General features: G+C 42.1%; 83 protein-coding genes, 2 tRNA genes and 15 pseudogenes (2 of these 100 only partly in view). 48 read left to right on the forward strand and 52 right to left on the reverse strand.

Annotated elements, in window-relative coordinates; genetic code table 11:
* Window positions 1–584 (forward strand): annotated as a pseudogene (locus ACE3JL_RS14095) (ABC transporter permease); its annotated part reaches 361 nt to the left of the window's first position; the annotation flags it as partial.
* On the opposite strand, the pseudogene ACE3JL_RS14100 reads toward ACE3JL_RS14095, so the two are convergent.
* A pseudogene (locus tag ACE3JL_RS14100) lies at window positions 578–688 on the reverse strand (DUF4277 domain-containing protein); the annotation flags it as partial. The pseudogenes ACE3JL_RS14095 and ACE3JL_RS14100 sit on opposite strands and share 7 nt — an antisense overlap.
* A 514-nt stretch (window positions 689–1,202) precedes the next feature.
* On the opposite strand from ACE3JL_RS14100, the gene metH reads away from it, so the two are divergent.
* Window positions 1,203–4,766 carry a methionine synthase gene (gene metH / locus ACE3JL_RS14105; protein WP_375327748.1) on the forward strand — a complete coding sequence of 1,188 codons (3,564 nt, stop codon included), beginning with the start codon at window positions 1,203–1,205 and terminating at the stop codon, window positions 4,764–4,766.
* Window positions 4,767–4,819: 53 nt separating this feature from the next.
* On the opposite strand, the gene ACE3JL_RS14110 is transcribed toward metH, so the two are convergent.
* Window positions 4,820–5,506, reverse strand: coding sequence for a hypothetical protein (locus ACE3JL_RS14110; protein ID WP_271992168.1), 687 nt, complete (start codon window positions 5,504–5,506; stop codon window positions 4,820–4,822).
* Window positions 5,507–5,572: 66 nt separating this feature from the next.
* Here ACE3JL_RS14110 and hisD point away from each other — a divergent pair, with 66 nt between their 5' ends.
* Window positions 5,573–6,877 carry a histidinol dehydrogenase gene (hisD, locus tag ACE3JL_RS14115; protein ID WP_375327749.1) on the forward strand — a complete coding sequence of 435 codons (1,305 nt, stop codon included), beginning with the start codon at window positions 5,573–5,575 and terminating at the stop codon, window positions 6,875–6,877.
* Between the two features lie 356 nt (window positions 6,878–7,233).
* Entirely contained in the window at window positions 7,234–7,605 is a 372-nt protein-coding gene (locus ACE3JL_RS14120; protein ID WP_271992170.1) for an excalibur calcium-binding domain-containing protein, read from the forward strand.
* On the opposite strand, the gene ACE3JL_RS14125 is transcribed toward ACE3JL_RS14120, so the two are convergent.
* Window positions 7,602–8,675: a Gfo/Idh/MocA family protein gene (locus ACE3JL_RS14125; protein WP_002791832.1), complete on the reverse strand. Its 1,074-nt coding sequence runs from the start codon at window positions 8,673–8,675 to the stop codon at window positions 7,602–7,604. The genes ACE3JL_RS14120 and ACE3JL_RS14125 overlap by 4 nt on opposite strands.
* 216 nt (window positions 8,676–8,891) lie before the next feature.
* On the opposite strand from ACE3JL_RS14125, the gene ACE3JL_RS14130 reads away from it, so the two are divergent.
* On the forward strand, window positions 8,892–9,464 hold the full coding sequence (locus ACE3JL_RS14130; protein WP_271992172.1) for a shikimate kinase: 573 nt from the start codon (window positions 8,892–8,894) through the stop codon (window positions 9,462–9,464).
* Window positions 9,464–9,784: a cupin domain-containing protein gene (locus ACE3JL_RS14135; protein WP_002742932.1), complete on the forward strand. Its 321-nt coding sequence runs from the start codon at window positions 9,464–9,466 to the stop codon at window positions 9,782–9,784. Before ACE3JL_RS14130 ends, ACE3JL_RS14135 begins: the two co-directional genes overlap by 1 nt.
* A gap of 17 nt (window positions 9,785–9,801) precedes the next feature.
* Here the strand turns inward: ACE3JL_RS14135 and hemW are convergent, their stop codons facing one another.
* From hemW to ACE3JL_RS14155, 4 genes are all read right to left on the reverse strand, one after another.
* Window positions 9,802–10,974, reverse strand: coding sequence for a radical SAM family heme chaperone HemW (gene hemW, locus ACE3JL_RS14140; RefSeq protein WP_375327750.1), 1,173 nt, complete (start codon window positions 10,972–10,974; stop codon window positions 9,802–9,804).
* Window positions 10,975–11,151: 177 nt separating this feature from the next.
* Complete coding sequence (gene gltB, locus ACE3JL_RS14145) at window positions 11,152–15,756, reverse strand: glutamate synthase large subunit (protein WP_375327751.1); 4,605 nt, start codon at window positions 15,754–15,756, stop codon at window positions 11,152–11,154.
* A gap of 306 nt (window positions 15,757–16,062) precedes the next feature.
* On the reverse strand, window positions 16,063–16,950 hold the full coding sequence (locus ACE3JL_RS14150; RefSeq protein ID WP_375327752.1) for a CoA-binding protein: 888 nt from the start codon (window positions 16,948–16,950) through the stop codon (window positions 16,063–16,065).
* 131 nt (window positions 16,951–17,081) lie between these two features.
* Entirely contained in the window at window positions 17,082–18,266 is a 1,185-nt protein-coding gene (locus ACE3JL_RS14155) for an ATP-grasp domain-containing protein (protein ID WP_375327753.1), read from the reverse strand.
* 455 nt (window positions 18,267–18,721) lie between these two features.
* On the opposite strand from ACE3JL_RS14155, the gene ACE3JL_RS14160 reads away from it, so the two are divergent.
* Window positions 18,722–19,399 carry a hypothetical protein gene (locus tag ACE3JL_RS14160; RefSeq protein ID WP_271992182.1) on the forward strand — a complete coding sequence of 226 codons (678 nt, stop codon included), beginning with the start codon at window positions 18,722–18,724 and terminating at the stop codon, window positions 19,397–19,399.
* A gap of 53 nt (window positions 19,400–19,452) precedes the next feature.
* Here ACE3JL_RS14160 and ACE3JL_RS14165 read toward each other — a convergent pair whose 3' ends face one another.
* Window positions 19,453–20,391 carry a GDP-L-fucose synthase family protein gene (locus ACE3JL_RS14165; protein WP_375327754.1) on the reverse strand — a complete coding sequence of 313 codons (939 nt, stop codon included), beginning with the start codon at window positions 20,389–20,391 and terminating at the stop codon, window positions 19,453–19,455.
* Window positions 20,392–20,403: 12 nt separating this feature from the next.
* Window positions 20,404–21,486 (reverse strand): GDP-mannose 4,6-dehydratase, encoded by a 1,083-nt coding sequence (gmd, locus tag ACE3JL_RS14170; RefSeq protein ID WP_375327755.1) that lies wholly within the window; start codon window positions 21,484–21,486, stop codon window positions 20,404–20,406.
* Between the two features lie 313 nt (window positions 21,487–21,799).
* Between gmd and rpsT the strand changes: the two genes are divergently transcribed.
* The 4 genes from rpsT (at window position 21,800) to ACE3JL_RS14190 (ending at window position 30,786) form a co-directional block, all read left to right on the forward strand.
* Entirely contained in the window at window positions 21,800–22,093 is a 294-nt protein-coding gene (rpsT, locus tag ACE3JL_RS14175) for a 30S ribosomal protein S20 (RefSeq protein ID WP_002786973.1), read from the forward strand.
* 50 nt (window positions 22,094–22,143) lie between these two features.
* Window positions 22,144–22,923 carry a TatD family hydrolase gene (locus tag ACE3JL_RS14180; protein WP_375327756.1) on the forward strand — a complete coding sequence of 260 codons (780 nt, stop codon included), beginning with the start codon at window positions 22,144–22,146 and terminating at the stop codon, window positions 22,921–22,923.
* A 222-nt stretch (window positions 22,924–23,145) separates the two neighbouring features.
* Window positions 23,146–26,457: a DNA-directed RNA polymerase subunit beta gene (gene rpoB, locus ACE3JL_RS14185; protein ID WP_375327757.1), complete on the forward strand. Its 3,312-nt coding sequence runs from the start codon at window positions 23,146–23,148 to the stop codon at window positions 26,455–26,457.
* A 297-nt stretch (window positions 26,458–26,754) separates the two neighbouring features.
* Entirely contained in the window at window positions 26,755–30,786 is a 4,032-nt protein-coding gene (locus ACE3JL_RS14190) for a DNA-directed RNA polymerase subunit beta' (protein ID WP_271992189.1), read from the forward strand.
* Between the two features lie 190 nt (window positions 30,787–30,976).
* On the opposite strand, the gene ACE3JL_RS14195 is transcribed toward ACE3JL_RS14190, so the two are convergent.
* The 3 genes from ACE3JL_RS14195 to ACE3JL_RS14205 form a co-directional block, all read right to left on the reverse strand.
* A tRNA-Pro gene (locus tag ACE3JL_RS14195) sits at window positions 30,977–31,050 on the reverse strand.
* A 40-nt stretch (window positions 31,051–31,090) separates the two neighbouring features.
* Complete coding sequence (locus tag ACE3JL_RS14200) at window positions 31,091–31,606, reverse strand: GNAT family N-acetyltransferase (RefSeq protein WP_271992190.1); 516 nt, start codon at window positions 31,604–31,606, stop codon at window positions 31,091–31,093.
* Between the two features lie 107 nt (window positions 31,607–31,713).
* Window positions 31,714–31,798, reverse strand: a tRNA-Ser gene (locus ACE3JL_RS14205).
* A 380-nt stretch (window positions 31,799–32,178) separates the two neighbouring features.
* Here ACE3JL_RS14205 and ACE3JL_RS14210 point away from each other — a divergent pair.
* The 4 genes from ACE3JL_RS14210 to ACE3JL_RS14225 all read left to right on the forward strand — a co-directional run bounded on the left by ACE3JL_RS14210 (window position 32,179) and on the right by ACE3JL_RS14225 (window position 37,978).
* Entirely contained in the window at window positions 32,179–32,964 is a 786-nt protein-coding gene (locus ACE3JL_RS14210) for a peptidylprolyl isomerase (protein WP_271992191.1), read from the forward strand.
* A gap of 76 nt (window positions 32,965–33,040) precedes the next feature.
* Entirely contained in the window at window positions 33,041–36,034 is a 2,994-nt protein-coding gene (locus ACE3JL_RS14215; protein WP_375327758.1) for a peptidase domain-containing ABC transporter, read from the forward strand.
* Between the two features lie 40 nt (window positions 36,035–36,074).
* Window positions 36,075–36,269, forward strand: a complete 195-nt coding sequence (locus ACE3JL_RS14220; protein WP_375327759.1) for a hypothetical protein — start codon at window positions 36,075–36,077, stop codon at window positions 36,267–36,269.
* A complete protein-coding gene (locus ACE3JL_RS14225) occupies window positions 36,209–37,978 on the forward strand; it encodes an HlyD family efflux transporter periplasmic adaptor subunit (protein ID WP_271990336.1) in 1,770 nt (589 codons plus the stop codon). The genes ACE3JL_RS14220 and ACE3JL_RS14225 overlap by 61 nt, the downstream gene beginning before the upstream one ends.
* Here ACE3JL_RS14225 and hisA read toward each other — a convergent pair.
* Complete coding sequence (gene hisA / locus ACE3JL_RS14230) at window positions 37,975–38,736, reverse strand: 1-(5-phosphoribosyl)-5-[(5-phosphoribosylamino)methylideneamino]imidazole-4-carboxamide isomerase (protein ID WP_271990333.1); 762 nt, start codon at window positions 38,734–38,736, stop codon at window positions 37,975–37,977. The genes ACE3JL_RS14225 and hisA overlap by 4 nt on opposite strands.
* A 441-nt stretch (window positions 38,737–39,177) precedes the next feature.
* Here hisA and ACE3JL_RS14235 point away from each other — a divergent pair, with 441 nt between their 5' ends.
* A complete protein-coding gene (locus tag ACE3JL_RS14235) occupies window positions 39,178–39,459 on the forward strand; it encodes a helix-turn-helix transcriptional regulator (protein ID WP_271990331.1) in 282 nt (93 codons plus the stop codon).
* Window positions 39,443–40,012 carry a biopolymer transporter gene (locus ACE3JL_RS14240; protein ID WP_271990329.1) on the forward strand — a complete coding sequence of 190 codons (570 nt, stop codon included), beginning with the start codon at window positions 39,443–39,445 and terminating at the stop codon, window positions 40,010–40,012. The genes ACE3JL_RS14235 and ACE3JL_RS14240 overlap by 17 nt, the downstream gene beginning before the upstream one ends.
* A gap of 79 nt (window positions 40,013–40,091) precedes the next feature.
* On the opposite strand, the pseudogene ACE3JL_RS14245 reads toward ACE3JL_RS14240, so the two are convergent.
* The 6 genes and pseudogenes from ACE3JL_RS14245 to pdxA all read right to left on the reverse strand — a co-directional run.
* Window positions 40,092–40,244 (reverse strand): annotated as a pseudogene (locus ACE3JL_RS14245) (IS5/IS1182 family transposase); the annotation flags it as partial.
* 226 nt (window positions 40,245–40,470) lie between these two features.
* A complete protein-coding gene (locus tag ACE3JL_RS14250; protein WP_375327760.1) occupies window positions 40,471–43,887 on the reverse strand; it encodes an Eco57I restriction-modification methylase domain-containing protein in 3,417 nt (1,138 codons plus the stop codon).
* Between the two features lie 425 nt (window positions 43,888–44,312).
* On the reverse strand, window positions 44,313–47,642 hold the full coding sequence (locus ACE3JL_RS14255) for a helicase-related protein (RefSeq protein WP_375327761.1): 3,330 nt from the start codon (window positions 47,640–47,642) through the stop codon (window positions 44,313–44,315).
* Window positions 47,643–47,795: 153 nt separating this feature from the next.
* A complete protein-coding gene (locus ACE3JL_RS14260; RefSeq protein WP_375327762.1) occupies window positions 47,796–49,160 on the reverse strand; it encodes an NAD-dependent succinate-semialdehyde dehydrogenase in 1,365 nt (454 codons plus the stop codon).
* 31 nt (window positions 49,161–49,191) lie between these two features.
* A complete protein-coding gene (locus ACE3JL_RS14265) occupies window positions 49,192–49,377 on the reverse strand; it encodes a hypothetical protein (protein ID WP_375327763.1) in 186 nt (61 codons plus the stop codon).
* A gap of 235 nt (window positions 49,378–49,612) precedes the next feature.
* Window positions 49,613–50,629, reverse strand: a complete 1,017-nt coding sequence (pdxA, locus tag ACE3JL_RS14270; RefSeq protein ID WP_375327764.1) for a 4-hydroxythreonine-4-phosphate dehydrogenase PdxA — start codon at window positions 50,627–50,629, stop codon at window positions 49,613–49,615.
* 191 nt (window positions 50,630–50,820) lie between these two features.
* Here pdxA and corA point away from each other — a divergent pair, with 191 nt between their 5' ends.
* Complete coding sequence (gene corA, locus ACE3JL_RS14275; protein WP_271989424.1) at window positions 50,821–51,978, forward strand: magnesium/cobalt transporter CorA; 1,158 nt, start codon at window positions 50,821–50,823, stop codon at window positions 51,976–51,978.
* Between the two features lie 604 nt (window positions 51,979–52,582).
* Here the strand turns inward: corA and ACE3JL_RS14280 are convergent.
* Both ACE3JL_RS14280 and holA read right to left on the reverse strand, forming a co-directional pair.
* Entirely contained in the window at window positions 52,583–54,232 is a 1,650-nt protein-coding gene (locus ACE3JL_RS14280; RefSeq protein WP_271988528.1) for a CHAT domain-containing protein, read from the reverse strand.
* A gap of 72 nt (window positions 54,233–54,304) precedes the next feature.
* The gene (gene holA / locus ACE3JL_RS14285) at window positions 54,305–55,288 is read right to left on the reverse strand and encodes a DNA polymerase III subunit delta (protein WP_271988529.1); all 984 of its coding nucleotides are present in this window, start codon (window positions 55,286–55,288) and stop codon (window positions 54,305–54,307) included.
* A 752-nt stretch (window positions 55,289–56,040) separates the two neighbouring features.
* Here holA and glpX point away from each other — a divergent pair.
* The 5 genes from glpX to ACE3JL_RS14310 all read left to right on the forward strand — a co-directional run bounded on the left by glpX (window position 56,041) and on the right by ACE3JL_RS14310 (window position 61,880).
* Complete coding sequence (gene glpX, locus ACE3JL_RS14290) at window positions 56,041–57,078, forward strand: class II fructose-bisphosphatase (RefSeq protein WP_002748655.1); 1,038 nt, start codon at window positions 56,041–56,043, stop codon at window positions 57,076–57,078.
* Between the two features lie 184 nt (window positions 57,079–57,262).
* Complete coding sequence (locus ACE3JL_RS14295; protein WP_375327765.1) at window positions 57,263–58,549, forward strand: glutamyl-tRNA reductase; 1,287 nt, start codon at window positions 57,263–57,265, stop codon at window positions 58,547–58,549.
* 330 nt (window positions 58,550–58,879) lie between these two features.
* Window positions 58,880–60,058: a DUF262 domain-containing protein gene (locus ACE3JL_RS14300; protein ID WP_375327766.1), complete on the forward strand. Its 1,179-nt coding sequence runs from the start codon at window positions 58,880–58,882 to the stop codon at window positions 60,056–60,058.
* An 18-nt stretch (window positions 60,059–60,076) separates the two neighbouring features.
* On the forward strand, window positions 60,077–60,754 hold the full coding sequence (locus ACE3JL_RS14305) for an MAE_28990/MAE_18760 family HEPN-like nuclease (RefSeq protein WP_045360306.1): 678 nt from the start codon (window positions 60,077–60,079) through the stop codon (window positions 60,752–60,754).
* A 355-nt stretch (window positions 60,755–61,109) separates the two neighbouring features.
* Window positions 61,110–61,880 carry a class I SAM-dependent methyltransferase gene (locus ACE3JL_RS14310; protein WP_375327767.1) on the forward strand — a complete coding sequence of 257 codons (771 nt, stop codon included), beginning with the start codon at window positions 61,110–61,112 and terminating at the stop codon, window positions 61,878–61,880.
* Between the two features lie 425 nt (window positions 61,881–62,305).
* Here ACE3JL_RS14310 and ACE3JL_RS14315 read toward each other — a convergent pair whose 3' ends face one another.
* The 3 genes from ACE3JL_RS14315 to ACE3JL_RS14325 all read right to left on the reverse strand — a co-directional run bounded on the left by ACE3JL_RS14315 (window position 62,306) and on the right by ACE3JL_RS14325 (window position 65,595).
* Window positions 62,306–63,067 carry a sulfite exporter TauE/SafE family protein gene (locus ACE3JL_RS14315; protein WP_375327768.1) on the reverse strand — a complete coding sequence of 254 codons (762 nt, stop codon included), beginning with the start codon at window positions 63,065–63,067 and terminating at the stop codon, window positions 62,306–62,308.
* Window positions 63,068–63,619 (reverse strand): DUF2854 domain-containing protein, encoded by a 552-nt coding sequence (locus ACE3JL_RS14320; RefSeq protein WP_271988536.1) that lies wholly within the window; start codon window positions 63,617–63,619, stop codon window positions 63,068–63,070. It abuts the gene before it with no gap.
* Between the two features lie 293 nt (window positions 63,620–63,912).
* Window positions 63,913–65,595, reverse strand: a complete 1,683-nt coding sequence (locus tag ACE3JL_RS14325; protein WP_271988537.1) for an alpha/beta hydrolase — start codon at window positions 65,593–65,595, stop codon at window positions 63,913–63,915.
* A gap of 350 nt (window positions 65,596–65,945) precedes the next feature.
* Between ACE3JL_RS14325 and ACE3JL_RS14330 the strand changes: the two genes are divergently transcribed.
* Window positions 65,946–66,895 (forward strand): IS630-like element ISMae26 family transposase gene (locus ACE3JL_RS14330; protein WP_375327693.1). Its coding sequence is split into 2 segments (ribosomal slippage): window positions 65,946–66,288 and window positions 66,288–66,895, totalling 951 coding nucleotides; the frame shifts between segments, so codons are not numbered across the junction.
* 140 nt (window positions 66,896–67,035) lie between these two features.
* On the opposite strand, the gene ACE3JL_RS14335 is transcribed toward ACE3JL_RS14330, so the two are convergent.
* Window positions 67,036–68,346 carry a mechanosensitive ion channel family protein gene (locus ACE3JL_RS14335; protein WP_271988538.1) on the reverse strand — a complete coding sequence of 437 codons (1,311 nt, stop codon included), beginning with the start codon at window positions 68,344–68,346 and terminating at the stop codon, window positions 67,036–67,038.
* A gap of 1 nt (window position 68,347) precedes the next feature.
* Window positions 68,348–69,640: an extracellular solute-binding protein gene (locus ACE3JL_RS14340; protein WP_271988539.1), complete on the reverse strand. Its 1,293-nt coding sequence runs from the start codon at window positions 69,638–69,640 to the stop codon at window positions 68,348–68,350.
* A 798-nt stretch (window positions 69,641–70,438) separates the two neighbouring features.
* Here ACE3JL_RS14340 and ACE3JL_RS14345 point away from each other — a divergent pair.
* On the forward strand, window positions 70,439–70,615 hold the full coding sequence (locus ACE3JL_RS14345; protein WP_334311239.1) for a hypothetical protein: 177 nt from the start codon (window positions 70,439–70,441) through the stop codon (window positions 70,613–70,615).
* 119 nt (window positions 70,616–70,734) lie between these two features.
* Here the strand turns inward: ACE3JL_RS14345 and ACE3JL_RS14350 are convergent, their stop codons facing one another.
* Window positions 70,735–71,505, reverse strand: a complete 771-nt coding sequence (locus ACE3JL_RS14350) for a segregation/condensation protein A (protein WP_271988540.1) — start codon at window positions 71,503–71,505, stop codon at window positions 70,735–70,737.
* Window positions 71,506–71,556: 51 nt separating this feature from the next.
* Here ACE3JL_RS14350 and pdxH point away from each other — a divergent pair, with 51 nt between their 5' ends.
* Window positions 71,557–72,201, forward strand: coding sequence for a pyridoxamine 5'-phosphate oxidase (gene pdxH, locus ACE3JL_RS14355; RefSeq protein WP_271988541.1), 645 nt, complete (start codon window positions 71,557–71,559; stop codon window positions 72,199–72,201).
* A gap of 264 nt (window positions 72,202–72,465) precedes the next feature.
* Here pdxH and ACE3JL_RS14360 read toward each other — a convergent pair whose 3' ends face one another.
* The 11 genes and pseudogenes from ACE3JL_RS14360 to ACE3JL_RS14410 all read right to left on the reverse strand — a co-directional run bounded on the left by ACE3JL_RS14360 (window position 72,466) and on the right by ACE3JL_RS14410 (window position 83,441).
* The gene (locus ACE3JL_RS14360; protein ID WP_271988542.1) at window positions 72,466–73,485 is read right to left on the reverse strand and encodes a methyltransferase; all 1,020 of its coding nucleotides are present in this window, start codon (window positions 73,483–73,485) and stop codon (window positions 72,466–72,468) included.
* A 389-nt stretch (window positions 73,486–73,874) separates the two neighbouring features.
* Window positions 73,875–75,155, reverse strand: a complete 1,281-nt coding sequence (locus ACE3JL_RS14365) for a DNA cytosine methyltransferase (RefSeq protein WP_375327769.1) — start codon at window positions 75,153–75,155, stop codon at window positions 73,875–73,877.
* Between the two features lie 85 nt (window positions 75,156–75,240).
* Window positions 75,241–75,878: pseudogene (locus ACE3JL_RS14370) on the reverse strand (HEPN domain-containing protein).
* Between the two features lie 14 nt (window positions 75,879–75,892).
* Window positions 75,893–77,134 carry a DUF262 domain-containing protein gene (locus ACE3JL_RS14375; protein ID WP_375327770.1) on the reverse strand — a complete coding sequence of 414 codons (1,242 nt, stop codon included), beginning with the start codon at window positions 77,132–77,134 and terminating at the stop codon, window positions 75,893–75,895.
* Between the two features lie 88 nt (window positions 77,135–77,222).
* Window positions 77,223–78,848: a glutamine-hydrolyzing GMP synthase gene (gene guaA, locus ACE3JL_RS14380; RefSeq protein WP_375327771.1), complete on the reverse strand. Its 1,626-nt coding sequence runs from the start codon at window positions 78,846–78,848 to the stop codon at window positions 77,223–77,225.
* A 358-nt stretch (window positions 78,849–79,206) separates the two neighbouring features.
* Window positions 79,207–80,334, reverse strand: coding sequence for a cobalt-precorrin-5B (C(1))-methyltransferase CbiD (cbiD, locus tag ACE3JL_RS14385; RefSeq protein ID WP_375327772.1), 1,128 nt, complete (start codon window positions 80,332–80,334; stop codon window positions 79,207–79,209).
* Window positions 80,335–80,398: 64 nt separating this feature from the next.
* The gene (locus tag ACE3JL_RS14390) at window positions 80,399–80,626 is read right to left on the reverse strand and encodes a DUF86 domain-containing protein (RefSeq protein WP_002765111.1); all 228 of its coding nucleotides are present in this window, start codon (window positions 80,624–80,626) and stop codon (window positions 80,399–80,401) included.
* Window positions 80,623–80,913, reverse strand: coding sequence for a nucleotidyltransferase family protein (locus ACE3JL_RS14395; protein WP_375327773.1), 291 nt, complete (start codon window positions 80,911–80,913; stop codon window positions 80,623–80,625). The genes ACE3JL_RS14390 and ACE3JL_RS14395 overlap by 4 nt, the downstream gene beginning before the upstream one ends.
* A 65-nt stretch (window positions 80,914–80,978) precedes the next feature.
* Window positions 80,979–81,791, reverse strand: a complete 813-nt coding sequence (locus tag ACE3JL_RS14400) for a hypothetical protein (RefSeq protein WP_375327774.1) — start codon at window positions 81,789–81,791, stop codon at window positions 80,979–80,981.
* 518 nt (window positions 81,792–82,309) lie between these two features.
* Entirely contained in the window at window positions 82,310–82,651 is a 342-nt protein-coding gene (locus ACE3JL_RS14405) for a thioredoxin family protein (protein ID WP_375329615.1), read from the reverse strand.
* An 88-nt stretch (window positions 82,652–82,739) separates the two neighbouring features.
* Window positions 82,740–83,441: an NnrU family protein gene (locus tag ACE3JL_RS14410; RefSeq protein WP_271992660.1), complete on the reverse strand. Its 702-nt coding sequence runs from the start codon at window positions 83,439–83,441 to the stop codon at window positions 82,740–82,742.
* 187 nt (window positions 83,442–83,628) lie between these two features.
* Here ACE3JL_RS14410 and ACE3JL_RS14415 point away from each other — a divergent pair, with 187 nt between their 5' ends.
* The gene (locus tag ACE3JL_RS14415; RefSeq protein ID WP_375327775.1) at window positions 83,629–83,928 is read left to right on the forward strand and encodes a ferredoxin; all 300 of its coding nucleotides are present in this window, start codon (window positions 83,629–83,631) and stop codon (window positions 83,926–83,928) included.
* 175 nt (window positions 83,929–84,103) lie between these two features.
* On the opposite strand, the gene ACE3JL_RS14420 is transcribed toward ACE3JL_RS14415, so the two are convergent.
* The gene (locus ACE3JL_RS14420) at window positions 84,104–84,379 is read right to left on the reverse strand and encodes a MoaD/ThiS family protein (protein WP_150977338.1); all 276 of its coding nucleotides are present in this window, start codon (window positions 84,377–84,379) and stop codon (window positions 84,104–84,106) included.
* Window positions 84,380–84,485: 106 nt separating this feature from the next.
* On the reverse strand, window positions 84,486–85,790 hold the full coding sequence (gene thrC / locus ACE3JL_RS14425) for a threonine synthase (RefSeq protein ID WP_375327776.1): 1,305 nt from the start codon (window positions 85,788–85,790) through the stop codon (window positions 84,486–84,488).
* An 885-nt stretch (window positions 85,791–86,675) separates the two neighbouring features.
* On the opposite strand from thrC, the pseudogene ACE3JL_RS14430 reads away from it, so the two are divergent.
* A pseudogene (locus ACE3JL_RS14430) lies at window positions 86,676–87,890 on the forward strand (ISL3 family transposase).
* Between the two features lie 296 nt (window positions 87,891–88,186).
* Here ACE3JL_RS14430 and ACE3JL_RS14435 read toward each other — a convergent pair.
* Window positions 88,187–89,435 (reverse strand): annotated as a pseudogene (locus ACE3JL_RS14435) (ISNCY family transposase).
* 654 nt (window positions 89,436–90,089) lie between these two features.
* Window positions 90,090–90,238, reverse strand: a pseudogene (locus tag ACE3JL_RS14440) (transposase DNA-binding-containing protein); the annotation flags it as partial.
* Between the two features lie 365 nt (window positions 90,239–90,603).
* Between ACE3JL_RS14440 and ACE3JL_RS14445 the strand changes: the two are divergent.
* The 12 genes and pseudogenes from ACE3JL_RS14445 to ACE3JL_RS14500 all read left to right on the forward strand — a co-directional run bounded on the left by ACE3JL_RS14445 (window position 90,604) and on the right by ACE3JL_RS14500 (window position 99,352).
* Entirely contained in the window at window positions 90,604–91,599 is a 996-nt protein-coding gene (locus ACE3JL_RS14445) for an L-lactate dehydrogenase (RefSeq protein WP_271992666.1), read from the forward strand.
* A gap of 621 nt (window positions 91,600–92,220) precedes the next feature.
* Window positions 92,221–93,069: an IS630 family transposase gene (locus ACE3JL_RS14450; RefSeq protein WP_375327644.1), complete on the forward strand. Its 849-nt coding sequence runs from the start codon at window positions 92,221–92,223 to the stop codon at window positions 93,067–93,069.
* A 24-nt stretch (window positions 93,070–93,093) separates the two neighbouring features.
* Window positions 93,094–93,639, forward strand: a pseudogene (locus ACE3JL_RS14455) (IS630-like element ISMae23 family transposase); the annotation flags it as partial.
* Between the two features lie 4 nt (window positions 93,640–93,643).
* Window positions 93,644–93,748 (forward strand): annotated as a pseudogene (locus ACE3JL_RS14460) (IS5/IS1182 family transposase); the annotation flags it as partial.
* A 46-nt stretch (window positions 93,749–93,794) separates the two neighbouring features.
* A protein-coding gene (locus ACE3JL_RS14465) for an IS630-like element ISMae26 family transposase (RefSeq protein ID WP_375327777.1) occupies window positions 93,795–94,744 on the forward strand; the annotation gives its coding sequence in 2 pieces (ribosomal slippage) (window positions 93,795–94,137 and window positions 94,137–94,744; 951 coding nt in all).
* 4 nt (window positions 94,745–94,748) lie between these two features.
* Window positions 94,749–94,934 (forward strand): annotated as a pseudogene (locus ACE3JL_RS14470) (transposase family protein); the annotation flags it as partial.
* A 270-nt stretch (window positions 94,935–95,204) separates the two neighbouring features.
* Window positions 95,205–95,967, forward strand: a pseudogene (locus ACE3JL_RS14475) (IS1 family transposase).
* Window positions 95,968–96,447: 480 nt separating this feature from the next.
* On the forward strand, window positions 96,448–96,840 hold the full coding sequence (locus tag ACE3JL_RS14480) for a transposase (protein ID WP_375327778.1): 393 nt from the start codon (window positions 96,448–96,450) through the stop codon (window positions 96,838–96,840).
* Window positions 96,841–96,909: 69 nt separating this feature from the next.
* Window positions 96,910–97,469: pseudogene (locus ACE3JL_RS14485) on the forward strand (ISKra4 family transposase); the annotation flags it as partial.
* Window positions 97,470–97,907: 438 nt separating this feature from the next.
* Complete coding sequence (locus tag ACE3JL_RS14490; protein ID WP_375327779.1) at window positions 97,908–98,507, forward strand: tetratricopeptide repeat protein; 600 nt, start codon at window positions 97,908–97,910, stop codon at window positions 98,505–98,507.
* A gap of 298 nt (window positions 98,508–98,805) precedes the next feature.
* Window positions 98,806–99,099: a hypothetical protein gene (locus ACE3JL_RS14495; RefSeq protein WP_375327780.1), complete on the forward strand. Its 294-nt coding sequence runs from the start codon at window positions 98,806–98,808 to the stop codon at window positions 99,097–99,099.
* The gene (locus ACE3JL_RS14500; protein WP_002733470.1) at window positions 99,089–99,352 is read left to right on the forward strand and encodes a type II toxin-antitoxin system RelE/ParE family toxin; all 264 of its coding nucleotides are present in this window, start codon (window positions 99,089–99,091) and stop codon (window positions 99,350–99,352) included. The genes ACE3JL_RS14495 and ACE3JL_RS14500 overlap by 11 nt, the downstream gene beginning before the upstream one ends.
* A gap of 243 nt (window positions 99,353–99,595) precedes the next feature.
* Here the strand turns inward: ACE3JL_RS14500 and ACE3JL_RS14505 are convergent.
* Window positions 99,596–100,659, reverse strand: a protein-coding gene (locus ACE3JL_RS14505) for an ISKra4 family transposase (protein ID WP_375327681.1) whose coding sequence is annotated in 2 segments (ribosomal slippage) — window positions 99,596–100,503 and window positions 100,503–100,659 — 1,065 coding nt in all. Because the reading frame shifts where the segments join, the coding sequence is not laid out codon by codon here.
* Window positions 100,660–100,835: 176 nt separating this feature from the next.
* Between ACE3JL_RS14505 and ACE3JL_RS14510 the strand changes: the two genes are divergently transcribed.
* Window positions 100,836–101,840 carry an ISL3 family transposase gene (locus ACE3JL_RS14510; RefSeq protein WP_375327781.1) on the forward strand — a complete coding sequence of 335 codons (1,005 nt, stop codon included), beginning with the start codon at window positions 100,836–100,838 and terminating at the stop codon, window positions 101,838–101,840.
* 103 nt (window positions 101,841–101,943) lie between these two features.
* Window positions 101,944–102,233 (forward strand): annotated as a pseudogene (locus ACE3JL_RS14515) (transposase); the annotation flags it as partial.
* 597 nt (window positions 102,234–102,830) lie between these two features.
* Here the strand turns inward: ACE3JL_RS14515 and ACE3JL_RS14520 are convergent.
* Window positions 102,831–102,992 (reverse strand): hypothetical protein, encoded by a 162-nt coding sequence (locus ACE3JL_RS14520; protein WP_375327782.1) that lies wholly within the window; start codon window positions 102,990–102,992, stop codon window positions 102,831–102,833.
* Between the two features lie 226 nt (window positions 102,993–103,218).
* Window positions 103,219–104,433, reverse strand: a pseudogene (locus ACE3JL_RS14525) (ISL3 family transposase).
* A gap of 310 nt (window positions 104,434–104,743) precedes the next feature.
* Between ACE3JL_RS14525 and ACE3JL_RS14530 the strand changes: the two are divergent.
* Window positions 104,744–105,285 (forward strand): annotated as a pseudogene (locus tag ACE3JL_RS14530) (ISAs1 family transposase); the annotation flags it as partial.
* 11 nt (window positions 105,286–105,296) lie between these two features.
* Here ACE3JL_RS14530 and ACE3JL_RS14535 read toward each other — a convergent pair.
* The gene (locus tag ACE3JL_RS14535) at window positions 105,297–106,079 is read right to left on the reverse strand and encodes a class I SAM-dependent methyltransferase (protein ID WP_271990376.1); all 783 of its coding nucleotides are present in this window, start codon (window positions 106,077–106,079) and stop codon (window positions 105,297–105,299) included.
* A 273-nt stretch (window positions 106,080–106,352) separates the two neighbouring features.
* Window positions 106,353–106,481: a hypothetical protein gene (locus ACE3JL_RS14540; protein ID WP_272076764.1), complete on the reverse strand. Its 129-nt coding sequence runs from the start codon at window positions 106,479–106,481 to the stop codon at window positions 106,353–106,355.
* On the opposite strand from ACE3JL_RS14540, the gene ACE3JL_RS14545 reads away from it, so the two are divergent.
* The gene (locus ACE3JL_RS14545; protein ID WP_375327783.1) at window positions 106,480–106,665 is read left to right on the forward strand and encodes a hypothetical protein; all 186 of its coding nucleotides are present in this window, start codon (window positions 106,480–106,482) and stop codon (window positions 106,663–106,665) included. The two genes, ACE3JL_RS14540 and ACE3JL_RS14545, sit on opposite strands and share 2 nt — an antisense overlap.
* A 173-nt stretch (window positions 106,666–106,838) precedes the next feature.
* Here the strand turns inward: ACE3JL_RS14545 and ACE3JL_RS14550 are convergent, their stop codons facing one another.
* Both ACE3JL_RS14550 and ACE3JL_RS14555 read right to left on the reverse strand, forming a co-directional pair.
* Entirely contained in the window at window positions 106,839–107,255 is a 417-nt protein-coding gene (locus ACE3JL_RS14550) for a putative toxin-antitoxin system toxin component, PIN family (protein WP_271990380.1), read from the reverse strand.
* On the reverse strand, window positions 107,242–107,490 hold the full coding sequence (locus ACE3JL_RS14555; RefSeq protein WP_375327784.1) for a hypothetical protein: 249 nt from the start codon (window positions 107,488–107,490) through the stop codon (window positions 107,242–107,244). Before ACE3JL_RS14555 ends, ACE3JL_RS14550 begins: the two co-directional genes overlap by 14 nt.
* A 328-nt stretch (window positions 107,491–107,818) precedes the next feature.
* On the opposite strand from ACE3JL_RS14555, the gene ACE3JL_RS14560 reads away from it, so the two are divergent.
* The 4 genes from ACE3JL_RS14560 (at window position 107,819) to ACE3JL_RS14575 (ending at window position 108,978) form a co-directional block, all read left to right on the forward strand.
* Window positions 107,819–108,016, forward strand: a complete 198-nt coding sequence (locus ACE3JL_RS14560; protein ID WP_002788008.1) for a type II toxin-antitoxin system HicB family antitoxin — start codon at window positions 107,819–107,821, stop codon at window positions 108,014–108,016.
* Between the two features lie 5 nt (window positions 108,017–108,021).
* Window positions 108,022–108,360 carry a DUF6972 family protein gene (locus ACE3JL_RS14565; RefSeq protein ID WP_002762993.1) on the forward strand — a complete coding sequence of 113 codons (339 nt, stop codon included), beginning with the start codon at window positions 108,022–108,024 and terminating at the stop codon, window positions 108,358–108,360.
* A complete protein-coding gene (locus ACE3JL_RS14570) occupies window positions 108,308–108,577 on the forward strand; it encodes a hypothetical protein (RefSeq protein ID WP_002736772.1) in 270 nt (89 codons plus the stop codon). The genes ACE3JL_RS14565 and ACE3JL_RS14570 overlap by 53 nt, the downstream gene beginning before the upstream one ends.
* Before the next feature lie 164 nt (window positions 108,578–108,741).
* On the forward strand, window positions 108,742–108,978 hold the full coding sequence (locus ACE3JL_RS14575; RefSeq protein ID WP_002762994.1) for a type II toxin-antitoxin system Phd/YefM family antitoxin: 237 nt from the start codon (window positions 108,742–108,744) through the stop codon (window positions 108,976–108,978).
* A 691-nt stretch (window positions 108,979–109,669) separates the two neighbouring features.
* Here the strand turns inward: ACE3JL_RS14575 and ACE3JL_RS14580 are convergent.
* The 3 genes from ACE3JL_RS14580 to ACE3JL_RS14590 all read right to left on the reverse strand — a co-directional run.
* Window positions 109,670–111,979, reverse strand: a complete 2,310-nt coding sequence (locus ACE3JL_RS14580; protein WP_375327785.1) for a GUN4 domain-containing protein — start codon at window positions 111,977–111,979, stop codon at window positions 109,670–109,672.
* 72 nt (window positions 111,980–112,051) lie between these two features.
* On the reverse strand, window positions 112,052–112,690 hold the full coding sequence (locus ACE3JL_RS14585) for a hypothetical protein (protein WP_375327786.1): 639 nt from the start codon (window positions 112,688–112,690) through the stop codon (window positions 112,052–112,054).
* A 458-nt stretch (window positions 112,691–113,148) separates the two neighbouring features.
* Window positions 113,149–115,343 carry the 3' portion of a DUF3488 and DUF4129 domain-containing transglutaminase family protein gene (locus ACE3JL_RS14590; protein ID WP_375327787.1) on the reverse strand. 118 nt of this gene lie beyond the right edge of the window, so only the last 2,195 of its 2,313 coding nucleotides appear in the window; its start codon lies beyond the right edge, outside the window — the gene reads right to left on this strand; it ends in the stop codon at window positions 113,149–113,151.

Raw genomic sequence — 115,343 nt, forward strand, 5'->3', positions numbered from 1 at the left:
TTGGATTGGGTATTATCACTGCTTCCCGTCCGAATACTCTCTTGGATGTGGGGGGGCGTTTATTTGGTTTGATAACTTATTCTTTGCCGATTTTTTGGGTGGGAATGCTCTTACAGCTGATTTTTGCGGTGCAGTTGCGCTGGTTTCCTTTGGGGACTCGTTTTCCTTTGAGTGAGACTCCACCGCAGGCAATTACGGGTTTATACACCTTTGATAGTCTGATGACTCTACAACTGGATAAGTTGCCTACGGCTTTTTATTATTTAGCTTTACCTAGTTTTACTCTCGGTGTTCTTTTGAGTGGTATTTTTGAACGGATGGTGCGAGTTAATCTGAAACACACTTTGCAAGCGGACTATGTTGATGCGGCCAAAGCTAGAGGAATACCAGAAAAAACGATTATGATTGCCCATGCGCTTAAAAATGCTCTGATTCCCTTAATTACTCTCTTCGGTTTGACTTTTGCTGCTCTTTTGGCCGGTGCCGTCTTGACGGAGGTTACTTTTTCTTGGCCTGGTTTGGGCAATCAGTTATATCGCGCCATTTCTCTGCGGGATTACCCAACAGTCCAGGGATTAATGGAGACTTGTTCGTTGATAATTTCAACGATCCCTATTTCATCAATAATTCTAGCTACTAATCCCAGATGGTCTAGATTGTTAACCTGAATTTCTGTTGATTGATTCATGGTTGAACAGACCACTCACCTAAGTTTTCTGACAATTGCTATTTTTTCATAATTAGGGGTCTCATACTAAATCCGTTGAGTACAGGCTAGTTATGAGGAGAGGCACTCATGCAAGAGGCAAAAGGCAAAGGGGAATAAATAATCAGTCTAAATCCGTTGAGTACAGGCTAGTTATGAGGAGAGGCAAAAGGCAAAGGGGAATAAATAATCAGTTTTTAATAACCAGATTTAGTATCAAGACCCCCCTAGCTGGTGCAGAGAAAACCCTGACCAACTAAGTCTTTTTACTCAAGTCTTTAGAGGGGGACGGCCAATGGGACAGTTGAGGATGCGGAATGTGGGTTGTTAAGACTTTATGGGAGCGCCGGAGTTCGGGAGAGTTCCCAGATTCTGTCTTATGTACAAGTTGTTGCCTCTTGTCTTCAGAAGCTGACCGATGAAATGCGGACGATAGCAGATTTTTAGTAACCGTATTACAATAAACTTTCAAAATGCTATGGCAGTAAATCTCTCTATGAATAGCCCCTTTCTTGACTACCTCAACGGTCCCAAGCATCCCGTCCTCGTCTTTGATGGAGCGATGGGAACTTCCCTGCAAAGCCAAAATCTGACGGCCGAGGACTTTGGTGGGGCAGAATACGAAGGTTGTAACGAGTATCTTGTCCATACTAAACCTAGCGCCGTAGCGAAAGTCCACGAAGCCTTTTTAGCAGTGGGTGCGGATGTGATTGAAACCGATACCTTCGGGGGAACCTCGATAGTTTTAGCCGAGTACGATTTAGCCGATCAAGCCTATTATCTCAACAAAAGCGCCGCCGAACTGGCCAAAGCTTGCGCTAATAAATACTCTACCCCCGAAAAACCCCGTTTTGTGGCGGGTTCCATGGGGCCAGGAACAAAACTGCCCACTTTGGGTCATATTGACTTTGATACGCTCAAAAATGCCTATGCGGAACAGGTAGAGGGTTTGTATGATGGCGGGGCAGATTTATTATTAGTAGAAACCTGTCAGGATGTCCTGCAAATTAAAGCGGCTTTAAATGCTATTGAGGAAGTATTTCAGAAAAAAGGTCAACGATTGCCCCTAATGGTTTCGGTGACGATGGAAACCATGGGAACGATGTTAGTAGGAACAGAAATTAACGCCGTTGTTTCTATTTTACAACCCTATAAAATTGATATTTTGGGACTTAACTGCGCCACTGGTCCCGATTTAATGAAACCCCATATTAAATATCTCTCGGAAAATTCCCCTTTTATTGTTTCTTGTATTCCTAATGCTGGTTTACCGGAAAATGTCGGCGGTCAAGCCCATTATCGCCTCACTCCCGTAGAATTAAAAATGGCTTTAATGCACTTTATCGAAGATTTGGGAGTACAAATTATCGGCGGTTGTTGTGGTACTCGTCCCGACCATATCCAAGCTTTAGCGGAACTAAGTCAGGGTTTAACTCCGAAATCTCGTCATTATCATTATGAACCCTCTGCCGCTTCTATTTACAGTACCCAACCCTATATTCAAGATAATTCTTTTCTAATTGTCGGGGAAAAATTAAACGCCAGTGGTTCTAAAAAATGTCGGGAACTGCTCAATGCTGAAGACTGGGATAGTTTAGTATCGATGGCGAAAGCGCAGGTAAAAGAAGGAGCGCATATTCTCGATGTCAACGTCGATTATGTAGGCCGGGATGGGGTGCGCGATATGCACCAATTAGCCTCTCGTTTAGTTAATAATGTCACCCTACCTTTAATGTTAGATTCCACCGAATGGGAAAAAATGGAAGCGGGGTTAAAAGTAGCGGGGGGTAAATGTATCCTCAACTCTACTAACTACGAAGACGGGGAACCGCGTTTTTATCAAGTCTTGGATTTAGCGAAAAAATACGGCGCAGCGGTAGTAATTGGAACCATTGATGAAGAAGGAATGGGACGTACTGCCGAGAAAAAATTCCAGATAGCTAAACGGGCCTATTATGGGGCGATAGAATACGGAATTCCTCCCTACGAAATCTTTTTTGATCCTCTAGCTTTACCGATTTCTACTGGTATCGAAGAAGACCGAGAAAATGGCAAGGCTACTATCGAAGCAATGCGCCGAATTCGCCAAGAACTGCCCGAATGTCACATTCTTTTAGGTGTGTCTAATATATCCTTTGGGTTGAATCCGGCAGCGCGTCAGGTATTAAATTCCGTCTTCCTTCACGAAGCGATGCAGGTGGGTATGGATGGGGCAATCGTCAGCGCTAATAAGATTCTTCCTTTGGCAAAAATTGAACCAGAATATCAGCAAATTTGTCGAGATTTAATCTATGATAATCGTCGTTTTGATGGCGATATATGTGTTTATGATCCCCTAACCAAATTAACCGAATTATTTGCGGGAAAAACTACTAAAAAAGACCCCTCTAGTAATGCTAATTTACCCGTGGAGGAACGCTTAAAACAGCATATTATTGATGGGGAAAGATTGGGACTGGAAGACGCTTTAAAGCAAGCTTTACAGGACTATCCACCCCTAGATATTATTAATATTTTTCTCCTAGATGGGATGAAGGTAGTGGGTGAGTTATTTGGTTCGGGACAAATGCAGTTACCTTTTGTTCTCCAATCGGCCCAAACTATGAAAGCGGCCGTGGCCTTTTTAGAACCCTTTATGGAGAAAAAAGAGGGGGATAATAATGCCAAAGGGACTTTTATTATCGCAACAGTTAAAGGGGATGTTCACGATATTGGTAAAAACTTAGTTGATATTATCTTGACCAATAACGGCTATAGAGTGATTAATTTGGGCATTAAACAACCTGTAGAAAATATCATCGAAGCCTACAAAGAACATAAGGCCGATTGTATCGCCATGAGCGGTTTATTGGTGAAATCGACGGCTTTCATGAAGGAAAATCTAGAGGTTTTTAACGAAAAAGGAATCACCGTTCCTGTTATCCTTGGTGGGGCAGCTTTAACTCCCAAATTTGTCCATGATGACTGTCAAAAAACCTACAAGGGACAGGTTATCTATGGTAAAGATGCCTTCTCTGACCTGCATTTTATGGATAAATTAATGCCCGCTAAAGCTGGCGGTCAATGGGATGATAGTAAAGGCTTTTTAGGGAAGTTTGCCGAGACAGAAAAAACCCTGGTTGTTGCCGAAGAATTAAAGGTTAATCCCGATACTATTTTTACCGATGGCAGCGTCAACCAAGAATTAGTTATTGATACCCGTCGGTCCGAAGCGGTGGCAGTTGATATTCCCCGACCAACACCGCCCTTCTGGGGTACTAAAATATTAACAGCAGCAGAAATTCCCATCGAGGAGGTTTTCTGGTATTTAGATCTACAAGCTTTATTTGTCGGTCAATGGCAATTCCGCAAACCCAAAAGCCAATCGAAGCAAGAATACGACCAGTTTTTACAGGAAAAAGTTCATCCAATTCTAGCAGCATGGAAAGAGAAAATTGTCAAGGAAAATTTACTCAACCCTACATTAATTTATGGTTATTTTCCCTGTCAGTCGTCCAGTAATTCCCTGTTAATTTACGATCCCGAATCGATACAAGCAGGCGAAAACCCCGAAAATCTGCAACCGAGTGCCATTTTTGAGTTTCCTCGCCAGAAATCTGGTCGTCGTCTCTGTATTGCTGACTTTTTCGCCCCGCAGGAATCCGGGATTATCGACGTTTTCCCGATGCAAGCGGTGACAGTGGGGGAAATCGCCACGGAATACGCTAAATCTCTCTTTGATGCCAACGAATATACTGAATACCTCTATTATCACGGCATGGCTGTGCAAACCGCCGAAGCCATGGCTGAATGGACCCACACCCGCATCCGTCGCGAGTTAGGTTTCGCAGAGTTCGATCCCGATAATATCCGCGATATACTGCAACAGCGTTACCAGGGTTCTCGCTATAGTTTCGGCTATCCCGCTTGTCCCAATATTCAGGACCAATACAAGCAACTAGATCTGTTAGGATGCGATCGCATTGGAATGTATATGGACGAAAGCGAACAGTTGTACCCAGAACAATCCACCACCGCCATTATCACCTATCACCCCACTGCTAAATACTTTAGTACCTAATCAGTGATCAGTTATCAGTAATCAAGTGTGAGTTTTCGGTGGACAGTACATAATTAGGGCAGCCATTCCAGTAAAATCCCCAGGGAGCTATCTTTACGAGCGCGGGAATTTTGGGATTGAATATCGGCAGCTAAACGTAAATTAGAGGTAATCGCATAACCAACTGAAAGAGTAGTCAATCCCACCTCGTTATCACCACCGGGGGAGATAAAACTCTGACTAACGGTAATATCTGCCGCCCCCGTGCGAGAAAGAGCTAATTTGAGCTTTAATCCTAAGTTAAGCCCATCGGTGCTGTAATTTCCTGTTTGAATGTAACGATAGCCCACCATGGGAGCTAGATTGACATAATCACCCAAAGGGAGGAGATAGTATTGTAAATTTCCTCCTATTGCCGTCCTTTTGCCGTTAAAAGCTGTCTGATAATCGCCGCTTAGGGTTAAACTGGTTTGACCGAAAAACACATCTTCTACCCCCAAAATCACGCCACTGGAATTATCGCTAGAAGGAAACTCTGCATATCCCAAGCGGATACGAGTGCGAAAACTAGGATCGCGGCGAATATCTTCGGCGATATCGGGTATTTTTTCTAACCAACGCTCTAAAACCGGGCTTTCTTGCCGAATTTTCGGATCCAAGTCTAAATCCGTTTCTGCCCACACAGCACCACTCGCCCCCCATAATAAACCAAGAGCGATCGCATTTACAGAACAGCAAGAGAGCTTAAACATGATCTGCATTATAATCAAAAAAGATTCAGATTCCCCGCTATTCTTGAGAGGAAGGGGGCAGTAGGAGCAGCAATAGTGGTCAGAATATTAAAACTTTCGCAATTAAGTAGCGCGGAACGGGCAAAACTTCAGAAAAGAGCCGAGTTAGATATTGATAACGCCCTTAAAGTCGCTCAAACAGTGATAGAAACCATCCGCGAGCGGGGGGATGCTGGCGTTGTGGACTATGTGCGGCGTTTTGACTACGAGGGTGCGACGGTAGAAAATATCAAAGTCAGCGAGGCAGAATTTGAGCAGGCTTTTCAGTTAATTGAACCAGAAGTAAAAACCGCCATTGAACAGGCTTTCCGGAATATTCAAGAGGTACACCGTCGCCAAATGCCGGAAGAAATACAACTGGCAGAAATTGAAACTGGTGTCTTTGCTGGCGAAAAAATCTCTCCTATCCCGAATGTGGGTTTATACGTTCCCCGGGGCCGCGGCGCTTTTCCTTCAATGATGCTAATGTTAGCCATACCGGCAATGGTGGCAGGAGTGGAAAGAGTTGTCGTTTGCACTCCCCCCGATAAACAGGGCAACGTGGAACCGGTTTCTCTGGTGGCGGCGCGCATGGCGGGAGTCACAGAAATTTATAAGTTAGGGGGCGTACAAGCGATCGCAGCTTTAGCTCTGGGAACAAAAAATATCAAAAGGGTTGACAAAATTACCGGTCCGTGCAGCGTCTATGGAGCGGCGGCCAAGCGGTTACTGTTCGGCACTGTAGATGTGGGTTTACCGGCAGGTCCGAGTGAGTCAATAGTTTTGGCCGATGAGTCCACCGATGCCCGTTTAGCGGCCTTGGATTTATTAATTGAAGCGGAACATGGGGCGGATTCGGCGGCTTTATTAGTCACTCATTGTGAACAGGTTGCGATCGCTGCTAGGGAATATGCTCTGGAATACCTGCAAAAACTCCCGGATTGGCGACGGGAATTTTGCGAGGCCGGTTTAGCCGCCTATGGGGGCATAATTTTAACCGATAGTTTGCAGCAATCCCTCGATTTTGTCAATGAGTACGCCCCGGAACATCTAGAGCTTTTAGTTAGTAATCCTTTTGCCATTCTGGGCAAGATTAAAAATGCCGGAGAAATTCTCCTAGGAAATCATACTCCTTCCTCTATGGCTACCTACGCCATCGGGGTAAATGCTGTGCTGCCGACGGGAAGTTTTGCCCGTTCCTATTCGGCGGTTTCGGTTTATGATTTTCTCAAGCGCTCCACTTTGGCTTATGTCACCCCTGAAGGCTTTGAAAAGTTAAAAGAAACCACGAAAACTTTAGCCGAGTACGAGGGTTTTCCCGCCCATAAATTAGCAATTCAACAAAGGGAAACTTTACTCTAAATAGGGCTTGCTGAAAAAGTACGGGCGAAGCATTCGGGCAATAACCTATCGGTGAAACCGTAGATTTTTTATCCGAATGCTTCGCCCCTACAGGACGCGGGCCGATGAAGACGCAAGGTTTTGAAGCACGATTCTCTCAAATTTGGCTTATGTTACCTCCGAAGGCTTTGAAAAGTTAAAAGAAACCACGAAAACTTTAGCCGAGTACAAGGGTTTTCCCGCCCATAAATTGGCAATTCAACAAAGGGAAAAGTTACTCTAAATAGGGGAATCAGGAAACAGGGAATAACTCTGATTTATTATCCTGTCTCCTATCTAGTAATATGATTAAGAGCAGAGAATCAGGCAAGCATTTTATGAAAAAAGTAATTGTTATTGTAATTCTGGGTTTTCTGAGCGAACAAGTATCAATAAAATCACCAATTTCTGGCCATAAAACCATCAATAATTTAGCCGTAGCTAACAACAATAATCGTCCCACTCCCCAGAAAAAACCTAGTCCTTCTCCACAATTCCGCTGCGATGGTAGAACTCACTGTTCCCAGATGACCTTCTGTGCAGAAGCGACTTTTTTCCTGAGAAATTGCCCCAATGTCAAAATGGATGGAGACGGTGATAGAGTTCCCTGTGAAAGTCAATGGTGTGGGAAAAAATCCTCAGAAAAATGTGGGGAAAGTTCTCACTCACCCCAATTCTCTGACTTAAAGAATCGGGGTGAAAACAATTAAGAAGCAGTAATCACGGGAGAATTAAGATATTGATAATTCCAGTCCGATTGTTGCCAAACGCGACCATCAAGGGCAATTTGTTCGATTAAACTAGCTAATCGTAAAGCTTTTAAAGCTTGTTCCCCACCGACAGAAGGTTGGTCTCCACCGCGCACACAATGAACAAAATGTTCTAATTCTGCGTGTAGAGGTTCAATATTGCTAGTATAAACCTTTTCAATTAAACCATCTTGACGGTAGAGAACTTGACCGTAATCGGTGCTATAGTTAGCGGTGGTTTGCCGATGAATGAGGATTTCATTATTGAGAAAATCCGCTTCCGTGAGAGAATTTTTACAGTGGGCCGCTAAACGGCGAATCTTGCGATGAGTCACCTTACTAGCGGTTAAATTAGCCACCACTCCATTACTAAAACCAAGGGTTGCAGTGACATAATCGAGATAACCGGAATCAGTGGCAGCGCGACTACCACTAGCGGTTAATTTCACCACGGGAGCGGCGACTAATTCTAAAATTAAATCTATATCGTGGATCATTAAATCTAACACCACCGACACATCATTAGCGCGCTGGGAATAGGGACTCATGCGATGGGATTCAATCGCTAAAATCTCCTCGGTTTTCAAGACCTTCGATAACTCTTGGAAAGCGGGATTAAAACGCTCGATATGACCCACTTGCAGAATACAATCGTGATCGGCTGCTGCGTTGACTAAAGATTCCGCTTCACTAATACTAGCGGCGATCGGTTTCTCGATCAAGGTATGTACTCCCCCTTGCAGACAGTCCATCCCGACTCGATGGTGTAACCGCGTGGGGACAGCGATACAAACCGCATCTACCCTAGGTAAGAGGTCTAAATAATTTTCAAAAAAACGGACTCGGTATTTACTGGCAGTTTCCAGTCCCTTTTCGACGTTGACATCGGCCACCCCGACGAATTCCACGTCTTTTAATAAACTCAGGATGCGACTATGGTGTTGTCCCATGTTACCGACCCCGATAACCCCGACTTTAATCGGTTTGAGTTGATTTCTATTACCCGGAAAGTTTGCTGGTTGATTGGACATGAATTTTAGACTCCTGTGTTCACACTCCTCACACCACTTGATTAAATTAATCAAGCTGATTTTGTCGATGAATTACCAAGATGGTATCATGATTATCCAGATTCTGACACGATGTCGGTGTCAATGGGGGTTCTAAGAAGATTTTCTGATTTCACCTGCGGGTTTTCACTCCTAAATGCTTATCAAAAAATCATCCCTGAGTAGCGAGGACTACATATGGACAATTCAACGGATTTTAACTCCTTACGGGGATTAAGTGTTTTCTTGCTAGGAATGATGGGATCTGGCAAATCCACCCTGGGAGAGTTGCTTTCCCGACGGTTACAATATCGTTTTTTTGATACAGATATATTAATAGAAAGGGTGGCAGGAAAGAAAATTAAGGAAATTTTTGCCGACGAGGGAGAAGCGACTTTTCGGGAGTTAGAAACCCAAGTTTTGGCCGAATTATCCTCTCTGACTAAAACTGTGATTGCCACCGGGGGAGGGATGGTTTTAAAACCGATAAATTGGAGTTATCTTCGTCACGGTTTAATGATTTGGTTAGATGTTCCCCTAGAAGTTTTGGTTAAACGTTTAAAACAAGATACCTCTCGTCCCCTGCTCGAGTCCACTGATTTAGAAAGTAAACTAGAATTATTATTAGAACAAAGACGAGGACTTTATGCAGAAGCAGATCTTCGGATTGTTGTTTCTGACCTAGATACACCTGCTGATATCGTTGAGAAAATTTTAACAGCAATACCGACGGTGATTAAAGATTTTCATCCAGAAAGAGAAAATAACTGATGATAGCAGCTTCAATTTTTGATTTACCCGAACTAATTCCCGACCGAGAAATTCTGGAAATTTTAGCTCAAAGTCAAGCTATTCGTCTGGAAAGAATTATTTCCACTGGTCAAACCACTCCCATCGGTCAATGGTACGATCAATCTGACTTTGAATGGGTGATTTTATTACAGGGATTCGCTGAGATTAGTTATGAGGATGGCAGCCAAGTTAATCTGCAAGCTGGGGATTATCTCCTGATTCCTCCTCACCAAAAGCATCGCGTCGAATTTACTAGCAATAATCCCCCTTGTATTTGGTTAGCTATCTATTATCGCTAGTGAAATATAGTTTCTGACTATTGCCAGCGCTCGAATAAATCGGTTAAAACGATATTAGAAAACAAAAAACCTTCGGGGTCGCTTAATCTTACCCTGCTATCACCCTCAATTATTACTAGATTGCGCTGTTTATGCGGCTCTAAGACCTCTAAAATTGCTTTTTTGATTTCCGAACCAAAATTAGTTTCAATTGCGGGTAAACTCACCCCTTCCGCTAATCTTAACCCTAGCATTAAGGTTTCGAGAAGATCATCGATAAAACTATTTTTCTCCACGTCAATCTGACAGCCTTCTTTTACCCAAGCGAAATAGTCACGACTTTTGCGCGGACGGGTAAAACGTTGTTGATGGAGATAACTAGCAGCCCCCATACCAAAACCGTAATAGGGACGATTTTCCCAGTAAACTCGATTATGTTGGCATTGATAACCCGGTTTGGCATAGTTAGAAATTTCGTAATGTTGATAACCGGCTAAAGCTAGTTTTTCACCGGCTAAAACATACATTTTCGCCGTGGTTTCATCATCGGGTAAGGGTTTTTTCCCGGGTTGATACTGTTTACCGAAAGGAGTAACCGCTTCTAAGACTAAATCGTAACAGGAAAGATGGGCCGGTTGCAGTTCGATCGCTTTTTCTAGGGAATTTTCCCAATCTGTCAGGGTTTGTTGTGGCAATCCCGAAATCAAATCCAAACTATAGTTAACTATTCCCAATCCCTGAATTAATTCCACTGCCTGATAGATATCCTTAACAGTATGCGATCGACCGGAAACCTGTAATAATGGTTCTTGAAAAGCCTGTACTCCTAAACTAACCCGATTGATTCCTGCGCTAAGATAACCCTGTAATTGTTCTAAACTAAAGGTAGCCGGATCAATCTCCATAGACATCTCTATATCGGCCGCAAAATCAAACTTTTTGGCTAAAGTATCCAGAATTGATCCTAATAATTCCACCGGTAACAGGGAAGGAGTCCCCCCCCCAAAAAAAATTGTTTCTAGGGGTTTCCCCGTCCCCCGACTAAGGCTAATTTCTTCCTGTAATATTTCCACATACTCCACCACAGGGGGAAAAGTTGCCGGATTGGTGTGATTACCGACGACAAAAATCGGGAAATCACAGTAAAAACAGCGCCGACGACAAAAGGGAATATGAATATAAACCGAGGTTACAGGGTCAAAATAGGACATTAAAGCGCGTTGAACAAGAAAAATTTAAGCAAGATTTACCGGTAAAAGTCCAAAAATAAAGAGATAAATTTCGCAATTCTCAGATGGTGGGGATGGGCAGCATGGCCATTAATCAACTCCGCAGTCAAAAAATTAATCAATGGGTGCGTTAACCAAGAGTAACGCACCCCAAGGAAATTATACCGAAGTTAAGGTTTTCTCCGCGCTAATTTGCGCTTCGGGACTATCCGCTTCCGAGGGAGGGACCACTTGCCAGAATTGACCGAGATAGCTATCCCAATTAGCTAAAATTAACTTACCTTTGGGGCTATTAGTGCGTTCTACATGGGACTCAATTAAAGATTTTAACTGTTCCGCACCGGCAGCCGTGCCAACCCGTTGAATCTTGACAATTTCGGGGTTAAGTTTCTCCGGTAGGGATGGATCAAGAATATAAGCTAATCCTCCCGTCATCCCGGCGCCGACGTTGCGACCGACGGAACCAAGCACGACAATTATCCCCCCGGTCATATATTCACAGAGGTGATCCCCGGCCCCTTCGATAACTGCTTTCGCGGTGGAATTGCGGACAGCAAAACGTTCACCAGCGCGACCGTTCGCGTATAATACCCCACCGGTGGCCCCGTAGAGACAGGTATTACCGATAATAGCGTTATCTTCAGGCTGATAATTGGCGTTTTGGGGCGGTAAGATGACAATTTCGCCACCGTAGATGCCTTTACCCACATAATCGTTAGCTTCTCCCTCTAAATGGAGATTGACACCGGGTAAATTAAATGCTCCGAAACTTTGACCGGCCGCACCCTGGAAATTGAGCTTAATTTCGCCTTCAAAGCCATCATTACCGTATTTTTGGGCAATTACCCCCGCAATTCTCGCCCCGACGGAGCGATCGGTATTGACAATCCTGTAGGTTTTGCTGACGGTTTCCTGTTGCTCGATCGCCTGTTTAATCTCGCTATCTGCTAGAATCTCGTCATCGAGAACAGCACCGTTACTATGTACTTCCTCGTGCTGTAACCAAGAGCGATCGCTGCGGCCATCGGGTAAATTCAACAAACAATCGAGATTGAGGGATTCTGTCTTAGTTAAACGAGCATCGGAGCGCACTTTTAACAGATCCGACCGGCCAATCACCTCATTTAAACTGTGATAGCCTAATTTCGCCAATAATTGCCGCGTTTCCTCAGCCACCAAAGTGAAGAAATTGACCACATGAGCGGGAATTCCGGGAAAACGAGCGCGCAGACGTTCCTGCTGGGTAGCGACTCCCACAGGACAATTATTCGTGTGACAGACGCGGGCCATGATACACCCCTCGGCAATCATGGAAATGGAACCAAAACCGAATTCCTCCGCACCCATGAGAGCAGCCATGAGGATATCCCAACCGGTTTTTAGTCCCCCATCCGCACGCAAAATCACCCGATGACGCAGTTGATTTTCCATTAACATCCGATGCACTTCCGTCACTCCCAATTCCCAGGGACTACCCGCGTGTTTAATCGAACTTAGGGGTGATGCACCTGTACCACCATCGTGGCCGGAAATCTGGATAATATCAGCGTTAGCTTTGGCAACTCCGGCCGCAATTGTGCCGATACCGATCTCAGCCACTAATTTAACGGAAACTTTGGCCCGGGGGTTAATTTGGTGTAAATCGTAGATTAATTGCGCTAAATCTTCGATCGAGTAGATATCGTGGTGAGGAGGGGGAGAAATCAAGGTAACACCCGGTTTTGATCGCCGTAACATGGCAATATAGGGACTGACTTTTTTCCCGGGTAATTGACCTCCTTCTCCCGGTTTTGCTCCTTGGGCCATTTTAATCTCTAGCTGTTTTCCACTCATTAAGTATTCGGGAGTGACTCCAAAACGTCCCGAAGCTATCTGTTTAATGGCAGAATTGGCCGTATCACCGTTTTTTAAGCCGTTTAGATGGGGCATAGTTACGGAATGTCCTTCTTCATCCACATCGCTTAAGCTGGTGTAACGGATCGGATCTTCTCCCCCTTCTCCGGAATTGGACTTACCTCCGATGCGATTCATGGCGATCGCTAGGGTTTCGTGTGCTTCCCGGCCCAAGGCACCGAGGGACATTCCCCCTGTGCAGAAGCGTTGCAGGATACTTTCGATCGATTCTACTGCTTCGATGGCAATTGAGGCTCGATCGCTGTTAAATTCTAATAAATCGCGCAATGCAGTAACGGGTCTTTGCTGCAAGATTTGGCGATAGGTTTCGTAATGGTCATATCCTTCACCTTGGGAGTGAGCTGCTACTGCTTTATGGAGTGCTTTCGCCATTTCCGGGGAATTCATGTGGTATTCTCCCCCCGGACGGTAGTTGACAAACCCGTAGTTTTCTAGTTTTTTAGCGGTAAGATTGGGGAAAGCTTTACTATGGAATGCGATCGCTTCTTGGGCCACTTCCGCAATGCTTAAACCCCCGACGCGACTGGTAGTACCGTTAAAAGCTAGTTTAACTAAATCTGCCGATAATCCGATCGCCTCGAAAATTTGCGCCCCATGGTAGGAAGATAGGAGAGAAATACCCATTTTCGAGAGGATTTTCAGTAATCCTGCTTCTACGGATTTGCGGTAATTAATTAGGGCTTTTTCGAGGCTAATAGCTTCTAATTTGCCGTTTTCCATCAATTTCTGGGTTTTTGGCTCGATCCACCACTGGGCGATCGTTTCCAACGCAAGATAGGGACAAATTGCGGAAGCACCATAACCAATTAGACAAGCGAAGTGATGGGTACTCCAACATTGGGCCGTATCGATAACAATCGAAGCTTTTAAACGCAAGTGTGAGCGAATCAAGTGATGATGAACCGCACCAACTGCCAATAAAGGGGGAATATAGCTAGTTTTTTCGTCAATAGGAGCAGTTCTGTCACTGAGAATTAAAATCTCCGCTCCCGATGCTACTTTCTTGGCGGCCTCAGCGCACAAACTAGCGATCGCATCTTCTAATCCCCCCGGTCCGGTGGTCAGATCATAAAGGGTAGAAAGTTCGGCTGTTTTGTAGCTAGAGGTTTTAACTTTGGCTAATTCCGCATTATTGAGCAGGGGAGAGTCTAATTTCAGTAAATGTGCGTCATCAACCCCCAATTTAAGGATATTACCCCGTCGTCCCAGATACATAGTCAAGGACATGACTAAACTTTCCCGTAAAGGATCGATGGGAGGGTTAGTAACTTGGGCAAAACGTTGTTTAAAGTAATCGTAGAGAAGATGGGGTTTACTGGAGAGGACTGCTAGGGGAGTGTCATCACCCATACAGAAAGTCGGTTCTTTTCCCTGTTCTGCCATGGGAACGATAATCAGATCCACATCTTCGGCAGTATAACCGAAAGCGGTTTGCAGGGGAAGGAGATGACTAGGAGCGGGAATATCTATCGCTGTTTCTTTGTCAATAAAGGTGCGTTGGGATTTCACCCATTCACCGTAGGGATTAGCTCGGGCAATTTCCTGTTTAATCAGCCAATTACGCTTAATTTCGCCTTTTTCTAGGTCAACTGCGATCATTTGACCGGGGCCAAGACGACCTTTTTCCATAATGGTGGTTTCATCGAGGGGAATAGTTCCCGCTTCCGAGGAAACGACGATATAACCGTTGTTAGTAATGCTATAACGGGCCGGTCGCAAACCGTTGCGGTCCAAACAAGCGCCGACGATTCCCCCGTCACTAAATACCAGTAAAGCTGGACCGTCCCAGGGTTCCTGTAAACCGCTATAGTATTCGTAAAAGTCGATAATTTCGGGATAATCCTGTAAATCCGGCTGATTATTGTAGGCCTCCGGCACTAGGATCATAGCCGCTTCTAGGGGACTGCGACCGGTTCTCACCAATAATTCTAGGGCGCTATCGAGGTTATAGGAGTCGCTGTTAGCGGGGTTAACAATGGGGGTCAGAGATTGTAATTCTTCGTGAGTCCAACCTTGGGTTTCTAAAGCGGGTTCCCGAGCCGACATCCAGTTAATATTGCCCAAAAGAGTGTTAATTTCGCCGTTATGACCTAATAAGCGCATCGGTTGAGCGAGGGGCCATTTCGGTTGGGTATTGGTGCTAAAACGTCGGTGATAAATAGCAAATTGACTGCTATAGGCGGTATTTTGCAGGTCTAGATAGAATTCTCGCAGGATTTCGCCCCGTACCATGCCTTTATAGACAAGGGTGCGACAGGAAAAGGAACAGAAATAGAAATCATCGGCCAGTTGCTTACCGACTTCAGAACGGGCAATATAGAGTAGGCGATCGAATTGAGAACCGGCTAAATCAGGGGAAGTAACCAGAATTTGCTCGACGTAGGGCTGATTTTCCCTTGCTTGTCTTCCGAGGACTTCGGGACGGACGGGAACAGCGCGCCAACCTAAAATCTTAATATTATATTTATTGACAATTTCCTCAATATGTGCTTTAGCCTCGGATCGTTCCAGGTTCGCTTGGGGAAGAAAGACCATACCCACCCCTAGTCGCTCAGATTCTGGCATATTTAAGCCATTTTCGGCGAACCAAGGAGCGAGGACATCTCTGGGGATAGCGGTCATCATACCGGAACCGTCACCAGAATCCTGATCGGCGCTGCAGCCTCCTCGGTGTTCCAAACAACCTAAGGCTAAAAGGGCCTGTTCAATCAGTTGATGGCTGCCAGAACCGCGCACATCGGCAATAAAACCGACTCCGCAAGCGTCCCGTTCCTCTACGAGCCATGGGGGACCCCAATAGGGATCGATTTGGTGTATATTGTCGGTTTTTAGGTTATTTTGTTGCGCCATAGAAGTTATCCTTAGGGTCGTTGTCTAGAGGGGTGAGATAGCTGGTCTGCTGAAAGGGTTAATCTAGAATAGGATTTTTTTTGATCTTGCCGTTTCGATTGTCGCTGATTTTTCCTAATTTTTGCCTGTTGCCATCTTTATCTTGGCCAGTCTGAGGAATCACAGGGGATCTACCATAATATAGTAGCTCTCAGGAATTGTCATCGAAGATCCCCTAGGCAGGATGGGGGTTAAACATCCTGTTAGGTGCTTATTTTGGCAGAATATTGTCCGATTATAAGTATTGTTGGAGCAATGGGGTCAAATTCAGGACAAGACTTTAGCTAAACAGGCGGGTAAATCGGCCAATTTTTCCACCACTGTCACCCCAGCTTCTTGAAAATGACGTAAGCTATCTTTTCTGGTATTCTTAGCGGCAACAGAGTAGGAAAGTTGGTTAGAAATAATTGTTTCTGTATCGCCGAAATTGATTTCAATCGCTGCATTTAACCCGACAAGATAGGCAATCACTGGTTTTTCAATTGCCGAGGCAATATATTTGGCTGCCTCGATTTCGGCCTTTCCTCCCACCTGACTGACGAGGAGAATTGCCTCGGTATTGTCATCTTCCTCGAAAACCTGCAACCATTGGGACAAATTGGAGCCAATAATGCCGTCAGTACCCAAATTTACCGCCATAGATTCACCATAACCGGCTGCTGTTAAAGTTTTCGCCACTTCATCCCCTATGCGATCGCCGCGGGTGATCAGACCGATTGTCCCCAATTGATAAAAACTGGGTTCACAAATACCCAACCAAAGATAATTGGGAATAATCACACCCTGGCTGCCAGGGCCGAGAATTAATGTCCCGGTGGTACTAGCTATCTTTAATAATTCCACCAGATCCAAGGGAGGAACTCCGGGGGTGACGATAATTAATTGGGGAATGGCTGCTGCGATCGCTTCTAAGGCCGCATCTAGGACTTGATTGGGGGGAACTAAAATTAAACTGGTTTGGATTTCCCCTGCTTGAGCAACGGCCTCGGCCACTAGATCAAACACTGGTATCTCTGCGATTATCTCACCACCGTGGCCACTTGCCACCCCCGCTACTAAACAGGTTCCCTGAGCTTTTAATCGTGCCGCATAATATTTGCCTAGGGGTCGATCGATCCCTTGCATAATTATCTGATCTTTATCTGTCCATTTCATATATTAAGTGTTGGGAGTTGTTTCAGTAATCAGTAAACAATAATCAGTGAACAGTAATCAGCTTCTGAAGGAGAGTCAAAGGTTTTAGATTCGTCCCTTGTGAACTGAAAACTCACATCTGATCACTGATTCTAGGCTAATTTAATGGCTGCAGTGACCACCTCTTCTAAAGACTCTAACCAATGAAAGTTAACATCAGCTAAACTCTGACTGAGATCGATCGCTTGGCTGTCAGCTAGGACGCGAAAAATTATTTGTGGTAGGGAGGGATTGAGAAAAGATCGAGGTTGCAAGGTTTGTCTTTCCTGTCGGGTGGCCCGGATCGTTCGCTCGCCGCTGCCCCGGCTAGGTGATAATGGGCTATAACTGCGGTAGTAATTGCTAATAGACTCGATCGCTTTTTGTCCAAAATCGGGATAACTGACGATATCAACGATAACTACTTTTAAATCGGGCAGTAGTTGGAATTGTTGCAGGCCGGCCTCTATTTGCTCGTTTAATTGCTCTAATTCTAGTCTTTCCTCCAGTATAAGCCAGGCTGCCAGTTTTGCCCCCTTACTGGCTAAGGCATCCCAGACAGTGGACATCAAACCCTGGCCATTGCTAATCACGGCTATTTGGCCAGTTTGATCAATTATCGACCAAGGGGATTGTAATTGGGGAGGCGTCAAGGCCAGAAGATCGAGATGTCTAGGTAAAGCGGCATCATTAACACTTATTTTGCCATCTAGGGCCATCACTTCTCCAACTTCGTTGATACCCAGGGGATTAATCTCGATAATATCGAGATCTTTGCTGACAAAGAGACTATACATTTTTTCGAGAATTTGACTGATAGACTCGATCAAAGACCCTCTTAAACCCATAGATACGGCTAATTGCCGACAGAGATAGGGGGAAAATCTCTCTTCAATGACCACTTTTTGCATGGTTGCCAGTAAACTGTCCACATCCATTCCCCCTTGACTTGCACCCAGTAAAACCGGTCTTTGCAGATGATAATCGAGTAAAATCGCTAAAAATATCTCCTGTTGCGGATTGTAGCGGGCTTCTGCTAAGATTACCTCTGGATATTCTCCAGCGATCGGTAAATGAAAAATAGCATGGGCAGCAGCGATCGCATCGATGGTATTAGCGACAAATTTCACCCCTCCTGCTTTTCCCCGTCCTCCCGCTCGTACCTGGGACTTCAGCACAATCGGATAGGGAATGTTTAATCTTTTTAGTCCCCCCGGTTCGTGGATTGGTTGGGAAGGTAAAATGGGGATGCCGACTTGAGCAAATATTTCCTTGGCCTGGTATTCGAGTAAATCCATAATTGATTAGTTGATAAAGTGGCGATTCTCTCTTTGCTCGTTTCGGTAGCTGGGGGACCATGAAGATTATTTTAGCAACAGCATCCGGTTCGCGGGTGATCAGGGAGAATATTTTTGGTTGATAGGGGTGGGGGACTGATCGTGACGGCAATCTTGATCGCAAAACTTACAGTTAATTCGATCGGGTGATTTTTTTTTGATAGGATTGAACCTATAATTCTCCCATAAATAGTTATTGTTCCCCATTAACCGTGCCAAACCAAGAACTGCGGACAAATCAAGAGTTTTGGCGTTTCAATAGACCAAATAAACTAATAACTGCCAGTTAGTCCGAAATATCGGTTATTTTTGGCTAAAATTTTCCTTATTTTCCGCATTTTCTTGCTTGGAAACAAACTTTTTTACGCTTTCGTCTCTATCTTTAATTCTCTCCCACTAGGAAACTCAAGGGTAAGATGCTATATTTTCAAAAGCAGGGTCGTCATCATCCTCTGATCCTATTCACAATGCTTTTAAGTGCTTCTTTCGTTGTGGTCTCCCTTTCCGTGACTCCTGCGATCGCACGTCAATTCGCCCCAATTAACCCGATTAAACCAATTCCTTTGGGAAATGATCGATTAATTCCTGCTGGCACAGATATCCCTGTAAGATACGACCAAGGGGAAAAAATTCTTTTAACCAAACAAGAAACTTTTTCTCTATCACTGACCGTAACCGATAATATCAAAAATTCCCAAGGACAGACAATTATTCCCGATGGTAGTCAGATTATCGGAGAAATTAAACCCGATGGTCAAGGTTCGCGTTTTTTATCCCAAAAAATCTTTTTAAAAACCCGTCAACCCCAAGAAAAATCTATTGATGCTATTTCGGCAGTTTTCACCCGTCTAGAAAGGCTAATTAAGGGAGTTAACCCCGATAAAATTATTCAGGGTGCAGTATTAGGAAAATCCGCTGCTTCTGTCCTCGCTTCCTTTACTTCTGACCAACCAGTTAGCGAGGGATTATTACGAGGAGGAGGATTAGAAGTATTAGCCGGTTGGTTGTTACGAGGAGAATCGGTGGAATTATTGTCAATTAACCCCAAGGAAGATTTAAAATTAACTCTTCGTTCTGATTTTACCGGTCAGTAACCTTAAAAAAAGCAGGTGTGTTAGCGATTAATCTAACACACCTGCTATCGAGGCTAAGCGGCGTTTTGCCGATACCATTCAATGGTTTTTCGTAAACCTTCTTTAAATTCCATTTGAGCAACAAAACCGAATTTTTTCCGAGCGCGGGTTGTATCTAAACAGCGTCGCGGTTGGCCATTCGGTTTATTTATTTCCCAAACAATTTCGCCATCAAAACCCATTAAATCACAGATTAATTCCACTAAATCTTTGATAGAAATCTCATAATTTGTACCAAGATTAACCGGGTCTGATTCATTATAGAATTGACTGGCCATGACAATGCCTTGCGCTGCATCGGTGGAGTAGAGAAACTCCCGGGTTGGACTACCATCTCCCCAGACAGGAAGTTGTTTATCCCCCCGTTGTTGTGCCTCATAAACCTTGCGAATTAAAGCAGGAATTACATGGGAACTACCCGGATCAAAATTATCCTCTGGCCCGTATAAATTCACTGGTAAAAGATAAATTCCGTTGAAACCGTACTGCAAACGATAGGACTCTAATTGTACCAATAAAGCCTTTTTAGCGATACCATATGGCGCATTGGTTTCTTCGGGATATCCTGACCATAAATCGTCTTCACGGAAAGGTACTGGAGTAAATTTTGGATAGGCACAAATTGTCCCCACACAGACAAATTTTTGCACTCCTGCTAGATAGGCAGCGTGAATTAATTGGGTTCCCATCATCAAATTATCATAGAATAATTCGGCAGGTTTTTCCCGATTGAGACCGATACCTCCCACATGGGCAGCCAAATGGATAATTAAATCTTCTTCATCGGCCAAACATTGACAGTTTTCCCAGACTCTTAAATCACAATTCTTTGATCGAGGAATGGTAATTTTTTCAGGATTTGCCCCCGATGCAATTAATTGATTAACTACCTGCCGACCTAAAAATCCTGCCCCCCCAGTGACAACGATTCTTTGTTCGCTTAAATTCAGCATATTTTCACCTCTTTAATCCACAGTTGTCATGGAACGATGGCGAAGATAAGCCAAATCTTTTAATAACTGTTCACTATCACCACCGTTATTAAGATTAATCCCCAAAGCCGCTAAATCCGCATCTACCATTAATTTTACCAGTTCCTCGAACGTCACCGAAGGCTGCCAGCCTAATTTCTCCTTGGCTTTTGTGGAATCTCCTATCAATAAATCTACTTCCGCTGGACGCAAATAACGTTGATCAAACTCCACATAATCCTGCCAATTTAAATTAACGTATTGGAAAGAAATATCGAGAAACTCCCGGATAGAATAGGTTTCATTGGTCGCCACCACATAATCATCCGGTTCTTGCTGTTGTAACATCAACCACATCGCCCGCACATAATCCTTAGCATAACCCCAATCCCGTTTAGAATCGAGATTTCCTAGATAGATTTTTTTCTGTTGTCCGGCAATAATTCGGGCCAAAGCGCGGGTAATTTTGCGCGTGACAAAAGTTTCTCCACGACGGGGGGATTCATGGTTAAATAAAATGCCGTTACAGGCAAATAGGTCGTAGGATTCTCGATAGTTGATTGTTTGCCAGTGACCGTAAACTTTCGCACAAGCGTAGGGACTGCGGGGATAAAATGGCGTGGTTTCTTTTTGGGGAACTTCCATGACTTTCCCGAACATTTCCGAGGAACCTGCTTGATAGAAACGCACTTCGATACCGGTTCTTTTTTGGTAATCCCGAATTGCTTCTAGTAATCTTAAAACTCCCATCCCCACAGCATCAACGGTGTATTCTGGGGCATCAAAACTAACCCGCACGTGGGATTGGGCGCCTAAATTATATACTTCTACCGGTTGCACTTGTTCCAGGATACGCCGCAGGGTTGTCCCGTCGGTGAGGTCGCCATAATGGAGAAATAATTTAGCATCGGGCTGGTGGGGGTCAACGTAGATATGATCAATGCGATCGGTGTTAAAAGTTGAGGTACGACGGATGATACCGTGAACCTCGTAACCCTTTTCTAATAATAATTCGCTCAGATAGGAACCATCTTGACCGGTGATGCCGGTAATCAGGGCGCGTTTAGCTTCAGTCATCAGTAATTCACCTAATCAAAAAAATAAAGACCATGAAAGCGTCTGACTGCTTATAGCACACTTGAGCCGCTCAGGACAAGTTTAGCGATTAGTTATCGGCACAGTCGCAGCAAAATCCCCTGAACCTGAATTCAGGTTTGGCAGTCCCCCTAACCTTCAATCGTTCCCCGTCTGTGGGAACCTCATCCTGAAAATATTCCTGGGGTTGCGCCAATCTTGTCCAGAAAACTCTTGCAACAAATAGCACAAATCTGTTATCATGGTTTGTCTGTGTCCCGATTAACCATACCAGTATTGAGAACAAGAAACGACTGTGGCTAATACAAAGTCTGCACTCAAACGAGTCCAAATCTCCGAAAGAAATCGTTTACGCAACAAAGCGTACAAGTCGGCCGTAAGAACCCTGATCAAAAAATGTCTTGTCGCTGTCTCGTCCTACGGAGCTAACCCCAGCCCGGAAGGGTTAGAAAGCGCCCAACAAGCTCTATCGGAAGCTTACAGTAAAATCGATAAAGCCGTCAAGCGCAACGTCTTGCACCGGAACAACGGCGCTAGAAAAAAAGCCAGTTTAGCTAAAGCTTTGCAAAAAGTTAGCCAAGCCTCCTAGGAAACAATTAAGCTGTAATCAGGACAGACGCAACAAGCGATCGGGGGTCGATGCAATTAATAGATACGCACGTTCATCTGAACTTTGACGTTTTGCAAGCCGACTTGCCCGCTATCTCCGAACGTTGGCGAAGTGTGGGAGTCGTTCATCTGGTTCACTCCTGTGTTGAACCAGAGGAATTTGCGGCGATTAAAGCCATTGCTGATCAATTTGAAGAAATTTCCTTCGCCGTCGGTTTACATCCCCTAGGTGCCCAAAAATGGCGAGATAATAGTGCCGATCAGATCGAATCCCTAGCCCGATCTGATCGGCGCGTCGTGGCGATCGGGGAAATGGGTTTAGACTTCTATAAAGCGGATAACCAGGAGCAGCAAAAACAGGTGTTTTGGTCGCAATTAGAAATCGCCCATCGTCTCGATAAACCCGTGATTATCCATTGTCGAGATGCGGCCAAGGCAATGCGGGAGGAAATCAGTGCCTTTCGGCAACAAGTGGGCAAAATTGGCGGTGTGATGCACTGCTGGACTGGCAACCCCGAAGAAACTCAATGGTTTTTAGATTTGGGTTTTTACATCAGCTTTAGCGGCATTGTCACCTTCAAAAACAGTAAAACCGTGCAAGCTTCCGCCCAAATTGTCCCCAGCGATCGCCTACTGATCGAAACCGATTGCCCCTTTCTCTCCCCCAATCCCCACCGAGGTAAACCCTGTGAACCCTCTTTCGTCCGACCTGTAGCCGAAACCGTCGCCCGTCTGCGCGGCGTTTCTCTCGAAACCCTAGCCGAACAAACCACCCACAACGCCCGCAAATTATTTCAACTCCCCAGTTAAAAAACATAGTTTATTAGCACAGAGCAGGGGACGGGGAAATGGGGAAATGGGGAAATGGGGAAATGGGGGAATGGGGGAATTCAACTAAAACCCTAAAACCCCAACACCCTAAAACCCCAACACCCTAAAACCCTAACACCCCAACACCCAACCCCTAAAAACCCCGATCTCCGAGAGCAATTCCCGACCGTCGCTATCGTGTCATCAGCCCTTGTAACCATAATGAACAATCTTACCTTTAACCTCTTACCCGACCTCATCGAAATCCAACACTCCAGTTTTCGGTGGTTTTTGGAAGAAGGACTAATCGAGGAACTGAACAGCTTTTCCCCCATCAGCGACTATACAGGTAAATTAGAACTACATTTCCTCGGCCAGGACTACAGACTCAAAGAACCGAAATACAACGTCGATGAAGCCAAACGACGTGATAGCACCTATTCTGTTCAGATGTATGTTCCCACCCGTTTAATCAACAAAGAAACGGGAGAAAATATCGAACAGGAAGTGTTTATCGGCGATTTACCCCTGATGACCGAACGGGGAACCTTTATCATTAACGGGGCCGAACGAGTCATTGTCAATCAGATCGTCCGTTCCCCCGGCGTTTACTACAAAGCCGAAATCGACAAAAATGGTCGCCGTACCTACTCCGCTTCCCTGATTCCCAACCGAGGAGCTTGGTTAAAATTTGAAACCGACAAAAACGGCTTAGTTTGGGTCAGAATCGACAAGACCCGTAAATTATCCGCACAAGTTCTCCTGAAAGCGATCGGATTGAGCGATAACGAAATCTTTGACTCCCTACGCCATCCCGAATTCTACCAAAAAACCCTCGACAAAGAAGGCAATCCCAGCGAAGAAGAGGCCCTGCTCGACCTCTACCGCAAACTACGTCCTGGGGAACCTCCCACCGTCACTGGCGGACAACAACTGCTCGAATCGCGCTTTTTTGACAATAAACGCTACGATCTCGGTCGCGTTGGTCGTTATAAACTCAACAAAAAACTACGCCTCAACGTCTCCGATAACCAGCGCGTTCTCACCACTACCGACATCTTATCGGCGATCGACTACCTAATTAACCTCGAATTCGACATCGGCAACACCGACGACATCGACCACCTCGGCAACCGTCGCGTCCGTTCCGTGGGTGAACTGCTCCAAAACCAAGTGCGAGTAGGTTTAAACCGCTTAGAAAGAATCATTCGGGAACGGATGACCGTCAGCGAATCCCAAAACCTCACCCCCGCTTCCCTAGTCAACCCGAAACCCCTAGTAGCGGCAATTAAAGAATTCTTTGGTTCCTCGCAACTCTCCCAGTTCATGGATCAAACCAACCCCCTAGCGGAATTGACCCATAAACGCCGCATTTCCGCCCTTGGACCTGGCGGTCTGACCCGGGAACGGGCCGGTTTTGCCGTGCGCGACATCCACCCCTCCCACCACGGTCGCATCTGTCCGGTGGAAACCCCAGAAGGTCCCAACGCCGGTTTAATCGGCTCCCTAGCCACCTACGCTCGCGTCAACGACTACGGTTTTATTGAAACCCCCTGTTATGCTGTGGAAAATGGCCGAGTACGCTATGATCTCCCCGTTAAATACCTCACCGCCGACGAAGAAGACGATCTCAGAGTCGCACCGGGGGACGTGGCCACCGATGAAAATGGTTATATCCTTGGCGAAACTATCCCCGTGCGCTATCGGCAGGAATTCTCCACCACCTCCCCCGAACAAGTGGACTACGTTTGTGTTTCCCCCGTCCAAATTGTCTCGGTGGCCACTTCCCTGATTCCCTTCCTTGAACACGACGACGCTAACCGCGCCCTGATGGGTTCTAATATGCAACGACAAGCGGTTCCCCTGCTGCGTCCCGAACGTCCCCTAGTTGGCACTGGATTGGAAGCACAGGCCGCTCGCGACTCTGGTATGGTCATCGTTTCCCGTACCAATGGGGTCGTTTCCTACGTCGATGCTAACCGGATTCGCATCAAAGTGGCGGATGAAGACAAAGAGATTTTTGGCAAGAGCGAGATCGAGTACGAAATTCAAAAATATCAACGCTCTAACCAAGATACCTGCCTAAATCAGCGTCCTTTAGTCTATCAAGGGGAACAAGTTGTGCCGGGGCAGATCCTCGCCGATGGTTCCGCCACCGAAGGAGGAGAAATCGCCCTCGGCCAGAATATCCTCGTCGCCTATATGCCCTGGGAAGGCTATAACTACGAAGACGCAATTTTAATCAGTGAAAGACTGGTGGCACAAGACACCTATACCAGTATCCACATTGAAAAATACGAAATCGAAGCCCGTCAAACTAAACTCGGACCAGAGGAAATCACCAGGGAAATTCCCAACGTCGGTGAAGATGCCCTGCGAAACCTCGATGAACGCGGCATTATTCGCGTCGGTGCCTGGGTAGAAGCCAGCGATATCCTCGTGGGGAAAGTCACCCCGAAAGGTGAATCGGACCAACCCCCCGAAGAAAAACTACTGCGGGCAATTTTCGGCGAAAAGGCCCGGGATGTACGGGACAACTCCCTGCGCGTCCCCAACGGCGAAAAAGGCCGGGTAGTGGATGTGCGGGTATTTACTCGCGAACAGGGGGACGAATTACCCCCCGGGGCCAATATGGTAGTACGGGTTTACGTTGCCCAAAAACGCAAAATCCAAGTGGGCGATAAAATGGCGGGTCGCCACGGCAATAAAGGGATTATTTCTCGGATTCTACCCCTAGAAGATATGCCTTACCTCCCCGATGGTCGTCCCGTCGATATCGTTCTCAATCCCTTGGGGGTTCCCAGTCGCATGAACGTCGGTCAGGTGTTTGAATGTTTACTGGGTTGGGCCGGCGAAAATCTGGGCGTGCGCTTTAAGATTACTCCCTTTGACGAAATGTACGGGGAAGAAGCCAGCCGTTTAACCGTCCACGGATTGCTAGAAAATGCCTCGAAAAAACCCAATCGCGATTGGGTGTTCAAGGAAGAACACGCCGGCAAAGTCACCGTCTATGATGGTCGCACCGGCGAACCCTTTGACCGTCCCGTTACCGTCGGTATGGCCTATATGTTAAAACTGGTTCACCTAGTTGATGATAAAATTCACGCCCGTTCTACCGGTCCCTACTCCTTGGTTACTCAGCAACCCTTGGGCGGTAAAGCTCAACAGGGAGGCCAACGCTTCGGAGAAATGGAAGTTTGGGCCCTGGAGGCCTACGGGGCGGCCTATACTTTGCAGGAATTGCTAACGGTGAAATCCGATGATATGCAAGGACGGAATGAGGCTTTAAATGCGATCGTAAAAGGCAAGCCGATTCCCCGCCCGGGTACGCCAGAATCCTTTAAGGTTTTGATGCGAGAATTGCAATCCCTCGGCCTCGATATCGCCGTTCACAAGGTGGAAAATGCCCCCGATGGTACTTCCCGCGATGTGGAGGTGGATCTGATGGTCGATGTCGGCCGTCGCGCCCCCTCTCGCCCCACCTACGAATCCTTAACCACAGAAGACCTTGAGGAAGAAGAATCGGAAGTGTAATTTCAGTTATCAGTTATCAGTTATCAGTTATCAGTGAGAAGTCAGTCCCGATGAAAAAATTTTCACCCCCACAGATGAAAGAGGTTTCCTTCCCTACACCCGTTCGGACCTCGGCGTGAGCTTTTGTCGAACGCTGAGCTCACGGCCGAAGCCCACACCCTACACCCTCTTTCAAGTTAGGTGATGAGGAATTGGAGAGCGCCGGAGCAGCGAGAATAAATAAAAGCTGACGACCGACGACCGACTCCTTACCCCACGGTTAACTTTACTTTTGTCCAACCACTTACTGGGATCGAGATGTTTTATAACCAAACTGTTGACAAAGGAAAACTGAAAAAACTGATCGCTTGGGCCTATCAAAACTACGGTTCGGCGCGCTGTTCACAAATGGCCGATGAATTGAAAAACCTCGGGTTTCGTTTCGCTACCAAAGCAGGGGTTTCCATTAGTGTGGATGATTTAACCGTACCGCCGGCTAAACGACAGATGATCGAAAGTGCCGAACAGGAAATCCGGCAAACCGAACAGCGTTATGTGCGCGGGGAAATCACCGAAGTGGAACGCTTCCAAAAAGTAATTGACACTTGGAATAGTACATCTGAATCACTTAAAGATGAAGTAATTCGCAACTTCCAAGTCACCGATCCCCTCAACTCCGTCTATATGATGGCTTTCTCCGGAGCGCGGGGTAATATGAGCCAAGTACGTCAGTTAGTGGGAATGCGGGGATTAATGGCTAATCCCCAAGGGGAAATTATTGACCTCCCGATTAAGACTAACTTCCGGGAAGGATTGACCGTTACCGAATACGTTATTTCCTCCTACGGGGCCCGCAAAGGTTTAGTTGATACAGCCCTACGGACGGCAGATTCCGGTTATCTGACCCGTCGTCTAGTGGATGTGTCCCAAGATGTCATCGTCCGCGAGGCCGATTGTGGCACCAATCGTTACATCGAATTAACCGCCATGACCGATGGCGATCGCGTGTTAATTCCCTTAAGCGATCGCCTATTAGGTCGCTCCCTGGCCGAAGATGTGGTGGTCAAGGGAGAAGTGATCGCCACCCGTAACCAGATTATCGATGACGAAACCGCCGAAAAACTGGGCAAACTGGTCGATAAAATCAAAGTCCGCAGCCCCTTAACCTGTGAAGCAGCCCGCTCGGTTTGTCAAACCTGTTACGGTTGGAGTCTGGCCCACGGTCATCCAGTGGATATGGGGGAAGCAGTGGGGATTATTGCCGCCCAATCGATCGGGGAACCGGGAACTCAGTTAACCATGCGTACCTTCCACACCGGGGGTGTATTTACTGGAGAAGTGGCCCGGCAAGTGCGGAGTCCCTTCGAGGGAAGCGTGCGTTTTCTGCCGGGGTTAAGTATCCGTAACGTGCGAACTCGCCACGGGGATGAACGGGATCAAGTGGAGGCCCCAGGAGAAATTAAATTAACACCCAAGGATAAAACTAAAGAACCCGTCACCTACTCTTTAACACCTGGATCGCTGCTATTCGTCACCGATGGGGCAACGGTAAGCGAGGAACAGTTACTAGCGGAAATAACCTCCGATAAGGTTCAAAAATCCACGGAAAAAGCCACAAAAGACGTAACCAGTGACTTAGCCGGCGAGGTGCTATTCTCCCAATTAGTCCCAGAGGAAAAAACCGATCGCCAAGGCAATACCACCCGCATCGCCCAACGGGGGGGATTACTATGGATTCTCTCCGGAGAAGTGTATAACTTGCCCCCAGGGGCCGAACCTGTGGTCAGTAACGGCGATCAAGTACAAGTGGGAGATGTTCTAGCGGAAACTAAGTTAGTATCCACTAACGGTGGTTTGGTGCGTTTAGCCCCCAATAGCCGGGAAATCGATATCGTCACCGCTTCCGTGTCTTTGGATCAGGCCGAAGTAAAAGTAGAAAGTAGTGCCGGTCGGGAACAGTTTATTATTCATACCGGAGATGGTCAAAGCTTCCTACTGAAAACCACTCCGGGGACAAAAGTACAGAATCATGCCATTGTCGCCGAGTTAATCGATGATCGCTATCAAACCCACACCGGTGGCATGATTAAATACGTCGATATCGAAGTTGCCAAAGGCAGCCGTAAACAGGGTTATGAAATCACCAAAGGCGGCATGATCCTCTGGATTCCCGAAGAAACCCACGAAGTCAATAAAGATATTTCCCTCTTACAGGTGGAAGATGGCCAGTATGTGGAAGCAGGGGAAGAAGTGGTTAAAGACATCTTCTGCAACTCTAGCGGTGTGGTGGAAGTGATCCAGAAAAATGACATCCTCCGGGAGATTATTGTCAAACCGGGGCTGTTATTTATGGATCTTGAACCAGAATCCTCCGGAATTGCCCAAGAACAGTTAATTTACCCCGGAACACAGTTGACGCCCGAAGTGACGATCGAGGAGTTGCGGCAAGCGGAATGGGTGGAAACTAACGAGGGTTTGGGATTACTGCTGCGACCAGTACAGGAGTTCGTCGTAGAAGACCAATCCACTTCTCCCACCCAAGGTTCCGCTAACCAAGAAGGAGGGCGACATATCGAACTGCGATCGGTACAGCGCATCTTCTTTAAAGACGGGGAAAGAGTTAAATCCGTCGAGGGTTGTCAACTGATCAGCACTCAATTAGTCCTAGAAATTTCTAGCGAAGAACCAGAATCGGTCTCCCATCTGACGGCCGATATCGAGTTAGAACCGATTGAGGACAGGGATTGTCAGCGTTTACAGTTAGTTATTCTCGAATCTCTGGTGCTGCGTCGGGATAGTGATAATGATCCTTTAGGGGGTAATATTCAGACTCGCGTTCTCGTCCAAGATGGCGATGAAATCCCACCGGGGGCAGTGGTGGCCCGGACTGAGATTCAGTGTAAGGAAGCTGGAGAAATTCGCGGGATTCGCAAGGGAAGCGAAGCAGTACGCCGTCTTTTAATTGTCAGTGACCGTGACGAGTTTATTCTCCCGCTCCCCTTCGACGTAGCTCAGGGCAAGGCTGTTGCTCCCACCGTCAAAGCTGGGGATCTGGTAATCGCCGAAGCTGAGATCGCTGTCGGAGTTTTAGCCCCCAATTCCGGTCAAGTACTGGCCGTTGACCAAACCACCACCGGCTATGAAATCCGTCTGCGTAAGGCTCGACCCTACCGAGTATCGGCGGGAGCGATTCTGCACATCGATGAGGGGGATTTAGTCCAACGGGGCGATAATTTGGTGTTGTTGGTGTTTGAGCGCTCGAAAACTGGGGATATCATTCAAGGTTTACCCAGAATCGAAGAACTGCTCGAAGCCCGCAAACCGAAAGAGGCTTGTGTACTAGCACGCAAACCGGGAGTTTGTCAAGTGGAGTACCAAGATTCTGAGATCGTCGATATTAAGGTGGTCGAGGATGACGGCACGATCAGTGAATATCCGCTTTTAGGCAGTCAAAACCCCCTGGTGAGCGATAACCAGCGTATCGATGTGGGTCAGGCGTTAACCGATGGTCAGGCTAATCCTCACGAGATTTTAGAGGTGTTCTTTAATTATTATGTGGATAGCTTGGGCAGTTACGAGGCAGCCCTGAAAGCCTTGGAAAAAACCCAGATGTTCCTCGTTGATCAGGTACAGTCGGTTTATCAATCCCAGGGGATCGATATTGCCGATAAACACATCGAAGTGATCGTGCGTCAGATGACTTCTAAGGTGCGGATCGATGACGGTGGCGATACCAGTATGTTACCAGGGGAATTGTTGGAATTGCGACAGGTGGAGACGGTAAATGAAGCCATGTCAATCACCGGTGGGGCGGCGGCTAAATATACGCCTGTACTACTGGGGATCACCAAAGCTTCCTTGAATACCGATAGCTTTATCAGTGCCGCCTCCTTCCAAGAAACCACCCGCGTCCTCACGGAAGCGGCGATCGAAGGCAAGTCCGACTGGTTACGCGGTCTCAAGGAAAACGTGATTATCGGTCGTCTGATTCCGGCGGGTACTGGCTTCAATGCCCACGAAAACATGGCGGGGATCAGCGATTACACCCCCCCAGAGGAGGAATATAACTACAACAACAATCGTGGTTATTACGCTCCCCCCGGCGGTATCGGTTTCCCCCCTCGTCCCGGTTTCGGCGATAGTAGTGAGGATAGCGATATGATTCTTGACGATCAGACCGCTCGCGCCTACGCTGAGGGTGATGTGGTTGATTTAGAGGATGATGAGATGGCTTTCCTCTCCTCCCGCGGCAGCAGTCGCTTTAGTCGCCAACCCATCAGCGACAGCTGGTCAGAAGCCGATGAGGAAGGGGGAGAGGAGGATTTCGAGGAGGATTACGAAGAAGAATAATCGTTTGTAGATATCTTAAAAGGAGGAGTGGCAGGAAAAACCCTTGTTATTCCCCAAAAACCTCCTCCTTCTCTCCCCCAACTCCCTAATTTTCCAGCTAATTTCCCCCGACATTTGAGATAAAAGAAGGCAGCCTTTCTTGTTGACCAGAAGGGGAACAAAGTTAGGATTTTCTGAATTTTCTCTCCAGTCGGGATGACAGGATTTGAACCTGCGGCATCCTGCTCCCAAAGCAGGCGCGCTACCAAGCTGCGCTACATCCCGGAATAGACTCCTCTTTTAGTATAGCCTAAGATTCCCATTCTTAGTCGGGATACCAAAACATCCCTTTGATACCTTCGGGATCGAGAACAAAACCGAGACGACGATAGAAATCCACCACCTGCGGATCGGCGAAAAGAGTTATATTACTGATATCCTCACCCCGCAACTTCCTAATCATAAATTTCATTAATGCTTTACCAAAGCCTTTACTTTGATAGTGAGGATGAACAACCACATCCCAGACTGTAGCATTAAAAGCGTGATCGGAAGTGGCACGAGCAAAACCCACTAAACGACGGCGATTTCCTCGCACTTCCCACATCGACACCACTAAAAAACTACATTCGATCGCTTTTTTAACTTTGCGCAAAGGACGACGAGCCCACCCCACCGAGTCACAAAGTTCTTCTAACTCATATAAATCTAGCTCTCGATCGGTACTAAAAAACACTCGCGTCTGTCCGAGATCATTCTGGGTAACCTCGACTAAGTCTCCCGAATAGTCAGGAGATAAAGTGACTTCCGAGCTATTAAACAATCTTTTCCAAAAAACCATGCCGGGGGGCTACTGCCTCAATATTGTCCTTTTAGCCTAGTATATTTTATTTTCCCCCCCTCTAAGAACAATCGGGCTACCTGAGTGCAAATTTGATTAGTTGAGTACGGAGAGGGTGGGATTTGAACCCACGAACCATTGCTGGTTACTCGATTTCAAGTCGAGCGCAATCGACCACTCTGCCACCTCTCCAAGGCAGCTAGACTCACACTATATCATTAAATCTCTTGGATCAATCAAAAAATTTTCCGCCAATGCAGGGAAAAGGTGTGCAGATTATAAGCTTAAGAGTCAAAGGTTAAAATTTATTCTTCCCCCCTTCCCGGACTTCTGCCAGAGGTCTATTCTAGTACATTAGAAGCGTGATTAGGGGTTTCTGAGCAGGATTTTAGGCGAACCTATCGGCCAGACTACTTCCCCAATTTCGGTAATTTTTGGCTTTCACGGGGGAAAACTACAATTAGAATAGGGGAGAATGCTTTAAAATAACAATTTTGACGTATAATCACCTCAATAAAATTTAGAAGCTTCTAGGGTTTATAGTTTTAAACATTGAGGAAAATGTATTTATTATGAGTTCAATTATTGAAATCGGCGACCAAAAACTTAGCGAGGCACAAATCTTGCCTATTTTGGCAAAATATGGTATGTTGCCGCAGTTGCTCCGGGAGGTAATCATCGAGCAAGCGATCGCCAATATCACCTGCAATCCAGAAGAAAGAAACGCGGCCTATTCCCGTTTCTATCAAAATAATCAAATTGCCAACGATGAGCAAATGAAATCTTGGTTGCAACAAAACGGAATGGATTCCGAGCAACTAGAATATCTAATTCTGCGGGACATTAAATTGGAAAAATTTAAACAGGAGACTTGGGATAACAAAGTAGAATCCTACTTCTTACAAGTCAAAAATCAATTGGATAAGGTGGTTTATTCCCTGATTCGGACAAAAAATATCGGCATTGCCCAGGAACTATTTTTCCGGATACAGGATCGAGAAAATAGCTTCGCTGAACTAGCTAAAAAATACTCCCAAGGAGCAGAAGCAGAAAGCGGAGGACTAATCGGACCGGTGGAACTGAGCGCCCCCCATCCCCAAATCGGGCAAATTCTCAAAGCAAGTAAACCGGGGCAACTGTGGCCACCGACGCAAGTGGGAGAATGGGTCGTGATTGTCCGGTTAGAAAAATATTTATCCTGTGAATTGGACTGTCCCACCCGTCAACGCTTACGGAATGATTTATTCCAACAATGGTTAATGACTCAAATGCAAACAGTGAAATTTATCTCCGAATCAACCCTTCGACAAAGCTCAGGGCAAGCCCCAGTCAATAGCGAGCAGGGATCGATTATATAGCATTTCCTTGCAACACTGGGTAAACCCAATCTTTGCGCCTAATTATTTGCCAACTTAGTCAATTTTCGCCTAGCTAATGAGTTATACCACTTTAGATTTTACTGTCTTTCTGGAGACTGTACAGCCCTTTGATTGCCTACCCGTCGAGGTTAGACGTTCCCTCGGTCAGAAATTACAACCCTTTCGCTATGAGATGGGCAATGCCATACTCAAGTGCGATCGCTTACCCTCTCACCTCGTCTTTCTCTACGAGGGAGAGGCCAGACTTTTGGGTTACGATGCTAGGGTAAACAATCCGTTACCGGTTACTTTGGCTAAATTGCAGCCAGGAGATTTGTTCGGGTGGATGAGTCTCCTGCGCGGTACCCCCTGTGAAACGGTGATCGCTTCTTCGGAAGTCACTATCTGTTTAACCTTAAAAGAAGAGGATTTTTGGTCTTTAATCAATAATTACCCCGAATTTAAGCAATATTTCTTTCAACAAACCTCGATCGCTGAAGTTTATGCGACCCTAGGCTCCTATCTTAATCAACAGGCCTGGGGTGGGGGAGACCTGAAAGAAATGGCACAGGCTCTTTTAAACAGAGCTTGTGTGTCCTACAACCAGATTAACGATGATTATCTCTGGTTAGTCAGCGAAAATACCGACAATTATCCTATCGGCACAGTCATTACCCAAAATAATCCGACTAACACCCGTTTATTAGGTCTTTCCTCCAATCAGTTAGATGAATTCTTCGATGTAGCTCAGGGCAAGTTCTTGACGGTTGCAACCGAAGCGGCTGCGGAAACAGAAACGGACGATATCTGGGAAACCCAAGTCATTAAGGGAAATAAACCCACCCAGGTATTAGATATCCCCCAAGGAAAAATAAGCGACATCACCAGCGATATCGACCTTGAAAAAACTCTCCAGAAAAACCGCAAGTCATATCCTTTTTTCAGGGGAAAAACGGAACTAGAGGCGGTGAGTGCCTGTTTTCAGATGCTCTGCAAATATTTTAATATCCCCTTTCGCAAGGACGTGATCCAACGCATTCTAGGGGATCAACTGCAAAGAACTGGCAGCCTTTCCCTGCCCCTGTGTGGGGCTGTGGCCGAGGTAGTGGGACTCCATAGCCAATTAGTACCCCTAAATGCTTCTTCCTTGCCCAATATCAACCCTCCTGCCCTAATTCGCTGGCAAGACAGCATCGTTATCCTCTACGAAATCAATCAACGGGAAACCACGATCGCCGTTCCCGAACGGGGGATAATTAAACGCAAAACCAGCGAATTTCTGGAATCTTGGGGGGAAAAAGGGGAAGTAATTCTGCTTAAACCCACCAAACACACCCAGCAACAGCGTTTTGGCTTATCATGGTTTTGGCCTTCTGTCAAGAAACATAAACGAGTCTTAATAGAAGTTTTTATCGCTTCTTTCTTCGTGCAGTTATTTGCCCTGGCCAATCCCTTGATGATTCAGGTGATCATCGATAAGGTAATCGTGCAGAATAGCCCAGAAACTCTGAATACCCTCGGGGTTTTCCTGTTAGTAATTGCCGTTTTTGAGGGAATTTTAACCTTTTTGAGAACATCTCTTTTTGTCGATACCACTAACCGCATCGACATGACCCTCGGTTCAGAAATTATCGATCACCTGCTGCGCCTACCCCTGAAATACTTTGAACGGCGGCCTGTGGGGGAAATTTCGACAAGAATCAATGAATTAGAGAATATTCGGCAATTTTTAACAGGCACAGCCCTAACGGTGGTATTAGATGCCATTTTCTCGGTTATCTACATCGTGGTTATGTTGATCTATAGCCCGATTCTAACCGTTTGGGCCCTAGGGGTCGTGCCGATTTTAGTTCTCTCCACAGCTATTTTCGCACCGATCGTGCGGCGACAACTGCGAGCAAAAGCAGAACGAAACGCCGAAACCCAATCCTATCTAGTGGAGGTGATGACGGGAATCCAAACAGTAAAAGCACAGAATATCGAATTGCGTTCCCGTTGGCAGTGGCAAGAACGTTATGCGCGCTATGTGGCCGAAGGTTTTCAAACGGTAATGACCTCAACTTTGGCCGGTTCCTTTAGTCACTTCTTTAACCAATTATCGGGTTTATTAGTGCTGTGGGTGGGAGCAGCCCTAGTTTTAGACGGACAACTCACCCTTGGTCAATTAATCGCCTTCCGGATTATCTCTTCCTACGTTACCTCGCCGATTCTGCGTTTGACCCAACTCTGGCAAAACTTCCAAGAAACCGGCTTATCCCTAGAAAGATTGGCCGATATCGTCGATACTCCCCAAGAAGCGGAACTCGATCGCCAAAACATCCCCATGCCCTTAATTAAAGGCACTGTCACCTACGAAAACCTGGCTTTCCGCTTCAATCCCCACGGCGCCCTGCAATTGTACAACGTCAATTTAGAATTCCCCGCCGGCACTTTTGTCGCTTTGGTGGGAGAAAGTGGCGCTGGGAAAAGTACCATCACTAAACTATTAGCTCGTCTCTACGAACCAGAATCGGGACGGATTCTCATCGATGGCTACGATATCAACAAAGTGGAACTCTATTCCCTGCGTCGTCAAATTGGCATGGTTCCCCAAGAAACTCTATTATTTGACGGTACGGTACAGGAAAATATCGCCCTGACTAACCCCGATGCGACTGTAGAGGAAATTGTCTCGGCAGCGAGAGCAGCCGCAGCCCACGAATTTATTATGACCCTGCCCAATGGCTATAATACCCGCGTCGGTGAACGGGGGGCATCCCTATCGGGGGGACAACGACAACGGGTTGCGATCGCTCGTTCCGTCCTGCAAAGACCGCAAATTCTCATTCTTGATGAGGCCACCAGCGCCCTTGACTATAACACTGAACGGCAAGTGTGTCTGAATCTCAAGGAAGCCTTCAAGGATCATACGGTCTTCTTTATCACCCATCGTTTAGCTTCGATCAAATCCGCCGATATTATTGTCATGATGGATAAAGGGACAGTAGCGGAGGAAGGCACCCACGAGGAATTAATGGCCAAAAAAGGCCTTTACTATACTCTCTATAAACAACAGGATTCGCAAATCTAGTCAGTCAGGGAACAGGTATTAGGAGATAGGGGATAGGGAAATGGGGAAATGGGTAAATGGGGAAGTTTCAACTAATACCCCAAAACCCCAACACCCTACACCCCACACCCCACACCCCACACCCTACACCCACGAAAAACTTTTTCAGCAAACCCTAAATATAGGAGAATCTTCATGGACGGTAATTCTAACAACGGCCACAACGGCAACGGCAAAGGTAAAAGCGATGAACTGACCCAAGCGGGTCAAAACGTGGCCACTACCACGAAAAATAAAAGTATTGCCCCTTCTTTACCCACTTTCAGCCCACCGGAACAATCGGTGATCCTGAAACAATCGCCCATTTGGTCGCGGACGATTATCTGGACATTAATGAGTGTCACCACTGCCGCTTTAATTTGGTCAGCGATTGCCAAAATCGAGCAGGTGGTCGGCGCTCAAGGACAACTTAAACCCCAGGGGAAAGTGCAAGAAGTACAAGCACCGGTGAATGGGGTAGTACAGGAAGTTAAAGTCAAAGACGGCGATCGAGTTAACAAAGGGGATGTACTGGTTTTAATGGATTCCAGTGCCTCGAAAGTGCAGTTAGAATCTTTGAAAAAAATTCGCACCACTGCTGAGAAGGAAAATCAATTCTATCGTCTCTTAATGGCGCAGGATCTGACACCGGCAGCAGTGGAAAGTTCGATCGCTCAATTAAAATTACCGAGTGAAATCGCCGATTTAGCCCGTAATCGTGCCGCTTTGGTGGCAGAAAATCAACTTTATCAAGCACAGGTCAATGAAGGTGCCTCTAGCTCTGCTTTACAAGGAGATGAATTAGCCCGTTTAGAGGCTGCCCGACGGGAGTCCAATTCTCGACAAGCGGCCGCTAGATTGGAAATGGAACAATTAGAAAAACAATTAGCCCAAACCAGGGTACAGTTGGCCGATGCCCGCTCGCAATTAATCAATGATCGCTTCGTCTTAGAAGAAATTAAGACTCGTAATGCCAATGCGATGAAACAGGGCCAAGAAGGCTTGGATATCGAGCGTAATATTCTTAACGATATTGAACCCTTGGGAGAAGAAGGAGCGATCGCCCGTTATCAGATTAATAAACAAAAACAATCGGTAACTGATCGCCAGAATGAATTACAGCAGCAAGAGGCTAACGGCAAAATCGATCGAGAAAAACAAGAGAAAGAAGTACAAACCGGCATCGCCGAAATTTCCCGTTTGGAACAGGAAGAAAAGCGTTATTCCCTGTTGATCTCCCAAGCGCGAGAAAGGCTGATTAACACCACAGTAATCACGGAAAAAGATGTGCGTGATAAAATGGCGGATAATCACAAACGGATCGCTGAAATCGATAGTCAGATCAGTCGCATTATCATTGATAATAACAAGCGCATTGCTGAGTTAGACAGTCAAATTAGTCAAGCACAACAGACGATTAAATATCAAAAAATTACCGCCCCGATCGATGGTGTGGTCTTTGATCTCAAGGCCCGGCCTGGGTTTGTTCCCCAACCAAGTCAAGCGGAAGCATTGTTAAAAATTGTTCCCGATGGCTGTCCCACCCAGATCAAAGATGCCGCTAAAGGTTGTTTAGTGGCAGAGGTGGACGTGACTAACCAAGACATCGGTTTTGTGCGCGTGGGACAAAAAGCCGATATTCGCATTGATTCCTTTTCCTACAGTGAATACGGCGATATTAAGGGAGAAGTAATCTCGATCGGTTCTGATGCTTTACCACCCGACGAAACTCACCGTTTTTATCGGTTCCCTGTCCGGGTAAGCTTGAATAGTCAAGAGTTAGTTTTGAAAGATAAATCCACTCTGCCGCTGCAATCGGGGATGTCCGTGAGTGTTAACATCAAAGTCAATGAAAATCGCACGGTTTTGGGACTATTTACCGATATGTTCAATAAACAGGTGGATACTCTCAAACAAGTCCGTTAGGCGAAAAAATTCGGGGGGACATCTTGCCAACGGCCTGAACCGATCGCGCTAATCGCTTCCGAGAGGTTCACTGCACCAGTATAAAGGGCGCGGCCCACGATTACCCCCGTTACTCCCAAAGGTTCCAAAGATAATAAACTCAGTAGGTCCGTCAGGGAACTAATCCCCCCGGAGGCGATTACGGGAATTTCGACAGATTCGGCTAATTCTCGCAAAGCGGCGAGATTCGGGCCAGAAAGGGTGCCATCTCGATGAATATCAGTGTAGATAATCGTGCTGGCTCCTCTTTTTGCCATATCTTGACCGAGTGCGATCGCATCTACTGTGGAAGTTTCTAACCAACCCCTGGTGGCTACTTTGCCATCGCGAGCATCAATACCGACAATTATTTGCCCTGGAAAGCTTTGACAAAGTTCGCTGACTAATTCGGGCTTTTCTACGGCGACTGTCCCTAAAATCGCCTTTTCTACCCCGATTTTTAGGAGATTATTCACCGTTTCTAGATCTCGCAGTCCACCCCCCACCTGTACGGGAATGGCAATATCATTAAGAATTGTTTCAATAGTTGACAAATTAACCGATTTACCCTCTTTAGCTCCATCCAAATCGACTAAATGCAATCTGGTTGCCCCCTGATTGACCCATTCTCGCGCCACTATTGCGGGATTATCGTTAAAAACCTGCGATTGTTGGTAATCTCCCTGATAAAGTCGCACACATTTGCCATCGAGAATATCAATAGCGGGGATAACTTCCATGTTTTTGTCAATATCTAACTAAAGAGCGTTTTTTATTATATAGTACCAGCCTTGTCAGTTATCAGTTATCAGTTATCAGTTATCAGTTTTGAGTCTGAGAGGGGAACAATTCCTCTCAACGCATTGTCCACAAAGGTTTTAAAGTGTCAGCCATTGCGGGGATCGGGGGGAAAATCCCTGGACTTTTTCCCAGAAAATTAAGTAACTGACTACCTCAAAACTGGTAAAACCCCACACCCCACACCCCACACCCTGCCACCACCGAAAAGCTTTTTGCCGCAAACCCTATGTATTAAGTGTGCATCATCAAATGGCAGTAAAAGTGCTGTCTTTTCAGTGATTACTGTTTACTGTTTACTGATCACTGATTACTGATTATCGATTCCTAGGGGAAAAAATTCTTCTAGAATGATAAGTACATATACGAGAGGAATTATACTCATGTCTGCTGCGAAGTTTCAAACAGCCGCTTCATTATCCGATCGAGAGCTAGAAATACTCGATTTAGTGTCTAATGGTTTAACTAATCAAGAAATCTCGGAAAAGCTAGAGATTAGTAAACGTACCGTTGATAATCATATTAGTAATATCTTGACAAAAACAAAAACCGATAATCGGGTGGAATTGGTGCGTTGGGCATTGCATTGGGGTAAAGTTTGTCTTGATGATATTAATTGTTGTATCCTTCCTTCCCCAGCGCTGACCGATGATCAGGTTTCCTAAACTTCTTCGACTTTTGCTTGCGGTTAATATCATCAGTCTGGGGGGATGTAGTGATGCGGGTTTTGTCACTCCTCCCCAACAGCTTTTAGGAAATACTTTAAATACCCCTTCCTCGGAAGATAATCCCCGTTTTAACTACGATGGTCGTTATCTGGTTTTTGCCTCCGATCGCAGGGGTCAACGAACGATTTATTTATTTGATCGAGTGGCTAATCGTTTAGTTCCCCTACCGGGGTTAAATCAAGCAAAAACCTATCAAGATCAACCGGATATTAGTGCCGATGGTCGTTATATTGTTTATGTGTCGGAACAGTCTGGTAAACCCGATATATATATTTATGATCGACAAACTCTGCAAGCAAAAAATCTCACCGAAAATATTTTAGGAGAAGTGCGTCGTCCGACGATTAGTGGTAACGGTCGTTTTATTGCTTTTGAAAGTAATCGTTTCGGTCAATGGAATCTGGAAATATTCGATCGAGGTGGCGAAATTTCTCCTTCTTTACCCCCGATTAATTCTTTCCCCTCCCGCGAACCGCGGTTTGGTGGGTAAAATGTATTCTAAGATACAGTCCTGCTGGCGAGCGCGTGTAAGGAACCACAGAGACACAATAGATCTCTTGCAAAAGTAATCAAGATATATCCTTTTGTCGGTAACGAAGTTCGTAATTATAGATACCAGCAATCAAATTCAATCTCAGACCAAATCGCAGACGGCGATTTTTGTATCTTGATGAAAGTATCCGAAATATTTTGAGACGACGATGAATATGTTCTATAACTATGCACCGTTGTGATATTTGAACTCTGTTGGCTTTAAAGTTTTTACTTGTTCGTAAGTCATCTTTCAATCTTAACTCTTGGACTATTTTATCCTATTTTGTATAGACTTATGCAAGACTTCTATTCATGAATCAACCCTACCCAAACCCCCAACGAGGGTTTATGGGGTTTTAGTTCAATTTCCCCACTTCCTAATTCATAATTCATAATTCATAATTCATAATTCCCTTAGAGGGTTTGGTAAGCTTTGAGGGTGGCAGTTTTGACGCTTTCGGGGACGAGGGGAAAGGTAGTTAATATATGTTGAAATTCTGTTAGGTTTAATTCATACAAGTGGGCGACTATTGCATCTAATTTCGCTCTAATTGCCATTCTTTCTCCTTCTTCTGTGACTCCATTTTTATGGGAACCTATCCCCACTTCTTTCGCTAATTGCTCAAATTCTTCTGTGGTACAAATCAATTTTGCCGCATTTTCTACTATCTCCTGAAAGTATTTATCTCCTTCTTTTAATCGGGGGATAGGGTTCTGATAAACATAAAAGAATGATAAATGAGATGTAACTTTATCTCGGATACTTCTATCAAAAACAAAACTATTAAAAATGGATAATAGATAACATTTTTCTTTTAAACTTACAGCTACTTGCTTCTCATTTTTTTCTAAACTTATTGTATTGCCACAAAATGAATTAGGAGGTAAAATTGTAGCTATCATAGTTCTAATATCCGTATTTCTAGCAACATCACGAAATCCTAAACGATAGGTTTGATAGTCCAAGATTTGACCTTTATCGACTTCACCGCGTTTTAATAAAGCTTGTCTTGCTTCTTTTTCATCTAACCAGTATTTCGGTAAAGCATACCGATGGGTGAATTGATGAATCATTTTTCCTTCGTAGAGGGGGAGTCTTCCTTCTGCGGGTTCAGTTTTAAATAAATAACTATCATTAGTCATGTGAAATTCTGATGTTAACTTGAGATTCCATGTATCAGGAAGGGTTTCTCCTAGCAGGGGAAAACGAGACATTTTTTCAGCGATATGAATATCTATATCTTGTTTAAATTCCATTACCGAGAGGGAATCGGGGGATAGTTTGCGGATTAAATCGACGCTAATTACTAAACTATCTTTATGGGGAAAACGTTGTAATTCCTCAACATCGTGACGCATAAATTCCACAGGAAAGGAAAGAGTTTGTTTATTTTTCTCAAAAGTTAAGATAGCAATCTTAAAACTTCTATGGACATTTTCAAAAATTTCTTTACGATTTTCAAAACAAAATAATCCTGTCACGTTTGTCTGAGAAAATAACATTTCCCGCAGTTGTTTGGTTCCTAAATCGGTATAAATTCCACTGGGAATAACTATTCCACATTCTCCCCGGGGATGGAGGAGATTAAAACATTGTTCAACAAAAAGCTTATAGAGATTAATATCTGTCCCTTGCTTTTTACCATTAACAATAGAGATTTGATTTTTATATTGTTCCGAGGAACGAAAATAGAGACTAACATGGGGGTATTGACTTTGATATTCTAACCATGCTTGAGCGATTTCGGGATTAGTTAATAGTTTTTTCTGTTCCTTTTCAAACGTCTTGATGTCCATTTTATTTTTAGTCACCAAGTCGCTATGCTGAGAAAAAAATTCTTTCGCTTGGGGTTTAAAGACTTCCCAGGGGGGATTGGTGATAATCACATCAAAACCACCTTTGTCTGTAATCAGTTTATCGAAGTGATAACCCCAGTGGAAGGGTTTCAGGGACTGCATATCAGAGAGAGTTAATAAACGTTTCTTTGCTTTTCCCGTTAATTGTGCGGATTCGTACTTGATTGACAACTTACCGCTAAACTCATCTAAGAGAATTTGGTTTAATTTCTGCACCGATTCGCGGTTGACATCCTCGATGTGATTGCGTAACATCTGGAGACGGTTTTCTTGGGGGGTTCCCTGCACTTCTCCCAACCGAAAAGCGTGTTCTTTGTATAATTCAATACTGCGATTTTTTTCTGCAAGAATTGCCTGATAATTTTGCGCGGTGAGGGTTTGCAGAATATTTTCCTCTCCCATGAGATTAAAACTTTTTTCGTCCACGCGAATTAAACCGATGAGGGAATTTCCCGACATGATATTAAAATCAATATTCGGTAAGGGTTCCAATTCTGTCACCGATTGTGCGGCAGCAACTAAAGCGAGAAATAAACGCAGTTTTGCGATTTCCGTCGCTTCCTCCATGATATCGACACCGTAGAGGTTATCGGAAATAATTCTTTTTTTGATGTAATATCCGAGGGAGGGATGGGATTTTCTTACCTCTGTTAACCACTGTTTTAATTTACTGTCTCCCCGTAGTTCAATTGTCCCAATCACCGCGCTATAAATTGCGATTAATGTCTTCATCGCAGCCACTAAAAAAGCACCGGAACCACAGGCAGGGTCTAAAATAGAAAGCTGGGGAAGAATATCTTCAATCAGAAGCTGACAGAGGGGAGAATCGAGATTGATTAGTAGTTCAGAAATACTGGCAAATTGTTTGCGGGGATAAAGTTGATTGCTTCTCTCGACAATCCATTTATTAATCGTCCTATCACAGAGATATTCGGTAATCTCCGGACGGGTATAGTAAGCACCGAAAGCTTTTTGGTTGATATACTTTTCAAAGATATATCCCAAAACATCCGGGTTAATTTCGTCATCGCTTCCCCCCGGAGTGTCGTCAAGGTTCCAAGAGTAACGGGAGAATAAATCGAGGATATTCTCAAATGCTTGGTCATCAATACAAATGTTTTGATAAAGATTTTCGAGGGGATGTTGGAGAAATAATCCTCCGTTAAGATATTTGACTTTTCCCACCAATGCAGTTACTGTCTCATCTCGTTGGGATTCTGGTTGAGCGAATGCTTGGAAAAAGAGGGTTTGCAGAAACTGACGATAAAATAAATTTTTCCCGCGTCGTTGACTTGCTTGTAATTGGTTTTGCAGATAGTTGAAGTCGTTATCGATAAATCCCTTGCGCTGCAGGAAATAGACGAACATTAAACGATTGAGAATAACGGAAGTGTACCATTTTCGATCGCTTTCTCGATCGATTCCTTGGATAAAGGGGAGGAACTGTAAATGCTCTCGCTGAAATTCCTGATAAAATTTCTTGGTAATCTTTTCGATATCGAAACCTTTTTGTAAGCGATGGGCCACCTCCACCACGGAGGGTTCCCCATCTTCAAAATCGGTGATATCGAGGACTAATTCCGCTAGTTTACCGAGAAATAAATCTCCCGGTTGTCCTTTTATATAAAGATGGTCACGGATATAACTTTTACTTCCCTCTCTTTTTACCCAGTACCATAAACTGCGTGTCCGTCCCCCATCGACGAAAATTAGCAGATTTTCGGCAATTCTTTCGATAACTTGCTGGTGAATTTCCCGACGAAGTTTCGCATCGGGTATATCGGTAGTTGTCACCTCTAATACTGCTACTCCGGACACTTCCGCAATTCGTTGACAGGGATATTCTTGGTTGTCAACGGTGATACTAACAGTTTTTTTTGCGCGAGGATGAGACCATCCCAATTCCTCGATAAACAGTTCCCCAAATTGGAAGTTAGATAATAAGTCACGAGTCCGGGAGAAGTTGAGGGACATATTACACCTCTTGGAAATATCAAAAATTGTTGTTAGGGTTAGGAGTCACGGAGGTCAGGAGAATTAACTACACATATCTAACTACCTTTTGCATGAGTACCTATCCTAACCAAGAAGTGAATTTGGCTGCATCTCACATTTGCAGAAACACCGACAATCAACAATTATCAGTGACTCTTAAATGATGACAAATGTATCAGCAGCTGCCTGTAAGCATCCCACCGAAAAGCTAATGCGCGGGGGGTTTGGGGGCGGCGCCACGCCCCCAACGGGGGGTTTGGGGGTAGAACCCCCCAAAGGCTTGGATTGAGTGGTAAAATCGAAAGTAATGACAAATTTTAGAAGATAGTTTCCCTTTAAAAATCCCATTACTTATAATATAGCAAAAGGTTATATCCCCCTAAATTCCCCTTGATAAGGGGGACTTAAGAAGGTTGAAATAGACCCAAGGAACAAATAATCTGAGGTTCTTGGGTGGATTCTTGTGGGTGAAGAATACAGAGATCGTTATCTTTATATAAAGATACCAGTAAGTCTGCCAATTGTCGGTTACTGATGCCGGTTCTTAAACCACGATTTAAGCGATCGAGAGCCGACTGTCTAAGGGGATAATGATACAATTGGTCGAGAGCCTTGCATAAATCCTCATGAGCAAACAGATCATCCTTACTATCTTGAGAATACCTTTTTAAGCGCTCGTAGGTCTTAAATTTTGCTCCCGTCAATCGTCCCAATTTAGATCCGGAGTTGTTTTCCTCCTCCGCAATTAATTCTGTACCTTTTTGTACTAACTGATGGTGTTGGGGATGGGGGGGAATGGCCGGGGTTTGGGGATGACAGGCAGCAGACCGTAAAATAGCTAATTGGGATTGAGTGACACTATTTCCCTGCTTATCCATCCATGCTAAAGCATCATTTCCCCCAGCAGTTTTTAGATAAACCATGACTCCCTCTGGATGGGTTGCTGTCCCACTATGGCAACGGGTAGAATAAACCACCGGCGGCAGAGTCTCTATGGTATGTTTTAAATTAGGGTCAACTTCGATCGCATTTTTCCAAATTTGATACGCTTCCGAGGTTAAATCCACTTCTTGATCCTCCTCCTCATCGATAACCTCAGATTTTTCATGATACAGATCTAATAAAGTCTGGTTATCCATCTCCTCCTCAAAAAATACCTCATCGGTCCCCACCACCTCAGCATTCTCTCGCAGTCTTTGAGATAGTCTCGTCCGCAGTTTAATAATTCTCTCCACTCCCTCCGCAGGTAAAAAGGAATAACAGAGAATCTGACTTGCTTTTTGACCGATTCTATCTACCCTTCCGGCCCGTTGAATGAGGCGAATAATTGCCCAGGGTAGGTCATAATTAACGATAATGGCACAATCCTGTAAATTTAACCCTTCACTCAAAATATCCGTCGCGACTAGGACTCGTATTTCTTCCCCCACTTGCTGAGAATTACTGCGGGGACTAAAACGATGAACCATTTCCGCAGGATTAGCAGAGTTTCCCGTCACTCCCGCAATCTTATCCACTCCCCGATTTTGCAACTGAGTGACCAAATAACTGACTGTATCGGCAAATTGGCTAAAAATTAACACCTTTTCTCTGGGATGATTCTCTTCTAACAGCTGCCATAACTTCTCTAGCTTTTCGTCGGTTTCCGGCTGCCAAGTCCCACAGGTGTGCAATAACGCTATTAAAATCAAAGCATCGGATTTTAGGTCTTTTTTCAACGCGGGTTCAAACACCTCGGGGTTAATCCACTGAAAGCGCTTGCGATAATCACCGCTATACTTTTGATACACTTGTTCGGCTCTTTTTTGATACTCTTTTTCTAACCCGGTTATCCCCCCAGTCTCCTCGGTTTCTATACTTTCATCTTCTCCCTGAGTGACTAAATCCTCATCCAGATAACGAGTGTCTAACAAAGCTGGATCCTGACTCCCGATGGGAAGGGGTAAATTATTGGCCATAGCATGAAGGAAAATATAGTTACGGAGAATATGACGGTCAAGGGATTGCAGGAAAGCATACCCTCCACTCTCCAAACGTTTAAATAAATTCGTCCGACAAAAACCCATTAATCTTTTACCCGCACGGGATAGACTTTTTAAGATGGTTTCTTCCTCTGCTGTCCCTTTGCATCCTTTAATTAGATAATTTCCCAATCCGTAACGGGGTAACTTCAATCCGTTGAGAGTTATCACCACTGCTTCCGAATATAAACGCGCATAAACCGAGTCTTGTAGGTCAAACTTGATTGTCTTTAGTTGTCGTTGGGGAAGATAAACCCTCGACCCATCAGCAAATTTTAGATACCGACGACCCTGTTCGTCTTCTGTAGCATAATTATTTTCGATAAAACCGCGAGTCCGTCTAATCATATAGAGACGCATTAAGTCTCTCCAGTCGTCGGGAGAGTCACTTTTTTCAAAGGCTGCTAGGGACCTAACCGGAGATTGGTATCTGCGATTAAATTCGATTTCTCCTCCCAGAGATTCTAGTAGTCTTTCGGGACGAATTCCGAGATTAGTATCCTCTTGAATGAATAAACGCAGTTGATTGGACAGGTCAAGATAGTTTTTATTGTAGGGAGTCGCAGTTAAGAGAATACAGCGACTTTCATTGGTGTTAATGTACTCCTGTATCACCCGATAACGTTTACCCTCCCGATTGCGTAGGTTATGACTTTCATCGATAATTACTACCCGATAGCGCCGCAGATTGGGTAACTCCTGCATAACCTGACTTAAGGGGATAATTTTCGCTCTTAATTTGTATTTATAGCTGTAATCCTCCCACATGGTTAGAAGATTTTTCGGACAAATAATTAAGATTTCTAAATCGTAGTCTTCCTGCAAAATATATGCTAGAATGGAAGCGATGCGCGTTTTTCCTAACCCCACCACGTCGCCAATTAAGACCCCACCGCGTTTTTGCACATAACGAGCGGCAATTTTAATGGCCGATTTCTGAAAATCTAGTAAGTCTTGGTCAAACTGTCGGGGAATTTTGTATTCCGCTAAACCGGCTCTCGCTTCAAAGGAAAGATGGTAAGCTATTTTTAAATAGATATGATAGGGAGGAATCAGACTTTCCCGGGCCCAACTTTGGTTAATCACCTTGACAATATCCTCGGATATATCCCAACACCAAGCATCGAACCAACGATCATTAAACCACTTTTGTAATTTGGCACAAGCATCGTGATCAAGGACATCAATATTTAATTCTCCCTGCTGTTGTAATCCCGCAAAAGTTAGATTACTACTACCCAAAAATCCCACCGTTGGATTATTGACATCCTGTCGATGAATAAGGTATAATTTAGCATGGAGATTATAGCCCAAAAATAAGCGAATTACTAGCTTTCCCGATTGAATTTGTTTGGCCAAACGTTGCAAAGCTTCCTGATCTCGATTGCTAGGATTCCCCCAAGTTAATTGCTGGCAAAAATCCTGAACAATTTGTTTTTTTAAACGAGCAAAAGTAGCCTTATCTATATTATTCGATCTGTTCAATAAAGACAGGGATTGCTGTAGTAATTCCTGGGGTGCTTTCTGCATACCAATCAGCAGACGACAACAGGACAAATCACCCCCGAGAAAGTGATCAATATAGGTATCTATGGACTGCCAACCGCGCAAATTAAAATAACCCACGCAAAAATCAGCGCGTTGGGCTGCTAATAAACTTTCGCGTAAAATTGGCAATAAATGGGACTCAATATTATCAATAATACGCGGCATATTTTTAATCCGTAGGGTGCGCTCTTCGATAGTGTAAACTAGCGATAATTATGGTGAGTAATTTTGGTTATGGTGGTGGGTTCGATCCCCCCTTAATCCCCCCTTGATAAGGGGGGGGGTTGATAGTTTTTAACACCTAACTACTTAACTGAATTACTTAATCCAAACAGTTTTAACGTTGACAAATTCGCGAATACCTTCCACACTTAATTCCCGTCCAAAACCAGAACGTTTAATCCCCCCAAAGGGTAAACGAGGATCGGATTTAACCATACCGTTAATAAACACACAACCGGCCTCAATCTCGGTAATTAAACGCTCAATTTCTGCGGGGTTATTCGTCCAGGCACTAGAACCCAAACCAAAGGGACTATCATTAGCTAAAGCGATCGCTTCCTCGATATTTTTGACTCGAAATAGTAAAGCCACTGGTCCAAAAAATTCCTCTTTTTCCCCCGGAGAACCAGCAGGAATATCGGTTAAAATCGTCGGTAGATAGAAGTTACCTTTTCCCTCTAAACGTTGACCCCCCACAAGGACTTTACCACCCATAGCGACGGTTTTTTCCACTTGGGCGGCAATTTCCGAGACGATCGATACCGTGGCCAAGGGACCAATATCAACAGTTTCATCAAGGGGATCACCAACTTTTAAAGCTTGAAATTTAGCCACTAATAACTGTTCAAATTGATCGGCGACAGTTTCCATAACAATAAACCGTTTAGCAGCGATACAAGTCTGACCATTATTTAACAATCTTGCCGTCACTGCCGTAGCCGCTGCCGCCTCGATATCGGCACTATCTAAAACGATAAAAGGATCACTACCTCCCAACTCCAAAACCACCTTTTTGATCTGTTTTCCAGCGGCAGCTGCTAAACTAATCCCCGCCGGTTCACTACCGGTTAAAGTGGCGGCTTTTACCCGTTCATCGTTAATTAAATCACTAACGCGATCGGCCCCGATCAAAAGAGTTTGAAAAGCGCCTTTAGGAAAACCAGCTTCTAATAAAATTCTTTCCACCGCTAAAGCTGATTGGGGGACGTTAGAAGCGTGTTTGAGTAGGCCGACATTTCCCGCCATTAAAGCGGGAGCAGCAAAGCGAAATACTTGCCATAAAGGGAAATTCCAGGGCATAACCGCTAAAATCACCCCTAACGGTTGATAACGGACAAAACTGCGACTAGCATCGGTGGCAATCAGCACATCTTCCAGATAACTGGCGGCATTATCAGCATAAAAACGACAAACCAAGGCACATTTGAGGACTTCTGCGATCGCTGATTTGATTGGTTTCCCCATTTCTAAAGTCATGGTTTTAGCCAATGCTACTTGATCCCGTTCCAAAATATCCGCCGCTTGCCGTAACCACTGTCCCCGTTCACTGATGGCGGTGCGGCGATACTGCTGAAAAGTTGTCTCAGCTAGGGCCAATTTCGCCGCCAATTCCTCCGAGGTTAGAGGGGTAAAAGTCTTGAGAATTTCTCCCGTGGCAGGGTTAACTGAAGCGATACCCATATCCAATTGTCTCCTATCGAGGGCTATATCTCTAGTTTAGTTCTCCGGTTGTCCCGCTGCTCACACCAATTTGGCAATCGGGATTAGGAGTCAGGAGATAGGTGATAGGGTGATAGGGTTTTGGGGTGATAGGGTTTTGGGGTGATAGGGTGATGAGACAGCTTCCCCACTTCCCACTTCCCACTTCCCACTTCCCACTTCCCACTTCATAATTCATAATTCATAATTCATAATTCATATATAGCGGTTCTCGCATCTGTGCGGCACAATTAAACCTTTGCTTATTAAGCTGTTCAGGATCGGGAATGTACCTCTTGTGAATCAGAAACGCTATAGTCATTTCAGATAAGTCTGATACAGTCTAGACCGACAAAATCCTTATGAACTCTGGGATTGATATTCTCAATCTTAATTGAAATGACTATAATTCTCATCTCCCTAACCCCCAACAGCTAAAACCGATCTATACGGCGCTGCTGACACAATTCGATCGCTAATTGGATCGCCGCTTGCATACTCTGGGCCCTAGCGATGCCAAGACCGGCGATATCAAATGCCGTCCCGTGGTCTGGAGAGGTGCGAACAAAAGGTAAACCGATGGTAGTATTAACAGCACAGTCAAAAGCCATTAATTTGACGGGAATTAGACCCTGATCGTGGTATAATGCCAGATATGCGTCGGCGGTTTGCCCTGCACCGCTAAACCAAGCGCGTCCCGGTTCCACCCAAAGCGTATCGGGGGGGACAAGGCCGATTAATTGGGTTTGCGGGTATTGCTGACCCATTGACTCTAGCCAAGGCTGTAACCAGTCCTTTTCTTCCCTTCCCAGTTTTCCCGCTTCGCCACTGTGGGGATTAAGGCCGGATATGGCGATTTTGGGGCGATCGATGCCGAAATCTAGCTTTAAAGACTCGATTAATAGGTCTAGTTTTCGGGTCATCAGATCGGGGTTAAGAGCATCAGGAACTTCTCGCAGGGGGATGTGGGTAGTGGCGAGGAGAGTGCGTAAGTTATAGCCACTGTGAGGGGATTTAGCGACGAATAGCATCCCATAACGGTTAATTCCCGCCATGGTAGCTAAAACCTCCGTTTGACCGGGGAAATCATAACCGGCCAACTGCCAACAGGATTTAGCAATTGGACCGGTGACAATACCATCAAATTCGCCCTTGAGGGTGCGTTTTATGGCTTCTTGCAGGTAAAGAAAGCTAATTTCACCACTGTGGGCATCCCCACGCCCGCAAACGATTTTTTCTTGATTGTAGGGCAAATCGATCAGAGAAAAGCGATCGAGAAGATGGGGATCGTGATAGGCTTTTTCGAGAAGCGTTCTTGTCCCGATTAGAGTAATCTGACAAATAGACGAGATTGGGGAATCGGCGATCGCTTTTAACACCACTTCAGGGCCGATTCCGGCGGGATCACCGACGGGGATAACTAGACGGGGAATAAAAGAGGCGGATTCCATAAATTTTGGCCGTCAATATTGCTAATTCTCCCGATTAATCTCATCGTTGATAATTATCAGGAGGGAATCAATCAGTAAACAATTTTCAGTTTACTGTAATCCCATGGCGATAGATAGTAACTTTAGGCAAATTAAATTTTTTAACTTTTCTGTTTTCTTATTGCCCAAATTAGCCAGATTGTTGTAAGCTTATGACCCAACTACAACCCGATATATTCGTTAACAACCGTCCTGATACCGATGGAGACGAGGAAGAAGACTACTTCGATTATTTTTATGATGAACCGGGTAGTGAACCGGGGACATTAATTATCGAACCAGATGCCAAACCCTCGCGGATTATTTTAATCGACTACGATGAAGATAACGCCATTCGCAAGGTGGATATTACCCCCAATGCTTGCGCCCCCTATATTGGCACAAATACCGTGTCTTGGATGGATATTCAAGGGTTAGGGAGTGAGACGGTTTTAAAACAAGTAGGGGAAATTTTTAATCTGCATCCTTTATTATTAGAAGATGTGGTTAATGTGCCGCAGCGTCCCAAGTTAGAAGATTATAACAATCAATTGTTAGTGATTTCTCAGATGGTGCGACTGAAAGAAGATGAAAGCGGTTTTGATACAGAACAGGTGAGTTTTGTCTTAGGAAAACGCTATCTTTTAAGTTTTCAAGAGGAGGAATTACAGGACTGTTTTGAGATAGTTAGAGATCGAATTCGCACTTCCCAGGGACGAGTACGGAAATCGGGAGCGGATTATTTAACCTATTTATTATTAGATACGATTATCGATGGTTATTTTCCCGTGGTAGAACACTACGAAGATCGGATTGAGGCTTTGGAAGATATGATCATTAGTGATCCCGATCGAGATACAATGCAGGAAATCTATGATGTCCGTCGGGAATTATTAGCACTGCGGCGCTTAATTTGGCCGATGCGAAATGTTCTACATTTACTGATGCGTGACCATCATGGTATAGTCAGTGATGAGGTACAAATTTATTTTCGGGATTCCTACGATCACGTCATTCAAATTCTGGAAATTATCGAAGCTTATCGAGAATTAGCGGCGAGTTTGATGGATGTTTATATGTCCACTATGGGCAATAAATTAAACGAAATTATGAAGTTTTTAACCGTAATTTCGACGATTTTTATTCCCTTAACTTTTATCGTTGGTGTCTATGGCATGAACTTCGAGAATATGCCAGAATTAAAAGGAGAATGGAGTTATTTCCTTGTCTGGTTAGTCATGTTAGCCGTAGCGGGGGGCTTGATTTTTTACTTCTGGCGCAAAGGTTGGTTTAAACCAATTTATTCCCTGAAAGAGGAAGCAAAAACTTAGTTAACGAAGGCGGTCGACAGGAGACAGGTTTTGGGGTTTTAGGGTTTTAGTTCAATTTCCCCACTTCCCCACCTCCCCATTTCATAATTCATAATTCATAATTCCCACTCCCCCATCTCCCCATTTCTCCAATTCATAATTCATAATTCATAATTCCCACTCCCCCATCTCCCTATCACCCCAATTCATAATTCATAATTCATAATTCCCACTCCCCCACCTCCCCAATTCATAATTCATAATTCATAATTCCCACTCCCCCATCTCCCCAATTCATAATGGGAGCATCTCACTTACGCGATGAGTAATTATACTTAGCCTAAAAGCCACTCTTAATCGTGTCTTGGAACGAAATAGAGGCTTTTAAAGACCGCGTACATGGAGAATTAAAACAAGAATTACCCTCGAAAAGCCTATTTTTCTACTAAGTATTTATGCTTATTGCAAAGGTGAGATGCTCCCATTCATAATTCATAATTCATAATTCTCACTCCCCCACCTCCCCAATTCATAATTCATAATTCATAATTCATAATTCCCACTCCCCCATCTCCCCATCTCCCCACACCCCACCCCGACGACAAACTTTTTCGACAAACCCTAATTATTCCACCACAAATTCGAGGATTTGTCCTTGGTGACTGCCGAAGCGAATCTGTAAACCGGACTCTAGGGGAACTTCTTGGTTATGAACCTGTTTCCAGTGGCCATCTTGATAGATAAAAGTACCAAAACGGGAGAAATCTTCGAGAAAGTATTGATAGTCTGGATAATCGGCATTTTTACGGCAAATTATCCGACAATGGTTTTTACTAACCCATTTTTCAGCAATCTGTAGATCATTTTCCATGTCCCGTCCTATATTCATGGCACCACCACGGATTGACCATTTTCTTTCGGGACGATCAAGATAGTATAAGAAAGCGGCGGGCATGATTCCGGAGATGCTGGGCATAACCGTCGGTAATTGAGTCTCATCAAAGGTTTGCAGCAATTGTCCGTCGAATTCTGGGTGCATATAGAGGATCGGCAAAGTCCAAGCGGGTTGATTGTACTTGTAGAGGGTTAATAATTGCTGCCTAGCGATACGAACGGCCTCATCGATAGGGACTCCTGGACTGGGAAACAACTTGGACATCTGCGCTTCTTTGTCTTTGAATCCGAAGAGGGTGCGGGTAAAAACTTCTATAAAACTCAAGGCCTCTCGATCAGCGATCGCATCTCGCATGGCCAAAACTGCGGGAACGCCATGGTGAATCAAGACTTCCGCTAGACTACTGCGGGGGATCATCCCCTGACCGGATTTAGCGGGATAAGCCCCCCAACAGGCATTAAAAACCGTTAAAATAACCTGATTTCTCACCAAAACTTGGGCTAACTCCGTCCCGTTTAGCTGTTCCCCTGGCCGCAGAAATAGGGAACCGCCATTGGGGGCAGCGATTCCGTGGCCGGCGTAGAAAAAAGCTTGATATTTGCCCTTATCCAAGGCCTTAGTCAGTTCTTCGGCTCCTGGTCGAATTAGGGTATCGACTTTGACTTTCACTCCCCAATTCTGGAGGGAACCACTGGGGGAGATGGCCCGGATAATATTGGCGGCCTCGGATTCCAGTGTCTGGTCAGGGTTAGTTTCTCCACCCGTATTAATGGCGGTGAGGTTGAGGGAACTAGCGGCGGGTTTAATCTGTTTTTCGCCAATAACTAAGAGAATATTGAGACTATTACTTGGTTTTATCGGTTGCAGTGGCTCCACATCGCTGGTGGTGCGGCTAAAGAGTATATTCGGATGCAGAGATATGGCCTGTTTACCGGATTGCTGCATAATTTCCCAGGGCAGCAGAATTAGATAGGGATTGCGACATTCCAAGCGAATTCGCAGGGGCTGATTTTTGCCAAGGGCGATTCCCTGACTTTGGGCGAAACTTTGACCAATTGATGCTTGAAATAACCATTGCCAGAGACTAATACCTAGTTTCTGCATCAATTGACCGCCATAACTGTCGCCTTCTCCCGCAAGAGTCAGTTGAGGTCGAGAATTTGCTTCTAATTGCTCTAACATGGGCAAGGTCGGCATTTTTTGCAGACAGAATATTTCCTGCCATGCCATCCATTCCGTGGCGAGACTCTCGGTCCATTCACAGTCATGATGCACATACCCCCCCGGTAGGGGTGCTTTCGTCACCCAACGGGCGAAATTATTACTCGTGGCTAAACTAGCGATGACTAAATTTAGACTAGGGATGGCATCATCGGTCATTTTGTGGTTATTGAGAAGTTTGAAGTCTATAGAATCTTATTCTAGAGGATTTCTGAAAGACAAGAAAGAGTCTTAAGTCACCAATAAACAACAAAGTTCGATAATTTTGGTTTGCAAAGTTGCCAAAGGTTCTGCACCCCGCTTGAGACGGTATTCTAATTCGAGAAGTATGGGCAAGGTGGCCAGAAGTTGCTTAGAAGAAAAAGATTGTATCTCTTTGCGAATGAAATACAGTCGCTTGGGATTGGCAATTTCGGCGGCGGCGGCGATATTTTTGTCGTCTTTTTCTCCTTCTTCAATTTTTAATTTCACTATTGCCCAAGTGCGAAATTGACCCACTAGGGTGGCGGTGATACCCAAGGGGTTCTCGTTACGATTTAATAATTCATTAACTAATTCGAGGGCTTTGCCTGTCTCCCGTTTTAAAATAGCACTGGCTAACTGTAGGCTGCTTTGATTGCTGGCGTTGACTAGGCTTAAAATGTCCTTTTTGTCAATAGTTACTGCCGAATTATTTTTAAATAAACGCAGTTTTTCTAACTCCATCCACAGTAAGCGGCTGTTATTTCCCACCGCTTCTGCTAAGAGTTCGATCGCATCGGGAGTTAATTTTACTCCCACTTCTTTGGCAATTTCCCTAACTCTTTGGGCAATTTCCTCGACTTTCCAAGGCGGAATTAGTTCAAATTCTCTAACCTCTGCCTGATTTTGGATAAACTTGCTCGATTTTAAGCGGGAGTCGGGTTTTTTGGCACTGGTTAATAACAGATAGGAATTTTCGGGTAAATTGGGCAAAGTGCGCTGTAATTCCTTGAAAATATCCTCGGAACATTGTTGACAAATAACCGTATCGGCTAACCAAACTAAACGATTTCCCAGTCCGAAAACTGGAGTCATTGCTTGATTGAGTCCCTCGATAATTGCCTCATTGCGATCGCCATTAATTTTGTCATAATTAAACTGTATCCAATGGGGATCGAGAAGTTTTGCCTGTAGATTTTTCACCGCTTGGTTAATAGCAAATTCATCTTCTCCCCAATAAAATATTGTCGGCATAATTTTCTACTGATCAGCTAAGACGCATTTTAACCGCCTATCCTTGGGGTGAACTGAATCTTCCTCGATCTCTTTACTGTTGCCTGTTGCCGAACGGCTGCAGTCTCACGGCCAAAGCATTTTGCCCCATCTCAACCAGCAATTTCGCTCTCCCAAGTTTGGTGGGTAAAATGTATTCTAAGATACAGTCTTGCGGGCGAGGGAGTAGAAGGAACCACAGAGACACAGAAGACACAAAGATTGATCGCCACTATATAAGTTAAACTTATCACACAAAGTCGAGAAGAGCCGCAATTTAGATGCGCAGGCAGCTTATCAACGGCTTTTCTTTGTCACAGAATTGACATCTGGCTGTTATATTCCTGACAAATGAGAGTTATATGCTCAAGTTAATCCAGCAAAGGAATAAATCATTTCCCCTAACCCAGCTTTCCTCAAGCTTCCCACACAGGGTCTAGGGGAACTTTATTTTTCTAAGCCAAGACGTATTTAAATAGCTGATTCTTAGATAAGCACTGACAACAGGGGTAAGAAGCTCCCTTCATGCGATCGCCAGCAAAAATAAGTGATTAAAGTCTCCATAACCGAGATGGATGTGATAGTGTTGGCAAAAACTCCCTCGCTATACCAGTCCCCCGCAGATGATCTACATAAAAACTTAAGAATGATCCCCGTCTGGTGATAGACTTTTGACTGTTAAGGAAAAAAACTCACTAGATAAATCATAGATCAGCTGTAGGGAGGATCATCGAGTGGAAAGTACGCTAGGGTTAGAAATTATCGAAGTGGTCGAACAGGCTGCCATTGCCTCCTCGAAGTGGATGGGTAAAGGTGAAAAAAATATCGCCGATCACGTCGCTGTGGAAGCGATGCGCGAACGGATGAATAAAATCCATATGCGCGGTCGCATCGTTATTGGAGAAGGGGAAAGAGACGAAGCTCCCATGCTCTATATTGGCGAAGAAGTGGGTATCTGTACCCAAGTTGATGCCAAACAATATTGTAATCCCGATGAATTAGTCGAAATCGATATCGCCGTCGATCCCTGCGAAGGCACTAACTTGGTTGCCTACGGTCAAAATGGTTCTATGGCCGTGTTAGCGATCTCCGAAAAAGGTGGATTATTCGCCGCTCCTGACTTTTATATGAAAAAATTAGCCGCTCCCCCAGCAGCTAAAGGTCATGTGGATATTAATAAATCGGCGACGGAAAACCTGAAAGTTCTTTCCGATTGTCTCAATCGTTCCATCGAAGAACTGGTGGTAGTAGTTATGGATCGTCCCCGTCACAAGGAATTAATCCAAGAAATCCGCAACGCTGGGGCCAGAGTTCGTCTGATCAGCGATGGTGACGTATCGGCCGCTATTTCCTGCGCTTTTTCGGGAACTAATATTCATGCTCTCATGGGTATCGGTGCCGCTCCGGAAGGGGTAATCTCAGCGGCGGCTATGCGTTGTCTGGGGGGTCACTTCCAGGGACAATTAATCTATGATCCCGAAGTGGTCAAAACCGGTTTAATCGGTGAAAGTCGCGAGGGTAATATTGCTCGTCTGCAAGAAATGGGGATCACCAATCCTGATCGTGTTTACGGTTGCGAAGAATTAGCCAGTGGTGAAACCGTCCTCTTTGCCGCCTGTGGGATCACCCCCGGCACCCTGATGGAAGGGGTACGCTTCTTCCACGGTGGCGCTCGTACCCAAAGCTTGGTTATCTCCACCCAATCGAAAACCGCTCGCTTTGTCGATACCGTTCACCTGTTCGACCAACCCAAATACATTCAACTGAGATAATTCTCTGACGCGGTGGGGTGAGCATGGCTCACCTCGCCCCCATTGGTAAAAATATATAAAGTTTTTTTTCAAACATCTTTTATTTGCATCCCGATTGGGACTAAATTGCAACAATTAGAGACATAACGCACTGATCTTTATCAATAATTTTTGTAGCCTGAGCAACATTTGTAGGAGAACATAAATGAATATTGCTGTAGTGGGCTTGAGTCACAAGACAGCCCCGGTGGAAATTCGCGAAAAATTGAGTATCCCGGAAGCGAAAATCGAGTCCGCTCTTACCCACCTCAAGGGTTATCCCCACATCCAAGAGGTGGCTATTATCAGCACCTGTAACCGTTTGGAGATCTACGCCGTGGTTACGGATACGGAAAAGGGCGTAGTGGAAATTACCCAGTTTCTCGCTGAAATCGGGCATATTCCCCTTAATGTCCTGCGTCGTTATCTGTTTACCCTACTGCATCAGGATGCTGTCCGTCATCTGCTCCGGGTATCCGCCGGTTTAGAAAGTCTTGTCCTCGGGGAAGGGCAAATTCTCGCTCAAGTTAAAAATACCCATAAATTAGCCCAAAAGTACAATACTATTAGCCAATTACTCGATCGCCTGTTTAAACAAGCGATGACTGCCGGTAAGCGCGTCCGCACGGAAACCAGCATCGGCACGGGAGCCGTATCGATCAGTTCGGCGGCGGTGGAGTTAGCCCATGCTAAGGTGACAGACCTCAGCAGCAAAAAAATCGCTATTATCGGGGCAGGGAAAATGTCCCGATTATTAGTTACGCACCTTCTGGCTAAGGGTTCTCAGCAAATTGCGATCGTCAATCGCTCCCAAAGACGAGCCGAGGAGTTAGCCCGTGAATTTCCTAACCTACCGTTGCAACTATATGGCTTAGAAGAGATGATGGCTACGGTAGCGGCATCGGATATCGTCTTCACCAGTACAGGAGCCACGGAACCAATTTTAACTAAAAATTTATTGACAGAAGTGACGATTGCTGCTAGCTCGCTGATGTTAATCGATATTTCCGTTCCCCGCAACGTCCACACCGACGTGAAGGAATTGGCACAAGTGCAAGCTTTCAACGTCGATGATCTCAAGGCGGTGGTGGCCGCCAATCAGGAAAGTCGCCGTCAGATGGCCAGGGAAGCAGAGGCACTCCTAGAGCAGGAAGTGGAAGCTTTCGAGCTTTGGTGGCGTTCTTTGGACACTGTACCGACAATTAGCTGTTTAAGAAGCAAAATTGAAGATATTCGCGAACAGGAATTAGAAAAGGCCCTCTCCCGTCTGGGGACGGAATTCGCCGAAAAACACCAAGAAGTTATCGAAGCAATGACCCGCGGTATCGTTAATAAAATCCTTCACGAACCCATGGTACAACTGCGCGCCCAACAGGATATCGAAGCGCGTAAGCGCTGTTTACAATCCCTGCAAATGCTCTTTAATCTCAGTGTCGGAGAAGAATATAGTTAGGGGCCGACAATTGACAAAAATTAAGGGCGATTCTATGGGTCTGTTAAGATGATTTTGAGGGATTGGGGGCGGATAATTTTGCCCGATTCCCCTATCCACAATTTCAAGATTGACAGACCACTAGACGTTTGGCTGTAGAAATGCGGTAATTATGCCCAAATTGAGGGGGTGTTAAAGCGATGGAAGTAGGACAGAGGAGGGTGTGGGACCGCAGGGAGCGGTATAATTGATAGTTAGGCTGTTAAAAACTGAGTTCTCTCTTTCACAGATTTGTCATCAATCCCATTGTTAGCTTGTTATACTTGGAAAAGCATACTAAGCCTGAGTAATATGGAAAACCTTGCAGAAAAAGTAGCCTTAGCAGAAAAAGTAGCCGAACTCGAAAAAGCAGTCTCAGATGAGAGAAAAAGGCTGTCGTCTGATAGACTTGACATTTCTTTTGGGGAGTTGATCAGCCTATACAAAAATAATGAATTAATAATTAGACCAGAGTATCAGAGATTATTCCGATGGTCAGAAGCACAAAAAACTGCACTTATAGAATCAATTCTACTCTCGATTCCAATTCCTCCAATATTTGTGGCCGAGGATAAAAACGGTGTATGGGAATTAGTCGATGGATTGCAACGTGTTTCTACTTTCATAAGTTTTTTTGGTGAACTAAAAGGTAGTGGATGGACAATTGACGATCAAGAAGATATAGACAGATCAGGAGTCGAAGAAGAAGAAATTGATGAGGAAAGCGGGGAAGAAACTGGAGGGATACAAACTATCAATAAATGGACTTTGCAAGAAGGAGGATTGGTCAAAAGCTTGCAAGGCTTTAATATTGATAATCTTCCAACAAATCTAAAAATAAACTTGAAAAGGGCTGTTTGTAGAGTTGAAATTTTGAGAGGAGAAAGTAGCACTTCCATGAAGTATGAGTTGTTTAAACGACTCAACTCTGGAGGTTCAAAATTAACTCCACAAGAGATAAGAAATGCAATTTATCGAGGGGTTAATCCCAGGCTTAACGAGCTTTTACTAAAAGTTAGTCAAAGCACAGTTTTCAAATCTCTTACTCAATTAAGTAGTGGCAAACTTAATGAATTATATGATCAAGAATTAGTTCTTAGGTTTTTTGCTTTCTACAAAAATGCTGAAAATGTTAATGAAAATATGGAGAAGTTTTTAAACGATTTTATGGAGGAAACTGTTCAGGACGCTAGTTTTAAATATGATGTTTATGAATCTCTCATCATGAGAGTTTTAGAGTTAATTTACCAAATAGAAGACAAAAAGATATTTAGAAACGAGAGAAACTTTTTTGTTCCAGCTTATTTTGAGGGGATATTAATCGGAGTTGCTCAAAATATCGAGACGTATGCTGAAGACCTTGAACTTTTGAAATCAAAGATAACACAATTAAAAAGTGACAACGACTTCAAAAGATATTCTGGGACCGCTTCTAATAGTAGAAGTCGGATTAGAAATCGTCTTAAAAGAGTAGATGAAATTTTTAAATAATAAACTTAGCAATAGACTATGGATGATTTTGATAGGGCATTGCAAGAGATTATTGAAGAGAGAATATCTGTTCTTTTCGAAATTGAGAGAGCAATTTTTACGAGAAGGTACTCTCTATCTTCAAAGCATCAAGACATTTTCTCAACTCAATCAATATCGATGATTTATTCTTTATGGGAAAGCTTTATCCAAAAATCTTTCAACCTCTATATTGATGAACTTAATAATGTTGGCAGAGATCTTCATGATTTTTGCGATGAAATAGTTATTCACCACATGGAAAACTCCTTTAAACAGTTCAAGGAATATCCTACAAATGACAATAGAAAAGTAAGGTTTTTTGCTTCACTTAAAGAGTTTCACGCTGGGGATAGCTGCACTTTTTCAAGAGTTGTTAATACCGAGAGTAATGTTGGTTTCAACGTCTTAAACAAATTACTCAAAAGCTTTGCACTTGAAAAGTTTCCAGAACATTGGAAGGATTATGCACATCCGAATCCTAATTTAAAGGAATCCTTAGAGTTATTTCTGCGGTTACGCAATGCTGTAGCTCATGGAGGTGATTTAGCACCAGAGGATAGGATTAGCCAGGAATTATATACCAGATTTAAGAAGTTGGTGACAGATTTGATGTACGAAATCCGATTGAAAATGTTGTATGGTCTTAAACATAAAACATTCTTAAAGTTGCAGTAGCGTATTGTAACAAATAGCAGGTAATAGTAATTAACCTCAGTTCGGGATAAGCTAAAACCCTGATGCTACCGTAGCCTGAAACTCCTATTCTTTCGTGGAAGCTATGGCAAAATTCCCTTAAACCGAACTGGCGTTAATTAGCTGTAGCTGTAGGGTGCGTTCCCTGATGCAAGTCCTACTGCTCCACCAATAGATTTTTGGGAACGCACCATGCTCATTCATTGAAGCTGTGAGTCTAAGAGTGCGATGTCGAAGCCACGGCCTAACAGTACGTCAATTAGAAGTGGGACAGAGGAGGGTGCGGAACCGCAGGGAACGATATGATTAATAGTTAGTCCAGAAATTTTTAGAGAGAATGAAGACTTTAGAAGAAACTATTGCACAGGCTATGGATTGCCAAGATCAGTCAATCTTACCTTTTCTTCCATATATTCTACAGGACTTCTGGGAAATAGGCTCTTCTGCAAATTCTATTCTTAAAATTGTCAAAGCACATACAAATAATTATTCTGAATTAAATGTACTGGATCTAGGCTGCGGCAAAGGTGCAGTCTCGATAAAATTGTCAATTGAACTGGATTGCTACTGCCTTGGAATCGATGCAATACCAGAATTTATTGAAATCGCTAATAAAAAAGCTAGAGAAGAAGCAATTACTTCAATGTGTAAATTTATTTCAGGAGACGCACGAGAAATAATCAAGACATTAAACCAATTCAATCTGATTATTCTCGGCTCGATCGGTCCTGTATTTGGCAATTATTTTGACACTATGACTATCTTAAAGAAAAATCTGACAAAAGATGGTCTAATTATTTTGGACGATGGATATTTTGAAGATGATCAACCCTATAAACATGAATTTATAATCAAGAAAAATATGCTGTTCAAACAGATCGATAAAGCTGGCATGAAATTACTAAAAGAATATACAGAAACTGAAATAAATCAAAATGATGAGTATGAAATGCAATTTGATTATATTAAACAAAGATGCGAAGAATTAGCGATAAAATATTCAGACAAAAAGTATTTATTTGATAATTATATTGAAAAACAAAGATTTGAGTATAACAATTTAGAAAATATAATTACTTGTGCAACAATGGTAATTCAAAACAAATAATTTTGGACTGAAATTGCGGCTCTTATCAACTCTGTATGATAATTTTTACTTATAAAATTGTGGTAATTAGTCACTGACTTTTGAAAACCCACAACTGTTGCCTATCAATGCTTTCAGGGATTTATTGCCCTTAGAATTTTTCTGGCTGACGAGAAAATCATACTAAATCCAGTTATTAAAAACTGATTATTTATTCTCCGTTTTGCATGAGTGCATGAGTAGAAAACGGGTTTCTCCGAGAAACCCGTTTTTTTTCTGTGCGTTACTCAACGGATTTAGTATCATAAGGGTTTCAGCTTTGAGGAAGATTTTACGGAAATATAAGTATTTCATATATGTTGATTGAGAAACCCGATAGATATCGTTTCCACACAGAAACCAGAATAGCCAAATACTTAATAGATTAACTGCTGTGAGTCGGTTTGTTAACGAAGAAAATAAACTATAGCAGTAATAATACTCAGAATTACCACTGTCCAGCGCAGATAACTAGGAGAGATAATTCTGGCTAGTTTTCCCCCCAATAAACCTCCAATTAAAGAGCCAATTGCTATCACTATCGCCGCAGACCAATATACCTGATTAGAAAAGAGAAAAAACCAAGATGCTGCTACATTAACCACCAAAGAAAGCAACTGTTTTAAAGCATTTAATCTCGTGAGATTATCCTTGAGAAATAAGCCCAAAATTGCCAACTGAATCACCCCTAAACCTGCGCCAAAATAACCACCATAAATTGAAGCGAGAGCAATGGGTAAAACCGCCAAAATTTCTGGTATATGACCATTTTCGTCCCCCTGTCGCCGCTGTAGCCAAGAGCGTAAGGTATCTTGAAAAGCCAATAAAGCCGCCGCTAAAAGAATCAGAAAAGGAATCAGGCGATCAAATACCTGCTCACTACTATTTAATAGTAAAATACCACCGATAATGCCGCCAATAACTGCCGATGGTAGCAATAACTGAATCCGTTTTTGTTGCCCGTGCAGGTCTTTTTTTTGGGCGAGGGTTGCTCCCAGATAACCGGGACATAAAGCGATGGTATTAGTTACATTTGCCATCACCGGTGGGATCCCCACTGCCATCAGCGTCGGAAAAGTAATCAGACTACCGCCACCGGCAACAGCATTAATTAAGCCAGCAGCCACGGCAGCGAGTGATAAGAAGCCATACTGAATAAGCGTGAGCATTTAGGCGCTAGGGATAGTAATTAGCGATAAATCAATTTTTTCCTCATCAACTTGCTTAATTTCGGCTCTAATGCCTGGTCCAAAGTATCTTTCAATTTTTTCCTGTTTTGCCAGCCACTTTTCTAGGGGTAAAAGGGGCGATTCAAATTCTAGGGTGAAACAATAGGCGGAATCAACAGCAGTTTCACGAATTCCTACTAAAGTCGGTCTTTCCTCGTCTGTGGGGCTTAATCCCAGCTTTTCTAGGGCTTCATCCAGATGCACTTCCTGTCCGTAGCGATAGCGGGTGACATCGTTGCGAAGTTTGGTTTGGGTGACAGTAGCCTGTTGTTGGCGCAATTGCAAGATTTCGGGGCTAGTGGGTTGGCTGAAGGGTATCGGTTTGATTTCTGACGCTTTTAGGGCTAAACCTCCCAATAATAACGGTAATCCGTAGAAAAAACCCGCTAAATTGACCGTGGCGTTACCTTGGGCATAACCGATAATCCCGATAACCGTTAAAATACTACCTAAAATTAAGCCAAAGTACGATAGTCTAATTTTTCTAAGCATGAAATAATTTTTTTCTTGAGTACGCTAATCCTTTAGAGATTATACAACTCAAGAGAATCTTTTTTGCAGGGGGGCAGTAGGAAGATTTTTCAGTTATCAGTAAACAGTCATCAGTCATCAGTGAAAAGAAACCGGCAAACTTGACACTTAATAAGTAAGTAATCTCAATTAATTGTTAGATAGTGGAACAGGCTTTAGTTTTTTTGTAGTTTATCTTTGATTGTAACCAGCTACTTAGTTGATTATAGATGGTGCGTCAGGAATTTTTTCCGTCTAACGCACCCCACGTTTTACTATTGCCGACGTGCGCGCAATTTCTCAATCAATTGAGATAATTTCTCGTCAGAAGCGGCAGTAATAAAGTCTAATTTAAACTTTTGTCCCTGACTGAGATATTCTGCATAGCTAGACAGAAGAAAAGGACGAAACTTTTCATTATTAGCAATATAAACTTCAAAAAAAGAGACCAATAAAGCTCCAGTATAATCCTCGATTAAATTTTGATTGGGTAAAGTGATATCGACCACAGACTTTAGGGTTTTTTGCATTCCTGCATCCAATTCCGTAAAATTTACATGAGCTTGTCCCTCCACCATAGCTAGATATTTATCTGGCGTTTTTAACCAAGTAAAAGAAATGGCCTGTTCAAAAATTGGATTAGCTGCTGGGTCATAACTTCCGGAACCCAAGAGGACAGGAATTGAGATTTTGCTTAAACCTTTTTCCCCAAAAATACTGCGGTTAACGGGATTAGCCGCAAAAACAGCTGCGACTCGTTCATCACGAAAATTATAGACCTGTCTAGGCAATTCTAGGGCGCGACATTCCAAGAAAATCGAGATATTAATCCCGGAATAAGAACGGTTACAATCTTTAGCAAGATTATCAAAATCGATTGACGCACCGGCAACAGCAATGGCAGTATAACCTCCGAAGGAATGACCAGCTACTCCCACATTAGTCAGGTTAAGTTTACCTTGAAATTGACTAGCATTACGTCTTGCTAATTCATCAATGACAAAGCTAATATCTTTGGGTCGGTTAATAAATTCATCTCGATCAAAAATATTGCGATAATATCCTGCTAACATTCCTTGCAGGTATTTAATATCACTGCCGGGGTGTTGCGGTGCTGCTACTAGAAATCCGTAGGAAGCTAGATGTTCAATTGCTTCAGCATAATCTTCTGGTCGCGAGGCTAATCCGTGGGAAAAAATAATTACAGGTGTTTTACCGTCTCGGAAAGTTTGCGGGATATAAACATCTACATATAAACTGCGATTGCGACTGTTGTCGGTTAGGTTCCAAACTTCTTTTTTTACCTGAAAGCTACCGCGCTGACGCAAATCGGGTAAACTGGCATAATTAATAGCTGGTTTAACGGCAGCCGCTTCCTCTGCTGTCCAGAAGCGCATATCTTTGGTAAATAATTCAGATACATAAATGGCATAATCAAGAGCTTTAGCTAATCCGAGGATTTCTTCCCCCTGTAACTGGATATTATTGGGGAATTTTTTCAGGATATTTAAAAGGGTTAATCCCCCCGGTTCAAAAGCGGCACTAACAATCGCACCCCGCAGGGCATATTTACCATTAATTCCCCCTTGAATGGTGATACTTTTGCCCAAACGAGAGAGCATATCAGCACCCATCACACTATTAAAAAAACGAGATAGTAAAACAGGATCGATGTCAATTTTTGTTAATAAAGCTTCACGAAACTGCTCTCTTGCTTCGGGAGTTACTCTGGCTAAAAATTGTTTTAAATTAGCGTCGATTTTGCCTTCTTTAGCAAAGGTTTCTAGGGATGCTACCGATAGAGAAAATACGAGGGGAGTATAGACAAATTCAACTTCTTCGGCGGCTTTTAAGGGCAAAGCGGTCATAGTGGCGGCGAAAAGACCTAGGATAAAAGCTCGCAGACGACGAGTGGAATTATTTCTGGAAAAACGATTTTGTAACCTGGTGATAATCATGGAATTTTTAGTTAGAGTAGATGACAGCAATTAAATGAAAAAAGTGCCACGGTGATTGATGTCTAAGTTCAACAAACATCGATAAAGCACCAAGCAAATTAGAACCGAAAAGCATAAGAAAAACCTCGATAGATCAATTTGGTCGATTTCGATTCTAAATTACAGGCTGTTTTCTGAACATATTACCTAGTGTGGATTTTATATTAAAATTGTTTTTTTGTCAAGATACTGGTTATTAATGAAAAAATAAATATATGAATTTCATAAGTGAAATTCATATATAGCAATTCTTGGAGCTATGAGGTACAATGGAAAGCAAATAGACAAATAATAGAACTTACCAGCTTCCTATGAGACCCTATTCCGTAGATTTTCGCCAAAAAATTATCGATGTCTGGAAGAAAGAAAAAATTTCCATTCGAGGACTAGCTCAGAGATTTGACGTGGCCAAAAGCTTTATTCAGAAGTTATTGAAGCAACATAAAGAAACAGGAGATATCCGTCCTCGTCCGCAAGGGGGAAGTCCGCCAACCAAGTTAAATAGTGAACAATTGATAATTTTAATAGAAATCATCGAAGCTAACAATGATGCAACTCTCGAAGAATTATCGGACTTACTGTATGAAAAGACACAGGTGAAAGTCAGTAGAGCCACCTTGGGGCGGCTGACGCAAAAACTCAATTATAGTTTCAAAAAAAAACACTACACGCGGCGGAAAAAGAAAGTGACAGGGTACAGCAAAAAAGAGTGGAATACTGGTCAGAAGTTCGGGAAATTGAGGCATCAAAACTAATTTTTATCGATGAATCGGGGGTAAATTTAGCCCTTTTGAGACTCTATGCTAGAGCCTTAATTGGCCAAAGAGCTAGGGGAAGAAAACCACAAAAAAGAGGGAGAAATATTTCAATAATTAGTGCTATAAGCTTAGAAAAAGTTGTCGCATCAGTCAACATATACGGTGCAGTGGATGCGGTAACATTTGAAGGATTTATTCTGAAGGAAGTGCTGCCAAAAATTAAAGAAGGAGACTGTCTGATCATGGATAACGCCAAGATTCATCTCGGAGAAATGGTCAGAGAAATAATCGAACAAGAAAAAGCTAGACTCATCTATTTACCTCCTTATTCTCCCGAATTCTCTCCTATTGAAAACTTTTGGTCAAAAGTCAAAGCGATGTTAAGAAAACTAAAGGCGAGAACTTACAAAGACTTAATAGAAGGGATTGAATTGGCTATGTTAGAAGTTACTCAAAAAGATATTCGCAATTGGTTTACTCACTGTTGCTACTGTACCTCATAAGTCAGAGAATTGCTATATTTGGAGATGAAAAATAATTAGATAAGGTTTTTGAATGAGATAATTACCTAAGCAAAATTAATTACGCATTTTGATAAAGCTTTTTAACCAATAAATTAATTTTGTGTGAATAACTAAATTTTTTAATTATTGCGAATATGAATATCTTGCTGCGGAAAAGGAATCTCGATATTCTCTTTAGTAAACCTATTAAGAATAACACAATTAACATCACTAATTACTCGCTTTTTCCTGTTAACATCATCTAACCAGAACTTTAATTCAAAGTTTAAACTAGAATCACCAAAATTAATAAAAAAGGCTACTGGTTGCGGGTTTTTAAGTATGTTAGGATGTTGATCTGCAATGTCTAGCAATAAATTCATCACCTGTTGTGCGTTAGAATTATAACCAACTCCGATAACAATTGAACAATAGATCAAGTTATCACTACCCGTATAGGTGGTGACATCCTCAGTAAAAAACTTTTGGTTGGGGATAATTTTTTCAGAATTATCCGTGAGGATTTGCACTGTTGTCGCTCGAATACCTAGCTTTTTTACCTGAGAAGTTTGTCCTTCAATATTAATTATATCACCGGGTTTGAGAACTTTTTCAAATAATAGTAAAATACCGCTAATAAAATTACTGACCACTTGCTGCATACCGAAACCAATACCCACCGATAAACCACCAGTAATTGCCGCTATTGCCGTTGCATTAACTCCCACATAACCCAAGATAATGATAAAACCTAAGACAATGAAAAAATAACGTCCTAACAGTAAAGTTGCTTCAATTTCACCGCGACTAGTTTGCTGATTTAAATTAGCAATACTCAAAACTATAGTCTCTATAAGATCAACAACAATTACTAGAAAATAGGGAGCTATTATCAAAATAAATATGCTTCCCAATGTTATCGGACTATTGAATAAATTGAAAGGAGATACTTGGGCGATTTCCTGAATGTTATTGTAGAAACCAATCATGATCTTCAGGAGAAATAAGACCAATAAAGGAGCTAAAAGCCGGAAATGATAATATTTGATTGTATTGACGGAAAACTTGGCGTATAGTCCAGCTAATAAACCACGATAAACTAAATAAAACCACAGGAGTTCTATAGATAAACTAATCATTCCTCTTATCCAATTTTGACTGAGAAAAATTAGATAATTTAAATCAAGTAAAATTATACTAATAACTGGAAAATTAAGAAACTCTATCAGAATAGCAAAATATTGACGGATGGTTAATTTTTTATCACTATGGATAAAAGTGGTGACGTGAGGAAATCTTTTTTCTAAGTAAGACCATAACCATTTTGACAATAACCAAGCAAGAATTAAACAGAGAAAAATAATCATTAATTGATTTTGAACATTTCTGCGTCCTAAAAATAATAATTGGTTAGCAATTATTTCCGAAAGAGAGGGAATATTGTTGTTCATATTAATTTATTTTTTTGACTTCCTGATCGAGACCTGATTGAATATAAAGTATCAGTTGATGGGCTGCTTTTGAGGAAGATATTTCACCAGCGATCGCTCTTTCATACCAAAATTCTCCTTGTTCTAAAATTTGATTCAACTTTTCCCAATCATCCAGAGGAACTGCCACAGCATTTTGGGATTGTTGTAATAATACTGATTCGATCGGTAGTAAATTTCCTTCGATCTGCACCCGTCGGTTAGTGGGAATAAAACTTTCTGTTTGGATGATTGCTTGCAATTGTTGTTCGGGATTAGTGAGAAATTTTCCTAAAGCTAATCCCAACCTATTTTCATTATCACTATTATTACGATTAAATACCATTACCCTTGTATAGAGAATTGGTGCTGCTTTACCTTGAGTTTCTTGGGGAAGTAAAGCGACTCTGAGATCATCTTGGAGACTGTTTTTTAAATCGGCAATTTCAATAGAATTACACACATAATAGGTTAAGCGACCTCTAGCAAAGGCATCATGAAGCAATTCCCGTTGACGATTGAGAATAAAATTAGGCTGTGACGAGGCAAATTTTAGCCATTCTAGCCATTTTGCCCAACCATCCAGGCGAGGTTGTAGCCTACCCTGATCATCCCACAAATAGCCGCCAAAAATTGCCATTCCCCAAAAAGTATCTTCAAAAGAGGACACCATCCCCACAGAATAACCTTTGCGCGCACGTTCCACTAATCCCTCTAAACTGGTGGGAGGTTGCTTCAGCAGCGGATCGGTACTAACTTGTAATTTTTTTTGATTGTAACACAGTACACGAGTACGAGAACCTAAGGGAATGCCATAGATTTTTCCTTGATAGCTAACTTGTTTCAGGGTTGGGGGATTATAAATAGATAAATCTAGATTTTTTTGGTCAATTTCCCCCAGTACTCCTTCAGAGACTAATCTGGGTATATTTCTCGAAAAAATTAGAATAACACTCGCACCCAATCCGCTTTGAGATTGTTTAAAAAAACGTTCGGGTATCTCATCGATAGGAATAGCTTGCTCAAGAATTGTCACCTGCGGATTTAGTTTTTTAAACTCTTGCAAACCGAGACTTACTAGTTTAGTTAAATTGCCCTCTTCTGGATACCAAACCAAAAGGGATCCTTGCCTTTGCTCCGATGATTGGGTAGGAAGATCACTAAAACAAGCATAAAGAAAAATTGGCATCAAGATAAAAAGTAATAGTAACGATATAATCGTCCTTGCTTTTTGGCTTCTCCAAGCAGTTTTAACTCTGAGCTTTAGGGATTGCATTGCTCGTGATCCTTCAAAAATATTGCTATAGAACCATAGTACATGAAAAGGTGACTAATAATACTTATCATAAAAATAATTAACATTATCTTTTGTCAAGAGCCATCAGTATAGCAACAATCCCAGTTAAAAATTTGTGGACGTTGAGATGCTGACCTATCTAAATTACCTGTTAAGACCAGATGAGAGCAGAGAAAGAGCCAGTTTTATGGTTGGTTTTATAACACTATAACACCTAGTTTAAATGGGTAACAGCTTAGGGAAACTGTGCTTAGTACAAGTAAAATCCCTGTTATTAATAACTATGTCATGACGAGAGAGTGATACCTGCATTAACTTTACTGTATCAACCATGACCCCACCGCAGCAATCTTTCCCCTATGATTATAGTCTAAAATACGAGGTACTTTATGAAACTATTTACAGCAATTACCGAAAGATATCTAGGGACTAATTTCTATGTTAGAATTTTTCTAGTTTCCATAATATTTAGCCTAAATTATAGCGGTTCTCACACCTGTGTGGCACATTTAAACCTTTGCTGATTAAACTTTTTAACATCGATAATGTACCTCTTGTGAACAGGAAACGCTATATTACCTTTGACAACCGTAAAGCTTATATTTTCTTTAAAAACCCTTGTTTTGAACAGGTATTTTATCCTAAAAAAATTGAAAATAGAAATTTTATGATCAAAGCTTGAATGAATATTAATAAAAAAACTTTATACTTGTCAATATAATTTTCGGAGTATTTTTGATTGAAACCGACGGAGGCAATTTTATTGCATATTCTCCAATGACCAAGCTAATCGCCACTTCCTGTAAAACTGGTGTGAGAATCGAGCAAATTGTGCAAGAAATCGCCTCTCAAATTGATGCTATTCCCCCTATCAAAGATTTATTACCTAATAGTTGTTTTCAGATCAAAACTCAACTAGAAGCGATAGGAAAGGATTATGACTTTATTTCCTAGGAAAAGACGTTGGGTTTCATGCTTCAACCGTTCGGCAAAAGCTCACGGCCGAAGCCCAACCTAAGTTCTGAAAATTAGGTAACTGACCAGATGAAAATAATCGGTAAAACCCCACACCTTCAGCAAACCCTAATTAAAGAAATAGTTAAATCCTGATAAAAATCCTCTTGTTTTAACTCCACTTTTGATTGAGAAGCCAGTAAAAGTAAAGCCCAAAAAATCGCCACCTTTTCCTGTGTTGCCGAGTGACTAGAAGGCTTTTCCGCTTGCCATAAATCTAATAAATACTCAAACTCTATCTCATTTTTATCTAATTGAAAAAACTTTCTGTGCAAAAAAAAGTCCAGTTCCGCTGCCAACTCCGTCAGGTTTTCTTGGTGGGCCAATTCCGTGATAATTTGTACCGCTTCCCGTCGGGATTGAGGCCGGGGTTTCGGGACAACTACAGGCAGTTTCGGTAAAGCTTCAATCTCTAGGGCAATCTGTTGTAATTGAGTGATTAACTCCTGTAAAGTTACCCGTCTTTTTCGCGGTGGTGGGGCAGCAGTACGACGGCGAATATGATTTTCTAGATAACGGGGTAAAGTTCTTAATTCCCGTTCTAACTCGCTAATTTCCTCATCAATCAGACTTTCTTCTTGCTGGTCTAAAGACAATCTTTCTAGGGTATCAGCCTTAAATAAAACTAACATAGAAGCCCATAAAAAAGCCTGTCCCGATTGGGGTAAATTAGCCTGAGCCATGGCTAAATCTAGATCATTTAATAAACCCAATTCTGCCAAAAAGCGATCGATTACATCGATAACCTGCACATCCCAGGGGTCAATTTCTCCCTGTTCGGCCATTTCTAACAGAGATTCGATCGCGTCACTAGCTGAGGTGATAGTCATGATTCTATAATCTTGTAGGATCTCAAAGGATAGAATTTAGCAAGCAAAACCATGGACATATCGATCGCTGACCTGCGCTTAGACTACAATCTTGAAGAATTGCTAGAGTCAGAAACATCTGCCGATCCTTTCATTGTATTTAAACAATGGCTAGAACGGGCGGTATCTTCGGGAAGATTAGAACCCAACGCTATGACTTTAGCCACTATTTCCCCGGAGGGCAAACCCCGGGCCCGCATGGTACTGTTAAAAGACTTCGATCCTCGCGGTTTTGTTCTCTTTACTAACTACCAAAGCTCCAAAGGACAGGAATTAATCGCTAATCCCAATGCGGCCCTAGTGTTTTGGTGGGGAGAATTGCAACGACAAATTAGGGTCGAGGGAACTGTAGAAAAAATCAGGGAAGAGGAATCGGATAATTACTTTTTTGTCCGTCCCTGGGAATCTCGTTTAGGGGCCTGGGCCTCCAATCAAAGTGAAGTAATTTCGGGGCGGGATATCCTCGAAAAACGCCTGGCAGAACTACAAGAAGAGTATGCTGGCCGTGAAGTTCCTCGTCCTCCTCATTGGGGCGGTTTTCGCCTAATTCCTAGTTTAATCGAGTTCTGGCAAGGTCGCCCCAGTCGTCTCCATGATCGTCTCTGTTATTATCGTCAAGAAGATGGTCGTTGGCAAAGGCAACGTTTAGCCCCTTAGTTTTAAGCTGCCCGAGCATTTAAATTGCTTGTTGAGATGAGGAAAAACTCCCCTTTCCCCCCGACTTCGGGGGTATTGGCGGAGATTCAGCTAATTTGACGGATAGGCGGTTAAAATGCCTCTTAGCTTATGACAATATAGTGATCAGTTAGATGCTTGTATTTATTCCTCGATAACAAGCTTGAACATTGAGGTGGAAAAGTGTGTCACATTTAATTAACGCACTTACAAAATTAGGCGATGACTGCGCCTGATCTCCTTGACTTATTTTTTAACGCATTCAATAATACAAATATCTTCTTGAGTCGGAATAATGCGATTTAATTTTAAGCCTGCTTGACTCAACAATTCCTCAAATTCTGTTGCGGTTCTTTCTTTACCTCCCGGACACATAACTAACATATTTAAGTCTAACATTTTAGCTGCCGAAGGATTATTACCCGAAGGGACAACCATTTCTAAGACTAAAATTTTCCCATTGCTATCCAAAGCTTGACAACAGTTTTTTAAAATGGCAATCGCCCTTCGATCATCCCAATCATGAATAATATGTTTTAATAAATAGCCATCTCCCCCCGACGGTACGGATTCAAAAAAATTACCGCCAACGGTTTGACAACGATGGAGAATGTTGTGTTTTTCTAAAGTCGATTGACAATGGGAAATTACATAGTCTTCATCAAAAAGAATCCCTTTTAGGTGGGGATATTGCTCTAGGATTGTTCCCAACATTTCACCGTATCCCCCACCTACATCTACTAGGGTTTGAAATTCTGAGAAATTATATACAGCTAAAATAGCTTTCTCCTCGGACAAAGAAAAACTATTCATCGACTGTTCAAAAATCTCTGCATCCAGCGGATGGGTTTGAAAATATTCAAAGACTCCCATCCCAAAGACATCATCAAAGGATGGTTGTCCCGTTTTGATACTATGTAAGACATTTCCCCACGCTTGATAATGGGGAGCCTCTCCTAACATAATCGCTGTCGCTTTTACTGACTGGGGATGGTTACTAGATAAATGTTCAGCTAAGGGAGTTAGTATAAACTGTTGAGATTCAATTTCTCGAAAAATTCCCACACTAGCTAATGCTCTCATCAGTCGGTATAAAGCAGAAGGGTTAGTCTCAGTTAGGGAGGCTAAATCTTGACAAGATTTCGCTCCCGTGCTTAAATGCTCGGCTAGGCTTAATTTAGCGGCAGCATAGATGGATTGAGATAACCAGTAACCCGAAACCATTTGGGTTAATTGAAGATGAAGAGGGAGTTCAGGTAAGGACATAAGCAACTTTTACGGGAATAAAATTAAACATTACCATATAGGATAAGCTGCCCGCGCATTTAAATTGCCTGTTGAAATAAGGCACTCTTGCAAGAGTCAAGACTGAGAGTTTCAGATTTTGTTGTCCTCTTTTTTGTATTAACTTATGTACTATAAAAAGGATAGTGCAAGGTTTTTGAATGTCCCAACCCTATTTTCTGGTACTAACATCGGATTTTAACAGGTCAAAAGCTTTATTTTAAAAGGGTTTTACCATTATTCAGCCAACCCTAATTAAAACCACTTACTTAAATCCTGTTTAAAAAGTATAAATAAGTGAGAAGAAAGGATCGAGTGTTTAAAGTTCGATTGGCAGTTAATCATACTATCAAAAACGGATTTAGTATAATTTAAATACTGACCAATCTCTGAGATACACCTCGTTTTCTTTTCGGAATAACATCGTCAGAGATCCCCCAATAGTTTGAGGCTTGAGACATATTATATAGCAATAATTCTTCAGGCATTTTTTCTAAAATAACTCGGCTGAGATTAGCGGTATTGATATTCATTGCTCTCATCACAGAGGAGCCAAGTTCTTTCGATAATACCGGAATAACTGCGTTGCCAATCTCACGAAAACCATGCCATATTGTGCGGTGAAACTGAAACCAATCGGGGAATGTATGTAATCTGGCTGCTTCTCGTACAGTAATACAACGAGGAATAGAATAGTGAATGGGTCTAGGAGCAGTATAGGCCCCTTTATCGCTATTAGTTCCAGCCCGAAGAGTGTTACATAATCCAGTGGGAGAAAGCCTTAAAAAACGACTTTTTGGTTCCAATGTACCCGGTTCGGTTACAATAAATCTATCAATTGATCTTTGGGTATGAACTGAGCCTATATGTCCATAGATTTTTGTATCTACTGTTCTTTGATGGCAAAGTTTAAAAATATCCCTTGGCTGCACTGAATATTTTTTCCTCTTACCACTATAATCTAATTTTGATGCGGGTATGCCTAAATCAGTATCGATAAAGGCCGGTATTAATTCTAAATCTGAAATCGCATCATAGACGCTGGTAAAAGCTGATTTTTTGGCTGAGTTCAAATCGACAGTCTTTGCTAAGGGATATTTAGCCATCGTCACGTCTTTTCGACTACCAATTAAGATTAATCTTCTGCGCTTTTGTGGTGCGCCGTATTCACTGGCATCCAGGATTTTAATTGGCTGATTAATTGTATAGCCAATAGCTTCAAATTCAGAGATTAACTCCTCTAAAAATTGTTTGTGTTTACCCGTAGCCATGCCGGGGACATTTTCAAAGATAAAATACTTGGGTTTAATTTCTGCTACAATCCGCAGATATTCAAATACAAGAGAATTTCTAGGATCATCTATTTGTCGTTTACCAATCAATGAAAAACCTTGGCAGGGGGGACCACCAGCAATTAAACTAACATCGGTGGCATAGCCTTTTAGTTTTAATAATTCCCATATTTCTCTACTTGTTACTTTGGCTATATCCCGGCAAATAGTTTGACAATAGGGAAAGTTAAAATGATGAACCAAGGAATGGACTGCATCAAACTCCACCGCTACAGCAATATCAAATCCCGCCGCTTCTAGACCAAGGGACATCCCACCGCAGCCAGCAAATAAATCGATCGCAATTGGTCTATGTTTCACTTTGATGATTAGCTCTCTATTCTCTGCCTTTCATTATACTGTATTTTTGATATAATTAACACTTTAAATTTTATTAAGAGGGCAATTACTCGATCAATTTAGTAATCAATTGATCGACTTTCTCTAATTCTTGAATAATTTGTTTAACTCTTTCTAATTCGTCGGCGAGGTTAGGCGTTTTTTCGTTTTTATTGCCGAAGAATGAGCGATTTCACCGCGTTCTTCTCCAAAAGTATCCATATTTAGTAACCAAACTTTATCTAAGTCATCACTATCAATGCCGATTGGTAAGAGTAATTTTAATAGGTTAGTTTCCTTAATCCCATGATTTTGATCGATAACTGATTTAAAACATCTAATCGCTATGTCAATTTTTTTAGTTATTTTTAGTTTATCTTCAGGCAGATTTTTCTTACCTTTAAGAGGAGTAAGGGTGTCGGGAGCAGCTTCCATTTCTTGACCAGAAAAAGCGATTACACATAACAAAACTCGACCAGCTTTACCTTGATTATCCCAGATATTTTTTGCTGTCTGTACTGTATCCCAAACTCGATCTTCAAGATAAGATTCAATCTCAGCATGAGCAAAAACTCGATAGGCAAAAGTTAAAGCTAATTGTCTTTCAGAATATTCATTTATCTCGCTAAATTTACGAGGTAGGAATTGTTTTTTTAGTCGATTCAATTCTTTGGTTAGTTGTCTAAATCTCAGAGATTTCGGCATAGTAAAAAAACTAACTATCTTAACCCCTTAAAAATAATACGATTGTCTTCCATCTGAGGAATATTGAAGTTAATATCTAATACTTTTGATAAAGCTTGACCCCATAAATGAAAACGATTGTAAGTTGCTCTAATACTTTTAGTAGTTTTTTCTACTGAGTTCCTAGATTCATTGTCAGGGTTAGATAATAATTCTTTAAAAGCATTTTCTATCTGTTCTTTGTTTTTCTCGGCAGCTGCTCTAATTAGATCATCGCAAAAGTAAAAAACCATCACATCTAAAATTGCTCGATTCAACTGACTTCGATACTTTCCTTCTTTATATAACCAGAGACGAGAAAAGTTTTTCTCTCCAAAAATATTAATTGTTGTTTGGACAGCTTTTTCAAATTGATCAACAACATTGATAATTTCATCTGAGCGTTTTTCCCATTCTTGATTGAAATTTTGACAGGTTTTATCTAGAAGTATCTTAACATCACCGCGATAATCGGATAAATAATAGTGAAAAGCTACATAACGCAATAGTATATCAGTGTCGCGCATCCGGAAGTCGGGATAGGAAGATTTAAATATTTTCTTTAATGCTTGACTTTCGATCGCTCGATCATCTAAAAAATTAATAAAACCCCCTGGGTGTAATGCTTGTCTTAATTCTTGAGAAGACAAAGGGGTATTTTCCACATTGAGACGCAGAAAAATTTTATGGAGGAAACTCTCCGTTTTCCAATTACGGATAACAATCGTGCGGATAGTTTGATTATCCAGTTGGTCTGAGATATCATTTAAATTGAAGTCATTTTCTAGATCCTGATATTGGCAGCCATTGAGATCATCTAGAAATTCTAAATCTTTTAAAGTAAAACTATTATTAGGTGTGGCACTGTCACCATAAAACTGTAAAATTGTTAGTAGGCGTTGTTTGCCATCAAGAACGATAAATTTCCCTTTTTCCTTATTATTAGTAGCTAAGACAATCAGTGGGACTGGAAACCCTAGAATTAGGGATTCAATAAATCGACTTTTACGAGTAATATTCCAAGCATCTCGTCTTTGAAAGCGCGGATTGAGTTGAATATTTTCTCGAATTAATTGATCGCGGATCGTTGCGATAGTCCAATCACTTCCAGCAACAACAGTCTCGGAGATTTCTTTGAGTTGTAGCTTTTTTTGGTTTGCTGATTCTCCTTTAATATCTTCTTCTTCTTCCGCAAAATCCACCGCTTCTATCTCTTCCAAAATCTCTAACTGTGCCATGGTAGTAATTAATCTCCTCAATTGTCTATTCTGCAAAAATCCCGCCCCAATATTTGGACGGGACTAACAATCAATCAATAATTCAATTCTACTCCCATTCTATAGTTCCGGGGGGCTTAGAAGTAATATCATAAACCACGCGGTTAACTCCCTTAACTTCATTGACAATGCGATTAGAAATTGTCTCCAATAAATCATAAGGAACCCGCGACCAATCGGCAGTCATTCCGTCTTCACTGCTGACTAAACGTAGGACAATGGGATAAGCGTAGGTGCGTTGATCTCCCATCACTCCCACACTGCGGACAGGCAATAAAACCGCGAAAGCTTGCCAGAAATCGTGATACATTCCCTGCTTATTAATCTCATCGCGCACTACCCAATCTGCATCGCGCAAAATATTTAATTTATCTGCGGTGACTTCCCCTAAAATGCGAATTGCTAAACCGGGGCCGGGGAAAGGTTGACGACGAACAATTTCTTCTGGAAGACCAATCGAGCGACCTAATTTTCTCACCTCATCCTTAAATAATTTTCGCAGAGGTTCGACCAATTTAAACCGGAGATTTTTCGGCAGTCCACCAACGTTATGATGACTTTTAATTTTAACCGCGACTCTTTCCCCGGTTTTGGGATCCACATTACCATCGGCCGATTCAATCACATCGGGATATAAAGTCCCTTGGGCCAGATAATCAAAGGGTCCCAAGCGATTCGATTCTTCTTCAAACACCTGAATAAATTCATGGCCGATACGACGGCGCTTTTCTTCGGGATCGGTGACACCGGCAACCTGCGCTAAAAATCGCTTTCTAGCGTTGACATACTGGACTCCGATATGGAATTGCTCGTTAAATATCTGCATTAATCGTTCTGGTTCACCCTTACGCATGAATCCCTGATCGATAAACATACAGGTTAGTTGATCACCGATCGCTCGATGTAACAGGAATGCTAAGGTAGAGGAGTCCACACCGCCAGATAAAGCCAATAAAACGCGCTTATCGCCCACTTTTGCCCTAATTTCTCGGATCGATTCCTCGACAAAAGCTTCCGTGGTCCAAGTGGGTTCGCATTTGCAGATATGATAGACGAAATTACGAATTAAGGCGATTCCTCCCACAGAATGGACAACTTCCGGGTGAAACTGCACTCCAAAGAGTTTTTTCTGGTGATCGGCAATAGCCGCACAATCGGTATTATCGGTATGAGCGAGAATTTCAAAACCCGCAGGCAATTCCACGCAGGAATCCCCGTGACTCATCCAAGCGGTGGAACCGTCCTCGACATTGGTTAATAAATCGGTAGGATCGTTGATAAATAGGGATGCTTTGCCGTATTCGGCCCGTTTTGCCCGTTCTACCCTGCCCCCTAACTGCTGTACCATCAATTGCATCCCGTAGCAAACTCCGAGGATGGGTACACCTAAATTCCAAATTTCGGGATCACAGTGAGGCGCTCCAGGATCATAGACGGAATTGGGACCGCCCGAAAGAATTATTCCTTTCGGGTTGATTTGGGCCAATTGTTCGGCGCTGGTACGATAGGAGAGAACTTCGGAGTAAACGTTCGTTTCCCTGATTCTGCGGGCGATTAATTCAGAATACTGGGAGCCAAAGTCAAGAATGATGATTATTTGACGATTAAGGCTATTAGTGAAGGACTCTGAGGGCAAAGTCTCTTGGGGGGTAGGAAGGGGGGTTTGAGTTGTCACTACGATCAAAAAAAGAAACTGGCAGGAAAAGGTTAAAGATTTGTAAACTAAATCGGCTATTGTTCTGAAAATAAGCTACGATTGTATCGCCTTATTAGTTTCATTTTTTAAGACTAAATAGGGCTTGCTGAATAAATGTGAAATGTAGGCAAAGTAAGGGTTTTGGGGCTTTACGAGCGAAACAGGTGCAAGATTTTGAGAGAATCGTCGTTCAAAACCTTGCGTCTTCATCGGCCCGCGTCCTGTAGGGGCGAAGCATTCGGGCAATAACCTATCGGTGAAACCGTAGATTTTCTATCCGAATGCTTCGCCCGTACTTTTTCAGCAAGCCCTAAATATTCCCACGATCATAGCACGGTCACTGGGGAGTGACTGGTAGATTTTGCAAAAATTTAAGGCCATTTTCGCTTTTGCTGATCAAAGAACGAGAGCGATCAAATAAAATACAACCGACTCCAAGATGACCGTTACTGTGGTTATAAACGTATTCTTGGCAACGGCGATCAATCGTATTAGCCATTTCTCCATAGATGCGTTCCACCCAATTATCGCCCGTTTGCCGGTCTAATTGACGCAGATATTCCAGACCGTTTTCGCTGGTGCTACTGTCAAAAATTTGCTGGAGATGGGGGGTAGCTAAACCCATTTTAGCGGCGTAGGCGGTGAGAATTTCCCGACGACCATCGGCCAGATGATGGTGAGTCTGAAAGATTCCCCCGGCAAGTTTAATTAATTTACCGTGATAACCAAACAAAAGAATTTCAGAGATTCCCTGTAATTGTGCCTCTAATAACATCGGCCCGATCCAATTGGCTGTTTTTACCAAAATATCAGGATTAATACCCATTTGAGGGGCTAAATCTAAGCCATTTTCCCCGATACAAAACACCAAGCGATCGAAACGAAGAGATAAATTTTTTAATTGCTCGCGAAAGATTTCCAACTGTCCGGGAGCGCTCAGGGGCTGGGAAATGCCAGTAGTACCCAACAAGGATAATCCCTCTACCACGCCAAAAGCGGCGTTAGAAGTCCTTGTGGCCAGTTTTTTGCCTTCTGGAAGGATAATCGTCACTTTGATGCTTTCTTGGGGCAGTAACAGGGGTCTGAGGTTTTCTTGCAGCAGACGCTGGGCATAACTATAAATAGCTGATTTCCCGCCATTATCAACCTGTAGGCCGATTCCTGCGCCGCCTTGAATCTCTATCTCTTGATTACCCGTTTTTCTTTCTACTAACGCCCATATAGGGGTATTTCTAGTTAAATCTAAATTATCCCCCGGATCGCTGCGGGTGATAGCTAGGGCAGCATCGGGGTTAAGTCGGGCAACTTGTTCGATGGCAATTGTAACCGTTTCTGGCGGTTCTAAAAGATTAAAAGTAACGGAATTTAGCTCATTTTCGCCGTGGAGATGCTGGAGAGAAGCGATCGCACTGGCACAGGCAAAAACTGGTAAAGTGTAACCGGAACGGGGTGGGGAGATAGACATGAATAAGATCGATAGCCAATCAAATTAGCCGTGATCTGATTATAGAACTAGGGGGCAACCTCTGCTATTTTTCTCGAAACCCTGCAATTTTACGCCAAGTAATTTCAGGATATTTTTTTCTAATCTCAGGAGAGAGTTGTTTAACAGCTTCTCCAATGACTTCAAAACAGCGAATCACAGCATCTTGAATTAATAAAGATTGATAGAATCTGTCTTTTCCCTCCTGTGTATAAGATTCGATTCGTTCAATTCTATCTAAAATATCACCTAAATAAATTAAGTCATCATTCATAAAGGAATCACCTCTTTCATGATTCTTTCCCGAAAACAATCTCGTAAACTGTTAATAGTAGCCACATCAACCTTACAGCCTAAGTAATTTTCTAAGTCTTGAATTAAACCAATTCTATCTAATAAGTTGCGCCCTTGTTCCATTTCTACTAAAAAGTCAATATCACTGTCATTGCTGTCTTCTCCTCTAGCAACTGATCCAAATATTAGAATATTAAATGCTCCATGCTTTCGGGCAATTTTTATAATATTCTCTCGTTTTTCCTGAAGAAGTTGATAGCGTTTCATTTTCAGACTTTCCCGAATCACTCAATAATTTTTTGGGCAAGCAATATTAATTTTTTCTACAATAATTATAGCATTTTGCCCGTACATAACCAATATAAGGGTTCAATCAGTCCAAAAGGTTGCCATTCTTTAGTATTTCTAATCACGGCAAATGCTCTCCCACTTTCTGATTGAATAATTGAATTTGGTTCGCAATATTTACCAAATACTCCGAAGGATGAAGTGGTGAAATATTCGACTTTTCCCTTGTCCTCCTGAGTCCAATTTTCTAGAATTTCATACATTTTAGGAAAGCGTCTTTGTACCAGACCACGAGGATCATCTCGATTAACCCAAAGTTCTGATAAATCACATTTCGTGACAGTAAAAGCGATAGGACAACCTTGCGGGTTACGCTGTGTTAAATCTGTAGTAAATTTTTCTAAAGACTTAGCATATACCTCATCTTTTCGATGAGATGTTCCATCTATTGGTAAGAAATATCCACCTATATTACTAAATAAATCATTATAGAAGCTATGAGATGATGAAAACTCTCTAATATCTCTCAAAAGACTATCTGGCATATCGTAGATAGCAAATGAAACTTCTTCTGTATTTTTAGCCCAAAATAATCCTTTTATTTCCAGAGTAATAGTAAAACTATATAAAGGATGCTCGCAAAAGCTATGGTATAATTTTCCTGCTTGTAACATCACTTGCTCTTTTAAAATGTTTTCTGCCTGCTCACTCAATTGTTTTGTATTCTCGTTCATCGGTGTTACTTGACAAGATAAGACCTTTTTAGATTTTACCTGATGTTTTTGATGATAAGCTAAAGTCGCAAGATAAGTGCTTAATCCTGCTGCACGAGAACCTATACCGATGATATTAGTCATAACATTTACCTCACAGAAATAATGTGTTTAAAAAGGTTGAATAACTGGACAATTAACCCCACCTACAAACCCATTAAAGACCAATTCAAGAAAAAGAAACTTAAGTAGTCGTGCAAAATTAATTTCCTAGTAAAGATAGGCAAAAGGCAAGAGGCAAAAGGCAAGAGGGGGTTAGATATGTGTAATTAATTTTGCTTAGGTACTTAGCTCACATCGAGCAGTTAATGGCGGTGGGAGCCTCGCTTTCTTGTCCGAGTAAAAGGCAGTATAACTGAACTTCCCCGTTGACAAAAGGCCATAACATCAGGACAGCGATTTTTCTGATTTTCGACAAATTCAACCACACCAAGAGGCTCTTTTATTCTTTGTGTGATAAGTTTAACTGATATAGGAGCGATCGATCTTTGTGTCCTCTGTGTCTCTGTGGTTCGTTCCACTCACCCACTGACAGTATCGTATCTTAGAATACATTTTACCCACCGAACCCAAGAGAAACCATCAGAAAAGGTATCTTTCCCTTAAGCTGAACGCAGGATTTGATTTTTGACTATTAGTCGCAGGGTTTGTTGCAATTCCTCGCGACTGTGAATTTCCTCCAGACGATGAACCGGAACACCTCGATCAAAGAGAATTAAAGTAGGCAAACTACGCAGACGAAAACTATTAGCTAACTTAAAATTTTCATCAGCATTGACACCGACTAATTGAATCGCATCTTGACAGTCATTTTGCCAAGAAAAGAGGGTGGGTTGGATTAAACGACATAAACCACACCAGGGAGCCCAGAAATGCACGAGAACTGGACGAGGAGACTCTAAAACTAGCTTAGGGAAGCTCTTTTCGTTGACAGATAGGATCATGTCTAAACGGATTTTATGAAAACTTAATTTTGATATAGAAACCATCCTACACCAATCGGGATCAATAAGAAAGGGGTTGGGAGCAAAATCACCAATAAATTTTACTTGTTGCTTGCATTAGCCAAGGATGACCCCACCAGAGGAGTAGAATAAACCCTGTTACTCCTAGATAGGCAGGACGAAGGAATTCTTGCCATTTTAGGCTTTGCCGACCATCGATAATTGCTAAAAAGGGGACCACCGAGGTGCGTTCTTTGATCTTTAAAAATGCCTCTCCGTAACGGTTCTCTAACCGGCGATCGCCATGCCAGACAGCAAAAAGATGATGAGCAATTAAACCTAGGGAAGTTAATAGGGTAAAGCTTGTTCCTAACCAGAGGGTATGGGCAATACACCAGATCACCTGTCCTACCATTTGGGGATGACGGGTAACGCGCAGGATGCCGGTTTCGTAGAGATGAACCTGGGGTTTTTGGATAGCGGCGATCTCCAGCAGGTTAAAGGTGGCAGGATAGAGAAAGAAAAAAGAAATGGCCGAAATTATCCAAACTAGGGTTTTAACTCCAGTCACTCCCTGTACTTGCCAGAGCAGTAAACCATCATAACGATGATTGAAGAAATAAACTACTAAAATCAGGGCCAGAGGGATACTCACAAGGGCAAATAATACCCGATACAGTCGCGCACCGATGATAGCTTCTCCCCGCATTCGTAAACTGGCTAATCCGCTATGGGCAACAGCAAAACCCAGTAATAAACCTAACATGATCCAATGACTAGCGAATGCCACTTTTACCCTCTTGATTGACTAAATTTTTCTCCCAATTCTATTTTAAAGATTGATGGTTAATTTTTCAGCCTCCTTTTTTTGTGTTGCCAGTATCGGAGATTCGGGGCAAAATAAAACTATGCTTCCCCAAAGCCTTTCCCAAGAATATACCCGGGGAACTATCTAATTTTGCAAATTTTTAGGTAATATGTCTTATCCCCAAAAGCGATTTGTGATGGTCTGTCAGCATTCTTCCTGTTTAGTCCAGGGTGCGTCGGAGCTTCTTTTAGCTTGGCAAATGGCAGCTCTCCCAGAAGATGTCATCGTCATGACCAGTGGTTGTCAAGGACAGTGTAGCACTAGCCCCACGGTCAGGATTATTCCTGAAGAAACTTGGTACTGTCGTGTTAAATTAGAGGATGTCAATCAGATTGTCGAAGAACATTTGAAAAACGGTCAACCAGTTGAGCGTTTACTCCATCCACGCATTCACGCTCAGTGGCAGTAAACCTGATCATCAAGGCTCTTCGGGACTTGTTAGGGGAATAAATAATCAGTTTTTAATAACTGGATTTAGTATTAAATGCACGGGCAGCTTAGAATTTACCTGAACAAAAGCCCCCAGAACACATTACTTTCTAGGGGTTTAATTACAATTGACGGAAAACAAACTTATAGGGGGGTTAACCTCCAGCCACCGCAGGAACGATACTGACTTCATCGCCATCTTTTAAGGGGGTTTTTGTCCCATCGAGAAAGCGAATATCTTCACTGTTGACGTAGAAATTTAAAAAAGGCCGGGGTGTACCATCTTCACGGCATAAGCGGGCTTTGATACCGGGAAAAGTTGCTTCTAAGGATTCAATTAAATCACCGACACTACTAGCACTACACTCGACGGTAGCGTTATTTTCTGTAAATTTTTGCAGGGGAGTGGGAACAAGAACTTTTACGGCCATAGATATCAAGGGAAAAGTGGAAAGGACAGTAAGCTGCGCGCGAATTTAAATTGCTTGTGGAGATGAGGCAAGAGGATAATTGCCCCATCATCCCTGAACATCAATTCTAGACGAGAACCTGTTGCCATTCGAGGCGTTCGAGGGTGCGGGAACGTTCTAGGGCCCGTTCAAAACTTTCTAATTTCGGTTCGATTAACAGGGGTTCACCGATATAACCCTGTACCGCTTCTTGGGTTTTTAGACCATTACCAGTAATATAAACGACCGTGGTTTCTTCGGGGTCGATTTTACCGGCTTCTACTAATTTTTTCAAGACAGCGATAGTTGTACCGCCGGCGGTTTCCGTGAAAATGCCTTCCGTTTCTGCCAAAAGTTTAATACCTTCGATAATTTCGGCATCGGTGACGGATTCAATATTGCCGCCGGTTTTACGGGCAATATCAAGGGCATAAATACCATCGGCGGGATTACCAATAGCGATCGATTTGGCGATAGTATTGGGTTTAACTGGGGCGACAAAATCCCGTCCTTCCTTGAAAGCTTGGGCAATGGGGGAACAACCCTCCGCTTGAGCGCCACTAAAACGCACTGGTTTATCTGCCACCAAACCGACTTTAATGAATTCTTGGAAGCCCTTATAAATCTTGGTAAAGAGGGAACCACTGGCTAAAGGTGCGACAATATGGTCGGGTAGTTTCCAGCCTAATTGTTCAGCCACTTCAAAGCCTAAAGTTTTGGAACCTTCGGAATAGTAGGGACGCAGATTGATGTTGACAAAACCCCAACCGTAGGTATTGCCCACTTCTGAACAGAGACGGTTGACTTGATCGTAGTTGCCTTTGACTGCCATGACCGTGGGATTATAGATTAGGGTGCCGAGAATTTTACCCGCTTCTAAGTCGGAGGGAATGAAAACACAACAGTCTAAACCAGCGTGAGCAGCAATAGCGGCGGTGGAATTGGCCAGATTTCCCGTACTAGCACAGGAAACGGTAGTAAAACCTAATTCTTTGGCCCGGGTAAGGGCGACGGATACCACTCTATCTTTGAAGCTGAGAGTGGGCATATTGACGGCATCATTTTTAATGTAGAGATTTTTTAGACCCAAGCGCCGGGCTAAACGGTGGGATTTCACTAGGGGAGTCATACCCGTACCCACATCGATAGGATTTTCACTTTCCACCGGCAAAAAGGAACGATAGCGCCAGATGGAATTGGGACCTGCTTGAATGCTTTCTCTGGTAACGGTGCGACGGATGAGGTCGTAATCGTAGTCCACTTCCAGGGGAGCAAAGGTTTCTTCGCAGATATTCAGCGCCTTCAGGGGGTAAGAAGTCCCTCCTTCCTTAGAAACCAAGCGGGTAAAGGTGGGGATGAATTTTGAGGTTTTGATGTTTGTCGCTAGGGTCATGATTTTTCTGTCTTGCCGTCAACTGATGTACAAGCATCCTATCACCCGCAAAATCTTGGTGTCAAATATACCCGACAAAAATAGTCGGGTATAAATTTATACAGAAACTAGGGGATAATCTGGGGAGTAGCAAGGGTTAAGGGGAAATGGTTAAGCTGCCGTGTCAGGAAACTTCGGTGTAGTTTAAGGTCAAAAAAAAGACTAGGAGAAGGGATTTAAGTTTTTAAGGGAGCCGTAGCCTATTTACTGCTAATTTTAATCAGAATAAGCTCTGATTTTTCTTTAAATAGCTTAAACAGGGGGCGATTAACTGCGGTTGCCAGAAAGTTTCTCGCTTTACTCAGGATGATTATCAAAAAAAGTGACAAATTATGTGACTTTGTTGAGAAATAATAATTTTTTCCGGACTGCCAAATAAAATTGACTATTTCTGTTGGCAGTTCCCAGATTTCCATGTCTCTGCTTGTAATAACTGAACTTCTCCCATATATATATACTATAATAGCCGAAAACCCTTATCCATCAATGGATACATTCCTTAACTCCTCTCAATGTACCCATGTAATTTTTAATATTTATTAATGGGCAAGAATTCTCTACTATTTGCTAAAATGATAGCCATGTATATAGGAAAAGTTCCTAGTCAGCAATTATCATTTTGAAAAAAATCAGATAAAATTCTCTTATTTAAATAAAGAACTTGTGGCTCTTCGGTAACTGTTATGCAAATAATTAACTTAAAATAAAATTCGATGAGAGAGCCTACGCCCAAAAATAGCTGAAACCCATACAGAAAAGGACTTAAGGCACAAATAGGTTAATACAAAAAGATAGACAATCGAGTTAAGATTTGATATAATAGCCAAAAACCAGAGTATTTTACTTATGATACTTGACAAATTTTTGAACCTAGAAGGAACCTCTATTCAAGGCTATCTACACCTAGAAAATATCGGTATAGTTTGACCAGTCGAATCGAAAAATCAAAAAGCAATCTGTCCTCGTTGTGGGTTAGAGAGCGATAAACTCCACCAAAATCATCGACATTTAGTCAAAGATTTACCGCTCTCAGGTCAACCAGTGTACCTACAAGTTAATCGTCGTCAATTTAAGTGCGGTAATTGTCAGAAACCCTTTAGCGAAGAGTTAGATTTTGTCGCCAAGAAACGAACCTATACGAAAAGACTAGCCGAGAATATACTCGAACAATTAAAAGAAGGAGATATTTTAAATGTTAGCCGAAGAAATGACGTAACGGAAGAAGAGATTCAAAGAATGATAGAGGACATAGCTGAAGAAATTACAGAGACAGACCTATCGAAATTAAAAAGACTAGGAATTGATGAAATCGCTCTAGTCAAAGGACAAAAAAATTACTGTGCGGTTTTAGTAAATTTAGATACGGGAAAACTAATAGCTATTCTAGAGAAGCGAACACAAGAGGAATTGAGGGAAACGCTTACAGGGTGGGGAAAAGAGGTGTTAGAGCAAATTGAAGAAGTCAGCATAGACCTTTGGTTGCCCTATAAAAATTTGGTGAAAGAATTGATGCCATCGGCCGAGGTAGTCGCCGATAGATTCCATGTAATGAAACAAATTAATCAAGAGTTAGACGAACAGAGAAAAGCAGAAAAAAGAGCCGTAGAAGCGCAGAAAAATAAAAAACAGAAAGCGGAAAAAGAAGCGAAGCTAGAAGTTTTAAAGCGAAGTAAATATAGCTTGTTAAAAAATGAAAAAGATTTGACGGAAACCCAAAAAATCAAACTAGAAGCTATCAAAGAAAATTTCCCAAGTTTGAAAAAGATGCACGAGTTAAAGGAAGAATTGAGAAAGATTTATGAAACCTCAGAGAATCCGACAGAAGGACTGCTATCTATCTCAGAATGGTTGGCAAAATCCTCCAGTGTTTTTACCAAGAGTTGTCAAACAATCCGAAACTGGTTTGGAGAAATAATTAGTTATTTCGAGCGAAGGACCACGAATGGGGTGGTCGAGGGAATCAACAATAAACTTAAACTAATAAAACGGAGAGCCTATGGCTTTAGAAACTTTCGGAATTTTTGGGTTAGAAGTATGTTATCTTGGCATCTTGTCTGTTGATTTAGCATAAAGGGTAACGAAGAGCCGAACTTGTGTAGAAGCATTATTTTTTGACAGATAATTATCATCCAACGCTGGAGATATACAGGTTTTAAGAACTTTGTCCACAAAAAATCGATTTCAACTCATAAATCTGGATGAAATTCTAACAAAATTTTTAGTTTTTTTTATGAACAACTTTCTTTTTTTTCTTCAAGAGTTCTGACATTTTTAACTAGAATTTACTTTTTTAAATGGGACATATTCGGTTAGAATAAATGAGAAAAATTCCGACCAATTCTTAAACCAAATAAATTTTAATAGGGTACGAATATCATTAAAGAAAGAAGTCCTAGTTACTAATAGCTCACGAATCTTTTGATAGGTGTAATTAACTAAATCCAACACGGTATGAAATAAAAAAGCTAGTAAATTCAAAGACAATAAGAACTCGCACAAATGATTCTGACCATGACCAAAGTTATGCTCTAAATTATAACCGTGATTTTTAAGAACGTTATTGCCTTCATTTTCAACTTTCCATCTGCTACGTCCAGCTTTGACAATTTCTTCGACATTATTTTCCGTGATTTTATGATTAGTTATCCAATTATTTTGGTAGATAGTTTTCTGGGTTTTTTCATTGATAACAGTCACTTCACACCAATTAACTTCGAGACTTGAGTCCCCCTCTCTTAAGGGAACTCTAGAAGCATAACGATAACGATAAATTAGATTTTTTCGTCCATCCCATTGTTTCTTTTCAACGGTCCTAACTTCGCCACTTTTTTCTAAAAATTCTAGCCACTCATATAAAGTTTTATGCGACGTTTCCAAACAAACAAAAATAAAATTATAACCTTGTTTTATCGCTAATTCACAAACAGGTTCGTGAGAATATAAGTCGTCTCCTAAAAGAGTTACAGGATAACCATACTTATTTTTATGATTCCTATTTAACCATCTTTTAACGGCCGCATTTTCACAGTCTTGTTTTTGATGTCCATCTTGTTTTTTAATGAATTCTGGCTCTAAATTAATTACTTGTTTTTGCCTAGGAGAAACTACTATCGGTGTGACACAGCCATGAAAATAAGTTGTAGTTCCATTTCGATGATTACGACAGTTACAATGAGGGCAATTAATTTTCTTGGATGAGAAATATTCTGTGCCATCTAACGCCACTAATATTTCTCCATCTAAGTAGAGAAACTTTTTCAAAACTCCCTTTTCTTTTAACCATTCATAGACTTTTTGAAAAGTCCTAGAGATATTAGATGCTGGCACTGGATCTAGCAAATTTCTTATTTGATTATCCCCAGGAATTTTTTTAATTGAAAATAAACTTTCAGCATTATCTTTTCCCTTATTGCTTTTTATTAAACGTTGATGGTCTAAAAAAGACGGCGACTGAGTAAAAAAGACTGAAAATGCAGCCATCACGGCATCTTTTATCTCATATTTTCTATTATTTCCAGGTTTCCTCTCATCGGGTAAATCATCTAATTCTTGATGTAAAAATTGCGTTAATTCCGAAATTTCTAGGGTTGCCGCTTTTTGAGCCATCTTGGAATAATTTGACGTGCTGGTGGATTTCTATCTCACCCATTTTACCTTAGCTGACAATAATTATAAATTTTTATTTCCCTTGAATTCTCTATTCTAAAAACAGAACTATCTTCCTGATTTAACCCCGTTCGTTCTCAGCCAACCTCTTTGATTGCTTGAGTATTTATACTTAATTTGTCTAGCCAATTGTTTTTTTATTGTTCGCCTCTTCTAGAAAATAGTTGCTTCGTACTATATTTTCCTTGCCAAAATCGGGGTTAATGCTCTATTTATTTCAAAATGAGAATTGCTGGTTCCTAGTTCTTCTTCGAGAATCCTACCGAGAAGGAGATCAAGTCAAAAAAAGAACCCTTGCCAATCTTTCAAAATTACCCGATGATACTATAGCGGTAAGCGTTTGAGTGAGATACAAACCAAGCTTTGCCTAGCCTGGTTTATAGCTCGTGACACTGTACCTCATACGACTGCACACCGCTATAAAAACGTGCCATCCCTTAAACTGCCTGATTCTGCTGAAGCGGATTTTGAAACCTTATTAGATAAAATCAAGGGAATCTGGGCTAAAGGAGACGGTTTAGAATACCAGCAAAAAATTCGAGAGGGGTGGGTATGAAACAATTAATAGACTCCTGTATTTTAATCGACTTCACCGTCGTAGGTGACATCCGCTGCCGCTAGATTTCTCGAAGCCAAATTAGTACACACGCACTAACCTAGCTGGCCAAGTTTTCCACGATACTGATTAACCTTTTCTTTCTCCTCCTGTTCCTTAGGTCTGCATACTGTAATTCTTTGACTGCCTATTTCTGCATTTTTTTGCTCACCTCCATCTTAATTTCTTCTTTCAAAACTATACCTATCAATCGTTTCCCCTTTTTTTAGTTTCTTCTCTTTTTGTTAAGAAAGATCTGACTAATGGATAGAATAAGGGGAGATTAAGGGGGTATCCAAGGCAAAATCTATCTTTATATTTAATTAGAACCACTTAAGTACCTAAGCAAAATTAATTACACATATCTAACCCCCTCTTGCCTTTTGCCTCTTGCCTTTTGCCTATCTTTACTAGGAAATTAATTTTGCACGACTACTTACTGAGTCTCTTTTTACCTGATATTAACCATTTCCCTTTAAGATGAGTTTACCGAGCCAGTAACTGCAAAAATCTATGCTAGATAAAATATTTACTCCCAATCCCTACGCTGAAAAACCCGCACCTCTGCGTCCTCGCAAGGGGGTGATTATCGGTGTTGGTCAGGTGGGGATGGCCTGCGCTTACTCCATGTTAATTCAAGACTGTTTTGATGAATTAATTCTCCAGGATATCGCCACCGATAAAGTCGAAGGGGAAGTGATGGATTTAAGGCACGGAATGCCTTTTATTGAACCCACGGACTTGAAAATGGGAACCGTGGCCGATGTGGGACAAAATGCCGATGTGGTAATTATTACTGCCGGGGCCGCCCAAAAAGAGGGAGAAACCCGATTACATCTCCTTGAACGAAATGTGGCGATTTTTCGCCGTATTCTTGCGGATGTGGCTGTTTACTGTCCCAGTGCTTTAATTTTGGTGGTGAGTAATCCCGTCGATATAATGACCTATATTACCATGAAAATCACCCATTTTCCGCCTTCTAGGGTGATTGGTTCGGGTACAGTGCTAGATTCTGCTCGTTTACGCTCTCTTTTATCCACCCAACTCCATGTAGATGCGCGTAACGTCCACGCTTATATTATCGGTGAACACGGGGATAGTGAGCTTGCTGTCTGGAGTTCGGCTAATATCGGAGGAGCAAGGTTATTAGAAGGAGATTGGCAGGATTTAAGCGCAACCGACCAAGAAAGCTTAACAGAAATTTTTCTTCAGGTTAAAAACGCCGCCTATGAAATTATCAAACGCAAGGGTTATACTAGCTATGCGATCGGTTTAGCTACCACGGATATCGTTAAAGCGATTTTACGTTCCCAAGAAAGAATTCTGACTATTAGCACTCTCCTCGATGGTCAATACGGTCTCAAAGATGTGTGTTTAAGTATTCCCTCGGTGGTTAATGAGAAAGGAGTGATAAAAACTCTGAATCTTGCTCTCAGTCCCAGAGAAACCGAACAGTTACATAATTCGGCCAAAATCATGCGCGATTTAATCGATCAACTCGAAATTTAACTTAGGGTTGGCTGAATAAATCTAAAAACATTGTTGGCTAAGATTTTTAGATTTTTCTGCCCTGAAAAAGTGCCGACCATAAGAGCGATCGAGGGGAAAATTTTAGGCACTTTTTCCCCGAAAATTAGTTAATTGTGGGGTGGACTGAAGCCATTAGTCCTAGACTTCCCGAAAAGTCTATTTTATTTCAGCTTGTTGTTAGGAATCTACTTAAAAGAGTTTGTTTAATCTGGCTAATACGCTTTTGGTTATGATACGCAGAAAAGTTCTGGCGATGGTGCTAAAATGGGGTGATATGCCAAAAGTTGACCCACATCTTTACTCTCAAGAGTGTTATGGAAAAAGTTTCTGTATAAAACCCACTTTCCGCACTTTTTAATATTCAATTGATAATTTTTACTAATATATTGCTTCAAACCTCTTGCTAGTTAAGGATTATAGGCTCTTCGTTACCCTTTATGCTAAATCAACATACAAGATGCCAAGATAACATACTTCTAACCCAAAAATTCCGAAAGTTTCTAAAGCCATAGCCTCTCCGTTTTATAGTCATTTCAAATAAGTGTGAGACGAGGGAAAAATAAGGTAAAATGAAGAGAAACGAGCAATCCATACAGAAAAATGTCTTATAGCCTAGACTTGAGAAAAAAAGTGATCGATTATGTAGAGAATGGGGGAAGCATAACCAAAGCCGCCGCTCTATTTAATATAGGAAGAGCGACGATATATAGATGGCTAGGTAGGGAAAAACTGGAAGCAACAAAGGTAAAACACCGTCAGAGAAAGCTGGACTGGAAAGCACTGTCAAAAGATGTCCAAGAAAATCCCGAGGCAAGATTAAGAGACAGAGCCGAGAAGTTTGGAGTGAGACCAAGTGCCATTTGCTATGCCTTAAAAAAAATGAAAATTACCAGAAAAAAGAAGGAACTTCGTTATAGAGAAAGAAACCGAGAAGAAAGAATGAAATACTACAGAGTGCTGAGAGAATTGATTAAAAAATATGGAAGTGAAAGCCTTGTATTTATTGATGAGTCAGGGTTTGAAGAATTTCAAGCCTGCCTTTATGCTTGGTCAAAAAAAGGTAAAAAAGTATTGGGAGATAGACAAGGAAAACGAGGAAAAAGAGAAAACCTTGTCGCCGGGAGAAGAAAGGGAAAAAAAGACTTTATTGCACCGATGGTATTTACGAGAAGCCTGAATGCCGAAGGTTTTGAAGGGTGGTTATCTTTATATTTATTGCCCTCTCTAACCATAACATCAGTATTAATTATGGATAATGCACCAATTCATCGGAAGACAGTCATTAAACAACTGGTAGAAGAAGCAGGTCATCAGGTAGTGTTTTTGCCAAAATACTCTCCTGATTTAAATGATATCGAACATGATTTTAGTGCATTAAAGAGGGCAAGAATGTATGCTCCTGTGGGGACAACCCTTGATGAAATTATTCGTACTTATTGTGTCGCCTAGTGTCTCGTTCTTATTTGAAATAACTATAGTTTGAGAGTAATAAGAAGGAGAGCTTGGACAAAAAAAGGAAAGCGAAAAAAAGTGAATGGACAAAGAAAAAGAGGAAGGGTGAATGTGATGGGAGCCTTAAGATATAATGACAAAAAACGAGTCTGTTTTATGATCAAAAAAGGAAATTCAGAAACTTTCCATGAACAATTAAAGAAACTTCATGAAGAGATTCGTCAAGAATGGATAAACTTGGGAAATCTGCCCGAAGATTTTCGAGAAAAGGGACCTAAGATTATCATTATATTAGACAATGCTAGTTATCACAAAAAGAAAGATGTTATTGAGCAGGTGGAAAAAGAGTTGCCCAATATTAGGCTAGAGTTTTTACCAGCTTATAGTCCAGATTACAACCTAATAGAATTAGTGTGGCATTCCGCTAAAGAATACATAGCTAATCGAGAATTTGAAAATAAAGAAGAACTGGAAAAAGTAGTCAATCAGCTTTTAAATGAAGGGGGATTGATTATTAAATGGAGTAGAAAACTTAAAAATAAGGGTAATGCTGTCAATGTAACTTAAATGCGTAAAAGCTTACCATAGTAATAGTTATACACCGAAAAAGAAATCGAAAAATAGAAAATTAACAGAGTTAGAAAAAGAGTATATAGCAATTCTTGGAGCTATGAGGTACAATGGAAAGCAAATAGACAAATAATAGAACTTACCAGCTTCCTATGAGACCCTATTCCGTAGATTTTCGCCAAAAAATTATCGATGTCTGGAAGAAAGAAAAAATTTCCATTCGAGGACTAGCTCAGAGATTTGACGTGGCCAAAAGCTTTATTCAGAAGTTATTGAAGCAACATAAAGAAACAGGAGATATCCGTCCTCGTCCGCAAGGGGGAAGTCCGCCAACCAAGTTAAATAGTGAACAATTGATAATTTTAATAGAAATCATCGAAGCTAACAATGATGCAACTCTCGAAGAATTATCGGACTTACTGTATGAAAAGACACAGGTGGAAGTCAGTAGAGCCACCTTGGGGCGGCTGACGCAAAAACTCAATTATAGTTTCAAAAAAAAACACTACACGCGGCGGAAAAAGAAAGTGACAGGGTACAGCAAAAAAGAGTGGAATACTGGTCAGAAGTTCGGGAAATTGAGGCATCAAAACTAATTTTTATCGATGAATCGGGGGTAAATTTAGCCCTTTTGAGACTCTATGCTAGAGCCTTAATTGGCCAAAGAGCTAGGGGAAGAAAACCACAAAAAAGAGGGAGAAATATTTCAATAATTAGTGCTATAAGCTTAGAAAAAGTTGTCGCATCAGTCAACATATACGGTGCAGTGGATGCGGTAACATTTGAAGGATTTATTCTGAAGGAAGTGCTGCCAAAAATTAAAGAAGGAGACTGTCTGATCATGGATAACGCCAAGATTCATCTCGGAGAAATGGTCAGAGAAATAATCGAACAAGAAAAAGCTAGACTCATCTATTTACCTCCTTATTCTCCCGAATTCTCTCCTATTGAAAACTTTTGGTCAAAAGTCAAAGCGATGTTAAGAAAACTAAAGGCGAGAACTTACAAAGACTTAATAGAAGGGATTGAATTGGCTATGTTAGAAGTTACTCAAAAAGATATTCGCAATTGGTTTACTCACTGTTGCTACTGTACCTCATAAGTCAGAGAATTGCTATAATAAGGCTTTAGCCAAAGAAAGGATTATCATTGAACATATAAATAGGAAACTCAAAATCTTTAAAATCTTATCCTGTAAATATCGGAATTGTCGTCGAAGATATAGTTTAAGAGTTAACCTGTTGGCGGCTATTTATAACTGTGAGTTAGGGATAGGTATAGCTGCTTCTTAAAAGTTGCCTAAAGATTAATCAAGTCAAGGATAATTTATTCTCAATTATAAAAATTGAGATAGTTTGTGCCGCTTAAATAAAGAGGTTTTGATAACCAAATTAAAGCAGAACTAAAGAGTTTTGAGTTAAAAGTTAAACTTCAAGTCTTTATTCAGGACAAATGTACTGATCAACTAATTTTTTTGGGAAAATTAGTGGCGTTGCTGATTTAGGGTATGATTGAGGAGGAAGGCGATCACCCAAAAATACCCATTATCAAACTCAGAAATTATGCAATGTCCTGAATGTCAATCCAATCATATCAATAAAAATGGTCATAAAAAAGGAAAACAGAACTATATTTGTGTGAACTGCGGAAGACAATTTATAGAGGTTTATGAACCCCAGAGAGGTTATTTTTGAAGAAATGAAACGGGAATGTCTGAAAATGTATGTTAATGGTCTGGGTTTTCGAGCCATTGAAAGGGTTAAAAACGTTCATCATACGACAATTATGAATTGGGTTAAACAAGTCGGCGAACTTTTACCGGATTATTATGACCCACAAACAATTCCCGATGTGGGAGAATTAGATGAATTAGAAACATTTGTCGGCTCAAAAAAAACAAAATCTGGTTATGGACAGCGGTAGATCACTTTAAAACAGGGATTTTAGGATGGGTTTTAGGCGGTCTCGCAAGGCGAGTGCCTTCGGCAACATAGTGCTAAAACTTTTGCGGACTTATGGAAAGTTGTTGGTCAGTGGAAATGTCATTTTTATGTGACAGATGGATGGAAAGTTTACCCTAATTTTATCCCCGACGGAGACCAGATTATTAGCAAAACTTATATGACCAGAGTAGAGGGAGAAAATACTAGACTAAGACATTATTTAGCCAGGTTACATCGAAAAACTCTTTGTTATTCTAAGTCTGAACAAATGCTCAGACATTCAATTCGATTACTAATTCACTACCTAAAATTTGAGGATGTTCCAGTTCCTTATTCAAATAACAGAAGTTATTTTCCTCTGAATGCTCGCCATTTTGCCTAATCATACCTTAATTCAGCAACGCCGGGGAAAATTAGTTAACCCATCACTACAAAATATAATTAATTTGCAAGAGTTCTAATTATCGTCGGTTGGTTTGACGTAAGGAAACCCAACTATAGACCCAAGGAAACCCCACAAAAAGCCATGAGAAGCGATCGCTTATTCAGACAGATTGAGGTGTTGACTGTTGGGTTTCGCTTTCCCCTAAAATTGAGAGGTTTTCTTTAACCTATTGATTCGCTCAACCCAACCTTGTATATTGAGAGAGGTGGTAGACCGTCCCAACCTTGGTCGGAAAAGACCGCTTCGTAGCAAGGGTCACCACCATAATGTCCCTGACAAAACTCGAACAGTCGCCGGGGTCGTGGCGAAAACAATCAATTGTTAAGCTAAGAGACCGTATCGGGCAAGGATGAGTAAAATCAAGGGGATGCTCTCCAAAATAACCATCAATTCTGCTTGCTTTAGTTAGGTTCAATCATGGAAAATATCTCTCAATGGGTAGGCATTGACATTAGTAAAGCGACCCTAGATGTTTACCTCCGTCCGATGGGTAAAGCGATGAAAGTTGCTAACACAAAGGAGGACATATCTAAACTGGTCGAGACCCTAAAATCTTACACTGTCAACCTCATCGTTCTGGAAGCGACAGGAGGTTTAGAAACTGAACTGGTGATTCAATTACAAGAAGCGGATTTACCTGTAGCCTTAATCAATCCCCGTCAAGGAAGAGACTTTGCTAAAGCCACTGGTAAATTAGCCAAAACCGATGCCATTGACGCTCAAATTTTAGCTCATTTTGGCGAGGCAATGCAACCGCAAATATTAGCGGTTGAGTCGGAAGAATCTGGGAGCATCCCAATTTTGCAATAAGTATAAATGCTTAGAGACTAAAAACGTTAGCTAAGGCAAAATAAAGAGAAACAATTAAACGGTAGAATCATGAATACAGACCAAAAAGAACAACTATATCAACATTTAAAAGCCATTGCTCAAATTCTAGTCGATAATACCCCAGAAGAACAACTACGTAGCTTTGAGGGCATTGAAACCGCCCTGCGAGACCATTGGCTGACTACATTGGGTCCTGCCATAGGCAATTTTTTTTTGAATCAGCAACAGGAACCCAAGCAGGGTGAACCAAAAGCGTAAGCAGTATCATAGGGAAAGTCAAGATAAGCGAGAAACAAGCCGATAAACTAGGATTAAGCAAGAATAATCGATTAAGTCCCATGCTGGAGAAATGTTGCTTAGGAGCAGTGGCTAAAGTCTCTTTTGAAGATGCGGAAAAAGCTCTCAAAATGGCGACAGGAATGGCAGTTTCAGGCAGTAGTCAACAGAGGCTTGTACAAAGATATAAATTTGAGGAAGCAGAAGCAAAGAGTCCGGTAGAAGCATTGAGTGTGGATGGGGGAAAAGTCAGAATCAGAACACCCAAAGGACAACCGAGTCAAGGTCGAGATTACAAAGCAGTAAGTCTGCATGGTCAAGAATGTGCGGGCAGCGATTCTCATTTTAAGGTTTCATGACATTAAAACCCTTGCACCTAGAGGGGTTAATAATTCTTAACGAATCTCTAGATCGCTGAAACAACGCAAAATCGTTTCAAAATGAGAATTGCTGCTGAGCTCACGGCCGAAGCCCAACCGACGGCTGAATAAATCTAAAAACCTTGTTGGATAATATTTTTAGGCTTTTTTGCAATCAAAAACTGCCCGCCCTGGAGTGATCGGGGGGGAGATTTAGGCACTTTTTCCCTGAAAATTAGGTAATTGAGCCACTGAAAATGAGTAAAACCCTATACCCGTTCGGCTGAGCGTTCGACTGAGCTCGCCGAACGTCCGAAGTCTCACGGCCGAAGCCCACACCCTGCCCCCAGGAAAAACTTTTTCAGCTAACCCTAAGTAGAATTTAAAACCATCCCCACCGAGGAACTAGCCATGAAATCCTTTGCCCTTCTTACCACCGTTAGCCTAATCAGCCTTTCCACCCTCGCGACTGTTCGCCCCGTCATGGCGCTAGAGAGCCGACAACCAGCCGAAACCCGGATCGCTCAAGGGAACAATCAAGACGCGATCGGCCACTATAACCGGGGAGTTGACTACATCCAACAGGAAAAATACGATCTCGCCCTCGCTGAATTTACCAAAGCGCTCAACATTAATCCTCAATACGCCGAGGCTTACAACAATCGGGGGGTTCTTTACAAAGAACAGGGGAAACCAGACCTCGCCCTGTCCGATTACAATCAGGCAATCAACATTAATCCCCGATACGCAATGGCTTACCTGAATCGGGGGGTTCTTTACCACCAACAGGGGAAACCCGACCTCGCCCTGTCCGATTACAATCAGGCGCTCAACATTAATCCCCGATACGCCGAGGCTTACAGCAATAGGGGGATTCTTTATTACTCTCGAAAAGAAAGGGAAAAAGCGATCAGAGATTTCCGACAAGCCGCCGAACTGTCCCGCCAGCAAGGAAACGCGGCGTTATATGAAGCGGTTATGGAATTCCTACGGGAATTAGGCGCGGTCTAGACCTTTTTGTTGGGTTGAGTCCGTCGGTTGGGTTGAGCGAATCAATGGGTTAAAGAAAACCTCTCAATTCTCAGGGAAAGCGAAACCCAACATTTCAGTTATCAAGTAGCCAGTGGTATTGATTCTGTGGGAGGACTCTCCTGGGGTACTATAAATGTAGAGGGAGAAACATTACCTCTCCAGACGCGAATCGCCGAGTGTCATCAATTCCCAGATTAGATTACAAGGTAGCAAGCCCTAACTTAAAAAATTCGCTAAGATATATATAATCAACTTAAAAGGAGCAATTTATCAGACTATGACTATTACTGACGTTCAAGTAAATCTCTCGACCTCAGAAGATTTTTTAGATTCTGAAACATTAGCACAGATTGATTTAATGCAGCAAAAAATTCAACAATATCTCCAAACCTTATCATTAGAAAATTTAAAGACTATTCTAGAATTTGCTGCTTATTTATCAGATAAAGAGAGTGAGCAAGCAACCCAAGAAATTAGAGAAATTCCCAATATCATAGAAAAATTAAAAGAAGCTGAAATGGATTTACAATCAGGTCGCCTCATTGATTGGAAAAACTTAGATGATTTATAAAGTCTGTTTAACAGCTAAAGCTAATAAAGTTTATTCTGAAGCTGATTCAGTCTTGAGAAAGAAGATTGCTAAGTGTTTAAAGATTCTTCAAGAAACGCCCAAAAATCACCCTCAAATTAAAGCATTAAAGGGAGAATTTGCTGGGAAGTATCGCTTCCGAGTCGGAGACTATCGGGTTATTTATATCGTTGATGATAGTCAATCTCAAGTTATTGTCTTACTCATTGAACATCGCAGTCAAGCTTACCGCTAATAAAATACGATGAATACAACAGAGGTCTAGTCCTTTTTCTTGGGTTGAGCGAATCAATTTTAGGGGAAAGGGAAACCCAACAGCCAACACCTAAATCTGTCTGAATAGGCGATCGCTTCTCATGGCTTTTTGTGGGGTTTCCTTGAATCTATAGTTGGGTTTCCTTGCGTCAATCCAACCGATGATAAGGGAGCATCTCACCTTTGCAATAAGTAGAAATGCTTAATGAGATCAATAAAAAAGTTAAAAAAGGCAACCATTTAGATAAGCACAGCGATGACGAAGGACTTGCGGTACATTACCAGATTCCCAACTTGCACCAGTAATTTTGAGACGATGAGCAATTTGTTTAATTTTTGATTCAACAGAGCCAGAGCCGATAGAAATGCCCTCTGCCTGCAAATAACCATAATTGACAATTCGATGTTTATGCTTGTTCAAATAAGTAATAAAATTCTCAACTTGCGGCTCTGACCATCCTTCACAACAAGAGATAGCGGCGTCCACGTCCCCCTTCCATAGAAAACATTTTACCTCCTCAATTCGCTGGAATGACCCGCCAACTTTATAGAGGTTTTCGATTAAATGATACCAATCCAATATTTCAATTCTTTCCTGTTTCTCTCCGATCTCACGAAATAAATTCCAGATACCATCATGTCCATCTCCTAAACAAATTAAAGGCTTGGCCAAAACTTGAGAATTAACCAAATCTAATAAAGCTGAGTTATCTTGAAAAAAAGCCGCTACCCCCAGTTGATGAAAACTCACTGCTTTATAATCACGCCAAATTAAGGCTTTTCCCTTGGCAGTTCTTAGTCGTACCTTACCGCCATCTAGGCTCATTTCTTCCACTTCCACTTCTGGGTTAGACGGTAATTCTTCAAAAGCATAGCGATGTACGAGGCGTTGTTGGGTACTGTGAGAAACAGCAATCCCTGTCAATGATTTGATTTTCTGCGCCGATTTCTCGTAGGATTCATCGCCACTTAATAGCAAACAGTTCTTCTCTAACATTGGACTCATCTGAGTCCGAGGCTTTACTTCTAACTTCTTCGCTTGTTTTTCTGTAATTGGTAATTCCCCCAAAATGCTTTTCACTTTTCTCGTCCGACCGGCGGTTTCTTCTGTGCTTGTTTTGACAAAAAAATACCGATTTCTGGGTTAACATAATGAATCATTAAATCTCTAACAGTCTCCTCTATCTCTCCCAAGTTATTAAATTTCTTAATTTGGGATTGCTCATAGAGACATTGCCCTAACTCTTGACATAACTCTTTAATTCTTTTTTCATTTTCTGATAACATTGAATTATTCAGGCTCTTCCGAACTTGTCATGTAAAATTAAAGAAAAAACAGACAATTATTGCTGACCAATAAAACAATAATTTATCTTTAAAAGCTGACTATGCTTGCAATACAGCAATTTATTGGTTAAAATATAGACAGCCAAGACCAGCAATTTTAGACACAAGCTATACTTATGCCATCAAATCCACAATTAAAGTTAATGACCGACCTACTTCACCTAGAAGGAGTTGTCGTTACCAATTATCAAATTATTACCGATATAGGAATTGTTTTACATTTAGAAAATATGTCAAGAGAAAGCCAGTGCATTCATTGTGGAAGTAAAACGGAAAAAGTTCATCAAAACAATGAATTAACAATCCGAGATTTACCCTTTGGAGAACAGGCATTATATCTGAGAATCAATCGTCGTCAGATGAGATGCGAGAAATGTGGGAAAAAATTCACAGAAGAACTAAATTATTTGCCGAAGAAAAGAACCTACACAGACAGATTTAGAAAAAAAATAGTGGCCGAAGTCCTGAATAGTGATCTCAAAAATACGGCAGAAAGAAATGGGGTAAGCGAACAAGAAATAGAAACGATGCTCAAAGACTTAGGAGAAGACTTAATAACCGCAAAACCTCAAGGTCTAAAAAAACTAGGAATAGATGAAATAGCCATGATAAAGGGAAAAGGAAATTACTATGCTGTGTTAGTAAATATAGACACAGGAAAAATTGTAGGTTTAGTGGAAAAAAGAACAGAAGAAGCATTAACAGAATATCTGAAACAGTGGGGAGAAGAGGTTTTGAGCCAAATAGAGGAAGTAAGTATAGACCTGTGGATAGGGTATAAAAATGTGGCAGAAAAACTAATGCCTCAAGCTCAAATAGTAGGAGATAGATTCCATGTAATGAAACAAGTAAATAACGAGCTAGATGAAGCCAGAAAGGAGGTAAAAAGAGAGGCAACCAAGATAAAAAATAAGAAAAATAAAGAAAATATCTTAGCAGGAATAGCCAAGAGCAAATATGCCTTATTAAAGAATGAAGGAGACTTAGTAGAGAAAGAAAAGAAAAAATTGGAAGAAGTATATAAAGTGTCTCCAAAACTTGGGGAAATGCACAAATTAAAAGAGGAATTTAGGGCTCTACCGAACCTGTCATGTAAAACTACTAACAACTTATGCTTGTAAAGCTTGTATAGTAAAGCTTTGAGTTTTTGTTAGATTGATATTTATCAACTTTAGAGCATTGCTGGACAGAGAGGGAGCTTGGGGAATTTTCTACATTGTAAGTTCGGAAGAACCGAATTTAGAGAAGTATTTGAGAAAAATACGGAGGGGAATGAGGGATTATTTGCCTTGAGCGATTGGATAAAAAAGGCGATGGCTTACTTTCCTAAAAGCTGCCAGACAATTCGGCGGTAGATTGACGAAATAACTGCCTATTTTGATAACCGAACAACCCAGGGAACAGTGGAAGGAATTAACAATAAACTGAAGGTGATTAAAAGGAGAGGCTATGGATTTAGAAACTTTAAAAACTTTAGTCTTAGATGTTTATTAAATTGGCATTTTGCTAGTTGATTTTACATGGTAAGTTCGGAAGAACCATTATTCCTCCCATCGAGAGCTATTCTGAATTGTAAGTTATAACCATTATAATCTCATTTCTCTTTGTGATCAAGTTGAAGATTTTCTAGTTTTTGACGGTTATAAGTATTAATACTTATTGCATAAGTGAGATGCTCCCACTATCTTCCTGATTTAACCCTGTTCGTTCTCAGCCAACCTCTTTGATTGCTTGAGTATTTATACTTAATTTGTCTAGCCAATTGTTTTTTTTATTGTTCGCCTCTTCTAGAAAATAGTTGCTTCGTACTATATTTTCCCTGCCAAAATCGGGGTTAATGCTCTATTTATTTCAAAATGAGAATTGCTGATTTCTATCAATTGCCAGCCAAATATAGACTTTTATCGTCTTAGAAAAAACAAAAGACCACCCTTCGGCTTCTCTCAGGGTCAACATTTCATCACATTCTATAACCAATTTACCTTTTGGTTTGTCCGAAACCTTTATTTGACGGGGAACAGCCGCCAGTTTATTGTTGACCCTTCGGCTTCGCTCAGGCTTCGGCCGTGAGCTCAGCCGAACGGGTCAACGTCGAGGCTTCGACGGTGAGCTCAGCCGAACCGCGAAGTCGAGACGTTGACATAATTTTGTAACCATGACCAACTTACCCCTGTTACTCTAGCAATTCCTCGTAAGGAAATTCGTTCGAGCAGGAGTTTATCAATTAATTGTTTGGTTTCGTCAGAGACGGTTTTATTAGTGGGATTGATCACAAACGGTTGACCGCAATCTTTACACTGACGTTTCGGCTTGCCATTATGTGTAGAACCATTTTTGATGGTATGATAAGAACCACATTTAGGACAACAAGATGTTGAAGTTTGTGAATCTTTTGTCAGAAGACAATGTTCTAAATCTTCATCGTAATTTAACCAAAGTTTAATTATCCAAGAGAAGATATTGATAAAAATAGGGCTCTTCGTTACCCTTTATGCTAAATCAACAGACAAGATGCCAAGATAACATACTTCTAACCCAAAAATTCCGAAAGTTTCTAAAGCCATAGGCTCTCCGTTTTATTAGTTTAAGTTTATTGTTGATTCCCTCGACCACCCCATTTGTTGTCCTTTGCTCGAAATAACTAATTATTTCTCCAAACCAGTTTCGGATTGTTTGACAACTCTTAGTAAAAACACTGGAGGATTTTGCCAACCATTCCGAGATGGATAGCATTCCCTCTGTCGGATTCTCTGAGGTTTCATAAATCTTTCTAAATTCTTCCTTTAATTCCTGCATCTTTTTCAAATTTGGAAAATTTTCTTTGATAGCTTCTAGTTTAATTTTTTGGGTTTCCGTTAAATCTTTTTCATTTTTTAACAAGCTATATTTACTTCGCTTTAAAACTTCTAGCTTCGCTTCTTTTTCCGCTTTCTGTTTTTTATTTTTCTGCGCTTCTACGGCTCTTTTTTCTGCTTTTCTTTGTTCGTCTAACTCTTGATTAATTTGTTTCATTACATGGAATCTATCGGCGACTACCTCGGCCGATGGCATCAATTCTTTCACCAAATTTTTATAGGGCAACCAAAGGTCTATGCTGACTTCTTCAATTTGCTCTAATACCTCTTTTCCCCACCCTGTAAGCGTTTCCCTCAACTCCTCTTGTGTTCGCTTCTCTAGAATAGCTATTAGTTTTCCCGTATCTAAATTTACTAAAACCACACAGTAATTTTTTTGTCCTTTGACTAGAGCGATTTCATCAATTCCTAGTCTTTTTAATTTCGATAGGTCTGTCTCTGTAATTTCTTCAGCTATGTCCTCTATCATTCTTTGAATCTCTTCTTCCGTTACGTCATTTCTTCGGCTAACATTTAAAATATCTCCTGATTTTAATTGTTCGAGTATATTCTCGGCTAGTCTTTTCGTATAGGTTCGTTTCTTGCCGACAAAATCTAACTCTTCGCTAAAGGGTTTCTGACAATTACCGCACTTAAATTGACGACGATTAACTTGTAGGTACACTGGTTGACCTGAGAGCGGTAAATCTTTGACTAAATGTCGATGATTTTGGTGGAGTTTATCGCTCTCTAACCCACAACGAGGACAGACTGCTTTTTTATTTTTCGATTCGACTGGTCAAACTATACCGATATTTTCTAGGTGTAGATAGCCTTGAATAGAGGTTCCTTCTAGGTTCAAAAATTTGTCAAGTATCATAAGTAAAATACTCTGGTTTTTGGCTATTATATCAAATCTTAACTCGATTGTCTATCTTTTTGTATTAACCAGTTTGTGCCTTAAACCTTTTCCTGTATGGGTTTCAGCTATTTTTGGGCGTAGGCTCTCTCATCGAATTTTATTTTAAGTTAATTATTTGCATAACAGTTACCGAAGAGCCAAAAATAGCAATCATAAAAACCAAATCCCCAACATTTATCAAGCAATTATTTTTATTAGTAAATATTCTACACGACTCAGTCCAGATAAGCAAGATGGCTTACCACTACTACCGAATCACTACCTGGAAAAGGGTCATCATCGTCTCGAAAAACGTTGGTGTTGGGCTGTACCCTTAGAAGCTTTCGGCGGTCTTTATCAACAGACTCAATGGCAAGGACTTCAAAGTATTATCATGGTTAAACGAGTTCGTCATCTTTGGAATAAAACCACTTGTGAAGTCCAATTCTATCTCAGTTCTCTCCCTGCTGATGCTCAAAAAATAGGTAATGCTATTCGTAAACATTGGGGCATTGAAAATCAGGCTCATTGGATTTTAGATGTTACTTTTAATGAAGATATAGCGTTTCTGATTCACAAGAGGTACATTCCCGATCCTGAACAGCTTAATCAGCAAAGGTTTAAGTGTGCCGCACAGATGCGAGAACCGCTATAAATGTCGGATTCGCTCAGGCCACAGCCCTCGTAATGGGAGCCTTCTTGAGACGAGTGGCACTTAACGCTCTTAACCAGGAATCCACTTACCGACGTAGTCTGGCACAAAAAAGTAAACGGGCGGCCATGGATAATAATTATATGATGGCTGTGCTGAAAGCCTTTTGTCAAGCCTAATTGAGATGCTCTTACCCTGGGGGAATAACGCAGAGATAATAAAGCCAATGATCAAGATTAGTATTTAACTCTTGTTCGCTCTTAATTTCCTGACCGGTTTTCCAAGAATAAATTTTAATCTCTTGAAAGTAAGACCCTAACTGTCTTAATTGTTCTTTGGGGGTAGCGTAATAATTTTCGAGGCGAAAATTATGGGGTTCATCCCGAATAATTGCATAGTCAGCAGTTAATAACTGTTCATAGTTAAGAGAGGGATTGCAGGCACGCAAAATCGCCCAGATGACTAAATTGACATAGCTACTAAAAGGATTTAAACTAATCTTTTTTTTCCAATCAAATTCTGAGATAATTCCCTGAAGATTATGACTAGAAAAGCAAAAATAACCACCCGCTTTACCGATGCGGCTAATTTCCTCTAAAACCAGGAAACGGTCAGCATGGGAAATATAATCAATGCCATTAAAACTAAAGAGAATAAAATCAAAATAATTGTCCGCAAATTGTTCTAGATTTCTAGCATCGGCCACTTGCCAGACTAAATGGGGAAATTTTTGACGACAAGCGGCGATCATTTCCGCAGAATAATCAACACCGATATATTCTCCCACAAGAGGGGCAAAATACTTCGTAGTCCGTCCCGCACCTACCCCTAAATCAAGCATTTTCATCGTCGATAAACGCTCTTGGAGCAGGGTTAAAATTGTCTTTTCTGCTGGCTGTAGCGCGGTTAATTGGGCATAATAACCGACAATACTAGGGTCTCTATAGGTTTGCTGATTTTTATCCTTAATCATTCTCGATCGCTCTTTTCTACTACCATCTTTAAGAAAATATTTAGACTATCATAAGATGCGCTTAAATTATCAACTTGAAATCAATTCAGATTTTTATACCAATTCTCCAAAATCTGACTACAGATAGGGTAGCATATCATATTAGTAGAGTTAAAGGAAAAATATGACAGGAGTTTATAAGATAGAAATATCTGAAAGTAAAGCATAACTAAGGGAACTGCTTCGACAAGAAAAACTGGTTTAGGAAAAGAAAGAATACAAGTATTGTACTTATTAAACCCACATTCCGCACTTCAAGATGTAGTATAAAGAGATTAGGTTTTTTGTTAAAAAGGCGATCGCCAACCAACCCGACCTAGTTAAGGATAATTGGCGCTTCCTAGAAGTTTGGGTGGATTCCATGCAGTCCCCTCCCTATATCCTGCTAGTGTTGATCGATAAGGCGAGGGGGTGTTATGTTTTTGATCCTGCTGAAAAGTATCGTCTCCTCAAGGCGTTTCCAGATTATGAAGAGGCTCAACTCTGGCTCTTGGAAGATGAATACGAACCGATTGAAGGACGATTATCTAGTGAGGAAAGCGCTTAGATTTGCTTAAACTTGTCGTTTGGAATAAAGTCAGAATATCGCCTTACCAGTGCCGTTAGGGTAAGCGCCGAGATAGTTACGAATGGAGTCAGGTTTGGGTAATTGGCGCTAAGATTATCGGAGGATTTTCTTTCGGCGCTGCTAGAAAACAATTAGGAGGATTTATAATTAATTTACTTGTTGAATAAAAAATCATTAACTGTAACAATATTAATAGACAAAAAAGGATGTAAAATAAGCAAATCTCGATCTCCTGTAATGATCGATTCTGCTTGACCATTAACGGCTAATTCCAAATATTTATTATCTTTAGGATCTCGACAAATATCTGTCATAAAGTCCATTTTTAAGATAAATTCAACAGTTTGAGATAAATCCAATAAAAATTGTTGACGTTCTTCAAGGGTAATATAGCGGTCAAATTTGGGGCGAAATAAGACGGTTTCTAGTTCTTGCCAAGTAGCAGGGGATACGATAATAATTCCTAATTGTTGGGCTTTTTTCAAAGCAGTATTAGGTTTACTGTTGGGGGATAAAACGGAACTTATAATAATATTAGTATCCAGAACAAATCGTCTATTCATCTTCATTTAAGAGAGATTCTAAAATATCAGGAGTTAATCCTCTCTCTTGTGCTTTTTGTCCAATAGTATCCATTGTTTTATATAATTGATTTAGTGATTCTTGTCTTGACAAAGTTGAAGATTGAAGATAAAAAGCGATTTTTTCTTCTATTTTTTGGCGTTCTTCCTCAGTTGCATTCCAATAAGTTTCAGCAACATCTAAAGGGACTTTGATTCGGATTTCTGTTTGATAGTTTGTCATAATTATATTTTCTTAGTTTAGTTAGTAGTAAAGAAATTTAGTCGAAATTAATAGCCTCCCTTCAGCTAGCGTTACAGTTTAGAAGTCTCAGTTACTCTAGCGCATTGTTAAACTGATTGTCAAGTTTAGTTACTCTCAATTTAAGATATGTAATTTACTTTGGTTGCGAAAAACCAGCACCGCTAGTGTAAGTATTCTTCAGCGCCTGGACTAAATATAGAGATGACGTTGGGGGTAAGGCTAATGTGGGAACGGTAAATAAATTTGGTTGAGTTGTTTGCTATGATTAGGGGTAATTATTAACACTTCTTAAAAAGCGAGTGGGAAAATGAGGCAAGTCATTGTATATCGAGACGAAGATGGCTATTGGATTGTGGAGTGTCCAAGTCTCAAAGGCTGTGTTAGTCAGGGAAAAACGAAAGAAGAAGCCTTGATTAATATAAAAGAGGCGATTGCCGGTTATATTGCGGCTTTAGCGGAAGACGGCCTGCCGATTCCAGCAATTATTAGAAACGCCGAAGTCTAACCATTATGAGCGGAATTAATCGCGAGATTTTTCTTGACACTAAGCATATTTCTAAACATTTACCGAATACTCCACAATCACGGAGATTACTGTTACGAGGACGAGCTATTCATGTGTTTAAAGATGAAGATACAATGCTACGAGTTATTCAGGCTATCATGGAAAGGGGCGAATACACGGGCAATGTTCGAAACTATGAGCGCTATGGGCTATTCTTTGCCGAAGCGATTGGTTGTCGAATTAGCCCAGATGGTTTAAAGTCTTCTTTATTCTACGGCGAGGTTAAGATTAATGCAAACAACGAATATCACGCAATTCCTCGAACCCGACCTAGTGAAGGATAATTGGCGCTTCCTAGAAGTTTGGGTGGATTCCATGCAGTCCCCTCCCTATATCCTGCTAGTGTTGATCGATAAGGCGAGGGGGTGTTATGTTTTTGATCCTGCTGAAAAGTACCGTCTCGTCAAGGCGTTTCCAGATTATGAAGAGGCTCAACTCTGGCTCTTGGAAGATGAATACGAACCGATTGAAGGACGATTATCTAGTGAGGAAAGTGCTTAGATTTGTTTAAACTTGTCGTTTGGAATGAAGTCAGAATATCGCCTTACCAGTGCCGTTAGGGTAAGCACCGAGATAGTTACGAATGGAGTCAGGTTTGGGTAATTGGCGCTAGGATTATCGGAGGATTTTCTTTCGGCACTGGTAGAAAACAATTAGGAGGGGTTATGATCCCGGTTAATGAGGCTCAACAAAAGTTGCAGGATTTGATTGATTCAGTAACTGTTTCCCACGAACCCATTATTATTGAGGGATGCGATGGTAATGCAGTTTTGCTATCTGAAGGGGATTGGAAATCGGTACAAGAAACGTTATATCTCCTCTCAATTCCGGGGATGCGAGAATCAATTCGGGAGGGACTGGCAACGCCGGTTGAAGAATGTGCTGAGGAGCTAGAATGGTGAGGTGGAAATTGGTTTACACCAAACAGGCGCAGAAAGACCCTAAGAAGCTTAATTCTAGTCATTTAAAAAATCCTGCGGATGTGGACACATTATGAGTAGCGTTAAGACATCGTTAAATCGTGGACTTTCGTTAGGTTAAGCCGCCGAAAAAAGTTATTTTTTGTCAGGGAAAGCTTTTCTTAAATTTGCTATCCGTCGCTAAAATCATTCATCATCATTCGCTAATAAATAAGATTTCAATTCTTCAAAGGTTCCCTGTTTAGCGCTTCCCATTTCTACCGCCTTAAATAGGGTTTGCTGAATAAATGTGAAATGTAGGCAAGGTCAGGGTTTTGTGGCTTTTCTCGTGAAACAGGTGCAAGATTTTGAGAGAATCGTGCTTCAAAACCTTGGGTCTTCATCGGCCCGCGTCCTGTAGGGGCGAAGCATTCGGGCAATAACCTATCGGTGAAACCGGAGATTTTCTATCCGAATGCTTCGCCCGTACTTTTTCAGCAAGCCTTAAACACCTCCTGAGCATTAGCGGCAATCTCGGCCCGTCGAGCTTCGATTCGGCGCTTGCGGATTAACTCGCAAGCATGGAAGCCATGATAAATTCTATGGCACACAAACAACACGAAAACCTACTAAGGAACAACAATCATTCTGTGAACTCTCAAAATACCCATGTCTTATTAATGAGAGAAAGCTATTATTCTTGTTCCTCATAATTTAAGGAGGAGTAAAGAGATAGCAAACCCGTCCAACAAATACCGTCAGAAGGTGATCCCATTATTGTGGAGCGATATGGGGGGTGGATTTTTAGACATGGCCTGTGTCCCTGTGGTGCTTCTATAAGATTATTAGTTAGATCAAAATACCAAGATTTTCCATGAATTTCGTGTCTCCAACCTAATTTTTCTCCAAATTTAAGAAAAGTATCAGCGTCATAGCCGCCAGACAAGCCGGTCTGATCATCGACGCAATAGGCTTCTCCTCCACAGTCTATCCAGATTTTTTTCTGTACTGAAAATCCAAATTTTCCACCGCTATATTTTCTCCATAATCGGTCAATTATTTCTAACTCAATATGAGGAAAATTCAGGAAGTCTCGCTCACCTAGATAATCACTTCGCCTACTCTTATTCATGATTTTAAACATCATTGCAAGAGTTTCTTCTTCTGCTTGTTTCCACGCTTGTTGAGACAACAAATAATCTAATTTAGTAAAGTCTGCGATAGGAGTAATCGTCTTTTCCTCATGTTTGAGTTTTTCCTCTACAATCATCCGTTCACTTACTACTTCCATTGCGGGTAAGTGGGGAATATTACCAAAACGATTTAATAATTGCCAACCTGCCAAAAGACTATTAATCCCCGCACTTTGGCTCCCATCAATCCCGTCCGCATCCTTAACCTTCTCTAATAACAACTTCAAAGACTCTAAAAACGGCTGATCCTCTTGATAAATAATCCGTTTCAAAAGCTGACAATCAGCGTCATTGTCGAGATCAAAAACCTTGTCCGAAGGCGCATCATTAGCTCGTAACCAATCAGAAAAAGCCTTATTACCTTGCTCTAAAGCCAAATACTGATACTGACTTGGTAAATTAGCCAAAGATAACGCCAACTTCATGCGAATTTCAGGCAAACAAGAGGGAGCATCCGATTTTAAAGTATCGTAAAACTGCCCGTAAGCTTTGACAACGGTTGAAATTCCCATCTGCCAAAACTCCGACGTTAAAAAAGAATGATTCTTGTACTTTTCCAACAAATAGGGAATCAAGCTCGGTAACAAAGGCGTATTTTCCCAAGAATTTCCCAGAAAGAGAATATCCGCATAAAGTCCAATAACTAAACAGTGCCATACTGCTAGATAGCTATAAAAACTCTTGTAGTCTTGGTCGGTGATTTTATACTCTTTGCCAATCGGCAAGTTAGAAGTATCAATGCCATGCTTTTCTAACTCTTCTTTTTCAGCTAACTCCTTGTAGAAAATTTGTAAATTCTCCTCGTTCACTCCGCCCATATTTTTAATATAAGCTTCATCCTTACCCAGAGATTGTAACTTCTGGCGAGTGATTTCCCACTCCAAAGCCCTTTTTTTCGCTGAATTATTCAGTAAATCAGCAACAGACTGACCCGATAAAATCGTCGCCTGCGTGTAAGAAACATCGCCCCCCGACCAATAACCCGCACGAAAATTGAGTTCCCCCAAGGGAATTTCAGACTCTAAAACTAAAATAGGAATACTTTTTAATTGTGCATGAAGCGCTTGCAAAGCCGACCCACCGCCCCGCTTATTGGATTCCCAAGCTTTATCTAATAACTGGACAGGATATTGCTTACTATTCAAATAACCCTGATGAAGAAATTGCTCAATTTCCTTAGACAAAAACCCTTCATAACTAGCTTGATAGGGTTTGCCTGAACTGGGATCGTAATCTAAGCTAGGGGGTGCAAGTAGCACTTTTAAAGGCATTATGCCATGAGCGAAAGAATTTTCCAGTAAATCAGATGCTAAATTGGCGATAGGCGATTTATCTTCCCTAAGCCTTTCCCGCATTTGTATTAAAGCATTTTGATGCTGAATTTGGGTCAAATCACGCTGAAAATCTTGCTGTAACTGCAAAATATCATACTGAATCTTCTTTTCCTGCTCAAAACGCCATTTTTGAAAATCCAGATTTTTTTGATTAATCGCAAAGTTAACCTGCGCCCGAAAAGCCTCAATTTCCTTCGCTCTTTCGTGGTTAAGTTCAGCTAATTCTCTTTGAAATTCTTGATTTTCTCTTTGTTGCAATACGGAAAATTTTAATTGATTATATTGCAATTCTGCGGAATGCTTTCTACTTAATCGAGCAATTTCTTCGGAAGAATCCCGATTTAGCCGACTGATACTTTCAGAAGATTTACGATTTTCTGATGCTGACCAAGCATTGTTTCCACTCGATACCAGCGCACTAAAAGCTGCACCACCGGCATAAATTAAGGCATCAGCAGCTATCTTATCTAAGGGCATATTTTAAAATTCTCCACAATAAGTTAATGATAATTACTTTTGAGCAAATACGAGATTTTTCAAGGCTGAAACTTAGACTTTTTTAGACTGTTCTCTTAACTTTTGAGCTTCCGCCTGATATTTCTCAGATTCAGCCATCGCATTTTGGGCTTCTTTCCCATGACTAGAGGCATCTGACTGGTTTTTATGCTCACGATGCCAATCGGCTTCTTTACTGTGACTCTGAGAACTACTTAAACTATCGTTAGCTTTTTTCTCTAGTTCATTGGCTTTACTTAATAACTCAGAAGCCGTCTCAGAACCAGATCGCTGTGAAAGATGATCCCAATGGGAAGTATGATCTGCGTGGGAATATTGATGGTCTGGGAAACTGTTAGCATGATGAGGGTGATAATCTGCTAAGTGCTGGTTCTCAAAACCTTGAGCAAAATGAGAAGGATGATCAACTTGAGAATATTGATGGTCTAATAAACCATTAGCGTGATGGGGTTGATAATCTGCTAAACCCTGATGCTCAAAAGCATTATGGATATGATGAGGCTCATAAATGCTGATATTAGATGGGACAAAGGGATCGTGGTGAACTCCCAAATTAGGGTCGCTTAACAAATCTTGGTGGTCGTGCAAATCCAGCGACGAATCCGCATGAGTATGTAAAGTGTGGGTAGTATCGGACTGATGAAGGTTATGATCAAAGGCTGGTAGATCCATGATGATATCTTGTCAGTGGAGGAATGAGTATTTATTTAGGCTAGGGAATAACTTGATCCAGATAAATTACCCCAATCCTAGCATATTTATTTTAGTCGAAGCCATCGGATTAGCGCAATGCGATCGCCATTTATCAAAGGATCGCCAAGTAATACTAAATCCAGTTATTAAAGACTAATTATTTAGGATTTGCTGAATAAATGTGAAATATAGACGAGGTAAGGATTTTAGGGTTCTGTTTTGCTCTCACAAGTGCAAGATTTTGAGAGAATCGTGCTTCAAAACCTTGGGTCTTCATCGGCCCGCGTCCTGTAGGGGCGAAGCATTCGGACAATAACCTATCGGTGAAACCGTAGATTTTCTATCCGAATGCTTCGCCCGTACTTTTTCAGCAGACCCTAATTATTTAGGATTTGCTGAAAAACTTTTTGCCGCAAACCCTAACTATAGGCTCAAGCTCACTTTTTCACCAACTTGACAAATTCTCGAAAACGTTGGCGTAATCTCTCGATATTAGCCGATTTCCCGCCATAACGCCAATCAACGTAGGCGCGAGCAATCTCCTCGATAATATTCGCCACTGGGGGCGGTTGGACGCTGCGGGCGGCGGTGGCGTATTCTAAAGGAGTTTGAGCGGGATGTTTACCATAACCGGCTTCTGTTAAGATTCCTAACATTTGCTGGTATAAACGCTCGATTGGTGGTAGTTTTGCTAACCGGCGACCCCGACGCCAACGATGGAACTGTCCCCATCCTAACCAACCAGCGTAAGCGAAGAAGACCCCCAATAAACCACCGAGAATTCCCCCCAACAGACTGCCGGAAATAAAGCGCCATAACCAGGCCAATAACTGACCGATAGTAACGATAACATTTTCCCAAATCAGACCGAGAAAACCCGTTACTGGAGAGGGCAACCATCCGGCCACCCATTGCCAAAATTGCTTGAGGACGCTAAAAGGTTCCGCTTCCTCAAAGGATGGGGGAATTAATTCGTGGCCTGGGATAGGATCGAAAGTGTACCAACCGTAACCGGGGAAAAACACCTCTGTGATGGCGTAAGCGTCCGTATTTTGGACAACATAAAAGCCAGTAAAAGGATTAAACTGGCCAGGGGCAAAACCGGTGGCTAATCGGGCAGGAATACCGATCGAGCGTAACATAATCGTTAACACGGTGGAAAAATGATCGGCGTAACCCCCCTGAAAACGAAACAAAAAGGCCGAGACTAAATCCTCATTTTCGGCTAAAAAGGGCAAATCGGTTTTTAATTCGTAGTTTTGCTTCAATGCTTGGGCTAAATATAGGGCCTTCTCGTAGGGAGAGGTTAAAGGTTTGGGAGATTTGGCCAGCAATTCCTCGGTTTTTCGGCGGACTTTCGGGGCAATTTCGGCAGGAATTTGTAAATAATGCTTGAGAATAGACTTAGGATAGTTTTCTGATGCCGATCGCAGTTGGCTGCGATTGCGTTCCGGCACTTGTGAGATTACAGTATAAGTTAGCCCTTCTGCTAATCCTCCCGGCGACCTTAAGCTATTTTCTCGGTCTAAAGATACCTGTCGAGTGGGAAAAAAGAGAAACTGGGGCGAAGTAAGAGCAGGGATAATATTCGGTAAACTGGAGACAATGCTGTAAGTTTGGACTACCTGACGGGTTTTGGCCTGGGTTGCGGGTAGCGGCACAAAAAAGCGATAGGACCAACTACTGCGATTTAAATCCTCTACTTCCTGATCTCGCGAGATTTGCCACCCTTGACCAGTATAGCGATCAAACGCCATGGCGCGCCAGAATCCGGTGGCTTGAGAACGTACCCGCATGACTGTCTGGGGAGTCATACTTCCCCGCAAATTTTGGTTAATTTGGCTGTTAAAACCGTAATAAAAGGTAGAATCTAACTGTCCTGACCCTGTAGTGGGACTATTACCGCCATTTACGCCACCATTCCCCGTTTCACCCTCGCGCACATAGCCGGGGTTAACGATTTGTCTGTCTCCCTGTTCAAAATCCTGATTTTCCATACCTGCTGGACTATTGACGGGAAAAGATTGAATTTGATAACCAGGAAAACGCGGCATCAGAGCAAAAATTGTCAATCCCAAGAGGAGAATTGTCAGGAAGAAAATCCCAAAACGTTTGGGAGAAAGGGGAGAATTTTGCAGGGAAACTAATTTTTTTGTGGCTAGATGCGGGGATTTCCTTGAGAAGAAAGGGAGACTCTGATTGAGATTATCTAAACCTAAACGAGAACGATAGTCTAAAACTAGGGTAGGTAGGGATAAAAGCAGAAAGAGGATTAACCAAGGCGCAAAAGCGAGGGTTTGGGAGATTGTCCCGGCGACTCCCAAGAGAATTAAACCGATTACCATAGAATACCCTAAATCTTTGCGTCGGGGCAGGTCAAAACTATGGAGAATTTGCAGTTGAATTAATAATTGTGTTAGGGCAATGCGACTATCCTGCATCGCAACGATATCACCCAAGAATAGCGCCAACACCACTAACATTCCGATCGCTATACAAAATTTTGCCCCGATATTGCGCTTTTTCCTGCGTCGCCAACTCCAGATTCCGCCGATAATACTGAGAGGAACGGCCCAAATACTGGTATAACTATCAGTAGCCACATCGGTGGCGATAATACCGACGATTACTA

This window comes from Microcystis sp. BLCC-F210, from assembly GCF_042134685.1.
Taxonomy (GTDB): domain Bacteria; phylum Cyanobacteriota; class Cyanobacteriia; order Cyanobacteriales; family Microcystaceae; genus Microcystis; species Microcystis aeruginosa_D.

Coding starts and splice junctions, on each gene's coding strand:
- ACE3JL_RS14570 (WP_002736772.1), top strand. CDS start 108,308: ATGCAAACAACGAATATCACGCAATTCCTCGAACCCGACCTAGTGAAG.
- ACE3JL_RS14310 (WP_375327767.1), top strand. CDS start 61,110: ATGAAGACTTTAGAAGAAACTATTGCACAGGCTATGGATTGCCAAGAT.
- holA (WP_271988529.1), bottom strand. CDS start 55,288: ATGCCGACAATATTTTATTGGGGAGAAGATGAATTTGCTATTAACCAA.
- ACE3JL_RS14260 (WP_375327762.1), bottom strand. CDS start 49,160: ATGGGTATCGCTTCAGTTAACCCTGCCACGGGAGAAATTCTCAAGACT.
- metH (WP_375327748.1), top strand. CDS start 1,203: ATGAATAGCCCCTTTCTTGACTACCTCAACGGTCCCAAGCATCCCGTC.
- ACE3JL_RS14325 (WP_271988537.1), bottom strand. CDS start 65,595: ATGATTATCACCAGGTTACAAAATCGTTTTTCCAGAAATAATTCCACT.
- ACE3JL_RS14160 (WP_271992182.1), top strand. CDS start 18,722: ATGCTATATTTTCAAAAGCAGGGTCGTCATCATCCTCTGATCCTATTC.
- ACE3JL_RS14415 (WP_375327775.1), top strand. CDS start 83,629: ATGTCTTATCCCCAAAAGCGATTTGTGATGGTCTGTCAGCATTCTTCC.
- pdxH (WP_271988541.1), top strand. CDS start 71,557: ATGGACATATCGATCGCTGACCTGCGCTTAGACTACAATCTTGAAGAA.
- ACE3JL_RS14480 (WP_375327778.1), top strand. CDS start 96,448: ATGGAAAATATCTCTCAATGGGTAGGCATTGACATTAGTAAAGCGACC.
- gltB (WP_375327751.1), bottom strand. CDS start 15,756: ATGGCGCAACAAAATAACCTAAAAACCGACAATATACACCAAATCGAT.
- ACE3JL_RS14210 (WP_271992191.1), top strand. CDS start 32,179: ATGAGTTCAATTATTGAAATCGGCGACCAAAAACTTAGCGAGGCACAA.
- ACE3JL_RS14565 (WP_002762993.1), top strand. CDS start 108,022: ATGAGCGGAATTAATCGCGAGATTTTTCTTGACACTAAGCATATTTCT.
- ACE3JL_RS14550 (WP_271990380.1), bottom strand. CDS start 107,255: ATGAAGATGAATAGACGATTTGTTCTGGATACTAATATTATTATAAGT.
- ACE3JL_RS14240 (WP_271990329.1), top strand. CDS start 39,443: ATGATCAGGTTTCCTAAACTTCTTCGACTTTTGCTTGCGGTTAATATC.
- thrC (WP_375327776.1), bottom strand. CDS start 85,790: ATGACCCTAGCGACAAACATCAAAACCTCAAAATTCATCCCCACCTTT.
- ACE3JL_RS14420 (WP_150977338.1), bottom strand. CDS start 84,379: ATGGCCGTAAAAGTTCTTGTTCCCACTCCCCTGCAAAAATTTACAGAA.
- ACE3JL_RS14130 (WP_271992172.1), top strand. CDS start 8,892: ATGGACAATTCAACGGATTTTAACTCCTTACGGGGATTAAGTGTTTTC.
- ACE3JL_RS14280 (WP_271988528.1), bottom strand. CDS start 54,232: ATGACCGATGATGCCATCCCTAGTCTAAATTTAGTCATCGCTAGTTTA.
- ACE3JL_RS14120 (WP_271992170.1), top strand. CDS start 7,234: ATGAAAAAAGTAATTGTTATTGTAATTCTGGGTTTTCTGAGCGAACAA.
- ACE3JL_RS14190 (WP_271992189.1), top strand. CDS start 26,755: ATGTTTTATAACCAAACTGTTGACAAAGGAAAACTGAAAAAACTGATC.
- ACE3JL_RS14110 (WP_271992168.1), bottom strand. CDS start 5,506: ATGCAGATCATGTTTAAGCTCTCTTGCTGTTCTGTAAATGCGATCGCT.
- ACE3JL_RS14580 (WP_375327785.1), bottom strand. CDS start 111,979: ATGCCCTTAGATAAGATAGCTGCTGATGCCTTAATTTATGCCGGTGGT.
- hisA (WP_271990333.1), bottom strand. CDS start 38,736: ATGGAAGTTATCCCCGCTATTGATATTCTCGATGGCAAATGTGTGCGA.
- ACE3JL_RS14295 (WP_375327765.1), top strand. CDS start 57,263: ATGAATATTGCTGTAGTGGGCTTGAGTCACAAGACAGCCCCGGTGGAA.
- ACE3JL_RS14450 (WP_375327644.1), top strand. CDS start 92,221: ATGTCTTATAGCCTAGACTTGAGAAAAAAAGTGATCGATTATGTAGAG.
- corA (WP_271989424.1), top strand. CDS start 50,821: ATGACCCAACTACAACCCGATATATTCGTTAACAACCGTCCTGATACC.
- rpoB (WP_375327757.1), top strand. CDS start 23,146: ATGAACAATCTTACCTTTAACCTCTTACCCGACCTCATCGAAATCCAA.
- gmd (WP_375327755.1), bottom strand. CDS start 21,486: ATGACTGAAGCTAAACGCGCCCTGATTACCGGCATCACCGGTCAAGAT.
- ACE3JL_RS14180 (WP_375327756.1), top strand. CDS start 22,144: ATGCAATTAATAGATACGCACGTTCATCTGAACTTTGACGTTTTGCAA.
- ACE3JL_RS14315 (WP_375327768.1), bottom strand. CDS start 63,067: ATGCTCACGCTTATTCAGTATGGCTTCTTATCACTCGCTGCCGTGGCT.
- ACE3JL_RS14125 (WP_002791832.1), bottom strand. CDS start 8,675: ATGTCCAATCAACCAGCAAACTTTCCGGGTAATAGAAATCAACTCAAA.
- ACE3JL_RS14560 (WP_002788008.1), top strand. CDS start 107,819: ATGAGGCAAGTCATTGTATATCGAGACGAAGATGGCTATTGGATTGTG.
- ACE3JL_RS14225 (WP_271990336.1), top strand. CDS start 36,209: ATGGACGGTAATTCTAACAACGGCCACAACGGCAACGGCAAAGGTAAA.
- pdxA (WP_375327764.1), bottom strand. CDS start 50,629: ATGGAATCCGCCTCTTTTATTCCCCGTCTAGTTATCCCCGTCGGTGAT.
- ACE3JL_RS14495 (WP_375327780.1), top strand. CDS start 98,806: ATGACTATTACTGACGTTCAAGTAAATCTCTCGACCTCAGAAGATTTT.
- ACE3JL_RS14320 (WP_271988536.1), bottom strand. CDS start 63,619: ATGCTTAGAAAAATTAGACTATCGTACTTTGGCTTAATTTTAGGTAGT.
- ACE3JL_RS14345 (WP_334311239.1), top strand. CDS start 70,439: ATGACCAAGCTAATCGCCACTTCCTGTAAAACTGGTGTGAGAATCGAG.
- ACE3JL_RS14500 (WP_002733470.1), top strand. CDS start 99,089: ATGATTTATAAAGTCTGTTTAACAGCTAAAGCTAATAAAGTTTATTCT.
- ACE3JL_RS14235 (WP_271990331.1), top strand. CDS start 39,178: ATGTCTGCTGCGAAGTTTCAAACAGCCGCTTCATTATCCGATCGAGAG.
- cbiD (WP_375327772.1), bottom strand. CDS start 80,334: ATGTCTATCTCCCCACCCCGTTCCGGTTACACTTTACCAGTTTTTGCC.
- ACE3JL_RS14155 (WP_375327753.1), bottom strand. CDS start 18,266: ATGGATTTACTCGAATACCAGGCCAAGGAAATATTTGCTCAAGTCGGC.
- ACE3JL_RS14135 (WP_002742932.1), top strand. CDS start 9,464: ATGATAGCAGCTTCAATTTTTGATTTACCCGAACTAATTCCCGACCGA.
- ACE3JL_RS14575 (WP_002762994.1), top strand. CDS start 108,742: ATGATCCCGGTTAATGAGGCTCAACAAAAGTTGCAGGATTTGATTGAT.
- ACE3JL_RS14390 (WP_002765111.1), bottom strand. CDS start 80,626: ATGAATGATGACTTAATTTATTTAGGTGATATTTTAGATAGAATTGAA.
- ACE3JL_RS14510 (WP_375327781.1), top strand. CDS start 100,836: ATGCCATCAAATCCACAATTAAAGTTAATGACCGACCTACTTCACCTA.
- ACE3JL_RS14490 (WP_375327779.1), top strand. CDS start 97,908: ATGAAATCCTTTGCCCTTCTTACCACCGTTAGCCTAATCAGCCTTTCC.
- ACE3JL_RS14375 (WP_375327770.1), bottom strand. CDS start 77,134: ATGGCACAGTTAGAGATTTTGGAAGAGATAGAAGCGGTGGATTTTGCG.
- ACE3JL_RS14335 (WP_271988538.1), bottom strand. CDS start 68,346: ATGAACAACAATATTCCCTCTCTTTCGGAAATAATTGCTAACCAATTA.
- ACE3JL_RS14555 (WP_375327784.1), bottom strand. CDS start 107,490: ATGACAAACTATCAAACAGAAATCCGAATCAAAGTCCCTTTAGATGTT.
- ACE3JL_RS14545 (WP_375327783.1), top strand. CDS start 106,480: ATGCAGTCCCCTCCCTATATCCTGCTAGTGTTGATCGATAAGGCGAGG.
- ACE3JL_RS14215 (WP_375327758.1), top strand. CDS start 33,041: ATGAGTTATACCACTTTAGATTTTACTGTCTTTCTGGAGACTGTACAG.
- ACE3JL_RS14150 (WP_375327752.1), bottom strand. CDS start 16,950: ATGAAATGGACAGATAAAGATCAGATAATTATGCAAGGGATCGATCGA.
- ACE3JL_RS14250 (WP_375327760.1), bottom strand. CDS start 43,887: ATGTCCCTCAACTTCTCCCGGACTCGTGACTTATTATCTAACTTCCAA.
- hemW (WP_375327750.1), bottom strand. CDS start 10,974: ATGTCCTATTTTGACCCTGTAACCTCGGTTTATATTCATATTCCCTTT.
- ACE3JL_RS14400 (WP_375327774.1), bottom strand. CDS start 81,791: ATGACTAATATCATCGGTATAGGTTCTCGTGCAGCAGGATTAAGCACT.
- ACE3JL_RS14165 (WP_375327754.1), bottom strand. CDS start 20,391: ATGCTGAATTTAAGCGAACAAAGAATCGTTGTCACTGGGGGGGCAGGA.
- ACE3JL_RS14305 (WP_045360306.1), top strand. CDS start 60,077: ATGGATGATTTTGATAGGGCATTGCAAGAGATTATTGAAGAGAGAATA.
- ACE3JL_RS14220 (WP_375327759.1), top strand. CDS start 36,075: ATGGGGAAATGGGTAAATGGGGAAGTTTCAACTAATACCCCAAAACCC.
- ACE3JL_RS14300 (WP_375327766.1), top strand. CDS start 58,880: ATGGAAAACCTTGCAGAAAAAGTAGCCTTAGCAGAAAAAGTAGCCGAA.
- ACE3JL_RS14350 (WP_271988540.1), bottom strand. CDS start 71,505: ATGACTATCACCTCAGCTAGTGACGCGATCGAATCTCTGTTAGAAATG.
- ACE3JL_RS14540 (WP_272076764.1), bottom strand. CDS start 106,481: ATGGAATCCACCCAAACTTCTAGGAAGCGCCAATTATCCTTAACTAGG.
- ACE3JL_RS14405 (WP_375329615.1), bottom strand. CDS start 82,651: ATGATCCTATCTGTCAACGAAAAGAGCTTCCCTAAGCTAGTTTTAGAG.
- ACE3JL_RS14255 (WP_375327761.1), bottom strand. CDS start 47,642: ATGCCGCGTATTATTGATAATATTGAGTCCCATTTATTGCCAATTTTA.
- ACE3JL_RS14360 (WP_271988542.1), bottom strand. CDS start 73,485: ATGTCCTTACCTGAACTCCCTCTTCATCTTCAATTAACCCAAATGGTT.
- ACE3JL_RS14395 (WP_375327773.1), bottom strand. CDS start 80,913: ATGAAACGCTATCAACTTCTTCAGGAAAAACGAGAGAATATTATAAAA.
- ACE3JL_RS14535 (WP_271990376.1), bottom strand. CDS start 106,079: ATGATTAAGGATAAAAATCAGCAAACCTATAGAGACCCTAGTATTGTC.
- ACE3JL_RS14445 (WP_271992666.1), top strand. CDS start 90,604: ATGCTAGATAAAATATTTACTCCCAATCCCTACGCTGAAAAACCCGCA.
- ACE3JL_RS14585 (WP_375327786.1), bottom strand. CDS start 112,690: ATGGATCTACCAGCCTTTGATCATAACCTTCATCAGTCCGATACTACC.
- ACE3JL_RS14200 (WP_271992190.1), bottom strand. CDS start 31,606: ATGGTTTTTTGGAAAAGATTGTTTAATAGCTCGGAAGTCACTTTATCT.
- ACE3JL_RS14265 (WP_375327763.1), bottom strand. CDS start 49,377: ATGAATTATGAAGTGGGAAGTGGGAAGTGGGAAGTGGGAAGTGGGAAG.
- ACE3JL_RS14340 (WP_271988539.1), bottom strand. CDS start 69,640: ATGCAATCCCTAAAGCTCAGAGTTAAAACTGCTTGGAGAAGCCAAAAA.